Below are 111,953 nucleotides of genomic sequence, written 5' to 3'. Positions count from 1 at the left end.
CGAACGCAAGTTCCTCGTCACCGGCGACGGCTGGCGCCAGGCCGCGACGGCGCAGACGCGTTTCAGCCAGGGCTACCTCAGCCGCGAGCCGGCGCGCACGGTGCGCGTGCGCATTGCGGGCGACACCGCGTTCCTCACCATCAAGGGCGCCACGCAAGGCGCGACGCGGGCCGAGTTCGAATACGAAATCCCCCTCGCCGACGCCCGGCAACTTCTGGCACTGTGCGATGGCCCCGTGGTCGAGAAGATCCGCCACCTCTGCACACATGAGGGCATGACCTGGGAGGTCGACGAGTTCCTCGGCGCCAATGCCGGCCTCGTCGTCGCCGAGATTGAGCTGGTGGCCGAGGGTCAGGTCTTTGCACGGCCGGGCTGGCTGGGTGCCGAGGTGACCGGTGATGGCCGCTATGTCAACGCCAACCTGGCGGTGAACCCGTTCACGCACTGGGGCGCTGCGAGAAGCTAGGGGGCGGCCGACGGAATCCGGCGGGCGGTCGGGCGCGTAAGCGCTGAACGACTGTCATACGCAAGCAACCCGCACGAGCGAGGATGCTGCGTTTGGCGCCTGCCCCGCCTCGTCTGCCACCTTGCACACCTTTCTGCCCTCGCTGCTGCACCGAACGCGCACCGCCGTCCTGGCGATGTTGCTCGTCGTGTTGCCGCTGCAGAGCGTGGGTCAACTGGTCGCCGGTATCCACGGCCCGCGCCATTTGCACACTGGCGCGGCGCATCAGGACACGCCGCTGGCCGGCCTGCGCAGTGCGTTGCGAGCCGTGCTCGACCAGCTTCACGCCGCCCAGGACCCTCGGCTCAAGCTGCAGCAGCACGCCTGGCTGCCCAGCAGCGGGCCGGCAGCCGGCTTGCATGAACACGGCGGCGTCTATCACCAACACTCGCACGACACCGACGACGTGCTGGACCTGACGGATCAGGCCGACAGCTCGCCGCAGGGCGGTGCGACGGTCTTCCAGGCCTGGCTGCCTGCCAGCCTGACCGTGCCGGCCGCGGCAGCTGGTACGCACGCCGCCACCGCAGCGCTGGGCTGGCACGACCGCTTCGTCGCGCCACCGCTGATGCCACCGCGCGGTTGACTGCGTGCGCGGGCGCTCCAGCCCGCGCCAGGGTGCTTCGCTGCGCCCGCCCAATGCTGCCCCGGCTTCCGCCTGCTCCGGCTGGACAGGTGGCGCCTGCGCATGCCCGCCGGTCCCCCTTCCCTCAGGCATTCAGATGTTCATCAATCGCTCACCGATCTCCGCGGCGCTGGCCCTGCTGGCCGCGTCTACTGTGCAGGCCGAGCCCGCCGCTTCCCAGTTGGAGCGCGTCGAAGTCGCAGGCCGCCATTACGACAACGCCATCGGCAGCGCGGACGCGGCGTCGCAAGGCACGATCCGCGCCGAGCTGCTGAAGAGCCGCCCCGCGCTGCGTCCAGGCGAGGTGCTGGAGTTCGTGCCCGGCCTCATCGTCACGCAGCACTCCGGCGACGGCAAGGCCAACCAGTACTTCCTGCGCGGCTTCAACCTCGACCACGGCACCGACTTCGCCACCAGCGTCAACGGCCTGCCCGTCAACATGCCGTCGCACGGCCACGGCCAGGGCTATTCGGACCTGAACTTCCTGATCCCCGAACTCGTCGACCGCATCGAGTACCGCAAGGGGCCGTACTTTGCGAAGAACGGCAACTTCGCCGCCGCCGGCTCGGCGGACATCGCCTACCGCAGCACGCTGGATGAGAGCTTTGCCGCGCTGACGCTGGGCCAGCGCCAGTTCCAGCGCTTCGTCGGCGCCGGCTCCATGGCCTTGGGTGGAGGGGGAAGCGGCGGGCTGAACCTGCTCGGCGCCGTCGAGGTGCAGCACAACGACGGCCCCTGGACCTTGCCCGAGCGCCTGCGCAAGAGCAACGGGGTCGTCACGCTGTCCGGCGGCAACAAGACCGAGGGCTGGAGCGCCAGCCTGATGGGCTACGACGCGAAGTGGCAGTCAACCGACCAGGTGCCCGAGCGCCTCATCGCGGCCGGCACTTACAAGGGCCAGCCGTTCGGACGCTTCGACGCCATCGACACCAGCGACGGCGGCGAGACGCGCCGTACTAGCCTTTCCGGCGAATGGCATCGCAACACCGGCAGCACAGCGACGAACGTCGCGGCCTATGCGATGAACTACCGGCTCAAGCTGTTCTCCAACTTCACCTACGCGCTGGAGCGCCCGGACGATGGCGACCAGTTCTCGCAGCAGGACAAGCGCAGCGTCTACGGTGCCAGCGCCAGTCACGCCGTCGACCATCGCCTGGGCGATCTGCCGGCGCGCAGCGAGGTCGGCCTGCAACTGCGCCACGACCGCGCCCGCGTGGGCCTGTACGACACCGTGGAGCGCCGCGTCATCGGCACGACGCGAGACGACGAGGTGCGCGAGACCCAGCTCGGCGCGTATGGCCAGACCTCCGTGGAGCTGACGCCCTGGTTGCGCAGCGTCGTCGGACTGCGCGCGGACCAGGCGCGCTTCAAGGTCAACAGCTTGAGCAACGCTGCGAACTCCGGCAGCGCGTCGGCCCATCTGTTCTCACCCAAGCTGTCGCTGATCGCGGGGCCTTGGGGCCGGACCGAGTTCTACTTCAACGCCGGCCGGGGTTTCCACAGCAACGACGCGCGCGGCACCACGGCCAAGGTCGACCCCCGGACCGGCGACGCCCTCGACAAGGTGCCAGGTCTTGTCTCGGCGCGCGGCATGGAACTCGGCGCGCGCACGGAGTGGGTGCCGGGCCTGCAAAGCTCGGTCGCACTGTGGAAGCTGGATTTCGATTCCGAGCTGGTCTACGTCGGTGATGCCGGCGCCACCGAGCCCAACCGGCCCAGCAAGCGCCATGGCGTGGAGTGGAACAACCGCTACGTGCCAGCCCCGTGGTTGCTCATCGACGCCGACCTGGCCTGGACGCATGCGCGCTTTGCGGACTTCGACGCCGCCGGCAGCCGCATCCCGAACGCCGTCGACAAGGTCGGCTCCGTCGCCGTTACGCTGAAGGACCTGGGCCCGTGGTCAGCCAGCCTGCAGTGGCGCTACCTGGGTTCGGGCTCGCTGATCGAGGACAACAGCGTGCGCTCGCGGTCGTCGCTGACAACCAACCTGCGCGTCAACCGCAAGTTGTGGGACAAGGCGGAGCTGACGGTCGACGTCTTCAACCTGACCGATCGCAAGGTCAACGACATCGAGTACTTCTACGAGTCGCAACTGCCCGGCGAGGCCGCGCCGGTGGCCGACCGGCACGTCCACCCCGCCGAGCCCCGCACGGTGCGCGTAACGCTGAAGATGGGCTTCTGACGCACCAGAGTCATGCGCCTTCTGAAAGCGTGAATGCTGGATCGGTATCCATGCTGGCCCGTTTCTCGCATCTACTCGCGCTGGTTACAACCAGAGGAGAACCTCGCATGCAATCCATGACCTTCGGCCTGCGCGCCGCCTGCGCCTCGCTGCTGGCGGCCAGCGCCTTCGCCTGCCTGCCGGCGCTGGCCCAGCCCGCCAAACCCACCGTGGTGATCGTCGCCACTGGCGGCACCATCGCCGGTGCTGGCGCCTCGGCGCTGAACAGCGCCACCTACCAGGCTGCCAAGGTGCCGGTGGACAAGCTCATCGCCGGTGTGCCCGAACTCGCCAGCGTGGCCAACGTGCGCGGCGAGCAAGCCTTTCAGATCGCCTCCGAGAGCTTCACCAACGACAAGCTGGTGACCCTGGGCAAGCGCGTCTCCGCGCTGCTGAAGGACCCGGAAGTGAGCGGCGTGGTCGTCACCCACGGCACGGACACGCTGGAAGAGACCGCCTTCTTCCTGAACCTGGTGATCAAGAGCGACAAGCCCATCGTCGTGGTCGGCTCGATGCGGCCGGGCAGCGCGATGTCGGCCGACGGCATGCTGAACCTGTACAACGCGGTGGTGGTGGCGGCTTCGCCCAGCGCCAAGGGCAAGGGCGTGCTGGTCACCATGGCCGATGACATCCTCGCCGGCCGTGACGCAGTCAAGCGCGTGAACATCAAGACCAGCGCCTTCGGCAGCCAATGGGGTTCGCTGGGCATGGTGGTCGAGGGCAAGACCTTCTGGTTCCGCAGCCTGGCCAAGCGCCACACCGTCAACTCCGAATTCGACATCGACACCATCGACGCGCTGCCGGAGGTGTCCATCGTCTACGGCTCGGGCAGCATGACCATGGCGCTGTACGACGCGGCGGCCGCGCCGGGCGTCAAGGCCATCATCAACGCCGGCACGGGCAATGGCTCGGTGCCCAACTACGCGGTGGACAAGCTCAAGTCCATCCGCGACAAGGGTGTGCTGGTCATCCGTTCCAGCCGCGTGGCTGACGGCATCGTGCTGCGCAACGCCGAACAGCCCGACGACAAGTACGACTGGGTGGTGGCCCACGACCTGAACCCCCAGAAGGCCAAGATCCTGGCCGCCGTGGCCCTGTCCAAGCCGCAGACCACCGCTGAGCTGCAGCGGATCTTCTGGGAATATTGATCTACGACGACGCTGAACAAGCCCCTCGCGCCCAGCGCATCCCTGCGTTGGGCGTGCTGGGCTGTCACCAGGGCGGCGACTCGCTGAGCGCTTCCTCGGGCACGTTGGCGGGCAGGGCGGCCGGCGCGGGCGCGCTGCCGGCGGCGAAGTCATGTTCGCCGCCAAGGCCTTCGATCAGCGCCGGGATCAAGCCACCCAGCTCGCCGGTGGCCAGGGCCATGTCGGCGTCAAACGCTTCGTCGCCGCTGGCCTCGGGCTTGCCTTCGAAGGCTAGGTCCAGGAAGCTGATCTTCTTGATCGCGAAGCCCTCGGTCAGCGTGAAGGCGACGCGGTCCTTCCAGCTCAGCGCCAGGCGGGTGGGCATCTTGCCGCTGGTCAGATGGGCGCGCACCTCGTCGATGTCCAGCGGGTGGCGGGCGTAGCGCACGACGGGCTTCTCGTCATCGCTGCCCTTGAGCTCGCACTCGCGCTCGATCTGGAAGCCCTCGGGCGTCACGCCGTCCAGCAGCCAGGCGGCCATGCAGGCGGCGGGGCTCTCGGCGGTCTGCACCAGTTGCAGGCTCAGGCCCGGGCTGGCCTGGATCAGCAGCGTGATGACTTCATCGGCGCGGCTGGTAGAGCCGGCGTCGACGAACAGCAGTTGCTGCGCGGGCGCGATCCACACCTGCGTGGCCGAGGTCTTGGTGAAGGCGCGCGGCAGCAGTTCATGCTGGGCCTGCTCCTTCAAGTCCTTCTTGGCCTTCTTGCCGGGCTTGCGGCCGGTGGTCTCTTCGATGTGTTCGGCCAGCTCGTCGACGCGCTCCTGCACGACGGAGGAGGGCAGCAGGCGCTGCTCGCGCTTGAGCTTGACGAGCCAGTGGCCGTCGACCACCTCGACCAGCGGTGCGTGCTCGATGCCGCGCGGCGGCGCCCAGCCGACGGCCAGCGGCTGAGTGGGGGCGCAGGGCAGGAAGGTTTCCTTGGCGAGCTGCTCGGCGAGCAGCTTGGCATCGGTGGTCCAGCCTTCGCCGATGCGGTAGGTGATCAGGTTCTTGAACATGGGCTCTGTACAAACAAGAAGCCCGCCAGCGGCGGGCTTCGGAATCAGGCCTGCATTGTCTCAGTTTCGGCGCCGGCGCCATGTCAGCAGCGCGCCGGCACCGGCCAGCCACAGCGCCCAGGTGGCGGGCTCGGGCACGGCGGTCGTGATGGCCTGCATGGTGCCGGTGAAGCTGCCGTCCGAAACGAAGCTCAGGCCGGTGACGAAGCCGGTGACGTCGAAGGCATTGACGCCGGCTTCAGGCTCGATGCCGCGGATCTGGAAGCGGTCGACACCGGCCGCGAAGCCATTGGCCGTGAAATCGAAACTGGTGCCAGCCGCCACATCGATGGCGGTTTGCTGCCAGACGGTGCCGTCCCAAGTCCAGACTTCATACAGCCCGTCACCCACATTGCTGGCCACCTGCACCAGTTTGAAGTTGGGGTCGCCCGCGCCGGTGGCGTAGCTGAAACCGGTGGCGACGACGGGGTCAATGAAAGTGATCTGGTTGGGGCCGACGTTGCCGACGTTGAAGCCATAGAGCGGGCCGCCCAGTTGCCCGTCGGTCGTCGTCACCGGCTTGAGCGTCGGCAGCTCGATGTTGCTGACGCCGGCAGGCAGCGTCGCCGGATTGATGGGCGTGAAATCGAAGTAGGAGCTGGAGCGCGACGCCACCGAGCCATCGGCGCGGGTGTGGGCGAGGTCGATGCTGATGGAATAGCTCGTGCCATAGCTCAGCACGCCGGCGGGCAGAGAGAGTTGCGTGCTGGAGAGCAGGGCGCTCTGCCAGATCAGGTCGGACTGCTGGAAACTGTGCGGCGCACCGTGGCGGGACTCGACGGTGACCGGGTGGGTGTTGTCCTGCACGCGGATGCGCATCGTGTCGATGCTGTCGGGCGTGCTGCCGGGCAATGTCCAGCTGATCATGGGCGTCAGGCCCGCGCCGCTGATGGTCATCGACGCGACGAAAGGCATGGCGCCGGCCGTGTCCACGCTCGGCGTCTGCACCACCAGCGTGTTGCCGGCCGAGTAAGTCGGTGCCGTCGACAGCAGCAGGCGCCGCGAGCCCGTCAGCGCCGCGTCGTAGGGCGTCGAAGCGAAGTACTGATGCGGCGCCAGCGTCCAGTCCCGTTCAAACAGCCGCGCCTTGCGCCAGTCCGGGTCGGTCGCGAAGGAGTCGCACACCAGGCCCACCGGGCAGACGCCCGAGGTGCCGTAGACGTACGCGCCCGGGCTGGCGGCCGGTGGCAGCACGTTCTGGATGCCCCACACCAGCACGTCGCCCGTCGCGTGGTTGCCGCTGTTGGCGCTGTTGGCCTGGCGGATATGGAATGGGCTCTGCGCCGTGGGCGGCGCGGCGAAGGCGGAAGCGGCGGCCAGCAGGCCCGGCAGGAGGATGCAGGTCTTCATCGCGGGGCTCCTGAACAAGGAGGCCCAGCCTAGGCAGATGACCCTGCGCCGGCATCCCCATCACTGAGGATGCCGGCCGCGTTCAAGCCGCCTCGGCCATCACCTGGCGGAGCAACTGCTCGAACACCTCGACCGACTGCCCACCCTGGATCAGGTGGCGCTGGTTGACGACGATGGCCGGCACGGCGTGGATGTTCTGGGCATGGACCTGCGCCTCGGCGGCGGCCACGTCGGCGGCGTAGCGGTCACCGGCCAGCAGCTCGCGGGCCTCCGCTTCGGGCAGGCCGGCCGTGCTCGCAAGCTCCAGCAGCACGTCGGGGTTGGAGACATCACGGCCGTCGGTGAAGTAGGCCTTCAGCATCGCCACTTTCAGCGTGCGCTGCACCGCACTGTCAAAGCTTTCGCCGGCCCAATGCAGCAGGCGGTGCGCATCGCGGGTGTTGTAGATGCGGCTGCGTGCGCCGGGGCGGAACTCGAAGCCCAAGGCCTCGCCGCGTTCGCGGATCGCCTGGCGCGTGCCCGCGAGCTGGGCCGGGCTGGCGCCGTACTTCTCGGCCAAGTGCTCCTCGATGTCCTGGCCTTCGGGTCCCATCGCCGGGTTCAGTTCGAAGGGGTGGAAGTGCAGGTCCAGCGTCAGCCCCGGAATGCGGGCCGCGGCTGCTTCGAGCGAATACAGGCCGATGGCGCACCAGGGGCAGACGATGTCGGAGATGAAGTCGATACGCATGTGTGGCATTTTCACGGGCCGGCAACGCCCGCGAATTTGTAAGGGCTCGGGCAAGTGTGAAGGGGTTGCCGTTGAGAGCCATGGCGCCCGAAGCCATGGGGCGCGGGCACCCAATAATCCCCGGGCAGTACCCGAGAAACATGCTTTTCAAGACCTCAAGTTCCCGTCCCTGGGCGTACCGCCTGTTTGCAACGTTAGCCTGTGTCGCCATGGCCGCGCACGGCCAGCCTGAGACCGACAGGCCGAGCGGCGCAACCGGCCTCAGGATCAGCGGTTTCGGCAGCCTCGGCCTTTCGCATGTCGATGCGCCGGCGGGCTGGGGCTACCGGCGTGAGTTGACCCAGGGTGGCAGCGACTCAAGTTGGCGCCACGACGTCGACACCCGGCTCGGCGTGCAGCTCAACTACAGCCTGGGCACTCAGTTCGAACTCGTCGCCCAGGCGATCGCCAGGAAGCGCGGCAGCTACACCCGCGACAGCGATGCGCTGGAGTGGGCCTACGCGGCCTACCGGCCCAATGCCGACTGGACCGTGCGCGTCGGTCGCGTCAACCTGGACGCCTTCTTGATGGCCGACTACCGCAACGTCGGCTATGGCTTCACGGCCGCCCGTCCGCCAGTCGAGCTTTACGCCATGTTGCCCACGGCGCTGGACGGCGCCGATGTCGCGCGCAGTTGGTTCCAGGGCGACGCGCAGTGGCGCGCCAAGCTGATGCTCGGCACGGCGCAGATCGGCGACTTCCACACCGCCACGCCGGGCCGGGTGCATGACATCGTCGGCTTCATGCTGTCGCGTGAGGAGAGCGGCCTGCTGATGCGCGGCAGTGCATCGCGCACGCGCATCGAGCTCGACCTCGGCGGCGTCCAGGATGCCGTGGACGCCCTTGGCCAGCTTGGCAGCCTGCCCATCCCGGCGGTGGCCGACCAGGCGCTGCAGTTGCGCGAGCGCCTGGGCGGGTCTGATATCTGGGCCACCTTCCTGGAGCTGGGCCTGCGTTACGAGCTGGGCGACTGGCAATGGAGCGCCGAGGTCGTGCGCATCTCGGCCGCGCCGCTGGTGCGCCAGCTGTCGGCCTATGCCACCGTCGGCCATCGGCTTGGCGACTGGACGCCCTTTGTCGGCTACGGCCGCACGCGCGACGCCATGCCCGTGACGCCCACGCCGGCCTGGCAAGCCGTGCTGGCGCCGGTGCTCGGGCCGGCCGGGGCGGGCCAATCGCAGATGCTGGGCGCGTTGATCACCGATGCCGTCAACCGCGCACGCGTGCAGCAGTCGGGCTGGTCCGTCGGCACCCGCTGGGACTTCCATCCGCAGGCGGCGCTGAAGCTGCAGTGGGACCGCATCCGCGTCGACGCCGGCGGGCCCGGGCTGTGGACCGGCGCCGACGGCGCTGCGGCCAAAGCGCATGTCGCGACGGCCGTTGTGGACTTCATTTTCTGAAGCCATGAAAGCCTGTTCCTCCCTCCTGGTTGCGCTGCTGGGCCTGGCGCTCGCGCTGCCGGCGCGGGCCGACTTCTACATCGTCGTGCACGCCAGCAACCCGCAGCGCGCGCTGACTCAGAAGGAAGCCGTCGACCTCTTCATGGGCCGCAGTCGCGCCTTTGCCAATGGCGACTTCGCGCTGATCTTCGACCTGCCGCGCGACAACCCGCGCCGCGCGGCCTTCTACCAGTCGCTGACCGGCATGAGCGTGGCACAGGTCAACAGCTATTGGTCGCGGCTGATGTTCTCGGGCCAGAGCGCGCCGCCGCAGGCGCTGCCCGACGAGACCGCCATGGCCGGCATCCTGCGCCGCAACCCCAGCGCCCTGGGCTGGCTCAGCAAGGAGCCGAGCGAGGCCGGGCTGCGTACCGTGCTGGTCCTGAAGGAAGCGCCCGCCAGATGAACCAACCCGGCGTCACGCCCCGCGTGCGCGGTGCGGACAGCCTGCAGCTGCGCTTCATGCTGCTGGTGTTCGCCAGCGCCGCGCTGCTGGCCGTCATCGCGGCCACCATCGCCTACCAGCTGGCCCAGGCGCGCGCGCTGGCCAGCAGCCGCAGCAGCGTCGAGGCGCTGGCCACGGCGGTCGAGAAGACGCTGGCCATCGGTGCCTTCGCCAATGATGCCGTGCTGCTGAAGGAGGTGGCCGGCGGCCTGGCGCGCAACGAGCTGGTCGATCTGGTCGAAGTCGTCGCGACCGACGGCCGGGCGCTGGCCAGGATGCCGCGCCCGGGGGCTGCCGATACCTCCGGCGGCACGCTGCTGACCCGGCCCGTCGTGTCACCCTTCGACGACAGGGAGCATCTCGGTCAGCTGCGCATCCGCCTGAACGACGCCAAGGTGCAGGCCGACGCCGACCGCGAGGCCTACACGCTGGCGGCGGCCATGGCCGGCCAGGCGGCGCTGCTGGCGCTGATCCTGTACCTGCTGGCTGCACGCATGGTGTCGCGCCCCATCGTGCGCCTGGCCAGCGCGCTGCGGCGCATGACGCCGGGCTCCGGCGAGCGGTTGCAGACGCCGCCCGGCCATGCGCGCGACGAGATCGGTGTGCTGATCGCAGGCGCCAATGAATTGCTCGACAGCAACGAGCGCCAGTTGACGGTTGAACGCGAGCTGCGCGCCGAGGTCGAGGCCATGGAGGCCCAGTACCGCCAGATCTTCGATTCCAGCAGCGCCGGCATCTTCGTGCTCAACGAGGGCGGCCGACTCATCAACGGCAACCCGACGGTGTCACGCGTTGTCGGCCTGTCGATGGACGAGCTGCGCACGCTCAGTGAAGACGACTTCATTGCCCGCGTCTTCAACCGGCCCGAGCAGGTGCGCCAGATGATCGACGCGGCCACGGCGCGCGGCGAGACCATGTCGGCCGACCTGGAACTGGTGCAGGTGGGTGACGAGCGGCGCTGGGTTCACTGCTTGATCTCCGTGCAGCAGGTGGCGGTGGACGGCCAGACGGTCGAGGGCGTCATCTACGACATCACCGACCGCAAGAGCGACGAGAACGCGGTGCGCCACCGCGCCGAGCACGACGCGCTGACCCAGCTGAAGAACCGCGCGGCGGGCCAGGCGACGCTGGAGCGCTTGGTTGCCGAGACGCAGGCGCGCGATGCGGCCTTGTCGGTGGCCTGCATCGACCTCGACGGCTTCAAGCAGATCAACGACAGTCATGGCCACCAGTCGGGCGACGAGGTGCTGGTCGCCTGCGCCGAGCGCATGCGCACGGCGGTGCGGCGCTCGTCGGATCTCATCGCGCGACTGGGTGGCGACGAGTTTCTCGTCGCGCTGCGCGACGTGGGGCCGCAGGACGCCGTGCTGAGCCAGGTCATGCGCGACCTCATCGGCGGCCTGTCCCGACCGATCACGCTGTCCACCGGCGAGATCGTCAGCGTCGGCGTCAGCATCGGCGTGGCATGTTTGCCGCTGCATGGCAGCGACCCGCTGCAGCTCGTGCGCGCGGCCGACGAGGCGCTTTATCACGTCAAGCGGAACGGGAAATTGGCTTATGCGCTAGCGTTGCCGGGTTGAAACCCGACCTCGCTCGCAATGACCGACTACCAACCGCCCCAGGTCTGGACCTGGAACAAGGACAACGGCGGCCAGTTCGCCAACATCAACCGCCCGGTGGCCGGGCCCACGCACGACAAGGCGCTGCCGGTCGGGCGCCACCCGCTGCAGCTCTACTCGCTGGGCACGCCCAATGGCATCAAGGTGACGGTGATGCTGGAGGAACTGCTGGCACTGGGGCACGCCGGCGCCGAGTACGACGCCTGGCTGATCCGCATCAACGAGGGCGAGCAGTTCGGCAGCGGCTTCGTCGAGGCCAATCCCAACTCCAAGATCCCGGCGCTGGTCGACCGCAGCGCCGGGCCTGAGCTGGCGCCGGTTAGGGTGTTCGAGTCGGGCGCCATCCTGATGTACCTGTCCGGGAAGTTCGGTGGCGCCTTCATGCCCGCTGGCGGTTCCGAGCGCGCCGAAGCGCTGAGCTGGCTGTTCTGGCAGATGGGCAGTGCACCCTTCCTAGGCGGCGGCTTCGGCCACTTCTACGCCTACGCGCCGACCAAGCAGCAATACCCCATCGACCGCTATGCGATGGAAGTCAAGCGGCAGCTGGATGTGCTGAACCGCCTGCTGGCCGAGCGGCGCTATCTGGCGGGAGACCAGTACAGCATTGCCGACATGGCGACCTGGCCCTGGTACGGGGCTTTGGCGAAAGGCCAGCTTTATGGCGCGGGCGAATTCCTGTCGGTGCACGAGTACACCCACGTCATCCGCTGGGCCGACGAGATCGCTCAGCGCCCGGCCGTGCAGCGTGGCCGCAAGGTCAACCGCACGTGGGGCGAGCCCAGCAGCCAGCTGCATGAGCGTCACGACGCCAGCGATTTCGAGTTGCGGACGCAGGACAAGGTGGCGCCGTGATCACGCTCTACGACTGCGCCACCGCACCGAGCCCGCGCCGCGCGCGCATCCTGCTGGCCGAGAAGGGCGTGCCGCATGAGACGGTGCAGGTGGACCTGCGCAGCGGCGAGCAACTGGGCGAAGCCTTCCGCCGCATCAACCCGCAGTGCACGGTGCCGGCGCTGGTGACGGACGAAGGTCCGGTGCTGACGGACAACGCGGCGATCGAGGCCTACATCGAGGCCCGCTTCCCCGAGCCGCCGCTGCTGGGCCGCATGCCGCTGGACAAAGCCGACATCGCGAGCTGGCAGTCGCGCATCGAGTTCGACGGCTTGCTGGCGATTGCCGAGGCCTTTCGCAACAGCAGCCCGGCCATGGCCAACCGCGCGCTGACGGGGCCGGTCGACTACGCGCAGATCCCCAAGCTGGCACAGCGTGGCCTGGCGCGTGTACAAGCCTTCTTCGCGACGTTGGACATGCATCTGGCCGGACGCGATTTCATCGCCGCCGGGCAGTTCAGCATCGCCGACATCACGGCCGTCGTCGCGGTGGATTTCGCGCGCGTCGTCAAGGTCAAGCCAGGCGACGAGCATCCGCATCTGCGCCGCTGGCGAGAGGCGATGCAGGCGCGCGGGACGATGGGGTAGTTGCCTGCATTTGTTGGGAGGAAAGCGTGGAGCAGATCAATAGCTGGGTCGTGGTCATCGCCCTGGTTTTGGCGACGACCTCGAGCGCGCGCGGCGCGGCGCCGTCGCCCATCGAGAACGCCGCTGGGCCCGTCATCGAGACGGGCGACGTTCACCGGTTCTACAAAGTCTTTGACGCGGCGGGCGGGCGCCCGACGGCCCGGGCGCTGCAACGTGACTACATCGATCCGGGTTCGCCTGGGCTGCATGAACTGGCACGGTTGCGCAAAGTCACCGGGGAGTCGATCGCTGCGGCCATTGCCAAGCGGCCGAAGATTTATTCCGAAGCGCGCGACTGCGTCGCCGTGCTGCCACGCGTGCGCGACAGACTGGTGGTCGTGCTGGGCAAGCTCGGAGCCCTCTATCCCCAGGCGCGCTTTCCGCCGATCACGATCGCGGTGGGCCGGAGCAAGCCCGTCGGCGTCGGCGGGCGCGATACCGGCGTGCAGATCGGTCTTGAGGCGCTTTGCGCGACCCGCTGGATCAATCCAGATGTCGAAAATCGTTTCGTGGGCGTCATCGCGCATGAGTACGCTCATGTCCAGCAAGCCGTGGCCTTCTCCGAAATCGAGCATGTCACCGTCCTGGCGGCCTCGCTGGAGGAAGGTGCGGCGGAGTTCGTCGCGGAACTGACGACCGGCTCTGTTGCCTATGCCTATCTGAGCAAGCTGACCGCGGGGCGGGAAATGGAGATCGAGACGGCATTTGCCGCTGATGTGGACAAGACCGACCTTTCGGACTGGCTCTACAACAGCACGCCCGAAAAACCTGCCGACCTCGGCTATTGGGTCGGCTATCGCATCGTCAAGTCCTACTACCAGCATGCCGACGACAAACGCCAGGCCCTTCGCGACGTTTTCGAGATGACGAACCCGAAGGAATTCCTGGCCCGGAGTGGGTGGCGGCCCGGCGTTGCGCTCGACTAGGAGTAGCAGGAGCGCGGCCGGCTTTGACGCTCCCTGCCGACGACAAGGGCGCTCATCGCCGAGCCTCCTTCTCCAGCGCGACCACGGCATCCAGCAGGTAAGGCCGGTCGCGCTCGAAGAAGCTCCTGTCGATGTTGGTGTTGGGCAGGTGGAAGATCTTCAGCTGCTTGTTCTTCAACAGCGCCAGGCTGTCGCCGAAGTAGCGCTGCAGGAGCCGGTCCAGCTCGCCGCTTGCATAGGCCTTCTTCAACCCGTATTCCAGCCGCTCGGCCAGCTCGGGCTGGTTCCTGGCGACGAAGAAGTACATGGGCATGTAGGTGTAGACGGCGAAGCGGTCGACGATCAGCAGGCCGGGGTGCGCCTCGCGCTGGGCCCGCCACTCCGGCCCAACCTCGAAGACGCTGCGCATCAGCAACTGGAAGCGGCCGGTGTGCAGCATCGGGATCAGCGTCGAGTGGGCGCCGCCGTAGATGACCTTAAAGCCGTTGTCTTCCAGGATCTTGGCGGTCGACCAGCCCGGCCCCTGGCCGATGCTCAGGGCTCTCAGGTCGTCCAGCGTGTGGACCGCGTCATAGGCCGGCCGCTGGCCCTGCTGCCCAAGAAAGAGCCGAAAGCTGGCCAGCCCCCGCATGATGGGAATGCGCACCGGCAGCGCGCCCTCCAGCCATTCCTGCGTCGGCATCGCGACGGCAACGGACAGGCTGCTGCCTTTCTCCAGCTCCAGCAACTGGCGGCGGATGACGCTTTCCTGCTGCTGCTGGACGACGCGGTACGCGCCGTATTTGTCGCGAGACAGCGCCAGCGCGAGGGCGAGCAGCTTGTCCGCGTAGATGCGGTGCGCGGCCTCGCGCTCCATGTAGGGGATGGTGACGACGAGCGGCATGCCGACGTCCGCAGCGGTTGCCGGCAGGCTCAGCCACAGCAGCAGGGCCGACAACAGCTTCATGCGCGGTCCCAATCGCGCCGGTCAGCTCACAGCCGACGGTCGCTCGGCCTGGCCAGGTAGAACCATTCCGTGCCGGGCTGAGACTTGGTGTTCGGGAACACGATGCGGCCCTCGCTCGGCGCGAGCACCGGCTCGCCGCTGGCGCGGGTGCCGATGCGCTGGCCCTTGTCGATGGCGTCGAAGCTGGCCCAGCTCTGCTCGAACTGATCGCCCTCGGCCTCGCGGTCGATGACGTCGTAGAGCTGCAGCAGCTCCGGCGGCTGCGCGGGGCGATGGGGTTCAACGGCGCTTTCGTCCAGCATGCCGAGGTGGACCAGCGAGCGCAGGATCGCCAGGCGCGCGACCTCCGGGCCGTTCGGGTCCAGGTGCTGGCCGCATTCCAGCGTGATGGCCCAGCCGCCGGTGGAGCGCATGTATTCGGTGGTGCCGACGCCGTAGTGAGGGTCGCTGATCAAGGACGCGCGGCGCGAGCCATCGTGCTCGCGCTGCTGGCGGCGCTGCAGGCCCAGCGCATAGGTCGACAGCCAGCCCTCGACGATGCGGCCGACGCCCAGGCGCGCGGCAAGTGCCGATTCAGTCGCCTCCTGCGAGAAGGGCTCCAGCTCGCCCGTGTTGTTGCGCGGGCCGATCATCGCGAAAGCCGGACCGTTGCCCTGAAAGCTGTGCAGGTCCAGGATGCCGTCGTGCTGGGCGATCAACGGGCACAGCACACGCGCGATGCGGTCCTCGAAGTCATGCGCGATGACCGGTGGGCGCAGATTGCGGTTGAGGTTGCGGTCGCCCTCGCGGCGGTTCAGCTGGTGGGCCAGTGGGTTGACGATGGGCACCAGGGTGAGCGTGCCGCGCAGCAGCGTCAGCTCGCCGGCGTCGAGTTGGCGAATGATCTCGGCCATGGCCTGGGTGCCGTGGATCTCATTGCCATGTACCGCGCCGGTCACGAGGAAACGGGGGCCAGCCTGCAGGCCGGCGAACTGATGGACGCGGATGTGGGTCGGTTGAGTCATGGCTTGAGCAGGGCGGAAGACAGGGCCTGGTCGGCAGGAAAGACGCGGCGAGGCAGTTCGGCCATGGGCTGGCCGGCGCGGTAGCTGACGAGGCGGTAGAGAGTGGCGAAGGCGAAATCGGGCGCGGCTTCGCCGGCACCGAGCAGCAGCTCGCCGCCGCGGCGCACCGCGTCGGCCAGGAAAGCCGGCAGGCGCAGGTGGTAGGGGTTGCGCTCGATCTCGCCGGCATGGCGCTCCAGCGCGGCGATGAGGCGGGCGGTGTCGGCGATGCTGGTCTGCACGAGGGCGTTGGGCGCCGATTGGGTGGACCAGAACTCGGTATGGGCCAGCACCGTGTCCAGCCGCGCCGCGGCCAGGGCCTCGGTCACAAGGCGGCACACACCGCGATGGCTCGGGTTGTCGTCCAGCGCATGCGGCGCCAGCACGAGGTCTGGGCGGTGCGCGGCCAGCAGCGCCGCCAGGGTCTCGACATGGACCTGCCACAGGCGTGGCTGGCGCTCGGACGTGTCGGCGCGCACATCGGACAGCCCGTCCGCACCGGCGCGGATGCAGCCGAAGCCGAGCACGCCACAGGCATCCTGCAGCTCGGCCCAGCGCGACTCGCGGCGCTCGACGTTGCTGCCCAGCGTGACGGCGACATTGCTGACGCGCCAACCGGCCTCTTGCTTCAATCGCAGCGGCAGCGCGCCGACGATGCATTCATCGTCGGGGTGGGGCGCAAAGATCAGGCAGTGGCCCGGTTGAGGCTCACGGCCCGGCCCGGCCTGGCGGTCGGGTGGGTCGCCCAGCAGGGCAGCAAAGCGGTTGAGGTGCTCGCGCCAGCGGGCGAGGTCGGCTTCCTGGGACATCCCGGCATCCTACCGAGCCGATGGCCGCGCAGGCCATGTCGCCAGCAGCACGCCCAATAAGGCCAGGCCATAGGCGAGCGCCTGCTGGACCGACAGCGTCTCGCCCAGCAGCAACCCCACCAACGCGGTGCTGATGGGCAGGAAGACCATGAAGACCCCGGCCTTTGCCGCCGGCAGGCCCTTGAGCCCGGCCATCCACAGCCAGACCGTGATGACGCTGGCCGTGGCCGAGTAGTAGCCGAGCAGCGCCCAGTCCAGCATCCGCGGCGCGCCGAAATCAAAGCTCAGCGCCTGCCAGATGGCCAGCGGCGCGACGAGCACCAGGCCCCAGAGGTTGATCAACGCGCTGATGCGCTTGGGTCCCAGACCGGCCGTGAGCTTCTTGCCGATGACGACATAGCAGCCCTCGCAGAAGACCGCCGCGACCAACAGCAGCGCGCCCAGAGGCGTCGTTTCGGCACCGCCCTGTTTGCCGCCGGCCACCAGCGCGATGCCGCCGACGGCGCAGGCGATGCCCGCCAGCACGCGGCCGCTCAGGCGCTCGCGCAGGAAGACCCAGCTCAGCAGCGCCACAGCGGCCGGGATGCCGGCCAGGATGACGCCGGCGACGACGGCCGAGCTTTGCCGCAGCCCGAACAGCATGCAGATCGAGAACAGGAAGTTGCCGAGAAACGATTCAAGGAAGAGCAGCCAGCGCGAGCGTGCGTCCAGGGGCGCCTCATGAGCCGGCTTCTTCAGCCACGACAGCATCAGCACGGCCGCAAAGCCGAAGCGCAGGCCGGCGAGCAGGAAGACGGGGAAGGCGAGGACCAGCAGTTTGGACAGGCCGACGTAGCTGCCCACCAGGCTGGTGCTGGCGGCCAACAGCGCGTAGGCGCGCCAGGGGATGGGGTGCATGCGCTAGGGCTTCAGGATTCGCTGCGCGCGCAGCGCAAAGGACGGAAATGCAACCACAGAGGCACAGAGACACAGAGAGCGAAGGATTCACTGCATTTGCTCAGTGCCTCTGTGTCTCTGTGGTTGCCTTTTCTCTTCACGTCAGTCGATGCTGAGCGCAATGAACTGGGTGAACTGCGCCGGATTGAAATTGTTGTCAGACACCAGGATCAACGTGCGCTTGCCCTCGTGCATGGGGCCGAAGCTGATGCCCTCGATGTTGTCCAGGGCCAGCACGCTGCCGTCGTCGTTCTTCAGTGAGGACAGGTCCAGCAGCATGGTGCGCTTGACCGGCACTACGTCGCGGCCCTTGATGCTGGGCCAGCCAGCCACATCGGTGGCGCCGCGGGTGTCGATGAGGTAGAGCTTGATGGTGTTGCTGGTCGGCAGCTTGGTGTGCGCGGCGGTGCCCGGCGTGAGCGCGCCGACGGCGAAGGCGCGTTCGATGACGATGAACTCGTGGGCCGACAGGGCCAGCATGTCGGGCACGCCGTTGGTGGCGAAGTCGCCAGGGCGCGCGGGCGCGAAGGGCACGGGTGCGACTTCGTAGATGTACTCGGCGCCGGCCTTGCCGCTGTCCAGGTCGAAGGACAGCATGCGCGCCCGGCTGCCCCGGCCCACCGCCGCGGGCGGGCTGTCCTGGGCGAGGCCGTTCTCGCTCATCGTCCAAAGCGTCTTGCCGTCCGGCGTGAGCGCAATGCTCTCGAAGGCGAGGTTGTTGTAAGGGCCGATGTCGCCCGCCGCCAGGCCGCCGGCGCTGCCCGAGGGGTTGTAGTAGTTGGGCGCGGCCAGGTCGCCGGCCGGCTTGCCGTCGGGGTGCATGCGGCGCACCGTCGGGTTCTGCACGGCGCTGGAGATGCGCTGGCCCTCGTTGCCCCAGTAGATGAGGTTGCGCTTGGTGTCCAGGCGCAGGCTTTCGGGGTCGACCTGGTTGCGGCCGAAGGGCTGGCCATCATGGTCGAGCAGCGTCGTCATGCCCACCCATGCGACACCCGCCGAGCCGGGGCTGGCATTGCGGCGGAACTTGCTCAGGTCCAGCGCCAGCTCGTAGAAGCGCGCCGGCCCGCGGTCGCTGCGGTCATCGCAGATGGCCAGGTAGCGCCCGGTTGCCGGCACGTAGTCGAGGCTGGACAAGCCGCCGACGGGCAGGCCCTGAAAGCTCGCGCTGGTGGGCACGATCTGCTGGCCGAGATAGGTCAGCGTCTGTGAGAGGGCAGGCAGGGCTGCCAGGGTCAGGCTGGCGGCAAAGGCGCAGCGGGCAAACAACGTCATCAAAATCCTTGGACGCGGCCGGGGGCCGCAGCGCGGCGGCGCAGTCTAGTGCAAGCCTTCAGGCCGCCCGGCGCAGCGCGCCACGCAGCGTGTCGATGATGCGTTCGATGTGACTGCTCTCGATGATGAGCGGCGGCGACAGCGCAACGGTGTCGCCGGTCGTGCGGATCAGCAGGCCCTTGTCCCAGCAGTCCAGGAAGACGTTGAAGGCGCGCTTGGCTGGCTCACCCGGCAGCGGTTTGAGCTCCACACCGCCGACCAGGCCGATGTTGCGCACGTCGATGACATTGGGCTCGTCGCGCAGGGAGTGAAGGGCCTTGGCGAACTCGTCCTGCATGCGCGCGGCGCGCGTCAGCAAGTCGTCGTCGGCATAGGTGTCCAGCGTGGCGATGCCGGCCGCGCAGGCCAGCGGGTGGGCCGAGTAGGTGTAGCCGTGGAAGAACTCGATCAGGTGCTCGGGCCCGGTCATGAAGGCGTCGTGGATCTTCTGCTGCGCGAACACCGCACCCATCGGCACGCAGCCGTTGGTGATGCCCTTGGCCACCGTCATCAGGTCGGGCGTGACGCCGAAGGTCTGCGCGCCGAAGGGGTTGCCGGTGCGGCCGAAGCCGGTGATGACCTCGTCGAAGATCAGCAGGATGCCGTGCTTGTCGCAGATGTCGCGCAGGCGCTGCAGGTAGCCTGCCGGCGGGATCAGCACGCCGGTTGAGCCGGCGACCGGCTCGACGATGACGGCCGCGATGGTCGACGCATCGTGCAGCGCGACCAGGCGCTCCAGGTCGTCGGCCAGCTCGGCGCCGTGCTGGGGAATGCCGACCGAGAAGGCATTGCGTGCCGGGTCGTGCGTGTGACGGATGTGGTCGACGCCCGCGAGCAGGCTGCCGAACATCTTGCGGTTGGCCACCATGCCGCCCACCGAGATGCCGCCGAAGTTGACCCCGTGATATCCGCGCTCGCGGCCAATGAGGCGGGTGCGCGCGCCTTCGCCGCGCACGCGGTGGTAGGCGATGGCCATCTTCAGGGCCGTGTCCACTGACTCGGAACCGGAGTTGGTGAAGAACACGCGGTTCATGCCGGCGGGCGCGATGGCCGCCAGGCGCTCGGCCAGCTCGAAGGCCTTGGGGTGCGCCATCTGGAAGGGCGGCGCGAAGTCCAGCTCCGCCGCCTGCGCCTGGATGGCTTTGACGATCCGCGGCCGGTTGTGGCCGGCGTTGACGCACCACAGGCCGGCAATGCCGTCGAGCACCTCGCGGCCCTTGTCGTCGCGGAAGAACATGCCGTCGGCCTGGGTCAGCAGACGCGGTGCCTGCTTGAACTGGCGGTTGGCCGTGAAGGGCATCCAGTAGGCGTCAAGTTTGGGATCGTCTGCGCTCATGCGGGGCTCCTGGGTGGCGATTGCCACCGATTCTGACGGGTTGGTCAGATTTTGTGCTCAGGGCTTGCCTGCATCTGCCAGCGCGGCCAGCTCCGCCTCGTCGAAGCCGGCCGCGCGGCGGGCTGCCATGTTGAAGGGCGCACGCAGCTTGGGCGCCTGGTGGCGCGCCGCGAGTTCGGCATAGGTGGCGATGGGGTCCAGCCCGCGCTGCGCGCAGACGAATCGGTACCAGCGGTTGCCGGCTGCGACATGGCCGATTTCGTCGCGCAGGATGATGTCGAGGATCTCGCCGGCTTTCTTGTCGCCCGCACCGACGAGCTTGGCGCGGACGGCGGGGGAAGCGTCCAATCCACGCGCCTCCAGCGTGCGCGGCACCAGCGCGATGCGGGCCAGCAGGTCGTGCTTCGTGCGTTCGGCCATGTCCCACAGCGCGTTGTGGGCATCGAAATCACCGTAGTCGAAGCCCAGCGTCAGCAGGTGGTTGCGCAGCAGCGTGAAATGCCTGGCCTCTTCCTGGGCGATGCGCAGCCAGTCGCGATAGAAGGCCTCGGGCATGCCGGCGAAGCGCCAGCAGATGTCCAGGGCGAGGTCGATGGCATTGAGTTCGATGTGCGCGATGGCATGCACCAGGGCGGCGACCCCGGCGGGAGTGCGCATCGACGGCGGCTTCAGCTTGATGTGCTCGACCAGCTGGGGCCGGGCAGGGCGGCCCGGAATGCCGGGCGGCTCGGTGATCACGGCGGTCGTGTCCACGGGCAGGGCGGCGTCCAGGGCGAGCGCCGCTGCCGCCTTGGCGGGTGCATCGGCGATCAGCAAAGGGGCCAGCGTGGCCAGACGAAGTTCAGACATTGGCCGCGATTCTAAAATTCGGCGTTTCACGGGAGGCCTGCGATGGCGATCTACCAGCTCGACGAGCACATTCCCGACGTGGCCGACACGGCCTGGGTGGCGGACAGCGCGGAAGTCATCGGCCGCGTGACGCTCGGCGAGGATGTCAGCATCTGGTTCAACGCCGTGCTGCGCGGCGACAGCGACACGCTGACCATCGGCGCCGGCAGCAATATTCAGGACGGCTCGGTGCTGCATGCCGACCACGGCTTTCCGCTTGTCATCGGCCAGAACGTGACCGTCGGTCACCAGGTCATGCTGCATGGCTGCACGGTCGGTGACGAAAGCCTCATCGGCATCGGGGCTGTGGTCTTGAACGGCGCCCGTATCGGCCGCAACTGCATCGTCGGCGCCGGCGCGCTGGTGACCGAAGGCAAGGACTTCCCCGACGGCTCGCTGATCGTCGGCGCGCCGGCCAAGGTCGTGCGCGAGCTGACCGAGGCCCAGATTTCAGGCCTCAAGGCCAGCGCGGCCCATTACGTCAACAACGGCCGCCGCTATGCGGCCGGCCTGAAAAGAATCCGATGAGCGAGCTTCACAAGTTTTTGTTCGACGGCCTGCCGGTGCGCGGCATGCTGGTGCGCCTGACCACGGGCTGGCAGGAGCTGCTGTCGCGCCGGGAGCCCGGCGCGGAGTACCCGCCCGAACTGCGCGACCTGCTCGGCCAGATGAGCGCCGCTGCGGTGCTGATGCAGGCCAACATCAAGTTCAATGGCGCGCTGGTGCTGCAGATCTTTGGCGACGGCCCCGTCAAGCTGGCCGTGGCCGAAGTGCAGCCGGACCTGGCCTTCCGCGCGACGGCCAAGTGCATCGGCACGGTGGAGGCCGGCGCCACGCTGGAAGCCATGGTCAATCTGCGCGGCCAGGGCCGCTGTGCGATCACGCTGGACCCCAAGGACAAGTTCCCCGGCCAGCAGCCCTACCAGGGCGTGGTGCCGCTGTATGGCGACCAGCGCGAGCCGCTGCAGAAGGTCAGCGAGGTGCTGGAGCACTACATGCTGCAGTCCGAGCAGTTGGACACCAAGCTGGTGCTGGCGGCCAATGGCGACATCGCCGCCGGCCTGCTGATCCAGCGCCTGCCCATCCAGGGCGAGGGCAATCTTGAGGGGCGCCGCAATGAAGACGATATCGGCCTGTCCGACGCCTTCAACCGCATCAGCATCCTGGCGGGCACCCTGACCGCCGAGGAACTGCTGACGCTGGACGCCGACACCGTGCTGCGCCGCCTCTTTTGGGAAGAGACGGTGACGCGCTTCGAGCCCCAGCAGCCGCGGTTTGCATGCACCTGCTCGCGCGAGCGTGTGTCGCAGATGCTGCTGGGCCTGGGCCGCGACGAAGTCGACAGCGTGCTGGCCGAGCGCGGCGATGTCGAGATCGGTTGCGACTTCTGTGGCCGGCACTATCGCTTCGACGCGGTCGACGTTGGCGCGCTCTTCACGCCCACAGGCCGCCAACCCGAAGGCGCCGGCGGCACGCTGCAGTAGCCGGCGGCCAGCGGGCGGGAGCGTTTCCATTGCGCAACGCGCCTCATGCCTTCTGAGGATGGCCGGCGCCCTTAGTGATTGACGGGGCAGCGCCAAGCTGAGACTTTCGCGCCTTGGCCCGTTCTCGCAAGGGCCAGGAGGCGACAGTGGCCGATAAAGGCGGATTTGGCAGCTTCCCGTGGGCAAGTGCTGCGGTGCTGGTGGCCTTCGTGGCCAGCACACAGCTGGTGCCGCAGGCCTTCGAGCCCCTGCGGCCGGCCGAGAAGGCGCGCGCCCAGGCGCCGCTGGACCCCGACCTCGACGTCAACGCCCGCCTCTGGGAAGACCCGTTCACTGCGCTGCGACGTTATGAGACCGAGCGCGCCGAGCGCTGCGAGCGCATCCGCAAGCAGACCTCGCAGACGCTGGACATCGACTGTCGCGAACGCGTGGCGGAGGTGCGCGACCCGCAGCGGATGCTGGCCAAGCTGGACCGCGACCACGACCAGCGCCTGGACAACACGCTCGTCATCATGGGCCTGCTGCCAGGGGCGGACTTCGTCGGCGCCGAAGAGGCGCGGCGGCGCGTGCGCTATGCAACGCTGGCCGGCCTGCTGGCGCAGGACTATGTGCCCGACAACGCCGAGCGCCTGAGCCTGCTTGAGTTCAGCCTGCTGGAGGCCGCTGCGCCACTGGAGGCTTCATCTGCCGTCGCCAGGCCCAGCGACCCCGACAAGCAGGCGCGCGCCGCCCGCGCCAAGGACAACTTCGTCGTGCCCTATGAGCTGTTGTCGGCGCGCGCCGAGCATCGCCGCCGGCCCGACGGCGAAGGCGAGGGCAATGCCAGGCCCGACAAACCGCGCCGTTATGGCCAGATTGCGCTGCTGTGGGTGGACGAGAACTCCCTGCCCAACCGCAAGCTGGATGCGCTGGCGCGGCTGACGCAGCAACTGATGGGCCGCCAAGCGCGACAGCTTGCGGCGCCCGGCGGTGCGGACGACCAGCGCCTGCCCAGCCTGGCGGTCATCGGTCCGTCGTCGACCGACGCCCTGCGCGCCGCGCTGATGGACCTGCGCTGCGCGGCCGACCGCAAAAACGCCGCCGCCGCCGCGCCGAGCCCGGCCGCCCGGGCGGCGGCGGCGCGCTGCAGTTCGGGCGTTGCCGGTGCGGCCAGCGGGTTGCCGCAGGATCTGCAGGAGGGCTATGAATTGCTGTCGCGCGCCGAGTTCTACAACTCGGCCTCGACCGCGCCCAACAGCATGATTGCGGAACTCAGCGACCAGAAGCTCGAGTCCTTTGTCAGCGATCAGTTCAACCGCATCACCGGCGTGAATCCGGTGCGGCCGGTGGAGATGGTGCGCACCATCGGCACCGACGCCGAACTCATCAAGCGCCTCGTCGCGGAGCTGGGGCTGCGCCTGCCGCACCAGGGGCGTCGCGTGGTTATCGTCGCCGAGCGCGATTCGCTCTATGCGCAGTCCCTCGTCAGTGAGCTGCGCTACCGGTTGCCGGACGGCCGGCCGTGGGACCAACCGCTAAAGATCGAGGTCATCTATTTCTTCCGCGGTATCGATGGTGTGACGACACGCGAGTCGACCGGTGCTGCCGCAGCGGCGCCGCCGTCCAAGAACGCGACGCTGGAGTGGCCCGAGAGCCGCGACCAGCTCGACTATCTGCGCCGCCTGGGCGCCGAGCTCAAGCGCAGCGAGGCCGATGCGAGCCGCCTGCCCATCGGCGCCATCGGCATCTTTGCCAACGACGTGCACGACAAGCTGCTGGTGCTGCAGGCCCTGCACGAGGATTTCTCGGACCGCATGTTCTTCACGACGGACATCGACGCGCGCTACCTGCACCCGCGCACCCAGGCCTTCACGCGCAACCTCGTCGTCGCCAGCAGCCTGCCGCTGGCCTTCTATCCGCCGTCGGCCAGCGCCCCGGCGGGTGCCGCCGACCTGCAGGCCGGCACACCGCCGCTGCGCGACATCTACCAGTCCAGCACCTATGCCGCCGCACGCCGGGCAGGCTGCCGCAGTGAAAGCTGCAAGCGCGATGAGCGGCAGGCGCTGGAGCCAGCCTTGCGGAAGCCGTCGCTCTACGAAGTCGGTCGCGCCAGCGCAGTGCCGCTGGCCGGCTATGCGCTGGAGGCGCGTCCGCCGCCGCCCAGCGCCGGGCGCAGCGGGCTGGCGGTGCTGATGGTGGTGGTCATGAGCTGCGTGCTGCTGGCCTGGCCGTCGACGCCATCGATTCGCCAGGCCCGACGCGTCTTCATGCGCGAGCCGACGCTGGCCAACCAGCCGCAGATGGACATGACGTCCATCGTCCTCGTGGCCCTGCATGCCGGCTTGTTCGCCTATGTGCTGGCCAGCCTCATTGAGTTTCTGCTGCCCAGCCAGCTGCGCTTCGTGCAGGCGCTGCTGCTGGCCAGCCTGGCAGCCTTCGGCGCACTGCTGGCCGTGCTGCCAGCCCTGCTGCAGGCGCGTCGGGACCAGCCACTGCCGCCCGACCAGCACGCGGGCATCGACCGCCTGCACCTGGTCATCGTGCTGCTGGTGGTGGCGGTCTGGGTGTGGCTGGCCTGGCCGGCGGGCGGGTGGAACCGCCAGATCGTCTGCGATACCTGCGAACCGGTGGCCTGGCTGGAAGGTGTCAGCGCCTGGCCATCGCACCTCATCCACCTGCTGGCGCTGTTCACCATCCTGTGGACGTTGGACTGGGCGTGGGCCGATTCCCTGAACCAGCTCCGCAACGACTCAGACTGGCTGCGACTGCCCCGGCCGGTCGCCAGGCCGGTGGTGCGCAGCGACATGCGCCAGCTGCTGCGCGGCTGGTTCGACCATGTCAGCGTGCTGTTCTGGCGGCCCGGCGTGGGCTACAGCTGCGACTTCGCGCAGCTCTGGCAGGAGTACGGCGAGCGCGGCGAGGCGCGGCCACGCGCGGCGCGCACTTTGGTCTGGTATGTGCTGACCATCTGCTGCGTCGGCCTGCTTTTCCTGTGCCTGTCGGAGGGCCAGATCCCAACGGTGCCGGTGCGCGGCGACGAACACCGCCAGATGGTCAGCGCCACGCTCTACGCCATCCTGCTGATGCTGCCCTTGCTCATCGTCGCCGTGGCGGACTCGACGGTGCTGCTGGTGCGCTTCGTGCGCCACATGAACGCGGGCCGCAGCTTCTACCCGGAGGCCACCATCGAGATGTTCGCCAAGTCTCTCGGCGAGGAACACAAGGCCCTGTGGTCGCAGCGCTTCAGCGCCCGGCCCGAGGAGCGCAGCAAGGACGGCGGTGGCTTCGCGGTGCACACGCTGCTGGACGACTGGATCGACGTGCAGGTGGTGGCGCGGCGCAGCACGCCGGTGGCCAAGCTCGTCATCGGCCCCTTCGTCGTGCTGGCCCTGCTCGTCGTGGCGCGCAGCCGGCTGTTCGACAACTGGTCGCTGACGCCGGCCATCGCCATCGGGGTGAGTTTCTATGTCGCCGTGCTGATCGGCCTGACCCTGCTGCTCAAGCGCGCCGCCGAGACAACGCGGCGGCGTGCGCTGGCGTCCATGCAGGCCGATCTGCGTTGGCTGGCGGGCAGTGGCAAGCCTTTGTCGGAGCTGGTCGAGCCCTACAAGCGCCTGATCGCCTCGGTGGAGAACGAGCACTGCGGTGCGTTCGCGTCCTTCTTTGACCAGCCCCTGCTCAAGGCCTTGCTGGTGCCGCTGGGCGGTGCCGGCGGGACCCAGCTGTTCGACTATCTGCTGCTGGGGCGTTGAAGGGCGGCAATCGCCGCCTCACGCCGGTCGGCATCCGTGCCGCTGATGTCGACCCAGCCAATGCCGCCGGCCGTCAACGCCGCGCGCAGTCGCTGGTCGATGGCTTGCCGCACGGCTGGGCTGTCGCGCTGGATGCCGTCGGCCTGCCAGGGGAGGTCAGGCGCGCACAGCAGCGTCAGGTCGCAGCGGCGCTGGAAGGCGAGGGCCTGCTCCAGCAGCGTGTCGTCATCGAAGTAGTGCTGGCTGCACACCGCGGTGATCAGCGGTGTCGTGTCGCAGAAGACGAGTTCGTGCCTGACGGCGGCGGCTTCGATGCGCGCGGCCTGCTCGGCGGCAATGGCGGCCTGCTCGTGCTGCAAAGGCGTGCGGCCGCGGGTGTCGCACCATTCGCGCAGGTGTTCGGCCACCAAGCCGGCATTGAAGTGCTCGGCCAGCGCTTCGGCCAGTGTGGACTTGCCAGTGCACTCCGCGCCGAGCAGCGCCACGAGGCGGGCGTTCATGCGTTCCGCCAGGCGCGCCAGCCGATGACGCTCATCGGGATGAAGCCGGTATAAAGGATGACGGTCAGCCAATAGCCTTTGAGGCCGAACAGCACGACGCTGGCGATGTTGACGACGATCCAGGTCGGCCAGTTTTCCTCGTACTTGCGCGCCAGCAGCCATTGCCCGAGCAGGCTGGCCACGGTGGGGAAGGCGTCCCAGTAGGGCAGGGGGCTGTCGGTGGCGCGGTCCAGGAACAGCCCGAGCAGCGGCCAGGCGGCCAGTGTCAGCAGGGCGGGCCCGGCGAGCCCGCGCAGCCCGAGGCGGCGCACCTTCAGCACCTCGCCCGTCGCCATGCGGCCGAAGCGCCACTGCCACCAGCCCCAGACCGCGAGCGCGGCGAAGACGATCTGCAGCGCCGCCTCGCCGTACAGCTTGCCGTCCAAGAAGAGCGCAAAGTACATGAGCGAGCTGGTGATGGCCAGCGGCCAGGCCAGCAGGTGAACGCGCATGTTGCAGACCACCATCCAGACGGCCAGCGCGAAGGCGATCAGCTCCAGCCAGGAAGCGGGGCTGCCAAAAGCGGTGAAGGCCGGCGCGAGCAGCGCCGCCCAGAGGGTGGCGAGCATCAGCGCCTGGCGCTCGAGGCCGCCGCGGGTGCCAGCGGCACGAAGACCTCGTCGGCCTTGATCATGCCCAGCTCGTAGCGGGCCTTCTCCTCGACCATCTCCAGGCCTTCCTTCAGGTCACGCAACTCGGCCTGCAACTGCGCATTGCGGGCGCGGGCTTCGTCGTTCTCGATGCGCGCCTGGGCCACCTCCTCCCGGAGCTGGGCCACATAGGGAATGCTGCCCCGGCCCACCCAGAGCTGGGCTTGGATGGCGATCAGAAAGAGCGCCAGGACCAGAGCTAAGACCTTCAACGGTCAGCGCAAGTTGTAAAAGGCAGCGCGGCCGGGGTAGACCGCCACATCGCCCAAGTCTTCCTCGATGCGCAGCAGCTGGTTGTACTTGGCCATGCGGTCCGAGCGCGACAGCGAGCCGGTCTTGATCTGGCCAGCGTTCAGGCCGACGGCGATGTCGGAGATGGTGCTGTCTTCGGTTTCGCCCGAGCGGTGCGAGATGACGGCCGTGTAGCCGGCGCGCTTGGCCATCTCGATGGCGGCGAAGGTCTCGGTGAGCGTGCCGATCTGGTTGATCTTGATCAGGATCGAATTGGCGATGCCCTTGTCGATGCCTTCCTGCAGGATCTTGGTGTTGGTGACGAAGAGGTCGTCGCCGACGATCTGCACGTTCTTGCCCAGGCGCTCGGTCAAGATCTTCCAGCCGTCCCAGTCGCCTTCGGCCATGCCGTCCTCGATCGAGATGATGGGGTACTTGTCGACCCAGGTGGCCAGCATGTCGGTCCATTCCTGGGCCGTCAGCTGGATGCCGCCTTCGCCTTCGAGCACGTACTTGCCATCCTTGTAGAACTCGCTGGCGGCGCAGTCCAGCGCGATGGCGATCTGCGAGCCGGCCTGGTAGCCGGCCTTGTCGACGGCCTGCAGGATCAGCTGGATGGCGGCTTCATGGCTTTCGACGCTGGGCGCGAAACCGCCTTCGTCGCCCACGGCGGTGGAGATGCCCTTGTCGTGCAGGATCTTCTTCAGCGCGTGGAAGACCTCGGCGCCCCAGCGCAGCGCTTCGCGGAAGCTCGGCGCGCCCACGGGGACGATCATCAGCTCCTGCAGGTCCAGCGAGTTGTTGGCGTGGGCGCCGCCGTTGATGACGTTCATCATCGGCACGGGCAATTGCACGGCGCCCATGCCGCCGAAGTAGCGGTACAGCGGCAGGCCGGATTCTTCAGCTGCGGCGCGGGCCACGGCCATCGACACGGCCAGCATGGCGTTGGCGCCCAGGCGGCTCTTGTTCTCGGTGCCGTCGAGGTCGATCAACGTCTTGTCGAGGAAGGCCTGCTCGGCGGCGTCCAGGCCCAGCACGGCCTCGGAGATCTCGGTGTTGATGTGCTCGACGGCCTTGAGCACGCCCTTGCCCAGGTAGCGGCCCTTGTCGCCGTCGCGCAGCTCGATGGCCTCGCGCGAACCGGTGGACGCGCCCGAGGGCACGGCCGCACGGCCCATGACGCCGGACTCCAGCAGCACGTCGCATTCGACGGTGGGGTTGCCGCGGCTGTCGAGGATCTCTCGGCCGACGATGTCAACAATGGCGCTCATTCGTGTGTCTCCAGGAAGTGAAAAATTCGGGCGGCGCAAGTGTGCCAAGCAGGTGTTACCGCGTCACAACAATGCGGGCGTCAGACGCCTTCGATCAAAACCATGCGCATGACGGCAATGCCCTCGCGGGCTTCGCGCGCGGCGCCGTACTCGGGCGAGTCGTAGAAGGCCTGCGCAGCCTCGGGCGACGGGAACTTCAACAGCACGACGCGTTCGGGCGTCCAGTCGCCTTCGAGCACGGTGGTCTTGCCGCCGCGCACCAGCACCTCGGCGCCGTGCTGCTTCATCGCCAGCGACGACAGGCGCCGGTAGTGCTCGTATTGCTCGGGATTGGTGACCTTGACGTTGGCGAGGATGTAGGCGCTGGGCATGGCGTTGGATGCGGTCGAGTTCTTGAAGGCGCTGCGGCTCGGGACCTCAGCAGGAGAAATCGTTCTCCAGCAGGGGCTGCTGCTTGACGACGCGATCCAGCGCCACCAACTGCGCCAGCAGCGTCTTCATGTGCTTGAGCGGCACGGCGTTGGGGCCATCGCTGAAGGCCTCGGCCGGGTTCGGGTGGGTCTCCATGAACAGGCCCGCCACGCCCACGCCGACGCCGGCCCGCGCCAGCACGGGCACCATCTCGCGGGCACCGCCGCTGGAGCCGCCCAGGCCACCGGGCTTCTGCACCGAGTGGGTGACGTCGAACACGACCGGGGCGCCGGTGTTGCGCATCTCGGCCAGGCTGGTCATGTCGGCGACCAAGTTGTTGTAGCCGAAGCTGACGCCGCGCTCACAGGCCAGGAAGAGGTCTTCGGACAGGCCCACCTCGCGCGCTGCAGCGCGGGCCTTGTCGATGACGTTCTTCATGTCCCACGGCGCGAGGAACTGGCCCTTCTTGATGTTGACCGGCTTGCCGCTTTGCGCGACCGCGCGGATGAAATCCGTCTGGCGGCACAGGAAGGCCGGGGTCTGCAGCACGTCGACGACGCTGGCGACCTCGGCCACCTGGGTGGCGTCGTGCACGTCGGTCAGCACCGGCAGGCCGGTCTGGCGGCGCACCTCGTCGAGGATCTTCAAGCCGGCTTCCATGCCGACGCCACGCTGGGTGGTGCCGGACGAGCGGTTGGCCTTGTCGAACGAGCCCTTGTAGATGAGCGGGATGCCGAGCGACGTGCAGGCTTCCTTCAACAGCCCGGCCACGTCGAGCGACATCTGCAGGCCTTCGATCGAGCAGGTTCCGGCGATCAGAAAGAAGGGTTGGTCGATGCCGACGTCGAATCCGCAGAGCTTCATGGTCAGACCTTCTGTTTGTGGTCCAGCGCTGCCTTCACGAAGGCCGCGAACAGCGGGTGGCCGCCCCAGGGTGTGGACTTGAACTCGGGGTGGAACTGCACGCCGACGAACCAGGGATGCACTTCGCGCGGCAGTTCGACCATCTCGGTCAATTTCTCGCGCTGGGTGATGGCCGAGATGACGAGGCCGGCCTGCTGAAGGCGGTCCAGGTAGTGCTCGTTGGCTTCGTAGCGGTGGCGGTGGCGCTCGGTGACGACCTTGCCGTAGATGTCCGCGGCCAGAGTGCCAGCCTTGACGTCGGAGCTTTGCGCGCCGAGTCGCATGGTGCCCCCGAGGTCGCTTTTCTCGTCACGCTTCTGGATGCTGCCGTCGGCGTCCTGCCACTCGTCGATCAGCGCGATGACGGGGTGCGGGGTGTCGGGTTCGAACTCGGTCGAGTTCGCGCCTTCCAGGCCGGCCAGATGACGGGCCACCTCGATGGTCGCGACCTGCATGCCCAGGCAGATGCCGAGGTAGGGCAGCTTGTGCTCGCGGGCGTACTTGGCGGCCAGAATCTTGCCCTCCACGCCGCGCTTGCCGAAGCCGCCGGGCACGAGGATGGCGTCGAACTTGCCCAATTCGCCGACGGTCTCGGGCGTCAGCGTCTCGCTGTCGACGTACTCGATCTTCACACCGGCGTGGTTGTGGATGCCGGCGTGGCGCAGCGCCTCGTTGAGCGACTTGTACGAGTCCGACAGGTCGGTGTACTTGCCGCACATGGCGATGGTGACGTCGGTCTTGGGGTTCTCGACCTCATAGACCAGCGTGTCCCAGCGCTTCAGGTCGGCGCTCTTGGTGTTGAGCTGCAGCTTGGTGCAGATGAGCTGGTCCAGCCCCTGCTCGTGCAGCAGGCGCGGCACCTTGTAGATGGTGTTCACGTCCCACATCGAGATCACGCCGTACTCGGCGACGTTGGTGAACAGCGAGATCTTCTCGCGCTCGTCGTCGGGGATGCGGCGGTCCGCGCGGCACAGCAGCGCATCGGGCTGGATGCCGATCTCGCGCAGCTTCTGGACCGTGTGCTGGGTCGGCTTGGTCTTGAGCTCGCCGGCGGCGGCAATCCAGGGCACGTAGGTGAGGTGGACGAAGGCCGTGTTGGTCGGGCCGGCGCGCAGGCTCATCTGGCGCACGGCTTCGAGGAAGGGCAGGGACTCGATGTCGCCCACCGTGCCGCCGATCTCGACGATGGCCACGTCGACGCCCTCGGCGCCGCGCTTGATGAATTCCTGGATCTCGTTGGTGATGTGCGGGATCACCTGCACCGTCTTGCCGAGGTAGTCGCCGCGGCGCTCCTTCTCGAGCACGGTCTTGTAGATCTGGCCGGTCGTGAAGTTGTTGGTGCGCTTCATCCGCGTGGTGATGAAGCGTTCGTAGTGGCCGAGATCGAGGTCGGTTTCGGCGCCGTCGTCGGTGACGAAAACCTCACCGTGCTGAAAGGGCGACATCGTGCCGGGGTCGACGTTGATGTAGGGGTCCAGCTTGATCAGGGTGACCTTGAGGCCGCGCGATTCGAGGATGGCCGCCAGGGAGGCCGACGCGATGCCCTTACCCAAGGAGGACACCACACCGCCGGTGACGAAGACGTATTTGGTCATGTCTTGCAGCGCGCCAGAACAGCAGCGCCGAGGTGGAAATCGAGATTGTACGAGACCGTCTACGGCGGGCTGAGCAGCTGCAGCACCAACTCGGCCGTCTCGTCTGGCTTCTCGAAGGGAAACAGGTGGCCGCCCTCCATCCAGCGCCAGTTCTCGCCGGCGAGCTTCTTGGAAGCCGCGGCACCCGCCTGACGAAGCTCGGCAGAGCGCGTGCCGCCGACGAAGGCGACCGGGCATTGCGGCGGGCGCAGGCGCAGCAGCAGCGGCAGGTGGTGGGGCAGGGTGCGATAGATGTGGGCCTCGACCTCGCGCGTGAAGCGCAGGCGCACCTGGCCGTCGGCCTCCTCGAAGCCGGCCTCGACATAGTCGAACAGCACGCGCGGGTCCCAGCGGGCGAACATCTTCTTGCCCGCGAAATGGCCATGCACGGCCTCGCGGTTGGGCCAGACGTGGCGGCGCTCACGGGCGATCTTGGACGGGCCGTAGCGGTGGATCAGGCCCGTTGTCTTGGCCATCGCCACGGCAGCGGCCTTGATCCCGGTAACGACGGGGGAGTCCAGCATGACCAGGCGGCTCACCAGGTCGGGCCGGCGGCAGGCCGCCATCAGGCTGAGCATGCCGCCGAGCGAATGACCGACCAGCACGACCTGACCCTCCGGCTTGACATCGTTCTCGATGAAGTCGATGAGCTGGTCGCGCAGCTTGCGCCAGTCGCCGGTGACGGGGAAGCGCGGGTCGTGGCCGAAGCGGTCCAGCGCCTCGACGCGCCAACCGGCTGCGCGCCAGTGCTCGAACAGCACGCGGTAGCAGCCGGCGGGGTAGCTGTTGGCATGTGAAAACACAAGGGTTGGACTGCTCATGCCTTGGCCAGCTTCTTCAATTGGTAGATCGCCTCCAGCGCCTCGCGCGGGGACAGGGTGTCGGGGTCAATGCGTTCAAGCGCGGCAAGCAACGCGCTCGGCTCCGGTGCTGCAGGCGGTGCTGGCGGCGCTGCGAACAGGTCGAATTGGTCGTCGCCCGCGTTGGCGCGGGTCTCCAGCGCTTCCAGCGTCGCGCGCGCCTGGCGCACCAGGCTGGCGGGCATGCCGGCGAGTCGCGCGACCTGCACGCCGTAGCTGCGGCTGGCGGGGCCAGGTTGCAGCTCGTGCAGGAAGACGATGTCCTCGCCGCTCTCGACCGCCGACACGTGCCAGTTCTGCGCCATGGCGTGCTTGGCGGGGAACTCGGTCAGCTCGAAGTAGTGCGTCGCGAACAGCGTGAAGGCGCGCGTCTTGTCGTGAAGGTGGCTGGCGATGGCCGAGGCGAGCGCGAGGCCGTCGAAGGTCGACGTGCCTCGGCCGATCTCGTCCATCAGCACCAGGGACTGGTCGGTCGCGGAATGCAGGATGGCCGCGCCCTCGGTCATCTCCAGCATGAAGGTGGACTGCGCATTGGCCAGGTCGTCAGCCGCGCCGATGCGGGTATGGATGGCATCCATCGGCCCCAGCCGGCAGCGCGTCGCCGGCACATAGCTGCCGATGGACCCCAGCAGCGCGATCAGCGCCACTTGCCGCATGAAGGTGCTCTTGCCGCCCATGTTGGGGCCGGTGATGACCAGCATGCGGGTTCGCGCGTCGAGCCTGCAGTCGTTGGGCATGAACTCCGCGCCGCCAGTTTCGGCCAGGCGGGCCTGCACGACGGGGTGGCGGCCGGCTTCGATCTCCAGGCAGGGCTGGGAGACGAACTCCGGTCGGCACCAATTGAGCGTGACCGCTCGCTCGGCCAGCGCCGCGAGGGCGTCCAGCGCCGCGAGCGTGCGGCCCAGTGCGGTCAGCGGTTGCAGGCGGCTGACCAGCGCGTCGATCACCTGCTCGTAGAGCAGCTTTTCGCGCGCCAGCGCCCGCTCATTGGCAGACAGCGCCTTGTCCTCGAAGGCCTTCAGCTCCGGCGTGATGTAGCGCTCGGCGTTCTTCAGCGTCTGGCGGCGCTGGTAGTCCATCGGCACCTTGTCGATCTGGCCCTGGGTCACTTCGATGTAGAAGCCGTGCACGCGGTTGAACTGCACGCGCAGGTTGCTGATGCCGGTGCGGGCGCGCTCGCGCGTTTCAAGGTCAAGCAGGAAGCCGTCGCAGTTCTGCTGAATGCCGCGCAGCTCGTCGAGTTCAGCATCGAAGCCGTCGGCAATGACGCCGCCGTCGCGCGTCAACAGGGCCGGCTCCAGCGCAATGGCGCGTTCCAGGAGCTCCTGGATGTCGGCCGGCGGCGTCAGGCTGGGGTCGCGCAACGCGGCCGGCGTCACGGCGCGCAACTGCGGCAGCACCTGCAGCGTTGCCCGCAGGCCGGTCAGCTCTCGCGGCCGCACCTGGCGCAACGCGATGCGGGCCGAGATGCGCTCGACATCGCTGACCGACTTGAGCGCCTCGCGCAACGGTTCGAAGCCTTCCGCATGCAGGGCGGCGATGGCGTTGTGGCGTGCGGTTGCTTCGGCCCGGTCTCGCTTGGGATGCAGCAGCCACTGCCGCAGCGTGCGGCTGCCCATGCCGCTCTTGCAACTGTCCAGCAGCGAAAAGAGCGTCGGGCTCGGCTCCCCGCGCAGCGTCTGCGTCAGCTCAAGGTTGCGCTGGGTGACGGGCGGCAGGTCCAGCAGGTCGCTGCTGCGCTGCACGCGCAAGGAGCGCACGTGGGCGAGGGCGCGGCCCTGGGTGTGCTCGGCAAACGCAAGCAGGGCACTCGCCGCGGCATGGGCGTTGCCAAGTTCATGCGCGTTGAAGCCCTGCAGGCTGGCCACGGCCAACTGTTCGCAGAGCTTGCGCTGGCCCAGCGCCGCGTCGAACTGCCAGCCGGGCCGGTTGGTGACGGGGAAGCGCGCGCGCATCACGCCGGCCGGCTGCTGCTCGCGATCGACGAGAACCTCAGCCGGCGACAGGCGTGCCAGCCAGGCCGGCAGTTCGCTGTCGCTGCATTCGGCCAGGCCGATCTCGCCCTGCGTCAGCGACAGCCAGGCCAGGCCATGGCGGCGGCCGCTGCCGCAGACGGCCAACAGCACGGCGTCTTGCTTGTCGGCCAGCAGTTCGGTATCCGTGATGGTGCCCGGAGTGACGACGCGCACGACCTTGCGCTCCACCGGCCCCTTGCTGGCGCCCACCTCGCCGACCTGCTCGGCAATCGCCACGGCCTCGCCGAGCTTGATGAGCTTGGCAAGATAACTCTCCAGCGCATGGACCGGCACACCGGCCATGACGACGGGCTGGCCGGCGCTCTGGCCGCGTTGGGTCAGCGTGATGTCCAGCAGCGCATTGCACTTGCGCGCATCGTCGTAGAAGACCTCGTAGAAGTCGCCCATCCGGTACAGCAGCAGCGTGTCCGGGAAGTCCGCCTTCAAGCCCAGGTACTGGGCCATCATGGGCGTGTGGGGCGCGAGGTCGGGGGCGGTGTCGGTTTTCATCGGGGCGCGCATTATCTGGCGCCCACAAAAGCAAGGCCCGCGACTGCGGGCCTTGTGGATCCAGCGAAGCGCTGTCCTTCGCGAGGCGCCGGACAGTCCGCAAGGACTGTCCTCGGTCCTCGCTCAGTCTTCCGACTTGAACACCAGCTTCACTTCGTGCGTCTGGGCGGCGCCGGTGCCTTCGAACTTCCACTGGCTCAGGGCTTCGGTGGCGGCGCGGTCGAAGACACGCTTGGGTTCGGCTTCGACGATGGCGACCTCCGAAACCTTGCCGTCGCCGGCGATGGTCATCTTGGCGCGCACGCTGCCGGCGTTGATGTTCTTCTTGATGGCCTCGTTCGGGTACTCGGGGGCGACCTTCTTCAGGACCTTGGCGTCGGCATGGGCCAGGGAGGCGGCGGCGGCGAGGGCAAGGACGACGGCGGAACGGGCAAGCATCGGTAGCGTCTTTCGGGCGGGTTGGATGGAGGGAATCGAGCGGTCTTGACCGCGTTGAAGCACGCATTCTGTCCACCCGCGCCCCCACAGGTAAGGGATGCCGCCGTGCAGAAGTCACGCACCCATGGTCGGGTTAGCCCGGAGCTGCGGCGGCTGCCAACTCGTTCACGCCCAGAAGCGACGAAGCCCTCGCGAGGAGGGCTTCGATGTCGCGTTGATCGTGCGATCAGAGCGGCGCGTCGTCGGCCTTCTCGTCGCGCTTGATGCGCACCGCCGCGCGCTTCCTGGCCACCGGCGCAGCCTCGGCATCCCCCTCTACGGGCGCGGGCGCAGCGGCGGTGTCTTCTTCCTTGATGACGCGGGTGTAGGGCGACAGCATGGTCACCAGCTGGGCGTAGATCTTGGGGTTGCCGGCAACAACCTCGCGCTGGTGCAGGTAGTCGGCCTCACCGGTGAAGTTGCCGATCAGGCCGCCGGCCTCGGTGATGATGAGTGAGCCGGCCGCCACGTCCCAGGGCTGCAGGCCGGTCTCGAAGAAGGCGTCGTAGTAGCCGGCGGCGACGTAGCAGAGGTCGAGTGCGGCGGCGCCCGGGCGGCGCAGGCCGGCGCAGTGCTGCATGACCTCCTCGAACATCTTCACGTAGCGCTTGAAGTTGTCGCCACGGCGGAACGGGAAGCCGGTGCCGATCAGCGCGTCGCTCATGCGGGTGCGCTTGGACACGCGCAGGCGGCGGTCGTTCAGGAAGGCGCCGCGGCCCTTGGTGGCGTAGAAGAGGTCATTGCGGGTCGGGTCGTAGACAACGGCCTGCTGTACGACGCCGCGATGCGCCAGCGCGATGGACACGCAGTACATCGGCAAGCCGTGGATGAAGTTGGTGGTGCCGTCCAGCGGATCGATGATCCAGACGTACTCGGAATGCTTGGCGCCGTGGGTGCGACCCGACTCTTCGGCCAGGATGCCGTGGTCCGGGTAGGCGCCCAGCAGCGTCTCGATGATCACCCCTTCTGCGGCGTGGTCGACCTCGGTGACGAAGTCGTTCGGGCTCTTGGTGTTGATGCGCAGAGCTTCAAGATCCAGCGAGGCGCGGTTGATGATGGCGCCAGCCGCACGCGCCGCCTTGATGGCGACATTGAGCATGGGATGGTGGGACGTTTGCAGCATGCGTGGCACTCGCTGGGGAAGGGGCTGACGGGAGGAAAGAGCGGCGGTTCACCACGAGGGTGGCCCGGATAATCGCGCGATTCTAGCCGCCGCCCCCGAGTAAACCCGTGGAATCCACACGCTTCGTTCTCATCAACACCAGCCATGCCGGCAACGTCGGCGCGACGGCGCGGGCGATGAAGGTGATGGGCTTCAAGGACCTGGTGCTGGTGGCGCCGCGCTTTGCCGACGTGCTCTGCCACGAGGCGGCCGTGGCCATGGCCAGCGGCGCGGCGGACATCCTGGCGCGTGCCCGCGTCGTCGACACGCTGGCCGAGGCACTGGACGGCGTGGACTTCGCCTGCGCCACCGCGATGACGCCGCGCGACTTCGGCCCGCCGACGCGCGAGCCGCGCGCGCTGTTCGGCGAGCTGGCCGCGCGCGAAGCCGCGCCGCGGCTGGCGCTGGTGTTCGGCTCCGAGCGTTATGGCATGAGCAACGAGGACGTCTACCGCTGCCATGCGGTGCTCAGCATCCCGACCCACCCGGACTACGGCTCCTTGAACCTGGCCCAGGCCGTGCAGTTGCTGGCTTACGACCTGCGTCAGTCGCTCGGCGGCTTCGGCGTGCAGCCGCGCACGCCCGACCCCGAGCTGGCGGATGCGCGCGCCGTGCAAGGCCTGCTTGAGCATCTGCAGGCGGCGCTGACCGACATCGGCTACCTGGACCCGGCCGCACCCAGGAAGCTGATGCCCCGGCTGAACCAGCTGTTCAACCGCTCAGCGCTGACGAACGAGGAAGTCCACATCCTGCGCGGCATTGCGCGCCAGATGACCAAAGCCTCAGGTCCGTCAGGCCATTGACCCGCGCCTAGACTGGCACGCCTCACTCCCGCATACACCATGTTCCAGCGCCTGCGCGAAGACATCGCATTGATTCTTGAACGCGACCCGGCAGCCCGCTCGGCATGGGAGGTGCTCACCTGCTACCCGGGCCTGCATGCGCTGATGTTCCACCGCCGTGCCAACTGGCTCTGGCATCACGGCTTCAAGTGGTTGGCGCGTTGGGTGTCGCACTGGGGCCGTTTCCTCACCGGCATCGAGATTCACCCCGGCGCTCGCATCGGCCGCAAGGTCTTCATCGATCATGGCATGGGCATCGTCATCGGCGAGATGGCTGAGATCGGCGAGGGCTGCACCATCTACCAGGGCGTGACGCTTGGCGGCACCTCGCTGGTGAAAGGTGCCAAGCGTCACCCGACGCTCGGCCCCGGCGTCATCGTCGGCGCGAACGCCTCGGTACTCGGGGGCTTCACCGTCGGTGCCGGTGCGCGCATCGGCTCGGGCGCTGTCGTCACCAAGCCGGTGCCGGCAGGCGCGACCGCCGTGGGCAACCCGGCCCGCATCATCGAGGCGGCCAGCGAGCAGGCGCGCGAGGAGGCCGCCGCCAAGATGGGCTTCTCGGCCTACGGTGTGACGCAGGGCGACGACCCGGTTGCGATGGCCATGCGTGGCCTGATCGACAGCGCCTCGGGCCACGAACACCAGATCGCCCTGCTGTGGTCGGCCGTGTGCAAGCTGTCGGAGCGGCAGGGCCAGCCGGTGGGCGATTGCGTGCCCTGCGATGCCCAGCGTGACGAGAACTTCGACGCGGCCGAGCTGACGCGGCTCGTCAAGTAGCCGGCGCTCGTTGCGCTGACTTCGGCCGGAACGCCTTGCAGACCTCGTCACGCGTTTCGAGGTAGGGCCCGCCGATCAGGTCGATGCAATAGGGCACGGCCGCGAAGATGCCGCTGGCCTTTTCATGGCCCGCCAGCGTCTCCGCAATTGCCTTGGGTTGGCCGGGCAGATTGATGACCAGCGCCTTGCCGCGGATGACGGCGACCTGTCTGGACAGGATGGCCGTCGGCACGAAGTGCAGCGAGATCTGGCGCATCTGCTCGCCGAAGCCGGGCATCACCCGGTCACCGACGGCCAGCGTCGCCTCGGGCGTCACGTCACGCGGCGCGGGGCCGGTGCCGCCGGTGGTCAGCACCAGGTCGCAGCGTTCGACGTCGACCAGTTCGACCAGCGCGGCCGAGATGCCGGCCTGCTCGTCGGGAATGAGGCGAGGCACGAACTCGATCGTGTTGTGCAGCGCACTCGTGAGCCATTCCTTCAGCGCGGGCAGGCCCTTGTCTTCATAGACGCCGCTGGAGGCGCGGTCGCTGATCGAAACGATGCCGATCCGTACCGTGTCAGCAATCGGGTCACTCATCGTCGGCCGCGACTTCAGACGCCTTGATGAACTGGAACAGCTCGCGGAAGGCGCGGCCGCTGCGCTGTTCGGGCTCGTTGGCCGCGTCCTTGCGTGCCGCGCGCACGAGGCTGCGGAGCTGCTGGATGTCGACGTCGGCGTGCTCGGCCAGGAACTCCTGCAGCGCGTCGTCACTGGCCAGCAGGCGTTCGCGCCAGCGCTCGGACTGGTGCAGCCTGAGACTGTCCTGCGCATGGCCGAGCTTGAAGGCAGCCACGGCTTCACGGATCGGCTCGGGGTCGATCTTGCGCATCAGTTTGCCGATGTACTGGATCTGCCGGCGCTTGCCCTCGAAGTTGGTGATCTTCTTGGCGTGACGCAGCGCGTCGTACAGGATCTCAGGCAGGGCCAGCGGCTCCCAACGCGACTCGGGCAGCGCCATCAGGTCTTCGCCAAGCTTCTGCAGCGCGGTCATGTCGCGCTTGAGCTGGCTCTTGCTGGGGCGGTCGAAGTCGTCGTCGTCTTCGAGTTCAGGGATGGGATCGTGCATCGCGGTGCGGAGGAGGGCAGGGTCTTATCATTGTCCCCCACCCCATTTCACCGGCGCCGGCATCGCCCGGCGCTTTGCTTTCATGCCCCAGCCCCAGAACGGTTTTGCCTACAGCCCCGAGCAGTTCCAGCAGTGGATCGAGGATGCGCTCGGCGAAGCAAAAAAACTCGGTGCGACGGATGCCGGCGCCGAGGTCTCGGAAGGCTGCGGCCTGTCGGTGTCGGCGCGCTTGGGGCAGCTGGAGAACGTTGAGCGCAACCGCGACAAGTCGCTGGGCATCTCGGTCTACCTGGGCCAGCGCCGCGGCAATGCCAGTACGTCGGACTTTTCGCCCCAGGCGATTCGCGACACGGTGCGTGCGGCCTATGACATCGCGCGTTTCACGGCCGAAGACGAGTTCGCCGGCCTGCCTGACGAAGCCGACCTCGCGCTGGATGCGGCCGCGCGGCCCGAGCTGGATCTTTTCCACCCGTGGAACATCGACGCGGCCCAGGCCGCCGAGATCGCGCTGCGCTGCGAGGCCGCGGCGCTGGCGGTCGACAAGCGCATCACCAACAGCGAGGGCGCGGCCGTGTCGGCCCAGCAGTCGCACTTCTGGATGGGCAATACGCGCGGCTTCCGGGGCGGCTACGCGAGCTCGCGGCATTCGCTGTCGGTAGCGCCGATTGCCGGCCGCGGCGCGGGCATGCAGCGCGACGCCTGGTACAGCTCCATGCGGGATGCCGCCGACCTGGCCTCGGCCGAGGCGGTCGGCCGCTATGCGTCGGAGCGGGCGCTGTCGCGCCTGAAGGCGCGCAAGGTCGCGACGGCCGAGGTGCCAGTGCTGTTCGAGAGCACCGTCGCCATCGGCCTGCTGGGTGCGCTGGTGCAGGCGACCAGTGGCGGCGCGCTGTACCGCCGCACGACGTTTCTGCTCGACAGCCTGGGCAAGCCGGTCACCGCGTCGCACATCGACATCTCCGAGGACCCGCATGTGCCCAAGGGCAAGGGCAGCTCGCCCTTCGATGACGAAGGTGTCGTGACGCGCGCGCGCTCGGTCGTCGAGGGCGGCGTGCTGCAGGGCTATTTCCTGTCCAGCTATTCGGCGCGCAAGCTCGGCATGAAGACGACCGGCCATGCCGGCGGCTCGCACAACCTGCGCATGACCAGCCGCGCGACGGCGCCCGGCGACGACCTGCCAACGATGATCCGCCGCCTCGGCCGCGGCCTGCTCGTGACCGAGCTGATGGGGCAGGGCGTCAACTACGTGACGGGTGACTACTCGCGCGGCGCCAGCGGCTATTGGGTCGAGAACGGCGAGATCGCCTATCCGGTCCACGAGGTGACCATCGCCGGCAACCTGAAGGACATGCTGCAGAACATCGTCGGCATCGGGGCCGATGAGTATTCGATGGGCACCAAGACCGTGGGCTCGGTGCTGGTCACTGGCATGAAGCTCGCCGGCGCGAATTGATGCCCCTCGCCTGGTGTGGCCTTGCTGGACGCAGGCCAGCCCAGTCGGTCCCCAGGGGGGACGGCGATGCTTGCGGCATTGAGCCGCAAGCATCGCCAGACGGGCCGGCTTCGGAGCGGCCCGGCGCTCGGCCCGAACTCATTTCAGCGTGGCTTGGCGCCGGGGTAAATCCCGGCCGGGTCGCCATGCGGGCTTCCTAGAATCGCCCAGTTTTTCTCTTCACGAATCCGAAAACAGGAGACATCCATGTCCATGGAACGACGTTCCTTCGTACGCAACGCAGGCCTTGCCGGCGTGCTGGCCGCAGGCGCCGCCCCCGCTATCGTTCAGGCACAGGCGCAAGTTCGCTGGCGGCTCGCATCGAGCTTCCCGAAGTCGCTGGACACCATCTACGGCGCCGCCGAGGTGTTCGCGAAGAAGGTCTCGGAAATGACCGGCGGCAAGTTCCAGATCTCGGTGCATGCGGGCGGTGAATTGATGCCGGCCTTCGGCGTCGTCGACGGCGTGCAGAACGCGACGGTCGAGATGGCGCACACGGCGCCTTACTACTTCTTCGGCAAGGACGAGACCTTCGCCATCGGCTGCGCCATCCCCTTCGGCCTGAACAGCCGCCAGATGACGGCTTGGCAATACGAAGGCAACGGCCTGAAGCTGATGCGGGAGTTCTACCGCAACTACAACATCATCAATTTCCCGATGGGCAACACCGGCGCGCAGATGGGCGGCTGGTATCGCAGGGAGATCAAGTCGGTCGCCGACGTGAAGGGCCTGAAGTTCCGCGTTGGTGGCTTTGCCGGCAGGGTCTGCGAGCGCATGGGCATGGTGCCGCAGAACATCCCCGGTGGTGAGATCTACCAGGCGCTGGAAAAGGGCACCATCGACGCGGCCGAGTGGGTCGGCCCCTATGACGATCTGAAGCTCGGTTTCTTCAAGGTCGCGCCCTTCTATCACTACCCCGGCTGGTGGGAGGGCGGCCCTCAGCTCGATCTCTACATCAACACCAAGGCCTATGAAGGCCTGTCGGCCGAGTACAAGGCGGTGGTCGAGGCGGCATCTGCCTATGCCCACGTGGAGATGCAGGCCAGGTATGACGCCCGTAATCCCCAGGCATTGACGCAATTGCTGGCCAACAAGACCAAGCTGGTGCAAATGCCGCTGGACGTGATGGACCTGGCGTTCAAGGAGTCGATGGCGCTCTACAGCGACCTGTCGGCCAAGAACCCGAACTGGAAGAAGGTCTACGCAGACTACGCGGCGTTCCGGAAGGACAGCAACCGCTGGTTCCGCTACACCGAAGCCATCTTTGACCGCTACATGCAGAACAAGGTCAACCAGCTCTGAGTAGCCCGACGGGCGTGCCGCGCCGCGAAGAAGGCCCCGCATTGCGGGGCCTTTTTTCTGGTCACTCCGGCGACGGCGCCGAGGCCGGCGCCTCGCCGTCCATCGGCTCGACCGGGACCATGTCGAACATGTCGTCCTTGGGCGCCATCCGTTCCATGGCTGCTTCCGCGTCGATCTTCTCGGTCACCTGGATGTTGCCCGCGACGAGCTGCGGGAAGGCGATCACGGTGGCCACCATCACCAGCTGAAGCACGATGAAGGCGATCGAGCCCTTGTAGATCTGGGCGGTGGAGACGGCGGGGATGGTGGCGTTCGTGATTCGGTCCTGATAGTCCTTGTCGGGTGCCACGCTGCGCAGATAGAACAGCGCAAAACCGAAGGGCGGCGTCAGGAAAGATGTCTGCAGATTCATCGCGACGATGACGCCGAACCAGATCATCACCATGTCGGGTGGCATGCCCGGCACCAGCGCCGGCAAGATCTTTTCAGCCACCGGCGCAAGGATGGGCACGACGATGAAGGCGATCTCGAAGAAGTCGATGAACATGCCGAGCACGAAGATCAGCAGGTTCACGATGACCAGGAAGCCGAGCGCGCCGCCCGGCATGTTGTCGAACAGGTGCTCTACCCAGATATGGCCGTCGGCCGCATTGAAGGTGAAGCTGAACACCGTGGAGCCGATCAGGATGAAGAGCACAAAGCACGACAGGCGCAATGTGTTGTCCAGCGCCTGATTCAGCAGCTTCAGCGACAGCCGCCGTTTGACCAGCGCCATGACCAGCGCACCAACCGCGCCCATGGCGCCGCCCTCCGTGGGCGTGGCGACGCCCAGGAAGATGGTGCCAAGCACCAGGAAGATCAGCACGAGTGGCGGAATCAGCACGAAGGTCACCTGCTGTGCCAGGCGCGACAGCAGGCCCAGGCGCAGGAACTTGTTGGCCAGCGCCAGGCCCCAGGCGACCAGCGCGCCAACCGTCATGGACAGAATCAGCCGCTCGTCTTCGGGGGCCGCCAACTCGCGTCCGATCAGCGGGTTGATGAGCCGCTCATGCTGGCCATGCCACAGCCAGCCGACGCCCACGCAGACCAACATCAGCACCAGCAGCGAGCGGTAGCCCGGCGAGCCGTCGGCTTCCTTGTAGATGCGGGCCTCGGGCGGCAGCGCCGGCACCCAGGACGGCTTGACGATGGCAACGGCGATGATGAACAGCAGATAGAGCCCCACCAACAGCAGCCCTGGCACCAACGCCCCCGCATACATGTCACCCACGGAGCGGCCGAGTTGGTCGGCGAGCACGATGAGCACCAGCGATGGCGGAATGGCCTGCGCCAACGTGCCGCTGGCCGTGATGGTGCCGGTCGCGATGCTGCGGTTGTAGCCGTAGCGCAGCATGATAGGCAGCGAGATCAGGCCCATGCTGATGACGGCCGCAGCCACCACGCCGGTGGTCGCCGCCAGCAGCGCGCCGACCAGCACGACGGCAATCGCCAGACCGCCGCGCACCGGGCCAAAGACCTGGCCGACGGTCTCGAGCAGGTCCTCGGCCATGCCGGAGCGCTCAAGGATGATGCCCATCAAGGTGAAGAAGGGGATCGCCAGCAGCGTGTCGTTCTGCATGATGCCGAAGACACGCAGCGGCAGCGCCTGGAACAGGTTCGCGCCGATGCTCAGCACCTCGGGGTGTACGCCGCTCAGCGTCATGCCGATCCAGCCAAAGAGCAGGCCCGTGGCCGCCAAGCCGAACGCCACCGGGATGCCAGACAGCAGCATCAAAAAGAGCCCCGCAAACATGAGGGGCACGAAATTCTGCGCAATCCACAGCGTCATGCCTTGCCCTCCAGTTCGGGGACGAGCGGCTCGGGCTGCTCGCGTGAGAACGGCTGTTCGAGGTGACCACCGAGGAAGGCGAATCGCTTGATCAGTTCGGACAGTGCCTGCAGCAGCAGCAGCAGGAAGCCCGCCGGAATCATGAGCAGCACCGGCCAGCGGACCAGCCCGCCGGCGTTCTGGCTCATCTCGCCGGAGACCCAGGCGTTGTGGAAAACCGGCCAGGACAGGTGCATCAGCAGCAGCGCCAGCGGCACGATGATGGCGACGATGCCGACGATGTCGATCAGCGCGTTGGTTCGCATCGACAGCTTGTTGGACAAGAAGTCGATACGCACGTGGGCGTTCTTCAGGAACACATAGCCCGCGGCAAGCAGAAAGCAGGCCGAGAACAAGTACCACTGCACTTCAAGATAAGCATTGGAGCCGATGTCGAAGGCTTTGCGCATCGCTGCGTTGCCGGCGCTGATCAGCACGGACGCCAGAATCAACCAGCGCATCAGCCGGCCGGTGGCCAGGCTGATTGCGTCAATCGCTCGACTGATTGATAGAAGAAATCCCACCGCGCTGCACCTTGAATCAGGACCCGCCCGGGCCGGGCGAAGAGGCGCGCGATTCTATGAGCAGCTACAGGCGGCGCCGACCTTCAGACGTCGCGATTGGCCTGGGCGAACAGGTTGGCCGAACGCGCACCGGAGCGGCAGAAGACGAGCAGTGGTCGCGGCAGCTCAGCGAGCAGGTCCGCGAAGGCAGCGATCTGTTGTGGCGATTGGTAGCCGCCGGCGACGGGCAGATGGCGGTACTCCATGCCTGCAGCCACCGCGGCTGCCTCGATGGCGGCTGAGGTCGGTTGATCGGGGCCGTGCTCGAAGTCGGGTCGGTTGTTGACGACGGCGCGAAAGCCCATGGCTGCGGCTTCCGCCATGGCCTCGGGCGTCAGCTGCGGAGCGACGCAAATGTCGGGTGTCAGGGCTTGCAGGGGCAGGGTCATGAGGGCTCCTTACTTCGTCAGCGCGGCCTTGACCGCGGCAGACACCGTGCTCATCTCCGCCACACCGCCGAGGGCCGCCTTGGCGGCGGCCATGACCTTGCCCATGTCGGCAGGACCGCTGGCGCCCAATTCGGCAACGATGGCGCCGACCTTCTCGGCCACTGCCTCGGCGGACAAGCGCTCAGGAAGATAAGCCTGGAGCACAGCCAGCTCGGCAGTTTCCTTGGCGACAAGGTCGTCACGGCCGGCGGCGCCGAACTGGCTGATCGAGTCCTTGCGCTGCTTGATCAGCTTGTCGACGATGGCCACCAGGGCCGTGTCGTCCACGACGACGCGTTCGTCCACTTCCTTCTGCTTGACGGCGGCCAGCAGGCCACGGATCGTCAGCAGACGGTCGCTTTCCTTGGCGCGCATCGCGGCCTTCATGTCTTCGGTGATGCGGTCTTTGAGGCTCATGGCGGTGGCAGAGGTTGAGAAAGACAAAAACCCGCGACAGCGTCCTGTGGCGGGTTTTGGTATCAACCGGAGCTGTTACTGAAACAGGCTCCGGATCGCGTCAGACGATCAGAACAGCTTCTTCGGCAGCTGCATGCTGCGCACGCGCTTGTAGTGGCGCTTGACGGCAGCAGCCTTCTTGCGCTTGCGCTCGGCGGTGGGCTTCTCGTAGAACTCGCGGGCGCGCAGTTCGGTCAGCAGGCCCAGCTTCTCGATGGTGCGCTTGAAACGGCGCAGGGCGACGTCGAACGGTTCGTTTTCCTTGACGCGGATGGTGGTCATTTAATTCCTTCGGATTGCGCTCGGTGTTCGCAGCTGGGATCAGCAGCAGGTTCCGGATTACTGCTTCTCTTGAGTCTTCATCGAGAAGTGCAGCGAATCGACGCGCGGGGTTTGCCAGCAAAGCCGGGGATTGTAGCCAGGAAATCAAGGACTTGCCAAGAGCTGCTCAGGTCGGGACTGAAACGTCCGCCATGGCATGCGCGCACGCTGCAGCGCTGGCCCAGGCCCATTGGAAGTTGTAGCCGCCCAGCCAGCCCGTCACGTCCACGACCTCGCCGATGAAATAAAGCCCGGGAACGCGCTTGCTCTCCAGCGTTTGGGAACTCAGGTCTTTGGTGCTGACGCCGCCGCGCATGACCTCGGCCTTGCGCCAGCCTTCATCGCCGCTGGGCATCAACTGCCAATCGTGCACGCTGCGGCCCAGCCGTTGCAGATCGGCGTCGCGGCAATCCGGCAGCGGCCGGGCAGCGTCCAGCCCTGCGCGTTCCAGCCAGGTGGCAGCCAGGCGCTGCGGCAGCCGCGCGGCCAGCTCGTTGCCCAGCTGGCGCCGCGACGCGCTCTTGGCTTCCGGCAGTTCCTTGTCCAACTGCAACTCAGGCGCAAGGTTGATCTGCAGGGACTGCTCGGCCGCCCGGTAGCTGGAAATCTGCAGGATGGCCGGGCCACTGAGGCCGCGGTGTGTGAACAACAGGTCTTCCAGAAAGCGCATGCGCGCCTTGCCCGTGCCGCAGGACACCTCGACTGGCAGAGACAGCCCGGCCAGCGCGGCAAACGGCGCCCAGACGTCTGGGGCGAAGGTCAGCGGAACCAGCGCTGGGCGCGGCTCGACGATGGCGTGCTCGAAGCGCTTGGCCAGGCGCAGGCCCCAGTCACTGGCGCCGATCTTGGGAACAGGCAGGCCACCGGTCGCCACCACGACGCGCTGCGTTTTCACGGGCCCCTGGCTGGTGTCGAGCTCAAAACTGCCCTCGCCAGAGCGCCGCACGTCAGCCACCGTGCAAGGCTGCCACCGCTTGACGCCGCCAGCCTCGCATTCCTTGACCAGCATCTGGATGATCTGCTCGGCGGAGTCGTCGCAGAACAACTGGCCCTTGTGCTTTTCGTGAAAGGCGATGCCGTGGTTCTGCACCAGCTTGACGAAGTCCTGCGGCGTGTAGCGGGCCAGCGCCGAGCGGCAAAACGCCGGGTTCTCGGACAGGAAGTTGGATGGTGCGACATCGCGATTCGTGAAATTGCACCGGCCGCCGCCGGAGATACGAATCTTTTCTGCCAGTTTCGGCGAGTGGTCGATCAGCAGCACTTTGAGCCCACGCTGGCCGGCCAGCCCAGCGCAGAACAGGCCCGCGGCGCCCGCGCCGACCACCACCGCGTCGAATCCCTGCATATGCCTCCCGTGAATGGGGCCGCATTGTCGCGGGTGGGTGCAACGAAACTCGTTAGGATTCAAGCCGGGTAGCAAACGGGCCTTCTAGGGGGGAGGCCCGATTCACGGGGTGGCACGGTCTTGCTGGTGCTACTTTCGCCCCACTACATTCCTCCGAACATCTTGGCATTGCGGCTGTGCCGTGAGCGCTTGACCGCATTTAACGATTCATGGATATGACCGCAGACCAGACCGCGATGCAGCCGGAGCCCGGCAGCTTGGCGCATTGGCTGGCCGGTCATGCCGAATTGGGCAGCGAGGCGCTGGCCGGCCTTGTCGCGCTCATCGAGCCGCTGGGCAGTCAGGCAGCCATCAAGGCGGTCGCCACAGGCCGCTATGTGTTCGCCAGCGCAGGCTTGGCGCAGATGTTCGAGCGTCAGGAAGTTGTCGGCCACACCGACGCCGAACTGCTCAAGCCCGACGAGACGACGGCTCTGCGCCGCGTCGAGCAGACGGTGATGGCCCAGCGCCATCCGGTCGTCAGCGAGCACAAGCTGGAGATCAACCACCGCCGGCGCGAGTTCAGCGTGACGCGGCTTGCACTCAGCCCGGATTTCCTGCTGGCCGTCTGGCATGAGCGCACCGAAGAGCGCCACCGCGAGGCGCATCTGCAGCGAGCGCTGGCCCAGATCGAGCAGCAGCAAAGCTCCATCGAGCAGATCCGCCGTGAGCTGCAGCAGGGCTCAGGTCGCGACGATGTCTCGGGCCTCTATATGCGCGCCCAGTTTGATGACCAGTTGCTGCGCGAGATTGATCTGTCCTCGCGTGAGCATCGCGAGTTCGCGCTGGTGGTCATCGCGCTTGACGCTTCCTCTGCAGTGGCTGGCCTGGGTGAAGACGCCCAGCAACGCCTGCTTGAAGGCATGGGCCGCATGCTGCGTGCGAACACGCGGGCGATGGACTCTGCCTGCCGGATCGGTGCACAGCGCTTCGCGGTGCTGCTCTCGGGCGTTGGCCTGGCAACGGCTCATGCGCGCATGGAGCAATTGCGCCGCCAGTGCGCCGCCCAGATCGTCGTGTTGAACGGGCAGGACCTGGGACTGTCGATCTCGATGGGCGTGTCCAGCTTCCCGCACACCGCATCGCGTCAGGAAGAGCTGATGGCTGCCAGCGAGGCGGCCGTGCACGAGGCTCAGCGCCGCGGCGGCAACCAGGTCGTGCTCGCGTCCATCGCCTTCGGCTAAAGCGCCGACAGGCCCTGCCAGAGCATGTAGGCGGCAAGGGCGAACAGCAGCGTCGCGAAGACCTTTTTCAGCTGGGCCACGTTCATCGCATGCGCGGCGCGCGCACCGAGTGGTGCCATGGTCACGCTTGCCGCAGCGATCAATGCCAGTGCGGGCAGGTAGAGATAGCCGAAGCCGCCCGGCAGCGCGGCCTCCATGCCCCAGCCGCCGATGACATAGCCCAGGGTGTTCGCGACCGCGATGGGGAAGCCAAGCGCCGCGCTCGTGGCTACGGCCAAATGCACTGGAACGTTGCACCACACCATGAACGGCACGCTGACGAAGCCGCCGCCCGCGCCCACGAGTCCAGACAGCAGGCCGATGCCGGCGCCTGCGCCGACCTGGCCCGTGGCACCGGGCATCTGTCGGCTGGGCGCCGGACGCTTGTTGCGCAGCATCTGCCAGCCCGAGAAGCTGACGAACACCGCGAACACCAGTGCGAGCCAGGCGCCCCTGACGAGTGCAAACAAGCCCGCGCCAGCCAGAAGGCCACCGATGAGGATGCCCGGCGCCAGGCCCTTCACGAGATCCCAGCGCACGGCACCGCGCTTGTGATGGGCGCGCACGCTGGACAGCGACGTGAACATGATGGTCGCCATCGACGTTGCGATGGCCATCTTGACCGCCAGGCCGGGCTCGACGCCACGCTCGCCGAGGATGAAGGTCAGGATGGGCACCATCAGCATGCCGCCGCCGATGCCTAGCAAGCCGGCCAGAAACCCGGCCCCCAATCCAAGCGCGACCAATTCGGCGATAAGGCTGGCCGTCATTTGGAGGTCAGACGCTTCAACACCGACTGCCATTCGGCAGGCGTGACCGGCGTGATCGACAGCCGGTTGCCGCGCTGCAGCACCTGCATGGACGCAAGCTCGGGCGCCTCGCGCATTTCCTTCAGGCTCAGCAGTCGCGTCGTCCGGCGCCAACGCACGTCGACGTGCACCCAACGGGGCGCGTCCGGCTTGGACTTGGCGTCGTAGTAGTGGCTGCTCTCATCGAACTGCGTCGCATCTGGGTAGGCCGCGCTGCAGACCTCGGCCAGGCCCGCGATGCCGGGCTCCGGGCATGACGAGTGATAGAAGAGGACACCATCGCCAACGCGCATGTCATCGCGCATGAAGTTGCGCGCCTGGTAGTTGCGCACACCGGTCCACGGCAGCGTGCCGGCGCTTTCCAGGTGGAGGACGGAGGCCTCGTCGGGCTCAGACTTCATCAGCCAGTAGTTCATGGGCTGATGCTAAGTGCGAAGAAGGTGTCCACCGCAATCCGGGGGGCCGAGATCCTGAACACCCAGGGGTAATCAGGTGGGCGAGGTCAGCCGGACTTCGGGTTCATCTGACGCGAGACGATCACGCCCGTCCGGCATTTTCCAAGCCCTTGCTCATAGAGCATCGGATGAAGGAAATAAAGCCCCGGGGAAAGCGGTGGACGGGGCAGATTCTAAGACTCAGAGCAACTGGCCGTCGTTTCCGAGTGCTTCATCCAGTCGCTTGATGAGGGCATCGACCTCGGGCGGAGAGGCAGGCGTAGACGTACCGGCGCCAACCGGCGCTTCGACAAGCTGGTAAGCAAGATTCAGCGCAGCCAGCACGGCGATGCGCTCGCGTGCCTTGACCTTGCCGGCGTCGCGAATGGCGCTCATTTCACGGTCCACATGGGCCACCGCGGCCGTCAGCGCGGCTTCACCGCCTTCCGGGCAGCCGAGCAGATAGCCCTGGCCCATGATGGTCACTTCCATCTGCTTCATGCGTCTTCCTTGGGCGCCTCGATGGGCAGCCGTTCCAACAGCGCGTCGACGCGCGCCCGCGCCGCGTTCAAGCGCGAGCGCAGGCTGTCGCGCTCCTGAGTGAGGATGCCGATCTGCTCCAGCAGCAGCGCGTTCGTGCGGGTGACCTCGTCGTGGCGCAACAGCAGGCGTTCGACGCGGTCGGTCAGATCGTTGAGACTGGCCATGGGTGAAGGTGAGTCAAGCGACAGCGGATTTTAGGAGGCGGCCGGTGTCGCACTCATCGTTGACGGCGCAAACATGGCAAAGCGGCTTGCGCGCCTGGCAGACATAGCGGCCATGCAGGATCAGCCAGTGGTGGGCGTCCACGAGATAGTCGGTCGGCACGCGGTCCAGCAGCCCCATCTCGACGGCGATGGGCGTCTTGCCGGGCGCCAAGCCGGTGCGATTGCTGACCCGAAAGATGTGCGTGTCGACGGCCATCGTCGGCTCGCCGAAGGCGACGTTGAGCACGACGTTGGCCGTCTTGCGGCCGACGCCGGGCAGGGCTTCCAACTCGGTGCGCGAGCGCGGAACGTCGCCACCATGCAGGTCGATGAGCATGTGGCAGGTCTGCAGCAAGTGCTTGGCCTTGCTGCGGTACAGGCCGATGGTCTTGATGTACGACTCCAGGCCGTCCTGGCCGAGGGCGAGGATCTGTGCGGGCGTGTTGGCCGCAGCGAACAGGCGCTTGGTGGCCTTGTTGACGCCGACGTCGGTGGCTTGGGCGGACAGGAGCACAGCCGTCAGCAGCTCGAACACGCTGGCGAACTCCAGCTCCGTCTGTGGCGCCGGGTTGGCGGCTTTGAGCGTGGCGAAAAAAAGTGCGACCTGGTTCGCGTTCATGCCAGATTGTCAGCCTCGTTTTGCACGAGCACGGGCCAGCGCGGCTTCGATGGCTGCGCGCTTGCGGTCGAGTTGCGCTGGATCGGTGATGGCTGACGCGGCCGCCAGGTCGGCCAGCTTGGCTTGGGCGCTTGCGGCCAGCCGCGCCTCGTTCTCCTCCGCCTCGCGATGACGGCGGAACTTGCGGAAGATATAGCGCTCGCGGGCTTCATCAGCCTGCGGCTGGCTCCAGGCGGCCCAGCCGGTGGCGGTCGTGACCTCGGGCATGGAGATGCAGTCCACCGGGCAGGCGGGCACGCACAGCTCGCAGCCGGTGCATTGGGCGGTCACGACCACGTGCATCGCCTTCGGCGCGCCGACGATGCAATCCGCCGGACAGGCCTTGATGCACAGCGTGCAGCCTATGCACCAGGCTTCGTCGATGACGGCGACGCCGCGTGTCGCTTCAACGCCATTGATGGGGTTCAGCGGGCGGGCAGGGCGCCCGGTGATCGCCGCCAACCGTGCGACGCCTTCCGCGCCGCCCGGCGGGCATTGGTTGATGTGGGCCTGCTTCGCGTCGATGGCGTCGGCGTAGCTGCGGCAGTCCGGGTAGCCGCAACGGGTGCATTGGGTCTGCGGCAGCGCCGCGTCGATCAGATCGGCGAGGTTCACGCTTTCCGACGTGGGCGTGGGGCCGGGGCGGTCGCCTTGGCCGTCGTGGCCTTGGCGGTCTTCTTCAGCGGCGCGGCTTCGTACTTGGCGATGAAGTCGCGCACCTCGGGGTAAACGTTGTCGCGCCAGCGGCGGCCCGAGAAGATGCCGTAGTGGCCGGCGCCTTCGACGTCGTAGTGGAACTGGTGCTGCTTGGGTACGCCCGAGCAGAGGTCGTGCGCGGCCTTGGTCTGGCCGGCGCCGGAGATGTCGTCCAGCTCGCCTTCGACAGTCAGCAGCGCCGTGGTCGTGATGTCCTGCGGGCGCACGAACTCGCCATTGACCTGCCAGGTGCCGTTGACGAGCGCGAAATCCTGGAAGACGGTCTTGATGGTGTCGAGGTAGTACTCGGCGGGCATGTCGAGCACGGCGTTGTACTCGTCATAGAAGCGCCGGTGCGCCTCGGCGCCCTCGTCGTCGCCGCGCACCAGGTCAAGGAAGTAGTCGTAGTGCGAGGTCAGGTGGCGGTCCGGGTTCATCGCCACGAAGCCGGTGTGCTGCAGGAAGCCCGGATAGACCGCGCGGCCGGCGCCGGGGAAGTTGGTCGGCACGCGGTAGATGACGTTGTTCTCGAACCAGCTGTAGCTGCGGTTCATGGCCAGGTTGTTGACGGCCGTCGGGCTCTTGCGGGCGTCGATGGGCCCACCCATCATGGTCATGCTGCGCGGTGTCGGCTCGCCGCGGCTGGCCATCAGCGAGATGGCAGCCAGCACGGGCACGGTGGGTTGGCAGACAGAGATGACATGGCTGTCCGCGCCACCAACGTGGCGGATGAACTCCTGCACGTAGGCGATGTAGTCGTCCAGGTGGAAGGGACCGACATCCAACGACACCATGCGCGCGTCGGTCCAGTCGGTGATGTAGACCTTGTGTGTCTTGAGCAGCTGCTTGACGGTCTCGCGCAGCAGCGTGCTGTGGTGGCCCGACAGCGGCGCCACGACCAGCACGGTGGGCTGGTCCTTCATCTTGGCCAGCACCTTCAGGTCGTCCGTGTAGCGCTTGAAGCGCAGCAGCCGGCAGAAAGGCTTTTCCAGTGCCACCAGTTCCTGCACAGCCACGTCGACGCCATCCACCTCGACAGACCGGATGTCGAACTCGGGCTTCTCGTAGTCCTTGGCCAGGCGGTGTGCCAGGTCCAGGCCAGCGGACAGCCGCTGGGCCATCGGCGTGTGCGCGAACGGCGACAGCGGGTGGCTGTAGAGCTTGGCCGACGCGGCGGCGAACTCTGAAAAGGGGCTGAGCAGGGCGCGCTGGGTTTCGAAGAGCTGATACAGCATGGCAAACCTTGAATTAGGGGCCGGAACGGCCCGATGGTGCCAGAAAACGCTTTCGGCCTTGTGCGCTGCAACATCGGATGGGCGGATAAACCGCCAATCCTGCGCACTCGCAAGGTGCGCAGCCGGGCAGATCAGCCCCTGATGACCGCCGCCATCGCACTGGCGACGGTCGGCAGGTTGCCTTCATTCAGAGCGGCCACGCAGATGCGGCCCGAGTCCACGCCGTAAACGCCGAACTCGCTGCGCAAGCGCTGCATCTGCGGTGCCGACAGACCGGAGTAGCTGAACATGCCGAGTTGTTCGGTGACAAAGCCGAGGTCTTCCGTCACGCCCGCTGTCTTCAGCGCCGTCACCAGCGCGCCACGCATCGCCTTGATGCGCGTGCGCATGCCGGCCAATTCCTCTTCCCACAACGCGCGCAACTTGTCGTCGGACAGCACTTGCGCGACGACCTGCGCACCATGCGTGGGCGGGTTGGAGTAATTGGTGCGAATCATGATCTTGAGCTGCGACAACACGCGCGCGGCTTCTTCATCGCTGCTGCAGACGACGCTCAGCGCACCGACGCGTTCGCCATAGAGCGAGAAGCTCTTGGAGAAGCTGGTCGACACGAAGAAGCCGACGCCGGCGGCCATGAACTGGCGCACAGCCTCGCCGTCTTCCTTCAAGCCGAAGCCAAAGCCTTGGTAGGCCATGTCCAGGAAGGGCGTCAAACCCCTCTCCTTGATGGCAGCGACAACCTCGGCCCATTGGGCTGCCGTGATGTCATAGCCGGTCGGGTTGTGGCAGCAGGCGTGGAGCACGACGACGGTGCCGGCGGGCGCTGCGTTCAGCGCGTCCAGCATGCCGTCAAAGTTGATGCCCTTCTTTGCAGCGTCGTAGTAGGGATAGGTTTCGACCGTGAATCCGGCCTGCGTGAAAAGCGCGCGGTGGTTCTCCCAGCTCGGGTCGGAGATCAGCACCTTGGACGCCGGGTTGAGCTGCTTCAGGAAGTCCGCGCCGATCTTCAACGCGCCAGTGCCGCCCAGGGCTTGAACGGTGGCGACATTCTTCAACTCGCTGCCGAAGACCAGCTTCTGCACCGCCTTGTCATAGGCGGCGATGCCGTCGATAGGCAGATAGCCACGCGGCTTCGGGGCGGCGGCCATGGCGGCCTCGGCCTCTCGCACGCACTTCAGCAGCGGCAGCTTGCCGGCTTCGTCGTAGTAGACGCCGACGCCGAGGTTGACCTTGCCCGAGCGGGTGTCGGCGTTGAACTGCTCGTTCAGGCCGAGGATGGGATCACGGGGGGCAAGGGCGACATCGGCGAACAAAGACATGACGGGTTTCCTGAAGGGACGTTGGCAGTAGGGGAGGCTTGAAGAATCAGGGTCTGCGCTAACCTGCCTGGTTTCGCAGCGCAGCAATTTTGCCCTTGAACCCAGGGATTCCCCCATGCAAGAAGCCTTGAACGCCATGCCCGGCTCCGAAAGCGACACGGAGGAGCGCAAGGGCGAATTCGTCAGCTTCGAAGGCTCGCCGTTTCAGCTGTTCCAGCCTTTCCCGCCAGCGGGTGACCAGCCGACCGCCATCGCCCAGCTTGTCGACGGCATCAACGATGGCCTCAGCTACCAGACGCTGCTGGGCGTCACCGGCTCGGGCAAAACCTTCACGATGGCCAATGTCATCGCCCGCCTGGGTCGCCCGGCCATCGTTTTTGCGCCCAACAAGACCCTGGCGGCCCAGCTGTACAGCGAGTTCAGGGACTTCTTTCCGAACAACGCGGTCGAGTACTTCGTCAGCTACTACGACTACTACCAGCCCGAGGCTTACGTACCGCAGCGCGACCTGTTCATCGAGAAGGACAGCGCGATCAACGAGCACATCGAGCAGCTGCGGCTGTCGTGCACGAAAAGCCTGCTGGAGCGGCGCGACGTCATCATCGTCGCGTCGGTCTCGGCCATCTACGGCATCGGCAACCCGAGCGATTACCACCAGATGATCATGACCCTGCGGGTGGGCGACAAGATGGGCCAGCGCGATGTCATCGCCCATCTGATCCGCATGCAGTACACCCGCAACGAGATGGAGTTCGTGCGCGGGCATTTCCGCGTGCGGGGCGACACCATCGACGTCTTTCCGGCCGAGCACTCGGAGCTGGCCATCCGCATCGAACTGTTCGACGACGAGATCGAGGCGCTGTCGCTGTTCGACCCGTTGACCGGCCACATCCGCCAGAAGATCCCGCGCTTCACCGTCTACCCGAGCAGCCACTACGTGACGCCGCGTGAGCGGGTGCTGTCGGCCACCGACGCGATCAAGCAGGAGCTGCGCGAGCGCGTCGACTTCTTCGTCAAGGAGGGCAAGCTGGTCGAGGCCCAGCGCGTCGAGCAGCGCACCCGGTTCGATCTGGAAATGCTGCAGGAGGTGGGCCACTGTCGGGGCATTGAGAACTACACGCGCCATCTGTCCGGCGCCCAGCCGGGCGACCCGCCGCCGACACTGGTGGACTACCTGCCGCCCGACGCCCTCATGTTCCTGGACGAAAGCCATGTGCTGATCGGGCAGTTCGGCGGCATGTACAACGGCGACCGGGCGCGCAAGACGACGCTGGTGGAGTACGGCTTTCGCCTGCCGTCCGCCCTGGACAACCGGCCGCTGAAGTTCGCCGAGTTCGAACGCAAGATGCGCCAGGCCATCTTTGTTTCAGCCACGCCGGCGCAGTACGAGCAGGACAACGCCGGCCAGGTCGTCGAGCAAGTCGTGCGACCCACCGGCCTGGTCGACCCGCTTGTCGAGGTTCGGCCGGCCACGCACCAGGTCGATGATGTGCTGCAGGAAATCAGGCTGCGCGTCGAGGTCAACGAGCGCGTGCTCATCACGACGCTGACCAAGCGCATGGCCGAGCAGTTGACGGACTACCTGAGCGACAACGGCGTCAAGGTGCGCTACCTGCACTCCGACGTCGACACCGTGGAGCGCGTCGAGATCCTGCGGGACCTGCGCCTCGGTGCATTCGACGTGCTGGTGGGTATCAACCTGCTGCGGGAAGGGCTGGACATCCCTGAGGTGTCCCTCGTCGCCATCCTGGATGCCGACAAGGAGGGCTTTCTCCGCGCCGAACGCAGCCTGATCCAGACCATCGGCCGCGCGGCCCGCAACGTCAACGGCAAGGCGATCCTCTACGGAGACCGCATCACCGAGTCGATGCGCAAGGCCATCGGCGAAACCGAACGCCGGCGCGCCAAGCAGATCGCCTTCAACGAGGAAAACGGCATCACGCCGCGCAGCGTGACCAAGCGCATCAAGGACCTGATCGACGGGGTCTACTCGGCGGAGTCCGGCCGCGACGATGCCAAGCTGCTCGCTGCCGCCAAGGTGGAGGACTTGTCCGAGAAGGACTTGGCCAAACGTATCGCCCAGCTCGAAAAGCAGATGCTGGAACACGCCCGCAACCTGGAGTTCGAGCAGGCCGCGCGCATGCGAGACCAACTCGCCCAACTGCGTGAGCAGGCCTTCGGCGCGCGCGTGCACGACAACATCGTCCCCTTGGACAGCGCACGCAAGAGCGGGGTGTCGCGCTAAAGCGATTACGGCCTGCAAAAACCCGCAGGAAGCTAGGGATACCCATCTACGCTGGGACGCGGCTTATTAGTCGAGTAAAATGATCGGAAATGATTCGCTCGGCTATTGTCCGGGCGTCCTGGGTTAACCCGGCTCATTTGTCCTGGACAAGTTGTGTACAGGAAGTCTCGCAAAGGAGTTTGTATGCGTCTCACCACCAAGGGCCGGTTTGCTGTCACCGCAATGTTGGACTTGGCGCTGCGCGAGAATACGGGCCCGGTGGCCCTGGCGGCGATCAGCCAACGGCAGCAGATTTCCCTCTCCTATCTGGAGCAGTTGTTCGGCAAGCTGCGCCGCCATGAACTGGTGGAAAGCACCCGTGGCCCGGGCGGCGGTTATTCGCTGGGCCGCAAGGCCGAGAACATCACCGTCGCCGACATCATCGTCGCCGTGGATGAGGCGCTGGACGCCACCGGCTGCGGCGGCAAGGAAAACTGCATGGGCGAAGACAGCGGCCGCTGCATCACCCATGAACTTTGGACCAATCTGAACGCCAAGATGATCGAGTACCTCGACTCCGTGTCTCTGCGCAAGCTGGCCGACGAGCAGCTTGCCAAGGGCTTCGAAGTCGAGGCCGCGCCCGTCAAGCGCGCGATCTCATCGCAGCCGGTACTCAAGCCGATCCGCGTGACCGCACCGAACTCGGTGTTCGCGCTCGGCAACGCCTTCAGCAAGTAAAGCAAGAAACAGTCGCGCCATGGACATGACCCCGCACTTCCCCATCTACCTCGATTACGGCGCCACGACGCCGTGCGACCCCCGAGTGGTGGACGCGATGATTCCCTGGTTGCGCGAGCACTTCGGCAACCCGGCGTCGCGCAGCCATGCATGGGGCTGGGAAGCGGAAGAAGCGGTCGAGAAGGCGCGCGTGCAGGTCGCCGAGCTGATCGGTGCCGACCCGCGCGAGATTGTCTGGACCTCCGGCGCTACTGAATCCAACAATCTCGCGTTGAAAGGCGCCGCGCAGTTTTACAAGACGCGCGGCAAGCACCTAATCACCGTCAAAACCGAGCACAAGGCCGTGCTCGACACGATGCGCGAGCTGGAGCGCCAGGGCTTCGAGGTGACCTACCTCGACGTGCTAGAAAGCGGTCTGGTTGACCTGGATGCCTTCAAAGCCGCGCTGCGCCCGGACACCATCCTGGCCTCGGTGATGTTCGTCAACAACGAGATCGGCGTCATCCAGGACGTTGTGGCGCTCGGCAACCTGTGCCGTGAGCGCGGCATCATCTTCCACGTCGACGCGGCCCAGGCCACCGGCAAGGTCGAGATTGACATGGCCCAACTGCCCATCGACCTGATGAGCCTGGCTTCGCACAAGAGCTATGGCCCCAAGGGCATCGGCGCGCTCTACGTCCGGCGCAAGCCGCGCGTGCGCCTTGAGGCGCAGATGCACGGCGGCGGCCACGAGCGCGGCATGCGTTCCGGCACCTTGCCGACGCATCAGATCGTCGGCATGGGCGAGGCCTTCCGGATCGCCCGCGAGGAGATGGGCACCGAGAACGAGCGCATCCGCGCGCTGCACAACAAGTTGGTCCAAGGCCTGTCCGGCATCGAGCAGACCTTCATCAACGGCGACATCGAGCGGCGCGTGCCGCACAACCTGAACATCTCGTTCAACTTCGTCGAGGGCGAGTCCCTGATCATGGGTGTCAAGGGGCTGGCGGTGTCGTCTGGCTCGGCCTGCACCTCGGCCAGCCTGGAGCCCAGCTACGTGCTGCGCGCGCTGGGCCGCAGCGACGAGCTGGCCCACAGCTCGCTGCGCATGACGATCGGCCGCTTCACGACCGAAGAAGAAATCGACTACGCGATCAGCGTGCTGACCGACCGCGTGGCCAGGCTGCGCGAACTGTCCCCGCTTTGGGACATGTACAAGGACGGCATCGACATCTCGACCATCCAGTGGGCCGCCCACTGATCGTTGATTCAGGAGAACACCATGGCATACAGCGAAAAGGTCGTTGACCACTACGAGAACCCCCGCAACGTCGGCAAGTTCGACAACGGCGATGACGACGTCGGCACCGGCATGGTCGGCGCGCCGGCCTGCGGCGACGTGATGAAGCTGCAGATCAAGGTCAACCCGGCAACCGGTTTGATCGAGGACGCCAAGTTCAAGACCTATGGCTGCGGCTCCGCCATCGCATCCAGCTCTCTCGTGACCGAATGGGTCAAGGGCAAGACGCTGGACCAGGCGCTGACGATCAAGAACACCCAGATCGCCGAAGAGCTGGCGCTGCCGCCGGTCAAGATCCACTGCTCCATCCTGGCCGAGGACGCGATCAAGGCCGCGGTGGACGACTACCGCGCCAAGCACTCCAGCTGATATGTCGGTGACCCTGACCGAGGCGGCTGCCCGCCACGTCAAACGCTACATCGCCAAGCGAGGCAAGGGCGTGGGCCTGCGCCTGGGCGTCAAGACGACCGGCTGCTCGGGCCTCGCCTACAAGCTGGAGTACGCCGACGAGGTCGCGCCCGAGGACGTGATCTTCGAAGGCCATGAGGTCAAGATCCTCATCGACCCGAAGAGCCTGCCCTACCTCGATGGCACCGAGCTCGACTTTGTCCGCGAGGGCCTCAACGAAGGCTTCAAGTTCCGCAACCCGCGCGAGAAGGACAAGTGCGGCTGCGGCGAGTCCTTCCGTGTCTGAGATTCGCTGACCCAACGACAGGCGCGGTGTGAACCGCGCCTTTTGCTTTTCCACCTGCCATGCGCCTGACCGACAACGACTTCCAGCTCTTCGGCCTGCCAGAACAGCAGGCCCAGGTGCGTGCTGACATCGATGCGTGCTGGAAGTCGCTGCAGGCGGAGGTCCATCCCGACCGTTTCGCATCGGAAGGCGCTGCTGCCCAGCGCCTGGCCATGCAATGGGCCATGCGCGTCAACGAGGCCTACCAGCGCCTGCGCGACCCGCTCAAGCGCGCGGCTTACCTGTGCGAGTTACGCGGCGCGCTCGTCCAGGCCGAGAACAACACGCAAATGCCTGCAGCCTTTCTGATCCAGCAGATGGAATGGCGCGAGGCGCTTGACGAGGCGGATGGCGAAGCCGCACTCACCGCACTCGACGACGATGCAGCCCGGGCGGAGACGGTCGCGCTCGCCGACGTCCAACGGCTGCTCGACGACGCGAACGACGCGCCGGCCGCTGCATCGCAGGTCCGCGCTCTTATGTTCATCCAGCGCTTCCGTGCCGATATTGACCAGCGCCTCGCCGCGCTGGATGCCTGAACACCATGGCCCTTCTCCAGATCTCCGAACCGGGCGCCTCGCCCGACCCGCATCAGCGCCGCATCGCCGTCGGCATCGACCTCGGCACGACGCATTCCCTCGTCGCCGCGGTGCGCCACGGCGTGGCGGAATGCCTGCCCGATGAGCAGGGTGGCGTCATCCTGCCGTCCGCCGTGCGCTACCTGCCCGAAGGCCGCCGCCAGATCGGCGCCGATGCGCTTGCCGCGCAGGCGGAGGATCCCGAAAACACCATCGTGTCGGTCAAGCGCTTCATGGGCCGCGGCCTGGCCGACGTGGCCGACCGCGAGCAGCTGCCCTACCACTTCGAAGACCGCCCCGGCATGCTGGCCATTGCCACGCGCGACGGCGTGAAGAGCCCTGTCGAGGTGTCCGCCGAGATCCTGGCGACCTTGCGTTTCCGTGCCGAAGACAGCTTTGCGGACGACCTGTTCGGCGCCGTCATCACGGTGCCGGCCTACTTCGACGATGCCCAGCGCCAGGCGACCAAGGACGCCGCCGAGCTGGCCGGCCTCAAGGTGCTGCGGCTCATCAACGAGCCCACCGCCGCGGCCATTGCCTACGGTCTGGACAACGCCAGCGAAGGCCTCTACGCCGTCTACGACCTGGGCGGGGGTACCTTCGACATCTCGCTGCTGCGCCTGACGCATGGCGTCTTCGAGGTGGTTGCCACCGGTGGCGACGCGGCCCTGGGCGGCGATGACTTCGACCGTGCGCTCGCTGATTGGGCGCTTGCCAGCCGTGCCGTCGAATCAGCGCACGACAAGCGCGCCGTGCTGGTCGCAGCGCGCGCGGCCAAGGAGGCGCTGTCCGACGCCGACTCGACCGAACTCGTCGCCGCACTGGACACCGGCGAGCTGCGCGTGACGGTCACCCGGGAGCAGTTCGAGCAACTGGCCCAGCCGCTGGTCTCCAGGACGCTGTCCGCCGTGAAGCGGGTGTTGCGCGACGCCAAGGTCAAGGCGGCCGACGTGGCGGGCGCCGTCATGGTCGGGGGCTCGACCCGCATGCCCATCGTGCGCCGCGCCGTTGGAGAGTTGTTGGGCCGCGAGGTGCTGACCAACCTCAACCCCGACGAGGTCGTGGCGCTGGGCGCTGCCATCCAGGCCAACCAGTTGGCCGGCAACGCAGCCGACGGTGAGATCTTGCTGCTCGACGTGATCCCGCTGTCGCTGGGGCTGGAAATCATGGGTGGCCTGGTCGAGCGCGTCATCGATCGTAACTCCACCATCCCCGTCGCCAAGGCCCAGGACTTCACGACCTTCAAGGATGGCCAGACGGCCATGGCGATCCATGTGGTGCAGGGCGAACGTGAGTTGGTCAGCGACTGCCGCTCACTGGCGCGCTTCGAGCTGCGCGGCATTCCACCGATGGTGGCGGGCGCCGCGCGTATCCGCGTGAGCTTCCAGGTCGACGCCGATGGCCTGCTGAACGTCTCTGCCGAGGAACTGACCTCGGGCGTGCAGACGGCCATCACCGTGAAGCCAAGCTACGGTCTCGGCGACGACGAGATTGCCAACATGCTGAAAGACGGATTCACGAGCGCCGAGGGCGACATGGCGGCGCGCAAACTGCGTGAGGCCAAAGTCGAGGCGGAGCGAATGGTTCTAGCGACGCGCAGCGCGCTGGCCGCCGATGGCGATCTGCTGCCCGCGTCCGAGCGCGAGGCGCTCGAGGTCCGCCTGGTGCAGCTGGCTGAGATGGACGGCGACGCCGATGCCATCGACGACGCCGTCAAGGCGCTGGCCGAAGCGACCGAAGGCTTTGCTGCCGAGCGCATGAACCGCTCCATCGCCCGTGCACTGACCGGCCGCAACGTCTCGGCCCTCTAAGAGAACAACATGCCCGTTATCAAGATCCTCCCGCACGCCGAGTACTGCCCGGATGGCGCCAGCGTCACGGCCGCACCCGGCACGTCGATCTGCGAAGCGCTGCTGGCGAACGACATCCACATCGAGCACGCCTGCGACCAGGTCTGCGCCTGCACGACCTGCCATGTCATCGTGCGCGAGGGCGGCCGTTCGCTCAGCGAGATGGAAGAAGACGAAGAGGACATGCTGGACCGGGCCTGGGGGCTAGAGCCCGACTCGCGCCTGTCTTGCCAGGCACTGTTGAGGCAGCAGGACGTGACGGTCGAGATCCCGAAGTACTCGATCAACCATGCCAAGGAAGGCAAGTGAGTTCAGTCCGGCGCATCCTCGGGTTCGAGTCGTCCTGCGACGAGACCGGGGTTGCGCTTGTCGAGGTGAGCGGCAATGCGCCGCCGCGCTTGGTGGCACAGGCGCTGCACAGCCAGATCACGATGCACCAGGCCTATGGCGGCGTCGTGCCCGAGCTGGCCTCACGCGACCATGTCCGCCGCGTACTCCCTTTGACGCGCGAAGTTTTGTCGCAGGCCGGGTTGGCGCTGCAGGACGTGAACTTAGTTGCCTATACGCAAGGCCCTGGTCTTGCCGGCGCGCTGCTCGTCGGCGCCGGCGTGGCCGTGTCGCTGGCCACGGCGCTGGACGTGCCGGCGCTGCCCATTCATCACCTCGAAGGGCATCTGTTGTCGCCCTTTCTATCGGTCGATCCGCCGGAGTTCCCCTTCGTAGCCCTGCTGGTCAGTGGCGGTCACACGCAGTTGATGCGGGTGGACGGCGTAGGCAACTACGAGATGCTCGGCGAGACCATCGATGACGCGGCCGGCGAGGCGTTCGACAAGAGCGCCAAGTTGCTTGGCCTGCCTTACCCAGGCGGCCCGCATCTGGCGCGCATGGCCGAGTTCGGCAATGCCGCGTCGTTCGCGCTGCCCCGTCCGCTGCTGCACAGCGGCAAGCCCGATTTCAGCTTCGCCGGCCTGAAGACGGCCGTGCTGACCCAGGTGAAGAAGATCGGTGACTCTCCCTGCGACCAAACGAAAGCCGACCTCGCTGCGGCAACGCAGGAGGCCATCGTCGAGGTGCTGGTAAAGAAGTCCCTGCTGGCGCTGAAGATGACCGGCCTGAAGCGCCTCGTCGTTGCGGGTGGCGTGGGCGCCAATACGAAGCTGCGCGAGCAGTTGAATGCTGTCTGCGCAAAACGGGGTGTGCGCGTGCACTACCCCGAGCTGTCGCTGTGCACCGACAACGGCGCCATGATTGCCATGGCCGCCGCGCTGCGGGTGCAGCGCGGCATGGCCAGCCCCAGGCATGACGGCGGCTTTGAAGTCCGCCCGCGCTGGGAACTCGGTGCCGCTTAGTTGACGGTCAACTGGCCACCGTTTTCGGCAACGCGCTTCACCAGAGTCAGCGTCAGCACACCGTTCTTGAAGCCGGCCACGGACTGCCCCTGGTCGATCTCGGCAGGCAGAGAGAAACTGCGGGCATAGCGGGTGGCGCGACGCTCGCGGTAGAGCAGGCGTGAACCATCGGTGGGCGCCGCGGTCTGCTCGGTGGCCGTCTCGATGTGTACTTGCCGACCGTCGACGCGGACCTTGACGGCTTCCTTGGCAACGCCGGGCATGTCGACGGTGACCTGATAACCCTTGTCGTCTTCGCTGACGTCCAGAGCCGGCGTGCGGGCAGCGTCCGCATCGACGTCAAACTGGCGCAGGACGCGGGCGACGTGACGGGGATGGGTGAGATAGAACATGGGGAACTCCTGTGGCGGTGAACGCTGCTGCACGGATCGGGAGCAGCACCCGATGACCGAGAGATTGGGCGGCGCAACTGCCCTTCAAGAGCGGTTTTGGCCGTGGCGCCAAGATGCCACGCAAGTGCTGGGCAGGGCGCTCTCAGCTCTTGAAACCCGTCGACGTCGGCCGCATGTCTGCGCGCTCGATAGGCTGCGGCTTTGGCGCTCCACCGCTTTGGGCTAGAATCCGCCGGTTTTGCGCGCCTGGCGTTTTGCGTTGGGTGGCTGAACAGTTAGCACGGCTCGGGGCGGTTTCCCCCGTGTCCGCAAGTCAACCTCATGGAAACCGTCTGCGGCAGCGCTGAAGCGCCCGCCCGGCCGGACTTCCGAAACACCAGGAACGAACATGTCCGTCGCCGATCTGAACAAGGCCGAAATCGTCAAGGCCAATGGCCGCAGCGCCAATGACACCGGTTCGCCGGAAGTCCAAGTGGCTCTGCTGACAGCTCGCATCAACGAGCTGACCCCCCACTTCAAGCTGCACGCCAAGGACCATCACGGCCGTCGCGGCCTGCTGAAGATGGTCAACACGCGCAAGAGCCTGTTGTCCTACCTCAAGCGCATCGACTCCAGCCGTTACACCGCGCTGATCGCCAAGCTGGGCCTGCGCAAGTAATTTGCCAAATCCGACACGGAGCCTGTCTGGTCCTCAAGCCCAGTACAGGCTCTTTGTCCATCTGCCGGAACCGAGCTGAAGTGGTGTCGGATGTGTCATTCCAAGACGGTTTGCTGAACCGCCCTGGAATGGCATCTGGACCAAACCCAGTCTCGTTCCCGGTGACTCCGGGTGCCCCCGCGCCCACAACAACCAGGAGATGAGCATGTCCATTTTCAACAAAGTGACGAAGTCCTTCCAATGGGGCCGTCACAACGTCGTGCTGGAAACGGGTGAAATCGCCCGTCAGTCCAGCGGCGCCGTCCTCGTCAACATCGAAGGCACCGTCGTGCTGGCCACCGTGGTTGCCAAGACCGAAGCCAAGGCCGGCCAGGACTTCTTCCCGCTGACCGTCGACTACCTCGAGAAGACCTACGCCGCCGGCAAGATCCCCGGCAGCTTCTTCAAGCGTGAAGGCCGCCCCAGCGAGCACGAGACGCTGACCAGCCGCTTGATCGACCGCCCGATCCGCCCGCTGTTCCCTGAAGGCTTTTTCAACGAGGTCCAGGTCGTCGTCCATGTGGTGAGCCTGAACCCCGAAGTGCAGGCTGACATCGCCGCGCTGATTGGCTCGTCCGCCGCGCTGGCCATTTCCGGCATCCCGTTCAGCGGCCCCATCGGCGCCGCCCGCGTGGGCTATGTGAATGGCGAATACGTGCTGAACCCCAGCAAATCCGAGCTGGTCAACAGCCAGATGGATCTGGTCGTCGCTGGTACGCAAGCCGCCGTGCTGATGGTCGAGTCGGAAGCCTCCGGCCTGTCGGAAGAGGTCATGCTGGCTGCCATCGTCTACGGCCACGAGCAAGGCAATGTCGCCATTGCCGCGATCAATGATCTGGTGCGCGACGCCGGCAAACCCGCCTGGACGTGGACGGCGCCCGCCAAGGACGAGGCCTTCATCGCCAAAGTCAATGGCCTGGCCGAAGGTCCCCTGCGCGAGGCCTACCAGATCCGCTCCAAGCAAGCCCGTACGCAAGCCTGCCGCAGCGTGACGTCCAGCGTCTTCGCATCGTTGAAGGACGAAGGCGTCGCGTTCGACAAGGTCGAAGTCGAAGGCCTGCTGTTCGAGATCGAAGCCCGCATCGTGCGCAGCCAGATCCTGGCCGGCGAGCCGCGCATCGACGGCCGCGATACCCGCACCGTGCGCCCCATCGAGATCCGTAACGGCATCTTGCCGCGCACCCACGGCTCGGCGCTGTTCACGCGCGGCGAGACGCAAGCGCTGGTCGTTGCCACGCTGGGCACGGACCGCGACGCCCAGCGCATCGACGCACTGGACGGCGAGTTCGAAGACCGCTTCATGATGCACTACAACATGCCCCCCTTCGCCACGGGCGAGACGGGTCGCGTGGGTTCGCCGAAGCGCCGCGAAATCGGCCACGGCCGCCTCGCCAAGCGCGCGCTGATCGCCGCGCTGCCGAGCAAGGAAGACTTCCCCTACTCGCTGCGCGTCGTCTCCGAAATCACCGAGTCCAACGGCTCCTCGTCGATGGCTTCGGTCTGCGGCGGCTGCCTGGCGCTGATGGACGCCGGCGTGCCGATGAAGGCCCACGTGGCCGGCATCGCCATGGGCCTGATCAAGGACGCTAACCGCTTCGCCGTGCTGACCGACATCCTGGGTGACGAAGATCATCTGGGCGACATGGACTTCAAGGTGGCCGGCACGACGACCGGCATCACCGCCCTGCAGATGGACATCAAGATCCAGGGCATCACCAAGGAAATCATGCAGGTCGCCCTGGCGCAAGCCAAGGAAGCGCGCCTGCACATCCTCGGCAAGATGACCGAAGCCATGGGCACGGCCAACACCGAGGTGTCGCAGTTTGCACCGCGCCTGTACACCATGAAGATCAACCCGGAGAAGATCCGTGACGTCATCGGCAAGGGCGGCTCGACGATCCGCGCGCTGACCGAAGAGACCGGCACGACCATCGACATCGGCGAAGACGGCACCATCACCATCGCCTCGACGGACGCTGACAAGGCCGAGCTGGCCAAGAAGCGGATCCAGGAAATCACGGCCGAAGTTGAAGTTGGCAAGATCTACGAAGGCCCGATCGTCAAGATCCTGGACTTCGGTGCACTCGTGAACCTGCTGCCGGGCAAGGACGGTCTGCTGCACATCAGCCAGATCGCCCATCAGCGCGTCGAGAAGGTCACCGACTTCCTGCAGGAAGGCCAAGTGGTCAAGGTCAAGGTGCTGGAGACCGACGAGAAGGGCCGCATCAAGTTGTCGATGAAGGCGCTGATTGATCGCGAAGCGGCTCCGGTGGCTCCGGTCGCCGACGCTCCGGCCGCGGAGTAGTCGCCGAAGCGATGAAGGCCATCGCGATCACCCGCCCCGGCGGGCCCGAAGTGCTGGAACTGGCCGAACGGCCGGATCCAGTCGCGGGCCTGGGTGAGTGCCTGATCCGCGTTGCAGCTTCGGGCATCAATCGCCCGGACGTGCTGCAGCGCAAGGGTGCCTATCCGCCACCGCCAGGAGCGAGTGATCTGCCGGGTCTGGAGGTCGCGGGCGAGATCGTGGCCGGCGATGCCCAGGCGCTGGCCTCCCATGGCTTCAAGGTTGGCGACAAAGTTTGCGCGCTGGTCAACGGCGGCGGCTATGCAGAGCTGTGCACGGCGCCGATCGGCCAATGCCTGCCGCTGCCTAGGGGCTGGACGCTGGCGCAGGCCGCAACGCTCCCCGAGACCTGCTTCACCGTGTGGGCCAATGTCTTCGAACGCGCTGCGCTGCAGCCAGGCGAGACGCTGCTCGTCCATGGTGGCTCCAGCGGCATCGGCGTGACGGCCATCCAGATCGCCAAGGCGCTCGGTGCTCGCGTGCTGGTGACGGTCGGCAGTGCCGACAAGGTCGAAGCTTGCAAAGCGCTGGGTGCCGAGGTCGCAATCAACTATCGCGAACAGGACTTCGTGACTGAGGCCAAGGCTGCCACGGCCGGCCGCGGCGTCGACGTGATCCTCGACATGGTGGCTGGTGACTACATCGGCCGCGGCGTGCAAGCGCTGGCTGAAGACGGGCGCCTGGCGCTGATCGCGGTGCAAGGTGGAGTGAAGTCAGAAATCGATGCCGGCCTCGTGCTGCGCAAGCGCTTGACGATCACTGGCTCGACACTGCGCCCCCGCTCAGCAGCGTTCAAGGCTGGCCTGGCGCGTTCGCTGCGCGACAAGGTCTGGCCGCTGATCGAGGCCGGGCTTATCAAGCCTGTCGTTTACCGGGAAGTGCCCGCGGCCCAGGCGGCCGAGGCGCATGCCCTGATGGAATCTAACCAGCACATCGGCAAGCTTGTGCTGAACTGGTGATGGAGCTGAGATGAGAAAAAAACTCGTCGTGGGCAACTGGAAGATGCATGGCAGCCGCGCTGCCAACGCTCAGTTGCTGGCCGGCCTCAAGGAAGCCGGTCCCTGGAACGCCGACGTCGCCGTCTGCGTGCCGTATCCCTACATCGCGGAAACGGCCCTTGCGCTGACCGGCAACGCCATCGTCTACGGCGCGCAGGATTGCTCCTCGCACGAGCAGGGCGCCTACACCGGCGAGGTGTCGAGCGCGATGCTGGCCGATGTGGGCTGCCGCTATGCCATCGTGGGTCATTCGGAGCGCCGCGCCTATCACGCGGAGAGCGACCAACTCGTCGCCGACAAAGCCAAGGCTGCGTTGGCCCATGGCGTGACGCCTATCGTCTGCGTCGGCGAAACGCGCGCCGAGCGGGAGGCCGGTCAGACCGAGGCGGTCGTCAAGCGTCAACTGGCCGCGGTCATCCACACGCTGGGCCATTGCTGCGGGGAAATGGTGGTCGCCTACGAACCCGTCTGGGCTATCGGTACAGGCCTGACCGCCACCCCCGCAGAAGCGCAGACAGTGCACGCTGTGCTTCGCGCTCAATTGCATGCGGCGACTGATCGGTCTGGCGTCATGCGCATCCTCTACGGCGGCAGTGTCAAGGCAGACAACGCGGCGGAGTTGTTCTCGCAGCCCGATATCGATGGCGGCCTGATCGGCGGCGCCTCGCTGAAGGTGGCTGATTTCGCGGCGATCTGCCTGGCCGCAGCTCACTGAGTTTTCCGGCGCTCACCGAAGGCGGCGGGCGTCATCCGAGTTTTGATGGAGTGTTTGGAATGCAGTTCTTTGCGAATCTGGTCTTGGTCGTTCAGTTGCTCTCGGCCCTGGCGATCATCGGTCTGGTGCTGGTTCAACATGGCAAGGGCGCCGACATGGGCGCCTCCTTCGGCAGCGGCGCTTCGGGCAGCCTGTTTGGCGCCACGGGGAGTGCGAACTTCCTGTCACGCAGCACGGCGGTGGCAGCGACGTTGTTCTTCGGCTGCACGCTCGGTCTCGCCTTCCTGGCCAACGGCCGTACCGGCAGCGCGCCGGACGCGGACAGCGTGCTCGACCGCGCTGCCGTCGTCGCGCCCGCCCCGGGCGCTTCCGGTGCTGCGGCAATCCCCGGCGCCATCGTGGCTCCCGCCGTGCCGGCATCCCCGGCGGCATCGGGCGCAGCGAACTGAAGTCCGACTAAAAACCTCGCTTCTCGGCCGGAGGGCTGTGGATCCCGGTATAGAATGCGAGGCTGTCTGGCATGCAATCCCTCCTTCGATTGCCAGGCATATTTGTTTACTGCCGTCGTGGTGAAATTGGTAGACACGCTATCTTGAGGGGGTAGTGGCGAAAGCTGTGCGAGTTCGAGTCTCGCCGACGGCACCAGAACATCGGCTAGCATTCCCGTTGATTCGATGCGGGAGGCGGCCAAAGCGGCCTGTCGCCATGGATCGGCCAGCGTCAAGCTGGGTTGATCAACGCAAGGTTCAAGGCGGGCGCGATCCGCAAGCGAAATCATCCGATTCGCTGGTGGCGCGCCTGTTTGCTTTTGTGGCCTGTCTTCGGGCAGGTCGTGTTGACGAAGACTTGTTGTCGGCCCCGAGAAAGCCCAGATGAATCTCGAACAATATCTGCCCGTCATCCTCTTCATTTTGGTCGGCGCAGGTGTCGGGATTGCTCCCCAGATCCTGGGCGGATTGCTCGGCCCCAACCGGCCCGACGCGGCGAAGAACTCTCCCTACGAATGCGGCTTTGAGGCCTTTGAAGACGCGCGCATGAAGTTCGATGTGCGCTACTACCTCGTCGCGATTCTGTTCATTCTTTTCGACCTGGAAATTGCCTTCCTGTTCCCCTGGGCCGTGGCGCTCAGGGAAATCGGTGCCACGGGCTTCTGGGCGATGATGATCTTCCTCGGCATTCTGGTCGTCGGCTTTGCTTACGAGTGGAAAAAGGGCGCCCTGGATTGGGAATGACCGCCACGCCAACCACGCTGGGAATTCGAAATGGGTATTGAAGGCGTCCTCAAAGAAGGCTTTGTCACGACCTCGGTCGACAAGCTCATCAACTGGTCCAAGACCGGCTCGCTCTGGCCGATGACTTTCGGCCTGGCTTGCTGCGCCGTCGAGATGATGCATGCGGGTGCCGCGCGCTACGACATCGACCGCTTCGGCATGCTGTTCCGACCGAGCCCGCGCCAGTCCGATTTGATGATCGTCGCCGGCACGCTCTGCAACAAGATGGCGCCGGCCCTGCGCAAGGTCTACGACCAGATGGCCGAGCCACGCTGGGTGTTGTCGATGGGCTCCTGCGCCAACGGTGGCGGTTACTACCACTACAGCTATTCCGTCGTGCGCGGCTGCGACCGCATCGTGCCGGTGGATGTCTACGTGCCGGGCTGCCCGCCGACGGCCGAGGCGCTGCTTTACGGCATCCTGCAACTGCAGGCCAAGATCCGTCGCGAAAACACCATTGCCCGCTGAGCGCCAAGGTATGAGCCTGAATCTCGAAACCCTGGCCCAGCAGATTGGTGCCGTCCTCGGTGAGCGCGTCGTCTCGCTTCAGTCCGCCTTGGGCGAGCTGACGTTGACAGTGCGCGCGGCCGACTACCTTGAAGTTGCGACGACGCTGCGCGATCACCCAGAGATCAAGCTTGAGCAGTTGATGGACCTCTGCGGCGTCGACTACAGCAGCTATGGCGATGGCGCCTACGAAGGCCCGCGCTATGCCATCGTCACCCACCTGCTTTCGGTAACGAAGAACTGGCGCCTGCGCCTGAAGGTCTTCGCCCCTGATGACGACTTCCCTTGCGTGGCGTCGGTCACCGGTGTGTGGAGCGCTGCCAACTGGTTCGAGCGCGAGGCCTTCGACATGTTCGGCGTCATCTTCGACGGCCACGACGACCTGCGCCGCATCCTGACGGACTACGGCTTCATCGGCCATCCGATGCGCAAGGACTTCCCGGTGACGGGCCACGTCGAGATGCGCTACGACGCCGAGCAGAAGCGCGTGATCTACCAGCCGGTCAGCATCGAGCCGCGCGAGATCACGCCGCGCATCATCCGCGAAGACAAGTACGGCGGAATCTGAACATGGCCGAGATCAAGAACTACACCCTCAACTTCGGTCCCCAGCACCCGGCTGCCCACGGCGTGCTGCGCCTGGTGCTGGAACTGGACGGCGAAGTCATCCAGCGCGCCGACCCCCACATCGGCCTGCTGCATCGCGCGACCGAGAAGCTGGCGGAGCAGAAGACCTACATCCAGTCGCTGCCCTACATGGACCGCCTCGACTATGTGTCGATGATGGCCAACGAGCATGCCTACTGCCTGGCCATCGAGAAGATGCTCGGCCTGGAAGTGCCGATCCGCGCGCAGTACATCCGTGTGATGTTTGCCGAGATCACCCGGCTGATGAACCATCTGCTGTGGTTGGGCGCGCACGGGCTGGACTGCGGCGCGATGAACATCCTCATCTACTGCTTCCGCGAGCGTGAGGACCTGTTCGACATCTATGAAGCCGTGTCGGGCGCGCGCATGCACGCGGCCTATTTCCGTCCGGGCGGCGTCTACCGCGACCTGCCGGACTCGATGCCGCAGTACAAGGTCAGCAAGATCCGCAATGCCAAGGCCATCGCCCAGTTGAACGAGAACCGTCAGGGCTCGATGCTGGACTTCATCGACGACTTCTGCGCGCGATTCCCGAAGAACGTCGATGACTACGAGACCCTGCTGACCGACAACCGCATCTGGAAGCAGCGCACGGTCGGCATCGGCGTCGTGTCGCCTGAGCGCGCGCTCAACCTCGGCTTCACCGGCGCGATGCTGCGCGGCTCGGGCATCGCTTGGGACCTGCGCAAGACGCAGCCCTACGACGTGTACGACCAGATGGATTTCGACATCCCGGTCGGCACGAATGGCGACACCTACGACCGCTACGTCGTGCGTGTCGAGGAGATGCGCCAGTCCAACCGCATCATCCAGCAGTGCGTGAAGTGGCTGCGTGCCAATCCCGGCCTGCCCGTCATCACCGACAACCACAAGGTGGCGCCACCGTCGCGCGTGGACATGAAGTCCAACATGGAAGAGCTGATCCATCACTTCAAGCTCTTCACCGAAGGCTTCCACGTGCCCGAGGGTGAGGCCTATGCGGCTGTCGAGCATCCCAAGGGCGAGTTCGGCATCTACATGGTCAGCGACGGTGCCAACAAGCCGTATCGGCTGAAGATCCGCGCGCCGGGCTTCTCGCATCTGGCGGCGCTGGACGAGATGGGCCGCGGCCACATGATCGCGGACGCCGTCGCCATCATCGGCACCATGGACATCGTGTTCGGCGAGATTGATCGATGAGCAGCTACCAACTCTCTGACGCGACCCGCGCGCGCTTCGACCGCGAGGTCGCCAAGTACCCCTACGAACAGCGCCAGTCCGCCGTCATGGCCTGCCTGGCCATCGTGCAGCAGGAAGAAGGCTTCGTGTCGCGCGCGAGCGAGGACGTGATCGCGGCCTACCTCGGCATGCCGCCCATCGCGGTCTACGAGGTTACGACGTTCTACAACATGTTCAACCAGCGCAAGTTGGGCCAGTTCAAGCTGAACGTCTGCACCAACCTGCCTTGCCAGTTGCGTGATGGCCAGACCGCGCTGGACCACCTCTGCCGCAAGCTGGGCGTGGAAGAGGGCGGCACGACGGCTGACGGTGTGTTCACCGTGCAGAAGAGCGAGTGCCTGGGCGCCTGTGCCGACTCGCCGGTCATGCTGATCAACGACCGTCAGATGTGCAGCTTCATGACGGCCGAGCGCCTCGACGAACTGGTCGATGTGTTGCGCACGAATGCAGCTACGGCAGTGAAGGCCTGAGGACGACATGCTGGACCTCACCAAATTCCAATCCACTGGCGCCGAGACCTGCTTCCACGGCCGCCACATCGCGCCGCAGATCTACGACGGCCTGAATGGCAAGAACTGGTCGATCAAGGATTACGAAGCCCGCGGCGGCTATCAGGCTCTGAAGAAGATCCTGGCTGCAGATGGCGGCATGACGCCCGACCAGGTCATCGCCGAAGTCAAGACCTCGGCCCTGCGCGGCCGCGGCGGCGCAGGCTTTCCGACCGGCCTGAAGTGGAGCTTCATGCCCCGTCAGTTCCCGGGTCAGAAGTACCTCGTCTGCAATTCCGACGAAGGCGAGCCGGGCACCTGCAAGGACCGCGACATCCTGATGTTCAACCCGCATCAGGTGATCGAGGGCATGGCCATCGCCGCCTTCGCGATGGGCATCAAGGTTGGCTACAACTACATCCATGGGGAAATCTTCGAGGTCTACGAGCGCTTCGAAGCGGCCCTGGAAGAGGCGCGTGCCGCCGGCTACCTCGGCGACAACATCCTCGGCTCCACGTTCAGCTTCCAACTGCACGGCCATCACGGCTTCGGCGCCTACATCTGCGGCGAAGAAACCGCGCTGCTGGAGTCACTGGAAGGCAAGAAAGGTCAGCCGCGCTTCAAGCCGCCGTTCCCGGCCAGCTTCGGCCTCTACGGCAAGCCGACGACGATCAACAACACTGAGACCTTTGCGGCGGTGCCCTGGATCATCCGCAACGGTGGCCAGGCCTACCTCGAGATCGGCAAGCCCAACAACGGCGGTACCAAGCTTTTCTCGGTCTCCGGTGACGTTGAGCGCCCTGGCAATTACGAGGTCCCGCTGGGCACGCCGTTCAGCACCCTGTTGGAGTTGGCCGGTGGCGTCCGCAAGGGCCGCACGTTGAAGGCCGTGATCCCCGGCGGCTCATCCGCGCCAGTGCTGCCGGCCGACGTGATGATGCAATGCACGATGGACTACGACTCCATCGCCAAGGCCGGCTCGATGCTGGGCTCGGGCGCCGTCATCGTCATGGACGACTCGCGTTGCATGGTCAAGAGCCTGATGCGCCTGTCCTATTTCTACACGCACGAGTCCTGCGGCCAGTGCACGCCCTGCCGCGAAGGCACGGGCTGGATGCATCGTGTCATCGAGCGCATCTACCACGGGCAGGGCAGGGCGGAAGACCTGGATCTGCTCAACTCGGTCGCCGACAACATCCAGGGCCGCACCATCTGCGCCTTGGGCGATGCCGCCGCGATGCCGGTGCGGGCCATGATCAAACACTTCAAGCACGAGTTCGTTCATCTGATCGAACATAAAAAGCCTCTGGTGCCCCAGCCCTTGGCGGCCTAACGGACACCCGGAACAGCCATGGTTGAAATCGAACTCGACGGTCAGAAGGTCTCGGTCCAGGAAGGCAGCATGGTCATGCATGCTGCCGAGAAGGCAGGCACCTATATCCCGCACTTCTGCTATCACAAGAAACTGAGCATCGCGGCCAACTGCCGCATGTGCCTGGTGGACGTGGAGAAGGCGCCCAAGCCGATGCCGGCCTGCGCGACGCCGGTCACGCAGGGCATGATCGTCCGCACCAAGAGCGACAAGGCGATCAAGGCGCAGCAGGGCGTCATGGAGTTCCTGCTGATCAATCACCCGCTGGACTGCCCCATCTGCGACCAGGGCGGCGAATGCCAGTTGCAGGACCTGGCCGTCGGCTACGGCGGCAGCAAGAGCCGCTACTCCGAAGAGAAGCGTGTCGTCTTCCACAAGAGCGTCGGTCCGCTGCTCTCGATGGAAGAGATGAGCCGCTGCATCCATTGCACGCGCTGCGTGCGTTTCGGCCAGGAGATCGCCGGCGTCATGGAGCTTGGCATGGCTCACCGCGGCGAGCACAGCGAGATCCAGACCTTCGTCGGCCGCACGGTCGATTCGGAGTTGTCGGGCAACATGATCGACCTCTGCCCGGTCGGCGCCATCACCAGCAAGCCCTTCCGCTACAGCGCCCGCACCTGGGAACTGTCGCGCCGCAAGAGCGTCAGCCCGCATGACTCGACCGGAGCCAACCTGATCGTCCAGGTCAAGGGCAACCAGGTCATGCGCGTCGTGCCGCTGGAGAACGAGGCCATCAACGAATGCTGGATCGCCGACCGCGACCGCTTCAGCTACGAAGGCTTGAACAGCGACGCGCGCCTGACCGCGCCCATGATCAAGCAGGGCGGCGCCTGGAAGCAGGTCGACTGGACGACGGCGCTCGAATACGTCGCCAACGGCCTGAAGTCCATCAAGTCCGACCACGGCGCGGCCACCATCGGCGCGCTGGCTTCGCCCCACAGCACGGTCGAAGAACTGCACCTGCTCGCGCAACTGGTGCGCGGCCTGGGCAGCGACAACATCGACCACCGCCTGCGCCACAGCGACTTCGGCAATGCCGCGCCGGCTGGCCAGGCCCGCTGGCTGGGAAGCACCATCGCCAGCCTGTCCGAACTGGACCGCGTGCTGGTCGTCGGCTCGTCGCTGCGCAAGGACCACCCGCTGTTCGCCGCCCGCCTGCGTGGCAGCGCCCGTCGCGGTGCCGCCGTGCATCGCATCGGCGTCAACAGCGACGACTGGCTCATGCCGCTCGCCGCCTCGCTGTCGGTGGCGCCGTCTGCCTGGGTGCAAGCCCTGGCCGACGTCGCTGCGGCAATTGGTGAAGGTGCCCCGCTGCGCGGTACCGCCACCGACGAGGCCAAGGCGGTTGCCAACAGCCTGATGTCTGGCCGCGCCAAGGCCGTGCTGCTCGGCAATGCCGCCGCTGAGCATCCCCAGGCTTCGAGCCTGTTGGTGCTCGCCCAGTGGATTGGTCAGCAGACCGGTGCCAGCGTCGGCTACCTCACCGCCGCCGCCAATACCGTCGGTGCGCAGCTCGTCAAGGCGCAGCCGCAGGTTGACGGCCTGAACGCCGCGCAGATGTTGACTGGCGTGCCGCTGAAAGCCGCGCTGCTGCTGAACACCGATCCCGTGCTCGACGCTGCCAACGCCGCCGCCGCCGCCAGGGCGCTGGACGCGGCCGAGATGGTCGTCGTACTGAGCCCCTTCAAGTCCGGCCTCGAATACGCCGATGTGCTGCTGCCTATCGCGCCGTTCACGGAGACCTCTGGGAGTTTCGTCAACGCCGAAGGTCGCCTGCAAAGCTTTGTCGGCGTTGCCCGTCCGCTGCTGGAAACCCGTCCGGGCTGGAAGGTGCTGCGCGTGCTGGGCAATCTGCTCGGCCTCGCCGGCTTCGACCAGGACAGCTCCGAGCAGGTGCGCGAGCAAGCCCTCGGTGGCGACCTCGCCGGCCGTCTCAGCAATGCAACGACTGCGTCGCCGCAACCCGCTGCGCCGGTCGAGGGCATCGAGCGCTTTGCGAACCTGCCGATCTACGCCAGCGACGCGCTGGTACGCCATTCGACATCGCTGCAGTTGACCACCGACGCCCGCGAAGCGCCGACCATCGGGCTGCCGGCCGGCCTGTGGCAGCAGCTTGCCCTGCAAGCGGGTGACCAGGTCCGCGTCGTGCAGGACGGCGGCGCCGCGCAACTGCCAGCGCGCCTCGAAGCCGGCCTGCCCGACGGCGTGGTCCGCGTGCCGGCCGGCCTGCCGCAAACCGCGACCCTTGGCGCCGCCTTTGGCACGCTGAGCGTCAGCAAGGTCTGAGGGAGCCCCAAGACATGATCGACACCCTCTACCAGAACGGTGCCTCACTGCTGGGTGGCCTGTGGCCCCTGGTCTGGAGCCTGATGAAGATCATCGCGGTCGTCGCGCCGCTGATGATCTGCGTCGCCTACCTGACGCTGTGGGAGCGCAAGGCCATCGGCTGGTCGCAGATCCGCCCAGGCCCCAACCGCGTCGGCCCCTTCGGCCTGCTGACGCCCATCGCTGACGCGGTCAAGCTGATCTTCAAGGAGATCATCCGGCCCACGGCCGCGCACAAGGGGCTGTTCTTCCTCGGCCCCGTCATGACCATCATGCCGGCGCTGGCCGCCTGGGCCGTCGTGCCCTTCGGGCCTGACGCCGCCGTGGCCAACGTCAATGCCGGCCTGCTCTTCATCATGGCGATCACGTCGCTGGAGGTCTACGGCGTCATCATCGCCGGCTGGGCGTCCAACTCGAAGTACGCCTTCCTGGGCGCGCTGCGCGCCTCGGCGCAAATGGTGTCCTACGAGATCGCGATGGGCTTTGCGCTGGTCGTCGTGCTGATGGTGACCGGCAGCCTGAACATGACGACCGTCGTGCAGGTGCAGGAGAAGGGCATGTTTGCGGACATGGGCCTGAACTTCCTGTCCTGGAACTGGCTGCCGCTGTTCCCGATCTTCATCGTCTACTTCATCTCCGGCCTGGCCGAAACCAACCGCCATCCCTTCGACGTGGTCGAGGGCGAGTCCGAGATCGTTGCCGGCCACATGATCGAGTACTCGGGCATGTCGTTCGCGATGTTCTTCCTGGCCGAGTACGCCAACATGATCCTGGTGTCGGCACTGGCCGTCGTCATGTTCCTCGGCGGCTGGAGCGCACCGATCTCCTGGGCGCTGTTCGGCATGGAGACACCGAGCTTCATCCAGAACACGATGGCGCTGTGGAACTGGGCCTGGCTGTTCGGCAAGACCTTCTTCGTCGTCACGATGTTCCTGTGGGTGCGTGCCACGTTCCCGCGCTTCCGCTACGACCAGATCATGCGTCTGGGCTGGAAGATCTTCATTCCCATCACGCTGATCTGGCTGGTCGTTGTCGGTGCCTGGATGCAGACGCCGTTCAACATCTGGAAGTGAGGCGGCGCCCATGACTGCAATCACGAATTTCGCCAAGACCTTTTTCCTCTGGGAACTGCTCAAGGGGATGAAGCTCACCGGGAGGCATTTCCTCTCGCGCAACATCACCATCCAGTTCCCCGAGGAAAAGACGCCGCTGTCGCCGCGTTTCCGCGGCCTGCACGCGCTGCGCCGCTACGAGAACGGCGAAGAGCGCTGCATCGCCTGCAAGCTCTGCGAGGCGGTCTGCCCGGCGCTGGCCATCACCATCGAAAGCGACGTGCGCGCCGACGGCAGCCGCCGCACGACCCGCTACGACATTGACCTGACCAAGTGCATCTTCTGCGGCTTCTGCGAAGAGAGCTGCCCGGTGGACTCCATCGTCGAGACCAACATCCTCGAATACCACGGCGAAAAGCGCGGCGACCTCTACTTCACCAAGGACATGCTGCTGGCCGTCGGTGACAAGTACGAGGCCGAGATCGCGGCTCAAAAGGAGGCCGACGCCAAGTACCGCTGATCGCCGGCACGCCGCAAGGCACGCCGCGGTCCAGCCTCGCTGGCCTGGATACGTATGGACACCACGACCATCCTCTTCTATGTCTTCTCCGGCATCCTGCTGGTGAGCTCCTTCCGCGTCATCACGGCGCGTAGCACCGTGCATGCGGCGCTTTTCCTCATCCTGTCCTTCTTCACGGCGGCCTGCATCTGGATGCTGCTCAAGGCCGAGTTCCTGGCCATTGCGCTGGTGCTGGTCTATATCGGCGCGGTCATGGTGCTGTTCCTGTTCGTCGTCATGATGCTGGACCTCAACACCGACAGCGCGCGTGAGGGCTTTTGGAAGCATCTGCCCGTCGCTGCCGTCATCGGTGCCCTGATCGCCTTCGAGATGGGCATCGTGCTGATGGGTGGTTTCCAGCTTGAGGACGCGCCGGCGGCCACCGCCGCCCAGATCGAGATGGGCAACACCAAGCTGCTCGGCATCGAGATCTACACGGCCTACCTCTACCCGTTGCAGATCGCGGCCGTACTGCTGCTGGTGGCCATCGTCGCGGCCATCGCGCTGACCCTGCGCCGCCGCAAGGATTCGCGCGCCATGGACCCGTCTGAGCAGGTCAAGGTCACCAAGGCCCAGCGCCTGAAGATCGTCAAGATGGCGCCGACCGTCAGCACCCCGCCCGCTCCGCCTGCCGCACCCGCCGAAGGAGGCCAGCCATGATCGGCGCCGCTGGATTGACCCTGGGCCATTTCCTGACGCTGGGCGCGATGCTGTTCGCGCTGTCTGTGATCGGCATCTTCCTGAACCGCAAGAACCTGATCGTCCTGCTGATGGCCATCGAGCTGATGCTGCTGGCGGTCAACATGAACTTCGTCGCCTTCTCGCACTACCTCGGCGACATGGGTGGCCAGGTCTTCGTGTTCTTCATCCTGACCGTCGCGGCGGCCGAGTCGGCCATCGGCCTGGCCATCCTCGTCGTGCTGTTCCGCAACCGCGCCAGCATCAACGTCGAGGAACTCGACGCCCTCAAGGGCTGAGGACACAACAAGATGTCTGCACAACTCTCCCAAAGCACGCTGCTGGCGGTGCCTCTGGCGCCGCTGGCGGGCGCCATCATTGCCGGCTTCTTCGGCAAGACGGTCGGCCGCCGCGGCTCGCACGCGATCACGATCCTCGGCGTGCTGATCGCCTTCATCCTGTCGGCGCAAACGCTCTACAGCGTCGCCGTCCACGGTGCACGCTTCAATGAGACCATCTACGAGTGGATGGTGCTCGGCCCGTTGAAGATGGAGGTCGGCTTCCTCGTCGACGGCCTCACGGCCATGATGATGTGCGTGGTGACCTTCGTGTCGCTGATGGTGCACATCTACACCATTGGCTACATGGAAGAGGACGACGGCTACCAGCGCTTCTTCTCTTACATCTCGCTGTTCACGTTCAGCATGCTGATGCTGGTCATGAGCAACAACATGCTGCAGCTGTTCTTCGGCTGGGAGGCGGTGGGCCTGGTGTCGTACCTGCTGATCGGCTTCTGGTACAAGAAACCGACGGCCATCTTCGCCAACATGAAGGCCTTCCTGGTGAACCGGGTCGGCGACTTCGGTTTCATCCTGGGTATCGGCCTGTTGGTGGCCTTCGGCGGCACGCTGAACTACGCCGAGACCTTCGCCAAGACCGGCCAGCTTTCGCAGATGGTGTTCCCGGGCACCGACTGGTCGCTGATGACAGTCACCTGCATCTGCCTGTTCATCGGCGCGATGGGCAAGTCGGCACAGTTCCCGCTGCATGTCTGGCTGCCCGACTCGATGGAAGGTCCGACGCCCATCTCCGCGCTGATCCACGCGGCAACGATGGTGACGGCCGGCATCTTCATGGTGGCCCGCATGTCGCCGCTGTTCGAACTGAGCGACACGGCACTGAACTTCGTCATGGTGATCGGCGCGATCACGGCGCTGTTCATGGGCTTCCTGGGCATCATCCAGAACGACATCAAGCGCGTCGTCGCCTACTCGACGCTGTCCCAGCTCGGCTACATGACCGTGGCTCTGGGCGCCTCGGCCTACTCGGTTGCCGTCTTTCACCTGATGACGCATGCCTTCTTCAAGGCACTGCTGTTCCTCGGCGCGGGCTCCGTCATCATCGGCATGCACCACGACCAGGACATCCGCAACATGGGCGGCCTGCGCAAGTACATGCCGATCACGTGGATCACGTCGCTGCTGGGTTCGCTGGCGCTGATCGGCACGCCGCTGTTCTCGGGCTTCTATTCCAAGGACTCGATCATCGAGGCCGTGCACGCCAGCACGCTGCCCGGCGCCGGCTTCGCCTACTTCGCCGTCATCGCCGGCGTGTTCGTGACGGCCTTCTATTCGTTCCGGATGTATTTTCTCGTCTTCCACGGCAAGGAGAACTTCCACCACAAGCCCTTCCCGGGCGAGCACGACCATCACGACGATGACCACGGCCACGGGCATGCCCACACGCCGCATGAGTCGCCCTGGGTCGTCACCGCGCCCTTGGTGCTGCTGGCCATCCCGTCAGTGGTCATCGGCTTCATGACCATCCAGCCGATGCTGTATGGCGACTTCCTGAAGGACGCCATCACCGTCAACGCCGCTGCCCATCCGGCAATGGCCGAACTGGCAAGCCACTTCCACGGCGCTGCGGCCATGGCCTTGCATGGCCTGACGCTGCTGCCGTTCTGGCTGGCGCTTGCGGGTGTTGTCACCGCCTACGTGTTCTACATGGTGGCGCCCAGCATTCCCGCGACGCTGGCCAAGGTGCTGCGTCCGCTGATCATCGTCCTTGAGAACAAGTACTTCCTGGACTGGTTCAACGAGAACGTGCTGGCCCGGCTGGCGCGAGCCTTGGGCGTCGGCCTGTGGAAGGGCGGCGACGGCGCGCTGATCGACGGGCTCATCATCAATGGCTCGGCCAAGACGGTCGGCGGCATTGCGGGCCTGGTGCGCCGCCTGCAGTCCGGCTACCTGTACTGGTACGCCCTGGTCATGATCCTCGGCGTCACCGGCCTGATGACCTGGCAGCTCTGGCCCTATATCAAGCCCCAGTTCACAGCCCTGCTCGGGTTCTGAGCGAAGCGGCGGAGAACAAGAATGTTGCTGAGTCTTGCGATTTTTCTGCCCATCGTCTGCGGCGCCGTGCTGCTGATGATCGGGCGCGACGAGCAGGCGCACGCCGTGCGCTGGCTGGCTCTGGTCGCGGCCGTGGCGAGCTTTCTCGTCACCCTCCCGCTGGTCACCGGCTTCGATACCTCGACGGCTGCCATGCAGTTCGTCGAGAACCATGCCTGGATCGAGCGCTTCAACATCCACTACCACCTCGGTGTGGACGGCATCTCGATGTGGTTCGTGCCGCTGACGGCCTTCATCACCGTCATCGTCGTCATCTCCGCCTGGGAGGTCATCGAGACGCGCGTCAACCAGTACATGGGCGCCTTCCTGATCCTGTCGGGCCTGATGGTGGGCGTGTTCTCGGCGTTGGACGGCATGCTGTTCTACGTGTTCTTCGAGGCCACGCTGATCCCGATGTACATCATCATCGGCGTGTGGGGCGGTGCCAACCGCGTCTACGCGGCCTTCAAGTTCTTCCTGTACACGCTGGCCGGCTCGCTGCTGATGCTGGTGGCGCTGCTCTACCTGTACTACCAGTCGGCCGGCAGCTTCGACATCCAGACCTGGCACAAGCTGCCGCTGCCGGGCGGCGCGCAGACCTGGCTGTTCTTCGCCTTCCTGGCCGCTTTCTCGGTCAAGGTGCCGATGTGGCCGGTGCACACCTGGCTGCCCGACGCCCACGTCGAGGCGCCCACTGGCGGCTCGGTCGTGCTGGCCGCCATCATGCTGAAGCTGGGCTGCTATGGCTTCCTGCGCTTCTCGCTGCCGATCGCGCCCGACGCCGCGCGTGAATGGGACTGGCTCATCATCGCGATGTCGCTGATCGCCGTCGTCTACATCGGCCTGGTGGCCCTGGTGCAGAAGGACATGAAGAAGCTGGTGGCCTACTCGTCCATCGCCCACATGGGCTTTGTGACGCTCGGCTTCTTCATCTTCAACGAGCTGGGCGTGTCTGGCGGCTTGGTGCAGATGATTGCCCACGGCTTCGTGTCGGGTGCGATGTTCCTGTGCATCGGCGTGCTCTACGACCGCGTGCATTCGCGTGAGATCGCGTCGTATGGTGGCGTCGTCAACACCATGCCCAAGTTCGCTGCCTTCGCAGTCTTCTTCGGCATGGCCAATTGCGGCCTGCCCGCCACGGCCGGCTTCGTCGGCGAATGGATGGTCATCCTCGGCGCCGTGCAGTTCAACTTCTGGGTCGGCGGCATCGCCGCGACGGCGCTGATCTTCGGTGCGGCCTACACGCTGTGGATGATCAAGCGCGTCTACTTCGGTGACATCGCCAACGACGATGTGCGCGCGCTGACCGACATCAACAGCCGTGAGTTCCTGATGCTGGCACTGCTGGCGGTGGCCACCCTCTACATGGGCCTCTATCCCAAGCCCTTCACCGACGTGATGCACCAGTCGGTCACCGAGCTGCTCAAGCACGTGGCACTCACCAAGATCCCGGCCTGATCCGAGCAGAGGCAAGAACAATGAACGACATGAACTGGCTCGCGATCTATCCCGAAATCCTGCTGCTCGTGATGGGTTGCGTCGTGGCGCTGGCAGATCTCTGGGTCACCGATGAGCAGCGCCGCCCGACCTACTGGCTGACGCAGCTGACCCTGGTCGTTGTCGGTGGCCTGCACTTCAGCTACTTCGATGCCGGCGTGACCACCTATGCCATGCAGGGCATGGTCGTTGCCGACCCCATGGGCCACCTGCTGGCCGGCTTTGCCTGCCTGGCCACGCTGATCACGCTGGTCTATGCTCGCCCCTACGCCGCCTCGCGCGACATGCTCAAGGGCGAGCTCTTCATCCTCAGCCTGTTCGCGCTGCTCGGCATCAACGTCATGCTGTCGGCCAACAACTTCCTGGTCATCTACCTCGGCCTGGAGTTGATGAGCCTGTCGCTGTACGCGCTCGTCGCGCTGCGCCGTGACCATGCGGTGTCGACCGAGGCGGCCATGAAGTATTTCGTCCTCGGCGCACTGGCCAGCGGCTTCCTGCTGTATGGCCTGTCGATGATGTACGGCGCCACCGGTTCGCTCAGCATTCCCGAGGTCTTCGACGTCATCTCCCAGGGCGCGCCCAACCGGTCCGTGCTGGTGTTCGGTGTTGTCTTCGTCGTTGCCGGCCTGGCCTTCAAGCTGGGCGCCGCACCCTTCCACATGTGGGTGCCCGACGTCTACCAGGGCGCACCCACGGCGGTCACGTTGCTGATCGGCGGGGCGCCCAAGCTGGCGGCTTTCGCGATCACGGTGCGCCTGCTCGTCGAGGGCATGATCGGCCTCGCGGTGGACTGGCAGCAGATGCTGGTCGTGCTGTCCATCATGTCGCTGCTCATCGGCAACCTCGCCGCCATCGCGCAGAGCAACTTCAAGCGCATGCTGGCCTACTCGACCATCGCCAACATGGGCTTCATGCTGCTAGGCATGGCGTCGGGGGTCGTCAACAACAACACGCTGTCGGCGGCCAACGCTTACAGCTCGGCCATGTTCTACGCCGTCACCTACGTGCTGACGACGCTGGGCACCTTCGGGATGGTCATCCTGCTGTCGCGCCAGGGCCATGAGGCCGAAGAGATCAAGGACCTGGCGGGCTTGGCCAAGCGCAGCCCGTGGTTCGCGCTGGTCATGAGCATCTTCATGTTCTCGCTCGCCGGCCTGCCGCCGACCGTCGGCTTCTACGCCAAGCTGGCCGTCCTGCAGGCGCTGGTCTCGACCAACGTCGAGTTCTACCTCTACCTCGCCATCTTTGCTGTCGTCGTGTCGCTGGTCGGCGCCTTCTACTACTTGCGCATCGTCAAGGTCATGTTCTTCGACGAGCCGACCGACACGGCGCCCCTCACGGCGCCCGGCGACGTGCGCTTCGTCATGACGCTCAACGGCGCCGCCGTGCTGGTGTTCGGCGTGCTGCCGGGTGGCCTGATGGCTTTGTGCGCCCAGGCCATCGTGAAGGCCCTCGCCACTTGATGGGCCGCGCCTGATGGACCAGTCCGCAGCCGTGTGGCTGGTCCTGATCGCCGCGGTCATCGCGGCGAACCTGCCTTACTTCAGCGAGCGACTGCTGCTCGTCGGCCCGCGCCGCACGCCCAAGACCGGTTGGTGGCGGCTGCTGGAGCTCCTGCTGATGGCCATGCTGGTCTTCGGCCTGGGCTCACTGCTTGAGGCCCGCATCGGCCAGCGCCATTCGCAGGGCTGGGAGTTCTACGCCGCGGCAAGCTGCCTCTTCGTGACGCTGGGCTTTCCCGGTTTCGTCTGGCGCTATCTGCGCCGCGGGGCGCATCGTGGCGAAGACTGACGACGCCCATCTCGTCGAGCGCCGCCTCGACAGCGCCGAGGTTTTTCAAGGCCAGTTCCTGCGCGTCCACAAGGACCGCGTGGCACTGCCCGACGGCGGCACCGCCACACGCGAGTTCATCCGCCACCCCGGCGCCGTCATGGTCGTGCCGCTGCTCGACGACGGGCGGCTGCTGATGGAGCGCCAGTTCCGCTACCCGATGGGCCGCGTCATGCTGGAGTTCCCCGCCGGCAAGCTCGATGCCGGCGAAGATCCGCTGGCCTGTGGTCGCCGCGAGCTGGCTGAGGAAACCGGCTACAGCGCGGCCGAATGGGCCTATGCCGGCGTGCTGCACAACGCCATTGCCTATTCCGACGAAGGCATCCACATCTACTTCGCTCGCGGCCTTCGCAAGGGCGCGCAGAAGCTGGACGCCGGCGAGTTTCTCGAACTCGTCACCCACACGGTGCAGGAGCTGGATGCCCTCGCGGCCCGCGGCGAGCTGACCGACGCCAAGACGCTGATCGGCCTGCTCTGGCTGCAGCGCTGGCAACAGGGCGCGTGGCCGCTGAACTGGCAGCGCGCTGGCTGACTTTCTCAGTGCATGACCTCTGGCGAACCGTCGCCAGACCGTTAAGCTCAGGCGTTTGAGTCGCCTGCAACTTGTCCTCCAGAAAGCCTCTCTCCATGACGCGTGCACCGCTGATCCTGACCGCTTTGGCATTGGCCCTGACCCTCACGGCCTGCGGAAAGGGCGGCAAGCCCGATGACAAGGCCGCTGCGCCGAAGCCGGCCGCTGCGCCGCTGCTGCTGGCGCCCGAGGATCTGCGGCAGGTCGGGCAGAGCGGCCTCATCGGCGCGCCCGTCATCACCGGCGCCATCCAGCCGGCACGCCGCGCCGACCTGCGTGCCGAGGTCGCCGCCGTCGTGTTGCAGCTGGCCAAGGACAACGGCGAGCGCGTGCGCGCGGGTGATCTCATCCTCCGCCTCGACCCCACCTCCATCCGTGACGGTCTGACGTCGGCGGAAGAGGCCCTCCGCGCCTCGCAGCAGAGTTTCGAGCAGGCCGAGCGCGTGCTGGCCCGCCAGCGCACGTTGAACCAGCAAGGCATGATTTCCATGCAAGGTCTGGAAGACGCTGAGGTACGCCGCAACGCCGCCCAGAGCGAGCTGGCCGCTGCGAAGGCGCGTGCCGTCACGGCGCGCCAGCAGGTCTCGCGTACCGAAGTCCGAGCACCGTTCGACGGTGTCGTCAGCGAGCGCAAGATCTCCGTCGGCGACACCGTGCAGATCGGTCGCGAACTCGTCAAGGTCATCGACCCGGCCTCGATGCGCTTCGAAGGCCAGATTTCCGCCGACCGGCTGGGTGAGCTGAAGATCGGCCAGCCGGTGTCCTTCCGCATCAACGGCTTCGGTGATGCCGAGTTCCGCGGCAAGCTGGCCCGCATCGACGCGGCCGCCAATGCGACGACGCGCCAGGTCGAGGTCATCGCCGAGTTCGACGACCGTGCCAAGGCGCCGCAGGTGGCCGGCCTTTACGCCGAGGGCCGCATCGAAAGCGCCGACCGCAAGGCGCTGGTTTTGGCCGAGGGCTCCGTACAGCGCCAGGGCGACAGTGCCTTCGTCTGGAAGGTCGCCGGCAACCAGCTCAAGAAGGTCCCGGTGACCGTGGGCGAGCGCGACGAGCGCCGTGGCGAGGTGGTCATCACGTCCGGGCTGGCCCTGGGTGACCAGGTGCTGCGTGCGCCTACCGGCAGCCTGACCGACGGTGCGGCGGTGCAGCGCGTCACGCCGGGTGCCGGTGCCGCTTCAGCCGTCGCCCAGGTTGCCGCCCCCGCGTCCGCCGCCAGCAAGTAAGCAGGAGGTCTCATGTTCCTCTCCAACTTCAGCATCAACAAGCCCGTCGCGACCGTCGTCCTGGTCATCGGGATGATGCTGGTGGGCCTGCTGGCGCTGTCCAAGCTCAAGGTCAACCAGTTCCCCGAGGTCGAGCCGCCGGTGCTCGTCATCAACATCCCGTACCCCGGCGCGTCGCCCGAGACAGTGGAGCGCGAGGTCGTCAACCGCATCGAGAAGGCGCTGCAGAGCATCTCGGGCGTAGACCGCTCCAACTCCACATCGCGCGAAGGCAGCGCCACCATCGTGCTGGTCTTCGACTTCTCGAAGAACATGATCGAGGCCGCCGACGAGGTGCGCAACGCGATTGCCTCGGTGCGCTACAAGCTGCCCACCGAGATCCGCGAGCCCATCATCAACCGGGCCGACCCGGGCGCTCAGCCCATCCTGCAACTGTCGCTGTCCAGCACGACGCTGACGCACGCCCAGCTCAGCCGCCTGGCCGAAGACCAGCTGGCCGAGCGCTTTCGCGGCATCACCGGCGTGGCGGTCGTCAACGTCAACGGCGCACTGCGGCGCGAGCTGTCCATCCTGCTGCGCGCCGAGAAGCTGCGTGAGTTCGGCGTCTCGGTCACCGAGGTCACCAACGCCGTGCGTGCGCAGAACACCACCGCGCCGGTCGGCAAGGTGCGTGGCGAACTGGAGGACCAGAGCATCCGCCTGCTGGGCCGGCTGGAAAGCCCGGCCGAGTTCGAGCAGATGATCATCAAGCGCACCGGCGGCGTCGGGGGCGGCACCGTCGTGCGTCTGGGCCAGGTGGCCGAGGTCAAGGACGGCTTTGCGGAGATGACCGGCTACAGCTTGCGCAACGGCCGGCCCAACGTCGGCATCTCCATCACCCGCTCGCGCGACAGCTCCACGGTCAGCGTCGCCAACGACGCCCGCAAGCTGCTGAAGGACATCGAGAAGGAACTGCCCCAGGGCACGACGCTGGAGATCACGCAGGACGGTGGCAAGGACGCCGAGAACAGCCTGAACAACGTGACCCATGCGCTGGTGTTCGGCGCCGGCCTGACCATCTTCGTCGTCTACGCCTTCCTGAACAGCTGGCGTTCCACGCTGATCACCGCGCTGTCGCTGCCCACCTCGGTGCTGGCGGCCTTCATCGCCGTCTGGCTGCTCGGCTTCTCACTGAACTTCATGAGCCTGCTGGGCCTGAGCCTGGCCATCGGCGTGCTCATCGACGACGCCATCGTCGTCCGAGAGAACATCGTGCGGCACATGGAGCGCGGCAGCGACCGCGTGACCGCGGCGCGCGAGGGCACGGCCGAGATCGGCCTGGCCGTGGCGGCCACGACCTTCGCCATCGTGGCCGTATTCGTGCCGGTGGCCTTCATGGGCAACGGCCCCGGCCAGTGGTTCAAGCCCTTCGCGCTGACCGTCGTCGCTTCCGTCATCGTGTCGCTGCTGATCAGCTTCACGCTCGACCCGATGCTGTCGGCCTACTGGGGCGACCCCCCGGGCTACCACGAGCAGCCCAAGAAGGGCTTCGGCAAGCTGCTGCAGCGCTTCAACCACTGGTTCGACGGCGTCGCCAACGGCTACGGCCATGTCATCGCCTGGGCGCTGCACCACCGCCGCTGGATGGCCGCCTTCGCCGTGGTCAGCTTTGTCGGCGCCATCGCGCTGCAGGCCAAGTTCGGCGGTTCCAGCTTCCTGCCCCAGGCCGATGCCGGCTTCCTCGTCATCGACGTGCGCGCGCCGGCCTCCAGCAGCCTGGAGTATTCCAAGCTCAAGCTTGACGCCGCCGCGGCGCTGGCTTCGACCATGCCCGAAACCAAGGCCACGACGGCCTATCCGAATGCTGCCGGCGGCCGCATCTATGTCGACATCGGCAAGAGCACCGAGCGCCAGCGTTCGGCCACCGACGTGGCCAAGATCCTGCGCGAGCGGGTCGGCCGCCTCGTCGGCGCCGAGTACGTCGTGCTCGACGACCTGAACAACGGCGCTCAGAAGCCGGTGCAGATCCGCTTCTACGGCGCCGACTCGCGCAAGCTGCAGGAGATCACGCAGCAATTCGTGCAGACGCTGCGTGGCGTCAAGGGCGCGGTCGACGTCGGCTACTCCGAGCAGGACCCGCAGAACGAACTGCAGATCGAACTCGACCGTGGCCTGGCCAACCAGATGGGCATCTCGGTCAACGACGCGGCCCAGGCGCTGCGTGTGGCCTTTGCCGGCGTCGAGGTGGGCGACTGGATCGACCCGACCGGCGAGGCGCGCGACGTGGCCGTGCGCCTGCACCCGGCCGACCGTGTCGACGCCGCCAATATCGAGCGACTGCCGATCACCGTCACCGGTACCAACCGCATGGTGCCGCTGGACCAGATCGCCACCGTCACGATGGGCAAGGGCCCGGGCCAGATCCAGCACGGCGACGGCAAGCGCACCATCACGGTCAGCGCCAACGCGCAAGGCCGCGCGCCCGGCGAGATCACGTCCGAGGCAAAGAAGCTGGCCCAGCAGATCGACTTCCCGCCCGGCTTCGGCATCGAACTGGCCGGCTCGGCGCGTGACCAGGAGGTCGTCTTCACGGCCATGATCACCGCGCTGCTGTCGGGCATCGCGCTGATGTACTTTGTGCTCGTCATCCAGTTCAACAGCTTCACCGCGCCGCTGGGCGTCATGCTGTCGCTGCCGCTGAGCCTGATCGGCGTCGTGCTGGCGCTGATCATGACGGGCGGCACGCTCAACCTGATGAGCCTGATTGGCGTCATCATGCTGATGGGCCTGGTGGCCAAGAACGCCATCCTGCTGCTGGACGCGACGCGCCAGGAGGAGAAGGCCGGCATCGACCGCGAGGAGGCGCTGATGCACGCCGGCCGCAAGCGCTTCCGGCCGATCCTGATGACGACGCTGGCGCTGATTGCCGGCATGCTGCCGGTGGCCATCGGCATCGGCGAGGGCGGCGAGTTCTACCGCCCGATGGCCGTGGCCATCATTGGCGGCACGATCACGTCGACCTTCCTGACGCTGCTGGTCGTGCCCAGCTTCTACGACAGCATCGAGATCGCCCGTGATGGCGCGCTGGCCAAGTTCCACCGCCGTGTCCCGCGCTTTACCGTGGTCGGCGCCTTCGTCATCACGCTGATCGAGGCGGTGCTGACGCTGCTGATGGTGCGCTTCGTGTTCCGCATGATCGTCAAGCTCGGCCGATTTGCCACCGGCCGCCGCGTCACGGTCACACCAGCCGCCCAGGGTTGAGCAGGTCAAGCGGGTCCAGCGCCCGCTTGATCGCGCGCATCAGCGCGAGGGCCGTCGGGTCCTTGCGAGCGGCGAGTTCGTCGCGCTTGAGCCGGCCGATGCCGTGCTCGGCCGAGATCGACCCGCCACGCTGCTGCACGGCGTCGTAGACCCGTTCGTTGATCGCGGCCTCGTGCGTCGACAGGAAGCTGGCCGGATCGACACCCACCGGCGCCTGCACGTTGTAGTGCAGGTTGCCGTCGCCCAGATGGCCGAAGTCGATGACTTCGATGCCGGGCAGATAGAGCGCCAGCGCCGCATCGGTCTCGGCCACGAAGCCGGGAATCGCGGAGACCGGCAGCGAGATGTCGTGCTTGATGTTCAAGCCGGCTTGAGCCTGAGCCAGCGGGATGGATTCGCGCACGTGCCAGAAGGCCTTGGCCTGCTGGATGTTCTGGGCGATGGCGGCGTCCTGGACGTTGCCGCGTTCGAGGCCGGCTTCCAGCAGGCCTTCGAAGACGCCGCGCGCATGCTCGGCGCTCTCGGCGTCCGACAGCTCCAGCAACACCGTCCATTCCGCACCGGCCAAGGGCTGGGCGAGTTGCGGCAGCTCACGCGCAACCAGAGCCAGCGACGCGCGGTTCATCACTTCAAAGCCGGTCAGCGCATCGCCGGCGCGCTCGCGCGCGAGACCGAGCAGCGCGACCGCGTCGTCCAGCGAAGCGCAGGCGGCCAACGCGGTCAGGCGGTCTTTGGGCGGGGGATACAGCTTCATCGTGGCCGCCGTGATCACGCCCAGCGTCCCCTCGCTGCCGATGAAGAGGTCGCGCAGGTCATAGCCGGTGTTGTCCTTGCGCAGGCCCGACAGCCCATGCCAGACCTCGCCGCTGGCGGTCACGACTTCCAGCCCCAGGCACAGCTCACGCGCATTGCCATAACGCAACACCTGCGTGCCGCCGGCATTGGTGGCGAGGTTGCCGCCCAGCGTGCATGAGCCCTCGGCCGCGAGGCTCAGCGGGAACAGCAGCCCGGCCTGCGCCGCCGCGGCCTGCACCTCGGCCAGCACGCAACCGGCTTCGACCGTCATGCTCGCATTGGCGACGTCGATGCCTCGCAAGCGTTTCATGCGTGCCAGGCTCAGCACCAGCTGGCGGCCGCTGTCGTCCGGTGTCGAGCCGCCCACCAGCCCGGTGTTGCCGCCCTGCGGCACGACGGCCACGCGGTGGTCGTGGCACAGCCTCAGTACCGCGGCAACTTCTTCGGTCGATGCCGGCCGCGCCACGGCCAACGCCTTGCCGGCATAGCGCTTGCGCCAGTCATTCTCGTAGGCCGCCAGGTCGCCGCCCACCAGCAGGCCCGCCTCGCCGAGCCGCTCCCGCAGCGCGTCGAGGAAATCGCTCATGCCGCCTTGGCCGCCGCCAGCCGCTGACGGATCTGCGCCGTGCAGGCGGTGAAGATGACGACACCCAAGACCACCTCGGCGCCAGCAAGCCACTGGCCAAGACCACCTTCGCTGGTCGAGCGCACCAGGCCTTCCAGCACATACAGCCAGATGGCGAGCGCCAGCCAGCGGTAGGTGTACATGCGGTAGCGCCAGAGGCCGATGGGTGCGGCCAGCAGCGGCAGCGCCTTCGCGGCGAGCGTGCCGCTGCCGGTCGGCGCCAGCCACAGCTCCCAGGCCAGGCAAAGCAGGATCAGCGCAATGGTGGCGGCGAACGCCAGGTTGCGCGACAGCCGTTCCGCGGCGGTGGGTTCGGTTCTTTCAAGGGCAGTGGACATAGCTGCGGCATCATAGAAGCCATGTCCACGACACCGGCTCCGCCTGTTCCGCCTGCAGCACCCGAGCCCGCCCTCGACGCGCCGCTGGCCCGCAACCCGATCACCTTTGCCAGCGACTTCATCACCGAGCTGCTGGCCTGGCCCTGGCTGCAGACGCTGCAGACCTTCCACCAGCGCTTCCGCGAGGAAAAACTCGGCCTCACGGCCGGCAGCCTTACCTTCACGACGCTCATTTCACTCGTGCCGCTGTTGACGGTCATGCTGGCCATCTTCACGGCCTTCCCGATCTTCTCCAGCCTGCAGGCGGCGCTGGAGCAGTACTTCCTGAAGAGCCTGATCCCGCCCAATATCGCCAAGCCGGTGCTGGCCTCGCTGACGCAGTTCGCGGCCAAGGCCAACAAGCTCGGCGCGGTCGGCCTTGTCGTGCTCGGCGTGACGGCACTGGCGCTGATGCTGACCATCGACCGCACGCTCAACGCCATCTGGCGCGTCAAGCGCCCGCGGCCCATGGCCCAGCGCGTGCTCGTCTACTGGGCCGCACTGACGCTGGGCCCGCTGCTGCTCGGCGGCAGCCTGACGCTGACGAGCTATGCCGTCAGCGTTGGCCAAGGGCTGATCACCAAGATGCCCGGCAACCTGGCCGCGCTGCTCGGCGGCGTCGACATCGTGCTGCTGGGCCTGGCGATGGCCGGGCTCTTCCACTACGTGCCCAACACCCACGTGCGCTGGCGTCATGCACTGCTGGGCGGCGCCTTCGTGTCCCTCGGCTTTGCGCTCGCGAAGTCGTTGCTGGCCTGGTATGTCAAGCAGGTGCCGACTTTCTCGACGCTGTACGGCGCCTTCGCGACCGTGCCGGTCTTTCTTGTCTGGGTCTATCTCGGCTGGGTCATCGTGCTGCTGGGCGCCATCCTGGCCGCCAACACGCCCAGCCTGACGGGCCGGCTGCACCTGCGCCCGGATGTGCCCGGCCAGCCGATGCGGATGGCGCTGGAGGTGCTGCGCGAGCTGTGGCGCGTGCGCGAGGCGGGCCAGCAGGGGCTGTCGCATCTGGCGCTGGCGAGCGTGTTGCGCATCGATCCGCTGCAGCTCAGCCCCGTGCTCGACAAGCTGCTGGCCATGGACTGGATCGGCCGGCTGGAAGAAGAGGGCGCCCAGCGCCTGGTGCTGCTGTGCGCGCCCGAGCGCGCGGCGGCTGCGCCGCTGCTCGCGGCCTTCCTGGCGCAGCGCGAGGGCCTGCTCGGCAACCTGTGGGCGCAGGGCGACTGGGCCAAGCTGACGCTGGACCGCCTGCTGCTTACTGAGGCTGGAAGCCCCCGCTCCTGATGATGCGCGCCCAGGCCGCCGCATAGGCGCGCTCCCTCGTCGCCAACTGGGCCGAGCTCATCATGCCGACCGACAGGCCCAGCTCGGTCAGCCGCGCCTTCACGACGGGCTGGTTGACGACGCCGGTCAGCGCGTTGGATATGCGCTCGATGACGGCCGGTGGCGTCCCCGCGGGCGCGAACAGGCCGTAGTAAGGCAGGTCCTCGAAGCCGGCAATGCCCAGCTCTGCGAAGGTCGGTACGTCGGGCAGCATGCCTTGGCGCTGCTGGCCCATGACGGCCACGATGCGCAGTTTCTTCTGCTGGTGGTTGGCGATGAGGTCGGGCACCGATCCGACGCCGGCGCTGATCTGGTTGCCCAGCATGTCGGCCACCATCGGCGCGCTGCCGCGATAGGGCACGCCCAGCAGGTTCAGGCCATTCTTCTCGCCCAGCAGCTTGACGAGGAACTCCGGCACCGAGGCCGGTGCCGGAATGCCGACGCTGCCCTGGCCGCCTTGCTTCTTCACCCAGGCGAGGTATTCCGGCAGGCTGGCGGCCGGCGTGCCGCCCGACAGCGCCAGCGCGTTCGCAAACGTCGCAAAACCGGCGACGGGCACGAAGTCCCTGGCTGGGTCGAAGCCCGGGCTCTTCAGCACCAGCGGCAGGATGGAGATGGTGTGGTCGTGGCTGACGAAGAAGGTCGTGCCGTCGGGCGCCGCGGCCTTCAGCGCCTGGGCCGCGATCTGGCCCCCTGCGCCGGGCTTGTTCTCGACGAGCACCGTCGTACCGAGCGACGCCTGCAGCGCCTCGCCGAGCAACCGCGCGATGGCATCGGTGCCGCCGCCGGCGGGGAAGCCGACGAGCAGCTTGATGGGCTTCGCATCCTGGGCCTGCGTAGCAAAAGGCAGGGCGGCCATCGCGGCCAGGGCGGAACGTCGTTGCAGCATGGGCGGGCTCCTTGGTTGAACCCGCGCGAGTCTACGGGTGCAACACCACCAGCAGCGCCGTCGCGGCGGACTTGCCCGGGTTGCGGATCGTGTGCGGCCCGTCCACCGCATAACGCGCCGTCTCGCCGGCCTTGAGCTTGCTCGTCACACCCTGGGCCGACACCTCCAGGCTGCCGGTCAGCACACTCAGGTGCTCGCGCGAGCCCGGCTCGTGCGCCTGGCTGTCGAGCACGCCACCCGGCTGCACGCTCAGCTCGTACCACTCAAACTGACCCGCCAGCTCGATCGGGCCGAGGATGCGCAGCTTGCACAGCCCGTCCGGGCTGGTCAGCGCCGGCGTCGCATGCGCGGGCACCGTTTCGACGGCTGGGGTGGCCGTGCGCTCGGTGCCCAGCAGCTCGCCCATGTCCACGCCCAGCGCATTCGCCAGCCGCCAGACCACGGCCACCGTGGGATTGGCCTGGTTGCGCTCGATCTGCGACAACATCGACTTGCTGACGCCCGCCCGCTTGGACAGGTCGTCCAGCGACAGGCCACGGCTGCCGCGCAGCGCCTGCAGGGCGGCCCCCACGCGGGGAGGTTCGGTGTCCATGTTCATGCTTGACCGCGATAGACGTTTTTCAGATACTGCACGAAAGTTCGATATATCGAACACGTTCACTTTAGCGAATTGTGCATCAGGAGCCGCGCCATGAGCCAAGCCTTCTATCAACATCTGCAGACCGAGCTGGACGGCATCCGCGCCGCGGGCCTCTTCAAGGCCGAGCGCGTCATCACCACGCCACAGGCCGCCGTCGTGAAGACGACCGATGGCCGTGAGGTCATCAACCTCTGCGCCAACAACTACCTGGGGCTGTCGTCCCACCCCAAGGTCATCGAGGCCGCGCATGAAGCCCTGCGCACGCATGGCTTCGGTCTGTCGTCGGTGCGCTTCATCTGCGGCACGCAGGACGTGCACAAGGAGCTGGAGGCGCGCATCGCCCGCTTCGTCGGCTGTGAGGACGCCATCCTCTACGCCGCCGCCTTCGATGCCAACGGCGGCCTGTTCGAGCCGCTGCTGGGCGAGCAGGACGCCGTCATCAGCGATGCGCTCAACCACGCTTCCATCATCGACGGCATCCGCCTGTGCAAGGCGCAGCGCTACCGCTATGAGCACAACAACCTCGACGACCTGGAGCGCTGCCTGAAGGAGGCCAGGGACAAGGGCGCCCGCTTCACGCTGGTCTTCACCGATGGCGTGTTCTCGATGGACGGCACCATCGCCCAGCTCGACAAGATCCGCGCGCTCTGCGACCAATACGGCGCGCTGCTCGGCATCGACGAATGCCATGCCAGCGGGTTCATGGGCAAGACCGGCCGCGGCACCGCCGAACACTGCGGCGTGTTCGGCAAGGTCGACATCATCACGGGCACCTTCGGCAAGGCGTTGGGTGGCGCCAGCGGCGGCTTCACGGCGGCGCGCAAGGAAGTCGTCGAGCTGTTGCGCCAGCGCTCGCGTCCCTATCTGTTCAGCAACACGCTGGCGCCCAGCATCGCGGGCGCGTCGCTGGCTGTGCTGGACCTGCTGGAAGGCTCGACCGCGCTGCGCGACAAGCTCGAAGCCAATACCGCGTACTTCCGCGAAGCCATCCAGGCTGCCGGTTTCGAGATCAAGCCCGGCACCCACCCCATCGTGCCCATCATGGTCTACGACGCGGTCAAGGCTCAGGCGTTGAGCAAGCGCATCCTTGAGCTGGGCATCTACGCCGTCGGCTTCTTCTTCCCCGTCGTGCCCAAGGGCCAGGCCCGCATCCGCGTGCAGGTCTCGGCGGTGCACGAGCGTGAGCATCTGGAGAAGGCCGTCGCCGCGTTCACGCAGGCCGGCCGCGAACTGGGCCTCGTCAAATGAAGATCCTCATCATCGGCGCCAATGGCCAGATCGGCACCGAGCTGGCCACCGAACTCGCCCGGCTGCACGGCAATGACGCCGTCGTCACCAGCGACCTCGCCCCCAACGGCCGCGTGCCCAGCCTGCAGCACGAGGCGCTGGATGTGACCGACGCGGGCGCGCTCGCCACCGTCGTCAAGCGCCACAAGATCACGCAGATCTATCACCTCGCTGCCGCGCTGTCGGCCAATGGCGAGAAGCACCCGATGTGGGCGTGGGACCTGAACATGAAGGGCCTGCTCAACGTGCTGGAGCTGGCCCGGCACGAGAAGCTGGACAAGATCTTCTGGCCCAGCTCCATCGCGGCTTTCGGCCCGAACACGCCCGCGGTCGACACGCCGCAGACTACGGTGATGGACCCCACCACGGTCTACGGCATCAGCAAGCTCGCCGGCGAGCGCTGGTGCGACTGGTACCACGCCAAGCATGGCGTGGACGTCCGCAGCCTGCGCTACCCCGGCCTCATCAGCTGGAAGACGCCGCCCGGCGGTGGCACGACGGACTACGCGGTCGAGATCTTCCATTCGGCGATCAAGGACGGCCGCTACACCTGCTTCCTGAAGCAAGACCAGGCCCTGCCGATGATGTACATGCCCGATGCGCTGCGCGCCACCATCGAGCTGATGAACGCGCCGGCCGAGGCCGTCAGACAGCGCGGCAGCTACAACCTGGCTGGCGTCAGCTTCACACCCGAGGACATCGCCGCCTCCATTCGCCGTCGCCTGCCGGACTTCACGATGGACTGCGTGCCGGACTTCCGCCAGGCGATCGCCGCCAGCTGGCCGCAGCGCATCGATGACTCCGCTGCGCAGGGGGACTGGGGTTGGGCGCTGAAGTACGACCTCGACGCCATGGTGGACGACATGCTCGTTAATCTGACACGCGAACTGAAGCTCGGCTGACAAGGCGCAGGCAGCGCGCTGGTAGGCTGGGCTGCATGAGAGGTGCGCTGCTCGTTGCCGCTGTCGCCATGGTCACGCTGGCTTCATCAGCGGATGCTGAATCGACCACGCCGCGCAGCAACGACGAGAGTCCGCCGGCGCGCTACCTGCTTGGCGTGTCCATCGCCTCGGGCCCCGAGTACGAAGGCGCGCGCACCCGTGAAACCAAGCTCCGGCCGGTATGGGCTGCCAAGCTTGGCCGCATTCGCATCACCACTGGCGGCGGCAGCGCCTTGCTTGGTTTTGGCCGTGAAGGCGCGGGCGCTGGCGCCAGCACCCAGTTGATCGACACCGAACGCTTGCGGCTGGGCATTTCAGCCCGCATCGACGGCGGCCGCGATAGCGACGATGCCAGCACGACGCGCGGCCTGCCCGATGTCAGGCGCACGCTGCGCGCCAGGCTCTACGCCAACTACAGCCTGACCCAGGACTGGAATGTCGGCGCGTCCGCCTCACAGGACGTGCTCGGCCGCCGCGGCGGGCTGACGCTCAGCCTGGACACCGGCTGGCGTTTCTACCGCAGCGCGACAACCGAGTGGACCACCGGCATCGGTGTTTCTGCCGCTAACGGGCAGAACATGCGCAGCTATTTCGGTGTGCCAGCCTCGGCAAGCGCCACCATCGGCAAGCCGGCCTACGAACCGGGGGCGGGGTTGCGCGACGTCCATGCCGGCATCAACTTCAAGCACGCGCTGTCCAAGCACTGGTTCGTTTTTGGCGGGGCCGGCGCCAGCCGCCTGCTGGGCCCTGCGGCCGACAGCCCGCTGGTCGAGAAACCCGGCGGTTCGTCGGCGTCCGTGGGCTTAGCCTGGCGGAACTAGGGCCTGTTAACACTACGGCAACGGGTCGCGTTGTGGCCAGAAAGGCCGCGAGCAAGGCGCAAACCGCAGCCGGGTTGGACACCCGGCGAGGATTTGCAACGCCGCGCGCGGCCTTTCCGGCCACAACCNGGCCAGAAAGGCCGCGAGCAAGGCGCAAACCGCAGCCGGGTTGGACACCCGGCGAGGATTTGCAACGCCGCGCGCGGCCTTTCCGGCCACAACCCGAAGGGAAGGCCCGCCGCCAGGGGCCACTCGGCGTTGCACCGCTTGCCCGCATATCAATGCGGGCGGCGCGTTGCGCCTTGATTGGCCCCTGGCGGCGGGCCTTCGCGACCCATTGCCGTAGCGTTAACAGGCCCTAGCAGACCCTAAAGCTTGACCCGGCCGCGCCAGATGTCGACGTACATGACCCAGTCGCCCATGAAGCTGTAGAGCGGGTACTTGAAGGTGGCCGGCCGGTTCTTCTCGAAGAAGAAATGCCCGATCCAGGCAAAGCCATAGCCGCAGAGCAGGCCGTTCAGCAGCCACACCGGCTCGCCGGTGGCGAACAGCCGCCACAGGCAAACCAGCACCAGCGTCGAGCCGATGAAGTGCAGGCGTCGGTTCCTGCGGTCCGCATGCTCGCGCAGGTAGAAGGGATAGAAGTCGGCAAAGCGGTCGAAGCGTTCGGTGCTCATGTCCCGATTGGAACGCGGCTTGGCGCGGAGCGGCAAGCGGGCATGCCCTGGCGTCAGCGTGCAGCTGCTAGCGGCCGGCCGCGAGCGCTTGCCGCAGCGCGGCGAGCATCGCGTCGGGCGCCTCGGCCATGATCTCGTGGCCGGCGTGCAGGCGCTGCACCCGAGGCTTCAGCAGGCCTTCGAGGACAGCGGTCTGCTTGGGCGAGTTCATCTGGTCCAGCGCGCCCAGGATCAGCGTGACGGGGCAGGCCACGCGCGCGGCGGCCACCTCGGCGTTGGCATAGGCGTCGCAGAGCTTGAAGTCGTGTTCGAAGAGGTTCAGCGCCGGCTGGCGCGCCTGAATGCGCCGCTTCAGCGCCGTCGAGCCGCCACGCAACCAGGCGCCCGGTCCGGGAAAGCTGGGCTTGGCACTGGCCAGCGAATGAGAGAAGGCCGTGACCATGTCGATGGCCGCATCGGGCCGCTCGCGCGCTGTCGTCAACAGCGCGTCCGAAACCTTCATCGGATAGGCCGTGCCGACCATGACGAGGGCCGTCGCGCGCTCGGCGGCCTCGAGCGCGACCAGAGAACCGAGGCTGTGGCCGACCAGGGCCGCCTTGCGCACGCCGGCCGCGTCAAGCAGGCGATGCAGCCATTGGCCTAACGCTTCCACGCTGGGCAGCGGCAAGCCGGCGCTGCGCCCATGCCCGGGGTGATCCACCGCGAGCACGCTGTAGCCATGATGGGCGCACCAGCGCGCCAACAGGGTCCACACGCTGTGGTCGTTCAGCGCGCCGTGGATGAAGACGACGCAGGGCAGGGCGGGATCAAAGGGCTTGCCGCCGGTGTAGGCGTAGGCCTCGTGGTTGTCGACGATGAGCTTCATGCCCCACTCCCCGACTTCGCCGCAACCTTCAAGGCGCGCTTGAGGTCGTCGATGAGGTCGGCCGGGTCTTCGAGGCCGATGGACAGGCGGATGGTGCCGGGGCCGATACCCGCACGTTGCAGGGCGGCGTCGTCCATGCGGAAATGGGTGGTGCTGGCCGGGTGGATGACGAGGGACTTGGCGTCGCCGACGTTGGCCAGGTGGGAGAACAGCTTGAGCGCCTCGATGAAGGCCCGGCCTTGTTCGCGGCTGCCTCTGATGTCGAAGGAGAACACCGCACCGGCGCCGCGGGGCAGCAGCCGCTGGGCGAGGGCATGGTCCGGGTGCGAGGTCAGGCCGGGGTAGGACACCCTCTCGACCAGGTCCTGCGACGCCAGGAACTCGGCCACCGCCTGTGCGTTGGCCACGTGGCGGGCCATGCGCAGCGGCAGCGTCTCCAGCCCCTGCAGCATCAGCCAGGCGGTGTGCGGGCTCATGCAGGCGCCGAAGTCGCGCAGGCCTTCGCGGCGGGCGCGCAGCAGGAAGGCGCCGACGGTGCTCTCCTCGCTGAACACCATGCCGTGGAAGCCTTCATACGGCTCGCACAGCGTCGCGAATCGGCCGTGCTGATCGTGGGCGGCCTGCCAATCAAACGAGCCCGCATCGACCAACACGCCGCCCACGACGGTGCCATGCCCGCACAGGAACTTGGTGGCCGAGTGGTAGACGAGGTCGGCGCCCAGCTCCGCCGGGCGCTGCAGGTAGGGCGTGGTGAAGGTGGCGTCGACCAGCAGAGGCAAGCCGGCCTCGTGCGCGATGGCACTCACCGCGGGGATGTCGAGCACATCAAGGCCGGGATTGCCCAGCGACTCGCCGAACAGCAGCCGCGTCTCCGGCCGGATGGCGGCACGCCAGGCGTCCAGGTCGCGTGGGTTGACGAAGGTCGTTTCAATGCCGAAGCGGCGCAGCGTGTAGTGCAGCAGGTTGTGGCTGCCGCCATACAGCGCCGTGCTGGCGACGACATGGCCGCCGGCGCCCATCAAGGTACAGATGGCCAGGTGCAGGGCCGCCTGGCCACTGGCGGTGGCAATCGCGCCGATGCCGCCGTCGAGCGCGGCCATGCGCTCCTCGAACACGGCCGTCGTCGGGTTGGACAGCCGGCTGTAGACATGGCCCGAGCGCTCCATGTTGAACAACGAGGCGGCGTGCTCGCTGCTCTCGAAGACGAAGGAGGTGCTCAGGTGCAGCGGCGTGGCCCGCGCGCCGGTGCCCGGATCGGGCGCCGCGCCGGCATGCAAAGCGAGGGTGTCGAAGCCCGGCATGGGTGTTTTTCATGGGGTGGTGGCGCGGGCATTGTGTGCTATGTTGCCCATGAGTTTTGCCTCGGAGCCCCCCATGAAAGTCGTCGATATCCTGCGTGTCAAAGGCGGCACCTTGTTCACCGTCACGCCCGACGAGCCGCTGAAGGATTCCCTGGCCGTCATGGCCGAGCGCGACATCGGTTCGCTGGTCGTCATGGAGCATGGCGACCTAGTCGGCATGCTGACCTTCCGCGAGGTCATCTCGGCCGTCGTGAAGAACAACGGCGCAGTCGGCACGACCATCGTTCGCTCGGTCATGGACGACGCCCCGCTGACCTGCACGCCCGAGACCGAGATCGACGAAGTGCGCCGCATGATGCTGGGCCGGCATGCGCGATACATGCCGGTCATGAACGGCAAGACGCTGATGGGTGTGATCTCGCTGTACGACGTCGCCAAGGCGGTGGTCGACAGCCAGGACTTCGAGAACCGCATGCTCAAGGCCTATATCCGCGACTGGCCGGTGGAAGAGAACGCCGAGCCCGAGTCGAAACTCTGACGCGCTGATTCGCATCCTGACAAGGCGGCCTTGCGAGGCCGCTTTTGCTTGTGCGGGCCGCCTAAACTTGCGGTCTATGTCAGGCAGCACCTTCGGCGAACTCTTTCGCGTCACCAACTTCGGCGAAAGCCACGGCCCGGCCATCGGCTGCGTCATCGATGGCTGTCCGCCGGGGATGCAACTCAGCGAGGCTGACATCCAGCCCGAGCTGGACCGCCGCCGCCCCGGCACCAGCCGCCACGTCACGCAGCGCAACGAACCCGATGCGGTCGAGATCCTGTCCGGCGTCTACGAGGGCGTCACGACCGGCACGCCGATCTGCCTGCTGATCAAGAACACCGACCAGCGAAGCAAGGACTACGGCAACATCCTCGACACCTTCCGCCCCGGCCATGCCGACTACACCTACTGGCGCAAGTACGGCGTGCGCGACCCGCGCGGCGGTGGTCGCTCCTCGGCGCGGCTGACGGCGCCGATGGTCGGCGCTGGCGCCGTGGCCCGCAAATGGCTGCGCGAGGCGTATGGCACCGAGTTCCGCGGCTGCATGACGCAGCTGGGCGAGATCGAGATCCCGTTTGAAGGCTGGGAGCACGTCGGGCAAAACCCCTTCTTCGCCGCCAACACCAGCAAGATCGCCGCGCTAGAGGACCACATGGACGCGCTGCGCAAGGCCGGCGACTCGGTCGGCGCACGCATCCGCGTGGAAGCCACCGGCGTGCCCGTCGGCCTCGGCGAGCCGCTGTTCGACAAACTCGATGCCGACATCGCCTACGCGTTGATGGGCATCAACGCCGTCAAGGGCGTGGAGATCGGCGCCGGCTTCGGCGTCGTCGCTCAGCGCGGCACCGAGCATGGCGACGAGCTGACGCCGCTGGGCTTTGCCAGCAATAACTCGGGCGGCATGCTGGGCGGCATCTCCACCGGCCAGGACATCGTCGCGTCCATCGCCATCAAGCCGACCAGCTCCATCCGCAGCCCCAAGGCCAGCATCGACCGCGCGGGCAACCCGTCGACCGTTGAGACCTTCGGCCGCCACGACCCCTGCGTCGGCATCCGCGCCACGCCCATCGCCGAGGCGATGCTGGCGCTGGTGCTGATGGACCATGCCCTTCGTCATAGGGCGCAGTGCGGCGACGTGAAGCTGCCCGTCGACCCCATCGCTGCAACTCGTCCGCTGTAGAGGCGGCTCGTCCGCCTGGGCGCCGGCCTGATCGCCGGGCCGTGCAGCTCAGCCCTCGCAAACCGCGTTTCGTCACACCGAGGCTGCGGCACCCAACCCTCTGTTTCTAGACTGCAAACGTCTGTATCAGAGAACGGTTTGGGGGAGTCATGCGCAAGTCCTGGAAATTGGGTGGCATCGCGGCCGTCGTGCTGGTGATCGGTGGCGCTGGCGTTGCCGTCATGGCCAGCAAGGGCGACGGTCCGAAGAAGCCGGGCGACAAGCCCAAGACGGCGTTGGAGTTCCTGGCTGCGGAGGTCGTCAAGCCGACGCTCACCGCCATGCCGGGCCAGATCGAATTCAGCGGCCCGCTGGTCGCACCCGGCACGGTCGTCGTACGCGCCAAGTCCAACGGCACGTTGCTAAACCTGGCGGTGGGCGAGGGCAGCCGCGTGAAGGCCGGCCAGGCGCTTGGACAGGTCGACCTGGAGGAGCTGCGCTACCGCATCGCCGAGCGCGGCGCCAGCGTCGAGGCCATGCGCGCCCAGATGGACCAGGCCGAGCGCAGCTACAAGGCCAACGAGGGCCTGGCGGCCAAGAATTTCATTGCCCAGACGGCTCTGGACAACTCGCGCGCCGCCTACGAGTCGGCCCGCGCCAATTGGCACGCCGCCAAGGCCCAGCTCGACACCAGCCAGGTGACGATGCGCCAAGCCGGCCTGGTGTCGCCCATCAACGGGGTCGTCGCCAAGCGCCATGCGCTGCCGGGCGAGAAGTTGGCCGCCGAGCAGCAGATCCTGACCATCGTCGACCTCGCCAAGCTGGAACTGGCCGGCCTGGTCGGCACCCATGAAGTCAGCCGCCTGCAGCCCGGCATGCCGGTGCAGGTGAAGGTGGAGGGCGTGGAGCAACCGGTCGAAGCCAAGATCGCGCGCATCGCGCCGGCGGCCGAGCCCGGCACGCGCTCCATCGGCGTGACGCTGGTGCTGGACAACCCCAAGGAGCTCTACCGCGCCGGCCAGTACGCCGTCGCCAAGGTCGTGCTGCACGACGACACGCAGCGCCTCACCGTGCCCATCGCCGCCGTCAGCCGCAACTCCGGTCAGGAGCAGGTTTGGATGATTGAAAACGGCGCGCTGGTGCGCCGCATTGTCACGACCGGCCGCAGCGACGCCCGCGAAGGCCGCGTCGAAGTGCTGAACGGCCTCAAGCCCGAGGCGCAGGTGCTGGCCGCGCGCTTTGACAACCTGCGTGAGGGCGACAAGGCCAACATCGTGGTGGCCAAGGCCAAGGTGGCCAGCTCGGCGGCGTCGGCCGCCGTGCAGCAGTAAGGAGCGCGCCATGTGGATGACCCGCGTTTCCATCCAGAACCCGGTCTTCGCGACCATGGTGATGGTGGCCCTGTGCGTGCTGGGCCTGTTTTCCTATTCCAAGCTGGGTGTCGAGCAGATGCCCGACATCTCCTTCCCCGGCGCGCAGGTGGACGTGCGCTACCCCGGCGCCTCGCCCGAGGCCGTCGAGCGCGAGATCGCCAAGCCGCTGGAAGAGGCGCTGAACACCATTGCCGGCGTCGAGCGCATCCAGTCGCGCAGCTTCGAGGGCCGTGTGCAGGCCAGCGTCGAGTTCTCGCTGAACGCCGACATGGGCCGCGCGATGCAGGACCTGCGCGACCGCGTTGCCGCAGCGCAGGCGCGGTTCCCGCGTGATGCCAAGCCGCCGACGGTGCAGCGCTTCGAGAACGACAACTCGCAGCCCGTCGTCGTGATGGCGCTGCTGAGCCCGACGCGGGGCTCGCGCGAGCTGTCCATGATGGCCGACCTCATCGTCTCCAAGCGGCTGGGCCGCGTGGAAGGCGTGGCCAAGGTGGACGTGGGCGGCATGACCACCCGCGAGGTGCGCATCGACCTGGACCCGATGCGGCTGCGCGCCTACGGTGTGACGCCGGCCGAGATCGCCAAGGCGCTGGCCGAGGCCAATACGGACCAGCCCGTGGGCCTGCTGTCCGACCAGACCTCCGACGCCATCCTGCGCGTGGAAGGCCGTGTGAAGGACCCCAAGGCCTTCGGCCAGACGGTGGTCGCCCGGCGCGGCAACCTGGCGCTGACGCTGAACGACCTCGGCACGCTGGTCGAGCGTGAACGCGAGCAAGACAGCATTGCCCGCATCAACGGCCAGCCCGCCGTCAGCTTCAACATCTTCAAGCAGCAGGACGCCAACATCGTCAAGACCGGCGACGCCGTCAAAGAGGCCATGGACGAGCTGCGAAAGACGCTGCCCAAAGACGTGGAACTGCGCCTGATCTACGCCGCCAGCGACTTCGTGAAGGGCTCGCTGACCGGCCTGCAGCACACGCTGATCGAAGGCGCGCTGCTGACGGTGGCCATCGTCTTCCTGTTCCTGCACAGCTGGCGCTCCACCATCATCACGGGCCTGACACTGCCCATCGCCGTCATCTCCAGCTTCATCGCCGTGCATGCCTTCGGCTTCACGCTGAACTTCATGACGATGATGGCGCTGAGTCTGTGCATCGGCCTGCTGATCGACGACGCCATCGTCGTGCGCGAGAACATCGTGCGCCACGTCGGCATGGGCAAGGACCACCGCACCGCGTCGTTCGACGGCACCAACGAGATCGGCCTGGCCGTCATGGCGACGACCTTCGCCATCTGCGCCGTCTTCGTGCCGGTCGCTTTCATGGGCGGCATCATCGGCAAGTTCTTCTATCCCTTCGGCATCACGGTCGCCGTTGCGGTGCTGGTCAGCCTGTTCGTCAGCTTCACGCTCGACCCGATGCTGTCCTCCGTCTGGCACGACCCGCCGAGCACGCGCATCAAGCACTGGCCGGTCATCGGCCATCTCATCCGCGCGACCGACTGGGGCATGGACCGCCTGCACGACCTCTACGCCAGGACCATCGACTGGGCCTTCTCCGGCCGCCGCTACCGCGTCTTCGTACCGCCCATTCCCGCCTACGGCCGCCCGTTCAGCGCCGATGGCCAGCGCGACAAGGGCGCCAAGCGCCGGCTGCGCTTTGCGACGCTGACGCCGCGAGGCCTGGTCATGTGGGGCGCCTTTGCCAGCTTCGTCGCCGCACTGGCACTGGCGCCGATGGTGGGCAGCGAGTTCGTGCCACAGACCGATAACGGCTTCACCCAGGTCAACCTGCGCATGCCGGTGGCCAGCAGCATCGAGCGCGGCAGCGCCAAGGTCGCGCAGATCGAGGAGATCTTGAAGGCCTATCCCGAGATCAAGACCGTCTCCACCGTGGTGGGCAGCACCGGCGAGGGCATGGCCACGGGCCGCAACCAGGCGTCGCTGAACATCACGCTGACCGACCGCAGCGAGCGCAAGCGCACGCAGAAGGAAGTGGAGGATTCGATCCGCGCCGACATCGCCAAGATTCCCGGCATCGAGGTCAGCGTGGGCTTCGACCGTCCGATCTGGATCACGCTGCTGGGCAACGATCCCGAGGTGCTGACGCAGGCGGCCAAGGACCTGGTCGAGCAGATCAAGAAGATCCCCGGCGCCGTGGATGTGGACACGACCGTCAAACCCGGCCTGCCGGCCTTCGCCGTGCGCCTGAAGGACTCGGCCATCCGCGAGCTGGGTCTGACCGCGCCGCAGATCGCCTCCAGCCTGCGCGCCTACGTCAACGGCGAGATCGCCACCTATTGGACGACGCCGGACGGCAACCAGGTCGAGGTGCTGCTGCGCCTGCCGCGTGAACAGCGCGAGCGCATCGAGCAGATGGCCAAGCTGCCGGTCGCCTTCTCGGCCACGGGCGCGCCCATCACGCTGGACCAGGTGGCCACCATCGAGCCGGTGTTCAACCCCGAGGTCATTCGCCGCGAGAACCTGCAGCGCCGCGAGGCCGTGTTCGCCGGCGTGCAGGGACGCCCGGGTGGCGACGTGAACGCCGACGTGCAGAAGCTGATCAAGAACACGCAGCTGCCGCCGGGTACCAGCTTCAAGGTGGACGGCGCCGGCAAGCAGCAGGCCGAGGCCTTCAACGGCCTGCTGGCGGCCATGGCACTGGCAGCCATCTTCATCTACATCGTGCTGGCCAGCCAGTTCGGCAGCTTCCTTCAGCCCATCGCCATCATGGCGAGCCTGCCGCTCGCGTTGATCGGTGTGATGCTGGCCCTGCTGCTGTGGCGCTCGACGCTGAACGTGTTCTCGATGATCGGCCTGGTCATGCTGATGGGCCTGGTGACCAAGAACGCGATTCTTCTCGTCGACTTCGCCAACCACGCCCGCAAGGCCGGCGCGACGGTGGCCGAGGCATTGCGCGAGGCCGGCCTGATCCGCATGCGCCCCATCATCATGACGACGGCCGCCATGGTGTTCGGCATGCTGCCCATGGCGATTGCGCTGAACGACGGCGGCGAGATCCAGGCGCCCATGGGCCGGGCCATCATCGGCGGCGTCATCACGTCGACGCTGCTGACGCTGGTGGTGGTGCCGGTGCTGTACAGCTATCTGGTGCGGGAGAAGAAGCCCGCCAAGAAGGCAGCGGAGCAGGGCGGTGGCGCGCTGCCCCTGCATGGCATGCCCGGGGCGATGCCCGCAGACAAAGAGTAATCAGTTCTCCCTCGAGCGCTTCAGCGCTTGGGCCGGCTGCTTCGGTGGTCGGCCCTTTTTGTTGGTCGACGTTTTGTGACGAGCATCCAAGGTGCAGTTCGCCTCGTGCCGGGCTGATTGATCCCACCACTCGACTATCACCTCATTCGCAAACCTCTCGCACGCAGCCCCGCAACCATCGGTGCGCCGCATCACCATCCATCCTCGGATGCCATAGCAGCGAGACGGTGAACGGCTCCAGCGCCAGCGGTAGATCGACAGTCAGCAAGCCATCGCGCAGATGCCCGGTGTGCCGCTCTGGCACCGTGGCAATCAGGTCTGTGCCGCGCGCCAGCGCCAAGGCTTCTGAGAAGCCTGTCACCGTGACGACGATGTCGCGGGCGAGGTTCAGGGCGGACAACGCCTTGTCGACCGGCCCCGCCGCCGTGCCGCGCCGGGAAATGGCGACATGCCGGCCCGCCGCGTAGCGCTTGACCGTCAGCTTGCCGCTCGCCAGTCCATGGCCCTGGCGGACGACCGCCACGAAGCGGTCGCGGAACAGCGCCTGGGTCCGCAGCTCCGGCCCGGTCGTTGAACCGACGACACCAGTCTCCAAATCCACTCGACCATCTCGCAGCGGTGTGCTGTCCCGGTCCTGTTTGGGCAAGAAACGCAGCCGCACGCCGGGCGCCTCGGCGGCGACTCGGGCCAGCAGCGCGGCGCCGAAGTTCTCGACGAAACCTTCACGCGTGCGCAGCGTGAACTCCCGCTCCACCTTGGCGACGTTCAGCGCCGCCGCCGGCCGCAGTGCGGCTTGCGCTTCCTGCACCAGCGGCCCGATGCGCTCACGCAGTTCCAGCGCGCGCGGTGACGCGACCAGCCCGCGGGCGGCGCGCACCAGCAGCGGGTCGCCCGTTGCCTCGCGCAGCCGCGCCAGCGACCGGCTCATGGCCGACGGACTGAGGCTTAGCCGGCGTGCAGCGCCGGTGACGCTGCCCTCGGCGAGCAGGGCGTCCAACGTCAGCAGCAGGTTGAGGTCAGGGTCTGACATGGCGTCTGGTGCATTGATGAAGTGCAGATGATGCGTCTTCCGCCACGGCCCGCAAACTTCTAACGTCCGGGCATGAACACATTGCCCCTGAGTCCACCCGCCGCAGCGCCGGCCGTCGGCGTGCTTGCCAGCCTGGCATTGACCACGTTGCTGCCCTCCCTGGCCATCAGCAGCGCCAACGTCGCCTTGCCGACGCTTGCAGCCGGCTTCGACGCAGGGTTGGCTCAGGTGCAATGGGTCGTGCTGGCCTACCTGCTGTCCACGACGACGCTCATCGTTGGTGCCGGCCGCCTGGGTGACCTGATGGGTCGACGCCGCTTGCTGTTGGCGGGGATCGGGCTGTTCTCCGTGGCGTCAGCGTTGGCCGCGATGGCGCCCACGCTGCCGCTGTTGATCGCCGCCCGGGCGCTGCAGGGCGCCGGTGCCGCGGCCATGATGGCCTTGACGATGGCCCTGGTGGGTGCCGCATTGCCCAAGGCGCGTGGCGGCAGCTCGATGGGACTGCTGGGCACGATGTCGGCGGTCGGCACGGCGCTCGGGCCGTCGCTGGGCGGTGGGCTGATCGCCGCCTTTGGCTGGCAGGCGGTGTTTGCCGTCAACCTGCCGCTGGGCCTGTTGGCCATCGGGCTGGCGTGGCGTTGTCTGCCGGCGGACCCGGCGCGTGGCGGCCTCACGGCGCGCTTCGATCTGCCCGGCACACTGTGGCTTGCGCTGACGTTGGCGGCGTACGCACTGGCGATGACGCTGCACCTCGGACTGCTCGCCGTGGCGGCCGTCGGCCTGTTCGTCTACCTGCGCACGCAGGCCTGCGCGCCTTCACCGCTGATGCCGCTGGCGCAGCTGCGCGCACCGGCGCTGCGTGCCGCACTGGGGATGAACGCGCTGGTGTCGGCGGTCATGATGGCCACCCTTGTCATCGGTCCCTTCCACCTCAGCGACACGCTGGCCCTTGGGGCAGCATCGGTCGGTGCGCTGATGTCCATCGGCCCGGGCCTGGCGGCTTTGAGCGGCCTGCCGGCCGGTCGCCTGGTGGACCGCCTCGGCGCGCGACGCATGGCGCAATGGGGCCTCGCCACGATGGCACTGGGGTGCGTGCTGATCGTGCTGCTGCCCGCGTCGTTGGGCGCCGTGGCCTATGTCGGGCCGCTTGCCCTGGTCACGCCGGGGTATGCGCTGTTTCAGGCGGCCAACAACACGGCCGTCATGGCCGATGTGGCGGCGGACCAGCGTGGCGTGGTCAGTGGCTTGCTGACGCTGTCGCGCAATCTGGGCCTCATCAGCGGCGCGTCGGGCATGGCTGCGGTCTTCACGGCGGGCGGCATGCGGTGGAGCTTTGTGGTGGCGGCTGTCCTGGTGATGTGGGGATTGGCCCTCAGCCGCATGCTTCCCCGCCAGCGGTGAGGCGCCGAGAAAGGCGCGTTGCGCAAGAAAACACGAATCATTCTTGTTAGCATCGCTGTTTACCCAACTTCTGACGAGGTTCCTTGTGATCCTGCACCGCCGCTTGCTCTGTCTGTCCCTGGCTCTGGCCGGCCTGAACGCCACCGCGCAGACGGCCAAGGAGCCGGTTCTGAACATCTATTCGGCCCGCCACTACCAGACGGACGAGGCGCTGTACGCCAACTTCACCAAGCAGACGGGCATCAAGATCAACCGCCTGGACGGCAAGGAAGACGAGCTCGTCGAGCGCATCCGCAACGAGGGCACGGCCAGCCCGGCCGATGTGCTGATCACCGTCGATGCCGCGCGGCTGGAGATCGCCGACAGCCTGGGCCTGTTCCAGCCGGTCAAGTCCAAGGTGCTGGAAGACCGCGTGCCCGCCGGCCTGCGCACGCCGACCTGGTTCTCGTTCTCGACCCGCGCCCGCGTCATCGTGCACAACAAGACCGCCGTGAAGAGCGACTGGGTGCAGACCTATGAAGACCTGGCCGACCCGCGCCTGAAGAGCCAGGTCTGCGTGCGCTCGGGCTCGCACCCCTACAACCTGTCGCTTGGCGCCGCGCTGATCGCCCACAACGGCGAGGCCAAGACCGAGGCTTGGGCCAAGGGCCTGGTGGCCAACTTCGCCCGCGCGCCCAAGGGCGGCGACACCGACCAGCTGCGTGCCGTGGCCGCCGGCGAGTGCGGCGTGACCATCTCCAACAGCTACTACCTGGCGCGCCTGATGCGCTCCACCAAGCCGGAGGATCAAGAGGTCGTGAAGGCGCTGGGCATCGTCTGGCCCAACCAGAAGACCTGGGGAACGCACATCAACGTCTCCGGCGCCGGCGTGCTCAAGCATGCGCCGAACAAGGACGCGGCCGTCAAGTTCCTGGAATACCTGGCCAGCGACGAGGCCCAGGGCTATTTCGCCAACGGCAACAACGAATGGCCGGTGGTGAAGTCCGCGGTCACCAAGAACCCGGCGCTGGAAGCGATGGGCAGCTTCAAGGCTGACGCGCTGCCCATCGGTGACCTCGCCAAGACGACGACCACCGCGCAAAAGGTCTTCGACCGCGCCGGCTGGAAGTAAGTCAGGTGCCGTGACTAGAAGTGCCGCGCACGATGTGCCGGCACAGCACCACCATGGGCACCAGGCCGACGACGACGATGGCCAGCGCCGAGGTCGAGGCCTCGGCCAGGCGTTCGTCCGACGCCAGCGTGTAGGCCTGCGTGGCCAGCGTGTCGAAGTTGAAGGGGCGCATGACCAGCGTGGCCGGCAGCTCCTTCATCACGTCGATGAAGACCAGCAGCCCGGCCGTCAGCGCGCTGCCGCGCAGCAGCGGCAGGTGCACGCGCCACAGGGTCTGCGCCGGCGTGTGGCCCAGCGTGCGCGCCGCCTGCTCCATGCGCGGCGTGATGCGTGCCAGGCCGGCGTCCATGGCCTGCAGCGCGGCGGTGAGGTAGCGCACCACGCAGGCGTACACGAGGGCGGCAATCGTGCCCGTCAGCAGCAGGCCCGCGTCGATGCCGAAGCCCTGGCGCAGCAGCGCCGCCAGCGCATGGTCGAGCTGTGTCACGGGGATCAGCACGCCGACCGCGATCACGGACCCCGGCAGCGCATAGCCCAACCCGGCGACGCGGTGCGCCCAGCGCGTCGGCGCGCTTTGGTCGACACGCCCGGCATAGGCGATCAGCAGCGCCAGCGCCGTGGCCAGCAGCGAAGTGGCGCCGGCCACCAATACGCTGTTGCCGGCCAGCGTGAAGAAGCGCGTGCCCCACTGGGCATCGCCTTCCGTCAGCGCCATGTGCAGCATCACGCCCGCCGGCAGCAGGAAGCCGCCGGCCAGCGGCAGCGCGCAGGCCAGCAGCGCAAGCGCCGCGCGCGGTCCCTGCAGAGGCACCCGCATGACGCCCCGGCTGCGCAAGGTGCTGTCTGCAAATCGCGAGCCGCCGCGCGACAGTTTCTCCAGCGCCAGCACCATGACGACGAACAGCAGCAGCACCATCGCCAGCTGCGCCGCCGCGGTGCGGTCGCCGAGAGAGAACCAGGCGCGGTAGATGCCCGTCGTGAAGGTCTGCACGGCGAAATAGGACACGGTGCCGTAGTCGGCCAGCGTCTCCATCAACGCCAGCGCGACGCCGCCGGCAATCGCCGGTCGTGCCAGCGGCAAGGATAGGCGGTGGAAAGCCTGAAACGGCGTCAGGCCCAGCGTGCGGCCGACTTCGATCATGCCGCCGGCGCGCTCCATGAAAGCGGTTCGCGCCAGCATGTAGACATAGGGGTAGAGCACCAGCGAGAACATTGCGATGGCGCCGCCCAGCGAGCGCACATCGGGAAACCAGTAGTCCCCACGCCGCCAACCGAAGCTCTCGCGCAGCCAGCTCTGCACCGGGCCCACGAACTGCAGCAGGTCGGTGTAGGCATAAGCCATCACATAGGCCGGCATGGCCAGCGGCAGCAGCAGCGCCCATTCAAATGACCCGCGCAACGGGAACTCATAGCGCGTCACCAGCCACGCCGCGCCGACACCGAGCACGGCCACGCCGATGCCCACCCCGACGCACAGCCACAAGGTGGCAACAACATAGTCCGGCAGCACCGTCGCCAGCAGGTGCTGCCAGGTGCCCGCCGTACCGGGCGTGAAGACATTGAAGGCCACCGACAGCAGCGGTGCGGCGATCAGCGCGGCGGCAAGCAGTGCCAGCGCACGCAGTGAAGGCAGGCGGCGCGGGCGCGCGGCGACGGGAAGGTGGAGGGCCGATTGCATTGCGGGCAATTATCATGACGCCCCACCCGACATGACCGCCTCCCCCGACACGCCGCCCTGGCTCGCCCTCGACAACATCGACATCGCCTATGGCGCGCGCACGGTCGTCGAGCAGCTGTCGCTGAAGCTGGCACGGGGCCGCATCGGCTGCCTGCTCGGGCCCTCGGGTTGCGGCAAGACGACCGTGCTGCGCGCCATCGCTGGCTTCGAGGCCGTGCAGTCGGGCGAGATCCGGCTCGACGGCGAGGTCGTCAGCCGACCCGGCTACCGACTGCCTCCCGAGCGGCGGCGCATCGGCATGGTGTTCCAGGACCATGCGCTGTTCCCGCACCTGACGGTGGCCCAGAACGTCGGCTTCGGCCTGCGTGGCGTGGTGGACGCGCCCGCGCGCATCCAGCAGATGCTCGACACCGTGGGCCTAGCGCATGCGGCGGCGCGCTATCCGCACGAGCTGTCGGGCGGCCAGCAGCAGCGCGTCGCGCTGGCGCGGGCGCTGGCGCCCCGACCCCAGTTGTTGCTGCTGGATGAACCTTTTGCCAATCTCGACGTCGAGCTGCGCGAGCGCCTGGGCGCCGAACTGCGCGGTTTGCTGGCGCCCTCCGGCACGACGGCGCTGCTGGTGACCCACGACCAGCACGAGGCCTTCGCGATTGCCGACGAGATCGGCGTCATGTCGGAGGGCCGCATCCAGCAATGGG

108 protein-coding genes and 1 tRNA gene (2 of these 109 cut by a window edge) are annotated in these 111,953 nt (G+C 66.9%); 62 read left to right on the top strand and 47 right to left on the bottom strand.

All coding sequences use genetic code 11. The features are described from left to right. The 4 genes from ASC81_RS21275 to ASC81_RS21260 all read left to right on the top strand — a co-directional run. Positions 1-466, top strand: the 3' portion of a protein-coding gene (locus ASC81_RS21275) for a CYTH domain-containing protein (protein WP_056271604.1). It extends 14 nt beyond the left edge of the window; only the last 466 of its 480 coding nucleotides appear in the window; its start codon lies off the left edge, out of view; the stop codon is at positions 464-466. Between the two features lie 121 nt (positions 467-587). After that, on the top strand, positions 588-1,091 hold the full coding sequence (locus tag ASC81_RS21270) for a hypothetical protein (protein WP_056271600.1): 504 nt from the start codon (positions 588-590) through the stop codon (positions 1,089-1,091). A gap of 136 nt (positions 1,092-1,227) precedes the next feature. Further along, positions 1,228-3,312, top strand: coding sequence for a TonB-dependent receptor (locus ASC81_RS21265; protein ID WP_056271597.1), 2,085 nt, complete (start codon positions 1,228-1,230; stop codon positions 3,310-3,312). Positions 3,313-3,419: 107 nt separating this feature from the next. Beyond that, a complete protein-coding gene (locus tag ASC81_RS21260; RefSeq protein WP_056271594.1) occupies positions 3,420-4,499 on the top strand; it encodes an asparaginase in 1,080 nt (359 codons plus the stop codon). A gap of 64 nt (positions 4,500-4,563) precedes the next feature. Here the strand turns inward: ASC81_RS21260 and ASC81_RS21255 are convergent, their stop codons facing one another. The 3 genes from ASC81_RS21255 to ASC81_RS21245 form a co-directional block, all read right to left on the bottom strand. Next, on the bottom strand, positions 4,564-5,538 hold the full coding sequence (locus ASC81_RS21255) for a recombination-associated protein RdgC (RefSeq protein ID WP_056271591.1): 975 nt from the start codon (positions 5,536-5,538) through the stop codon (positions 4,564-4,566). Positions 5,539-5,598: 60 nt separating this feature from the next. Then, positions 5,599-6,927 (bottom strand): PEP-CTERM sorting domain-containing protein, encoded by a 1,329-nt coding sequence (locus ASC81_RS21250; RefSeq protein WP_056271588.1) that lies wholly within the window; start codon positions 6,925-6,927, stop codon positions 5,599-5,601. 82 nt (positions 6,928-7,009) lie between these two features. After that, positions 7,010-7,654 (bottom strand): DsbA family oxidoreductase, encoded by a 645-nt coding sequence (locus tag ASC81_RS21245; protein WP_369820868.1) that lies wholly within the window; start codon positions 7,652-7,654, stop codon positions 7,010-7,012. 209 nt (positions 7,655-7,863) lie between these two features. Between ASC81_RS21245 and ASC81_RS21240 the strand changes: the two genes are divergently transcribed. Genes ASC81_RS21240 through ASC81_RS21215 form a run of 6 tightly spaced genes read left to right on the top strand, consistent with a single transcriptional unit; the run spans position 7,864 to position 13,639 of the window. Further along, on the top strand, positions 7,864-9,093 hold the full coding sequence (locus tag ASC81_RS21240) for a hypothetical protein (RefSeq protein ID WP_056271582.1): 1,230 nt from the start codon (positions 7,864-7,866) through the stop codon (positions 9,091-9,093). A gap of 4 nt (positions 9,094-9,097) precedes the next feature. Next, complete coding sequence (locus ASC81_RS21235; RefSeq protein ID WP_056271579.1) at positions 9,098-9,538, top strand: hypothetical protein; 441 nt, start codon at positions 9,098-9,100, stop codon at positions 9,536-9,538. Further along, complete coding sequence (locus ASC81_RS21230; protein ID WP_056271577.1) at positions 9,535-11,157, top strand: sensor domain-containing diguanylate cyclase; 1,623 nt, start codon at positions 9,535-9,537, stop codon at positions 11,155-11,157. The genes ASC81_RS21235 and ASC81_RS21230 overlap by 4 nt, the downstream gene beginning before the upstream one ends. Positions 11,158-11,175: 18 nt before the next feature. Further along, positions 11,176-12,048 (top strand): glutathione-dependent disulfide-bond oxidoreductase, encoded by an 873-nt coding sequence (gene yghU, locus ASC81_RS21225; RefSeq protein WP_056271574.1) that lies wholly within the window; start codon positions 11,176-11,178, stop codon positions 12,046-12,048. Next, complete coding sequence (locus ASC81_RS21220; RefSeq protein ID WP_056271571.1) at positions 12,045-12,674, top strand: glutathione S-transferase family protein; 630 nt, start codon at positions 12,045-12,047, stop codon at positions 12,672-12,674. The genes yghU and ASC81_RS21220 overlap by 4 nt, the downstream gene beginning before the upstream one ends. A gap of 26 nt (positions 12,675-12,700) precedes the next feature. Next, positions 12,701-13,639, top strand: a complete 939-nt coding sequence (locus ASC81_RS21215; RefSeq protein WP_156392341.1) for a DUF2268 domain-containing putative Zn-dependent protease — start codon at positions 12,701-12,703, stop codon at positions 13,637-13,639. Positions 13,640-13,691: 52 nt separating this feature from the next. On the opposite strand, the gene ASC81_RS21210 is transcribed toward ASC81_RS21215, so the two are convergent. From ASC81_RS21210 to ASC81_RS21180, 7 genes are all read right to left on the bottom strand, one after another. Beyond that, entirely contained in the window at positions 13,692-14,585 is an 894-nt protein-coding gene (locus ASC81_RS21210) for an ABC transporter substrate-binding protein (RefSeq protein WP_056271569.1), read from the bottom strand. Positions 14,586-14,611: 26 nt separating this feature from the next. Further along, positions 14,612-15,589, bottom strand: a complete 978-nt coding sequence (locus ASC81_RS21205) for a succinylglutamate desuccinylase/aspartoacylase family protein (RefSeq protein WP_056271566.1) — start codon at positions 15,587-15,589, stop codon at positions 14,612-14,614. Then, positions 15,586-16,437, bottom strand: coding sequence for a PIG-L deacetylase family protein (locus ASC81_RS21200; protein WP_056271564.1), 852 nt, complete (start codon positions 16,435-16,437; stop codon positions 15,586-15,588). The genes ASC81_RS21205 and ASC81_RS21200 overlap by 4 nt, the downstream gene beginning before the upstream one ends. Before the next feature lie 9 nt (positions 16,438-16,446). Then, on the bottom strand, positions 16,447-17,334 hold the full coding sequence (locus tag ASC81_RS21195) for a DMT family transporter (protein ID WP_056271561.1): 888 nt from the start codon (positions 17,332-17,334) through the stop codon (positions 16,447-16,449). Between the two features lie 141 nt (positions 17,335-17,475). Further along, positions 17,476-18,645, bottom strand: coding sequence for an esterase-like activity of phytase family protein (locus tag ASC81_RS21190; RefSeq protein ID WP_082536696.1), 1,170 nt, complete (start codon positions 18,643-18,645; stop codon positions 17,476-17,478). A gap of 58 nt (positions 18,646-18,703) precedes the next feature. Then, positions 18,704-20,020 (bottom strand): aspartate aminotransferase family protein, encoded by a 1,317-nt coding sequence (locus ASC81_RS21185; protein WP_056271555.1) that lies wholly within the window; start codon positions 20,018-20,020, stop codon positions 18,704-18,706. A gap of 57 nt (positions 20,021-20,077) precedes the next feature. Further along, the gene (locus tag ASC81_RS21180) at positions 20,078-20,869 is read right to left on the bottom strand and encodes a ferritin-like domain-containing protein (RefSeq protein WP_056271552.1); all 792 of its coding nucleotides are present in this window, start codon (positions 20,867-20,869) and stop codon (positions 20,078-20,080) included. Positions 20,870-20,911: 42 nt separating this feature from the next. Here ASC81_RS21180 and ASC81_RS21175 point away from each other — a divergent pair, with 42 nt between their 5' ends. From ASC81_RS21175 to ASC81_RS21165, 3 genes are all read left to right on the top strand, one after another. After that, positions 20,912-21,436, top strand: a complete 525-nt coding sequence (locus tag ASC81_RS21175; RefSeq protein WP_056271549.1) for a gamma carbonic anhydrase family protein — start codon at positions 20,912-20,914, stop codon at positions 21,434-21,436. Further along, a complete protein-coding gene (locus ASC81_RS21170) occupies positions 21,433-22,392 on the top strand; it encodes an Hsp33 family molecular chaperone HslO (RefSeq protein WP_056271545.1) in 960 nt (319 codons plus the stop codon). Before ASC81_RS21175 ends, ASC81_RS21170 begins: the two co-directional genes overlap by 4 nt. A 113-nt stretch (positions 22,393-22,505) precedes the next feature. Next, positions 22,506-26,123 carry a hypothetical protein gene (locus ASC81_RS21165; protein ID WP_156392340.1) on the top strand — a complete coding sequence of 1,206 codons (3,618 nt, stop codon included), beginning with the start codon at positions 22,506-22,508 and terminating at the stop codon, positions 26,121-26,123. Here the strand turns inward: ASC81_RS21165 and ASC81_RS21160 are convergent. The 11 genes from ASC81_RS21160 to ASC81_RS21110 all read right to left on the bottom strand — a co-directional run bounded on the left by ASC81_RS21160 (position 26,102) and on the right by ASC81_RS21110 (position 36,744). Next, positions 26,102-26,623 carry an AAA family ATPase gene (locus tag ASC81_RS21160; protein WP_056271539.1) on the bottom strand — a complete coding sequence of 174 codons (522 nt, stop codon included), beginning with the start codon at positions 26,621-26,623 and terminating at the stop codon, positions 26,102-26,104. The two genes, ASC81_RS21165 and ASC81_RS21160, sit on opposite strands and share 22 nt — an antisense overlap. After that, positions 26,620-27,231, bottom strand: a complete 612-nt coding sequence (gene pnuC, locus ASC81_RS21155; RefSeq protein ID WP_156392339.1) for a nicotinamide riboside transporter PnuC — start codon at positions 27,229-27,231, stop codon at positions 26,620-26,622. The genes ASC81_RS21160 and pnuC overlap by 4 nt, the downstream gene beginning before the upstream one ends. Continuing rightward, entirely contained in the window at positions 27,231-27,524 is a 294-nt protein-coding gene (locus ASC81_RS21150) for a septum formation initiator family protein (protein WP_056271534.1), read from the bottom strand. The genes pnuC and ASC81_RS21150 overlap by 1 nt, the downstream gene beginning before the upstream one ends. 3 nt (positions 27,525-27,527) lie before the next feature. Continuing rightward, positions 27,528-28,814: a phosphopyruvate hydratase gene (gene eno, locus ASC81_RS21145; RefSeq protein ID WP_056271533.1), complete on the bottom strand. Its 1,287-nt coding sequence runs from the start codon at positions 28,812-28,814 to the stop codon at positions 27,528-27,530. Positions 28,815-28,894: 80 nt separating this feature from the next. After that, positions 28,895-29,185 (bottom strand): DUF1330 domain-containing protein, encoded by a 291-nt coding sequence (locus ASC81_RS21140; RefSeq protein ID WP_056271530.1) that lies wholly within the window; start codon positions 29,183-29,185, stop codon positions 28,895-28,897. A gap of 46 nt (positions 29,186-29,231) precedes the next feature. Continuing rightward, entirely contained in the window at positions 29,232-30,089 is an 858-nt protein-coding gene (gene kdsA, locus ASC81_RS21135; RefSeq protein WP_056271528.1) for a 3-deoxy-8-phosphooctulonate synthase, read from the bottom strand. A gap of 2 nt (positions 30,090-30,091) precedes the next feature. Next, positions 30,092-31,723 carry a CTP synthase gene (locus ASC81_RS21130; RefSeq protein WP_056271526.1) on the bottom strand — a complete coding sequence of 544 codons (1,632 nt, stop codon included), beginning with the start codon at positions 31,721-31,723 and terminating at the stop codon, positions 30,092-30,094. A 59-nt stretch (positions 31,724-31,782) separates the two neighbouring features. Then, positions 31,783-32,583, bottom strand: coding sequence for an alpha/beta fold hydrolase (locus ASC81_RS21125; protein ID WP_056271523.1), 801 nt, complete (start codon positions 32,581-32,583; stop codon positions 31,783-31,785). Beyond that, positions 32,580-35,147, bottom strand: coding sequence for a DNA mismatch repair protein MutS (gene mutS / locus ASC81_RS21120; protein WP_056271522.1), 2,568 nt, complete (start codon positions 35,145-35,147; stop codon positions 32,580-32,582). The genes ASC81_RS21125 and mutS overlap by 4 nt, the downstream gene beginning before the upstream one ends. Positions 35,148-35,270: 123 nt before the next feature. Continuing rightward, positions 35,271-35,585: an energy transducer TonB gene (locus tag ASC81_RS21115; protein WP_056271519.1), complete on the bottom strand. Its 315-nt coding sequence runs from the start codon at positions 35,583-35,585 to the stop codon at positions 35,271-35,273. 226 nt (positions 35,586-35,811) lie between these two features. Continuing rightward, on the bottom strand, positions 35,812-36,744 hold the full coding sequence (locus tag ASC81_RS21110; RefSeq protein ID WP_056271896.1) for an inositol monophosphatase family protein: 933 nt from the start codon (positions 36,742-36,744) through the stop codon (positions 35,812-35,814). Positions 36,745-36,854: 110 nt separating this feature from the next. On the opposite strand from ASC81_RS21110, the gene ASC81_RS21105 reads away from it, so the two are divergent. Beyond that, positions 36,855-37,589, top strand: a complete 735-nt coding sequence (locus tag ASC81_RS21105) for an RNA methyltransferase (protein WP_082536695.1) — start codon at positions 36,855-36,857, stop codon at positions 37,587-37,589. A gap of 39 nt (positions 37,590-37,628) precedes the next feature. Beyond that, positions 37,629-38,405 (top strand): serine O-acetyltransferase, encoded by a 777-nt coding sequence (gene cysE / locus ASC81_RS21100; protein WP_056271516.1) that lies wholly within the window; start codon positions 37,629-37,631, stop codon positions 38,403-38,405. Here the strand turns inward: cysE and mog are convergent. Then, positions 38,398-38,982: a molybdopterin adenylyltransferase gene (gene mog, locus ASC81_RS21095; RefSeq protein WP_056271513.1), complete on the bottom strand. Its 585-nt coding sequence runs from the start codon at positions 38,980-38,982 to the stop codon at positions 38,398-38,400. The two genes, cysE and mog, sit on opposite strands and share 8 nt — an antisense overlap. Further along, a complete protein-coding gene (gene yjgA, locus ASC81_RS21090; RefSeq protein ID WP_056271511.1) occupies positions 38,975-39,511 on the bottom strand; it encodes a ribosome biogenesis factor YjgA in 537 nt (178 codons plus the stop codon). The genes mog and yjgA overlap by 8 nt, the downstream gene beginning before the upstream one ends. An 82-nt stretch (positions 39,512-39,593) precedes the next feature. Here yjgA and pmbA point away from each other — a divergent pair, with 82 nt between their 5' ends. Together pmbA and ASC81_RS21080 are read left to right on the top strand one after the other, a co-directional pair. After that, positions 39,594-40,964 carry a metalloprotease PmbA gene (gene pmbA, locus ASC81_RS21085; RefSeq protein ID WP_056271508.1) on the top strand — a complete coding sequence of 457 codons (1,371 nt, stop codon included), beginning with the start codon at positions 39,594-39,596 and terminating at the stop codon, positions 40,962-40,964. A 252-nt stretch (positions 40,965-41,216) separates the two neighbouring features. Beyond that, complete coding sequence (locus ASC81_RS21080; RefSeq protein ID WP_056271505.1) at positions 41,217-42,305, top strand: TRAP transporter substrate-binding protein; 1,089 nt, start codon at positions 41,217-41,219, stop codon at positions 42,303-42,305. Between the two features lie 61 nt (positions 42,306-42,366). On the opposite strand, the gene ASC81_RS21075 is transcribed toward ASC81_RS21080, so the two are convergent. The 6 genes from ASC81_RS21075 to ASC81_RS21050 form a co-directional block, all read right to left on the bottom strand. Beyond that, positions 42,367-44,133, bottom strand: coding sequence for a TRAP transporter large permease subunit (locus tag ASC81_RS21075; protein WP_082536694.1), 1,767 nt, complete (start codon positions 44,131-44,133; stop codon positions 42,367-42,369). Then, positions 44,130-44,633, bottom strand: coding sequence for a TRAP transporter small permease subunit (locus tag ASC81_RS21070; RefSeq protein WP_235533722.1), 504 nt, complete (start codon positions 44,631-44,633; stop codon positions 44,130-44,132). Before ASC81_RS21070 ends, ASC81_RS21075 begins: the two co-directional genes overlap by 4 nt. Positions 44,634-44,779: 146 nt before the next feature. Next, entirely contained in the window at positions 44,780-45,124 is a 345-nt protein-coding gene (locus tag ASC81_RS21065; RefSeq protein ID WP_056271498.1) for a TIGR01244 family sulfur transferase, read from the bottom strand. A gap of 9 nt (positions 45,125-45,133) precedes the next feature. Further along, a complete protein-coding gene (locus ASC81_RS21060; RefSeq protein ID WP_056271495.1) occupies positions 45,134-45,580 on the bottom strand; it encodes a GatB/YqeY domain-containing protein in 447 nt (148 codons plus the stop codon). 108 nt (positions 45,581-45,688) lie between these two features. After that, positions 45,689-45,901, bottom strand: a complete 213-nt coding sequence (gene rpsU, locus ASC81_RS21055; RefSeq protein WP_056196873.1) for a 30S ribosomal protein S21 — start codon at positions 45,899-45,901, stop codon at positions 45,689-45,691. Between the two features lie 166 nt (positions 45,902-46,067). Continuing rightward, positions 46,068-47,285 (bottom strand): NAD(P)/FAD-dependent oxidoreductase, encoded by a 1,218-nt coding sequence (locus ASC81_RS21050; RefSeq protein ID WP_056271493.1) that lies wholly within the window; start codon positions 47,283-47,285, stop codon positions 46,068-46,070. Positions 47,286-47,494: 209 nt separating this feature from the next. Between ASC81_RS21050 and ASC81_RS21045 the strand changes: the two genes are divergently transcribed. Continuing rightward, entirely contained in the window at positions 47,495-48,508 is a 1,014-nt protein-coding gene (locus ASC81_RS21045) for a sensor domain-containing diguanylate cyclase (RefSeq protein ID WP_235533721.1), read from the top strand. Here the strand turns inward: ASC81_RS21045 and ASC81_RS21040 are convergent. From ASC81_RS21040 to ASC81_RS21005, 8 genes are all read right to left on the bottom strand, one after another. After that, positions 48,505-49,317 (bottom strand): sulfite exporter TauE/SafE family protein, encoded by an 813-nt coding sequence (locus ASC81_RS21040; RefSeq protein ID WP_056271490.1) that lies wholly within the window; start codon positions 49,315-49,317, stop codon positions 48,505-48,507. The genes ASC81_RS21045 and ASC81_RS21040 overlap by 4 nt on opposite strands. Beyond that, positions 49,314-49,772 (bottom strand): EVE domain-containing protein, encoded by a 459-nt coding sequence (locus ASC81_RS21035; RefSeq protein ID WP_056271487.1) that lies wholly within the window; start codon positions 49,770-49,772, stop codon positions 49,314-49,316. Before ASC81_RS21035 ends, ASC81_RS21040 begins: the two co-directional genes overlap by 4 nt. 219 nt (positions 49,773-49,991) lie before the next feature. Continuing rightward, entirely contained in the window at positions 49,992-50,291 is a 300-nt protein-coding gene (locus tag ASC81_RS21030) for a cell division protein ZapA (protein ID WP_056271485.1), read from the bottom strand. Further along, on the bottom strand, positions 50,288-50,497 hold the full coding sequence (locus ASC81_RS21025; RefSeq protein WP_056271482.1) for a hypothetical protein: 210 nt from the start codon (positions 50,495-50,497) through the stop codon (positions 50,288-50,290). The genes ASC81_RS21030 and ASC81_RS21025 overlap by 4 nt, the downstream gene beginning before the upstream one ends. A 13-nt stretch (positions 50,498-50,510) precedes the next feature. Continuing rightward, entirely contained in the window at positions 50,511-51,155 is a 645-nt protein-coding gene (nth, locus tag ASC81_RS21020) for an endonuclease III (protein WP_056271479.1), read from the bottom strand. A 9-nt stretch (positions 51,156-51,164) separates the two neighbouring features. After that, positions 51,165-51,809: an electron transport complex subunit RsxB gene (gene rsxB, locus ASC81_RS21015; RefSeq protein WP_056271476.1), complete on the bottom strand. Its 645-nt coding sequence runs from the start codon at positions 51,807-51,809 to the stop codon at positions 51,165-51,167. Further along, a complete protein-coding gene (locus ASC81_RS21010; RefSeq protein ID WP_056271473.1) occupies positions 51,806-53,125 on the bottom strand; it encodes a polyhydroxyalkanoate depolymerase in 1,320 nt (439 codons plus the stop codon). Before ASC81_RS21010 ends, rsxB begins: the two co-directional genes overlap by 4 nt. A 131-nt stretch (positions 53,126-53,256) precedes the next feature. Continuing rightward, positions 53,257-54,444, bottom strand: a complete 1,188-nt coding sequence (locus ASC81_RS21005; protein ID WP_056271470.1) for an amino acid aminotransferase — start codon at positions 54,442-54,444, stop codon at positions 53,257-53,259. A 115-nt stretch (positions 54,445-54,559) separates the two neighbouring features. On the opposite strand from ASC81_RS21005, the gene uvrB reads away from it, so the two are divergent. From uvrB to tsaD, 9 genes are all read left to right on the top strand, one after another. After that, positions 54,560-56,689 (top strand): excinuclease ABC subunit UvrB, encoded by a 2,130-nt coding sequence (gene uvrB / locus ASC81_RS21000; protein WP_235533720.1) that lies wholly within the window; start codon positions 54,560-54,562, stop codon positions 56,687-56,689. A 183-nt stretch (positions 56,690-56,872) separates the two neighbouring features. Beyond that, positions 56,873-57,406 (top strand): Fe-S cluster assembly transcriptional regulator IscR, encoded by a 534-nt coding sequence (iscR, locus tag ASC81_RS20995; RefSeq protein ID WP_056271467.1) that lies wholly within the window; start codon positions 56,873-56,875, stop codon positions 57,404-57,406. A 19-nt stretch (positions 57,407-57,425) separates the two neighbouring features. Beyond that, the gene (locus ASC81_RS20990) at positions 57,426-58,646 is read left to right on the top strand and encodes an IscS subfamily cysteine desulfurase (RefSeq protein WP_056271465.1); all 1,221 of its coding nucleotides are present in this window, start codon (positions 57,426-57,428) and stop codon (positions 58,644-58,646) included. A gap of 21 nt (positions 58,647-58,667) precedes the next feature. Continuing rightward, positions 58,668-59,054 (top strand): Fe-S cluster assembly scaffold IscU, encoded by a 387-nt coding sequence (iscU, locus tag ASC81_RS20985; protein WP_056271888.1) that lies wholly within the window; start codon positions 58,668-58,670, stop codon positions 59,052-59,054. 1 nt (position 59,055) lies between these two features. Then, positions 59,056-59,379 (top strand): iron-sulfur cluster assembly protein IscA, encoded by a 324-nt coding sequence (gene iscA / locus ASC81_RS20980; protein WP_056271462.1) that lies wholly within the window; start codon positions 59,056-59,058, stop codon positions 59,377-59,379. Positions 59,380-59,438: 59 nt separating this feature from the next. Beyond that, entirely contained in the window at positions 59,439-59,957 is a 519-nt protein-coding gene (gene hscB / locus ASC81_RS20975) for a Fe-S protein assembly co-chaperone HscB (RefSeq protein WP_056271459.1), read from the top strand. A 5-nt stretch (positions 59,958-59,962) separates the two neighbouring features. Next, positions 59,963-61,807, top strand: a complete 1,845-nt coding sequence (hscA, locus tag ASC81_RS20970) for a Fe-S protein assembly chaperone HscA (protein ID WP_056271456.1) — start codon at positions 59,963-59,965, stop codon at positions 61,805-61,807. A 9-nt stretch (positions 61,808-61,816) separates the two neighbouring features. After that, positions 61,817-62,155, top strand: a complete 339-nt coding sequence (fdx, locus tag ASC81_RS20965; protein ID WP_056271454.1) for an ISC system 2Fe-2S type ferredoxin — start codon at positions 61,817-61,819, stop codon at positions 62,153-62,155. Further along, positions 62,152-63,195 (top strand): tRNA (adenosine(37)-N6)-threonylcarbamoyltransferase complex transferase subunit TsaD, encoded by a 1,044-nt coding sequence (gene tsaD / locus ASC81_RS20960; protein WP_056271452.1) that lies wholly within the window; start codon positions 62,152-62,154, stop codon positions 63,193-63,195. The genes fdx and tsaD overlap by 4 nt, the downstream gene beginning before the upstream one ends. On the opposite strand, the gene ASC81_RS20955 is transcribed toward tsaD, so the two are convergent. Next, positions 63,192-63,587 (bottom strand): Hsp20/alpha crystallin family protein, encoded by a 396-nt coding sequence (locus tag ASC81_RS20955; protein WP_056271449.1) that lies wholly within the window; start codon positions 63,585-63,587, stop codon positions 63,192-63,194. The two genes, tsaD and ASC81_RS20955, sit on opposite strands and share 4 nt — an antisense overlap. Before the next feature lie 388 nt (positions 63,588-63,975). Here ASC81_RS20955 and rpsO point away from each other — a divergent pair, with 388 nt between their 5' ends. The 24 genes from rpsO (at position 63,976) to ASC81_RS20835 (ending at position 89,216) form a co-directional block, all read left to right on the top strand. After that, a complete protein-coding gene (rpsO, locus tag ASC81_RS20950) occupies positions 63,976-64,245 on the top strand; it encodes a 30S ribosomal protein S15 (RefSeq protein WP_056271446.1) in 270 nt (89 codons plus the stop codon). A gap of 205 nt (positions 64,246-64,450) precedes the next feature. After that, positions 64,451-66,589 (top strand): polyribonucleotide nucleotidyltransferase, encoded by a 2,139-nt coding sequence (pnp, locus tag ASC81_RS20945; RefSeq protein ID WP_056271887.1) that lies wholly within the window; start codon positions 64,451-64,453, stop codon positions 66,587-66,589. A gap of 11 nt (positions 66,590-66,600) precedes the next feature. Then, on the top strand, positions 66,601-67,587 hold the full coding sequence (locus ASC81_RS20940; protein WP_056271443.1) for an NAD(P)H-quinone oxidoreductase: 987 nt from the start codon (positions 66,601-66,603) through the stop codon (positions 67,585-67,587). A 10-nt stretch (positions 67,588-67,597) separates the two neighbouring features. Continuing rightward, complete coding sequence (tpiA, locus tag ASC81_RS20935; protein WP_056271442.1) at positions 67,598-68,341, top strand: triose-phosphate isomerase; 744 nt, start codon at positions 67,598-67,600, stop codon at positions 68,339-68,341. A 59-nt stretch (positions 68,342-68,400) separates the two neighbouring features. Then, positions 68,401-68,790, top strand: coding sequence for a preprotein translocase subunit SecG (secG, locus tag ASC81_RS20930; RefSeq protein ID WP_056271439.1), 390 nt, complete (start codon positions 68,401-68,403; stop codon positions 68,788-68,790). A gap of 111 nt (positions 68,791-68,901) precedes the next feature. Beyond that, positions 68,902-68,986 (top strand) — tRNA-Leu (locus ASC81_RS20925). A 227-nt stretch (positions 68,987-69,213) separates the two neighbouring features. Then, positions 69,214-69,573, top strand: coding sequence for an NADH-quinone oxidoreductase subunit A (locus ASC81_RS20920; protein WP_056271436.1), 360 nt, complete (start codon positions 69,214-69,216; stop codon positions 69,571-69,573). Positions 69,574-69,603: 30 nt separating this feature from the next. Then, complete coding sequence (locus ASC81_RS20915; protein ID WP_046113908.1) at positions 69,604-70,080, top strand: NADH-quinone oxidoreductase subunit B family protein; 477 nt, start codon at positions 69,604-69,606, stop codon at positions 70,078-70,080. Between the two features lie 10 nt (positions 70,081-70,090). Continuing rightward, positions 70,091-70,687 (top strand): NADH-quinone oxidoreductase subunit C, encoded by a 597-nt coding sequence (locus tag ASC81_RS20910; protein WP_056271434.1) that lies wholly within the window; start codon positions 70,091-70,093, stop codon positions 70,685-70,687. Between the two features lie 2 nt (positions 70,688-70,689). Continuing rightward, positions 70,690-71,946: an NADH-quinone oxidoreductase subunit D gene (locus ASC81_RS20905; protein ID WP_056271432.1), complete on the top strand. Its 1,257-nt coding sequence runs from the start codon at positions 70,690-70,692 to the stop codon at positions 71,944-71,946. Further along, entirely contained in the window at positions 71,943-72,455 is a 513-nt protein-coding gene (gene nuoE, locus ASC81_RS20900) for an NAD(P)H-dependent oxidoreductase subunit E (protein WP_056271429.1), read from the top strand. The genes ASC81_RS20905 and nuoE overlap by 4 nt, the downstream gene beginning before the upstream one ends. A gap of 7 nt (positions 72,456-72,462) precedes the next feature. Continuing rightward, positions 72,463-73,806 (top strand): NADH-quinone oxidoreductase subunit NuoF, encoded by a 1,344-nt coding sequence (gene nuoF / locus ASC81_RS20895; protein WP_056271426.1) that lies wholly within the window; start codon positions 72,463-72,465, stop codon positions 73,804-73,806. 18 nt (positions 73,807-73,824) lie between these two features. Continuing rightward, on the top strand, positions 73,825-76,131 hold the full coding sequence (gene nuoG, locus ASC81_RS20890) for an NADH-quinone oxidoreductase subunit NuoG (protein WP_056271423.1): 2,307 nt from the start codon (positions 73,825-73,827) through the stop codon (positions 76,129-76,131). 14 nt (positions 76,132-76,145) lie between these two features. Continuing rightward, positions 76,146-77,243, top strand: coding sequence for an NADH-quinone oxidoreductase subunit NuoH (gene nuoH / locus ASC81_RS20885; RefSeq protein ID WP_056271421.1), 1,098 nt, complete (start codon positions 76,146-76,148; stop codon positions 77,241-77,243). A gap of 10 nt (positions 77,244-77,253) precedes the next feature. Continuing rightward, a complete protein-coding gene (gene nuoI, locus ASC81_RS20880) occupies positions 77,254-77,742 on the top strand; it encodes an NADH-quinone oxidoreductase subunit NuoI (protein ID WP_056271417.1) in 489 nt (162 codons plus the stop codon). Between the two features lie 54 nt (positions 77,743-77,796). Continuing rightward, positions 77,797-78,441 (top strand): NADH-quinone oxidoreductase subunit J, encoded by a 645-nt coding sequence (locus ASC81_RS20875; protein ID WP_056271414.1) that lies wholly within the window; start codon positions 77,797-77,799, stop codon positions 78,439-78,441. Next, positions 78,438-78,758: an NADH-quinone oxidoreductase subunit NuoK gene (gene nuoK / locus ASC81_RS20870; RefSeq protein ID WP_056271411.1), complete on the top strand. Its 321-nt coding sequence runs from the start codon at positions 78,438-78,440 to the stop codon at positions 78,756-78,758. Before ASC81_RS20875 ends, nuoK begins: the two co-directional genes overlap by 4 nt. Positions 78,759-78,770: 12 nt before the next feature. Then, complete coding sequence (gene nuoL / locus ASC81_RS20865; RefSeq protein WP_056271408.1) at positions 78,771-80,813, top strand: NADH-quinone oxidoreductase subunit L; 2,043 nt, start codon at positions 78,771-78,773, stop codon at positions 80,811-80,813. Between the two features lie 21 nt (positions 80,814-80,834). Continuing rightward, positions 80,835-82,310 carry an NADH-quinone oxidoreductase subunit M gene (locus ASC81_RS20860; RefSeq protein ID WP_056271404.1) on the top strand — a complete coding sequence of 492 codons (1,476 nt, stop codon included), beginning with the start codon at positions 80,835-80,837 and terminating at the stop codon, positions 82,308-82,310. 20 nt (positions 82,311-82,330) lie between these two features. Then, on the top strand, positions 82,331-83,812 hold the full coding sequence (gene nuoN / locus ASC81_RS20855) for an NADH-quinone oxidoreductase subunit NuoN (protein WP_056271399.1): 1,482 nt from the start codon (positions 82,331-82,333) through the stop codon (positions 83,810-83,812). A 13-nt stretch (positions 83,813-83,825) separates the two neighbouring features. After that, on the top strand, positions 83,826-84,140 hold the full coding sequence (locus tag ASC81_RS20850; protein WP_056271396.1) for a DUF2818 family protein: 315 nt from the start codon (positions 83,826-83,828) through the stop codon (positions 84,138-84,140). Beyond that, positions 84,127-84,711: an NUDIX domain-containing protein gene (locus ASC81_RS20845; protein ID WP_056271393.1), complete on the top strand. Its 585-nt coding sequence runs from the start codon at positions 84,127-84,129 to the stop codon at positions 84,709-84,711. The genes ASC81_RS20850 and ASC81_RS20845 overlap by 14 nt, the downstream gene beginning before the upstream one ends. 95 nt (positions 84,712-84,806) lie before the next feature. Then, positions 84,807-85,976 (top strand): efflux RND transporter periplasmic adaptor subunit, encoded by a 1,170-nt coding sequence (locus ASC81_RS20840; RefSeq protein WP_056271390.1) that lies wholly within the window; start codon positions 84,807-84,809, stop codon positions 85,974-85,976. 12 nt (positions 85,977-85,988) lie between these two features. Then, the gene (locus ASC81_RS20835; protein WP_056271386.1) at positions 85,989-89,216 is read left to right on the top strand and encodes an efflux RND transporter permease subunit; all 3,228 of its coding nucleotides are present in this window, start codon (positions 85,989-85,991) and stop codon (positions 89,214-89,216) included. On the opposite strand, the gene ASC81_RS20830 is transcribed toward ASC81_RS20835, so the two are convergent. Then, positions 89,194-90,597 (bottom strand): FAD-binding oxidoreductase, encoded by a 1,404-nt coding sequence (locus ASC81_RS20830; protein ID WP_056271383.1) that lies wholly within the window; start codon positions 90,595-90,597, stop codon positions 89,194-89,196. The genes ASC81_RS20835 and ASC81_RS20830 overlap by 23 nt on opposite strands. Continuing rightward, the gene (locus tag ASC81_RS20825) at positions 90,594-90,974 is read right to left on the bottom strand and encodes a DUF2069 domain-containing protein (protein WP_056271380.1); all 381 of its coding nucleotides are present in this window, start codon (positions 90,972-90,974) and stop codon (positions 90,594-90,596) included. The genes ASC81_RS20830 and ASC81_RS20825 overlap by 4 nt, the downstream gene beginning before the upstream one ends. A 21-nt stretch (positions 90,975-90,995) precedes the next feature. Here ASC81_RS20825 and ASC81_RS20820 point away from each other — a divergent pair, with 21 nt between their 5' ends. Continuing rightward, the gene (locus ASC81_RS20820) at positions 90,996-92,297 is read left to right on the top strand and encodes a YihY family inner membrane protein (protein WP_082536692.1); all 1,302 of its coding nucleotides are present in this window, start codon (positions 90,996-90,998) and stop codon (positions 92,295-92,297) included. Here the strand turns inward: ASC81_RS20820 and ASC81_RS20815 are convergent. Together ASC81_RS20815 and ASC81_RS20810 are read right to left on the bottom strand one after the other, a co-directional pair. After that, positions 92,269-93,225, bottom strand: coding sequence for a Bug family tripartite tricarboxylate transporter substrate binding protein (locus ASC81_RS20815; RefSeq protein WP_056271377.1), 957 nt, complete (start codon positions 93,223-93,225; stop codon positions 92,269-92,271). The genes ASC81_RS20820 and ASC81_RS20815 overlap by 29 nt on opposite strands. 31 nt (positions 93,226-93,256) lie before the next feature. Further along, on the bottom strand, positions 93,257-93,817 hold the full coding sequence (locus ASC81_RS20810; RefSeq protein WP_056271884.1) for a helix-turn-helix domain-containing protein: 561 nt from the start codon (positions 93,815-93,817) through the stop codon (positions 93,257-93,259). 99 nt (positions 93,818-93,916) lie between these two features. On the opposite strand from ASC81_RS20810, the gene kbl reads away from it, so the two are divergent. The 3 genes from kbl to ASC81_RS20795 are packed head-to-tail and all read left to right on the top strand — an operon-like array spanning position 93,917 to position 96,914. Next, complete coding sequence (gene kbl, locus ASC81_RS20805; protein WP_056271374.1) at positions 93,917-95,113, top strand: glycine C-acetyltransferase; 1,197 nt, start codon at positions 93,917-93,919, stop codon at positions 95,111-95,113. Then, a complete protein-coding gene (locus tag ASC81_RS20800) occupies positions 95,110-96,054 on the top strand; it encodes an NAD-dependent epimerase/dehydratase family protein (RefSeq protein ID WP_056271371.1) in 945 nt (314 codons plus the stop codon). The genes kbl and ASC81_RS20800 overlap by 4 nt, the downstream gene beginning before the upstream one ends. A 35-nt stretch (positions 96,055-96,089) precedes the next feature. Next, positions 96,090-96,914 carry a MipA/OmpV family protein gene (locus ASC81_RS20795; protein WP_082536691.1) on the top strand — a complete coding sequence of 275 codons (825 nt, stop codon included), beginning with the start codon at positions 96,090-96,092 and terminating at the stop codon, positions 96,912-96,914. Between the two features lie 368 nt (positions 96,915-97,282). Here ASC81_RS20795 and ASC81_RS20790 read toward each other — a convergent pair whose 3' ends face one another. From ASC81_RS20790 to ASC81_RS20780, 3 genes are all read right to left on the bottom strand, one after another. Then, positions 97,283-97,591, bottom strand: coding sequence for a DUF962 domain-containing protein (locus ASC81_RS20790; protein WP_056271365.1), 309 nt, complete (start codon positions 97,589-97,591; stop codon positions 97,283-97,285). A 67-nt stretch (positions 97,592-97,658) separates the two neighbouring features. Then, the gene (locus tag ASC81_RS20785) at positions 97,659-98,456 is read right to left on the bottom strand and encodes an alpha/beta fold hydrolase (protein WP_056271362.1); all 798 of its coding nucleotides are present in this window, start codon (positions 98,454-98,456) and stop codon (positions 97,659-97,661) included. Next, positions 98,453-99,757 (bottom strand): O-acetylhomoserine aminocarboxypropyltransferase, encoded by a 1,305-nt coding sequence (locus ASC81_RS20780; protein ID WP_056271359.1) that lies wholly within the window; start codon positions 99,755-99,757, stop codon positions 98,453-98,455. Before ASC81_RS20780 ends, ASC81_RS20785 begins: the two co-directional genes overlap by 4 nt. 73 nt (positions 99,758-99,830) lie before the next feature. Between ASC81_RS20780 and ASC81_RS20775 the strand changes: the two genes are divergently transcribed. From ASC81_RS20775 to ASC81_RS20760, 4 genes are all read left to right on the top strand, one after another. Beyond that, on the top strand, positions 99,831-100,295 hold the full coding sequence (locus ASC81_RS20775; protein ID WP_056271356.1) for a CBS domain-containing protein: 465 nt from the start codon (positions 99,831-99,833) through the stop codon (positions 100,293-100,295). A gap of 76 nt (positions 100,296-100,371) precedes the next feature. Next, positions 100,372-101,475: a chorismate synthase gene (gene aroC, locus ASC81_RS20770; RefSeq protein ID WP_056271354.1), complete on the top strand. Its 1,104-nt coding sequence runs from the start codon at positions 100,372-100,374 to the stop codon at positions 101,473-101,475. Between the two features lie 149 nt (positions 101,476-101,624). Next, entirely contained in the window at positions 101,625-102,785 is a 1,161-nt protein-coding gene (locus tag ASC81_RS20765) for an efflux RND transporter periplasmic adaptor subunit (protein ID WP_056271351.1), read from the top strand. A 10-nt stretch (positions 102,786-102,795) separates the two neighbouring features. Then, positions 102,796-106,035, top strand: coding sequence for an efflux RND transporter permease subunit (locus ASC81_RS20760; RefSeq protein WP_056271348.1), 3,240 nt, complete (start codon positions 102,796-102,798; stop codon positions 106,033-106,035). A 142-nt stretch (positions 106,036-106,177) separates the two neighbouring features. On the opposite strand, the gene ASC81_RS20755 is transcribed toward ASC81_RS20760, so the two are convergent. After that, positions 106,178-107,065 (bottom strand): LysR family transcriptional regulator, encoded by an 888-nt coding sequence (locus tag ASC81_RS20755; protein ID WP_056271346.1) that lies wholly within the window; start codon positions 107,063-107,065, stop codon positions 106,178-106,180. 72 nt (positions 107,066-107,137) lie between these two features. Here ASC81_RS20755 and ASC81_RS20750 point away from each other — a divergent pair, with 72 nt between their 5' ends. Together ASC81_RS20750 and ASC81_RS20745 are read left to right on the top strand one after the other, a co-directional pair. Next, positions 107,138-108,466 (top strand): MFS transporter, encoded by a 1,329-nt coding sequence (locus ASC81_RS20750; protein ID WP_056271342.1) that lies wholly within the window; start codon positions 107,138-107,140, stop codon positions 108,464-108,466. Positions 108,467-108,551: 85 nt separating this feature from the next. Next, positions 108,552-109,577 (top strand): extracellular solute-binding protein, encoded by a 1,026-nt coding sequence (locus ASC81_RS20745; RefSeq protein ID WP_200946927.1) that lies wholly within the window; start codon positions 108,552-108,554, stop codon positions 109,575-109,577. Position 109,578: 1 nt separating this feature from the next. Here ASC81_RS20745 and ASC81_RS20740 read toward each other — a convergent pair whose 3' ends face one another. Further along, positions 109,579-111,255: an iron ABC transporter permease gene (locus tag ASC81_RS20740; protein WP_056271339.1), complete on the bottom strand. Its 1,677-nt coding sequence runs from the start codon at positions 111,253-111,255 to the stop codon at positions 109,579-109,581. A 31-nt stretch (positions 111,256-111,286) separates the two neighbouring features. Here ASC81_RS20740 and ASC81_RS20735 point away from each other — a divergent pair, with 31 nt between their 5' ends. After that, a protein-coding gene (locus ASC81_RS20735; protein ID WP_056271336.1) for an ABC transporter ATP-binding protein crosses the window boundary here: on the top strand, positions 111,287-111,953 show its 5' portion. It continues 407 nt past the right edge of the window; the window shows 667 of its 1,074 coding nt (coding positions 1-667); the start codon lies at positions 111,287-111,289; the stop codon falls past the right edge of the window.

This window comes from Pelomonas sp. Root405 (assembly GCF_001425165.1).
Classification (GTDB): domain Bacteria; phylum Pseudomonadota; class Gammaproteobacteria; order Burkholderiales; family Burkholderiaceae_C; genus Pelomonas.
This window is presented reverse-complemented; position numbering and strand designations above follow the sequence as displayed.

Coding starts and splice junctions, on each gene's coding strand:
- ASC81_RS21265 (WP_056271597.1), top strand. CDS start 1,228: ATGTTCATCAATCGCTCACCGATCTCCGCGGCGCTGGCCCTGCTGGCC.
- ASC81_RS21260 (WP_056271594.1), top strand. CDS start 3,420: ATGCAATCCATGACCTTCGGCCTGCGCGCCGCCTGCGCCTCGCTGCTG.
- ASC81_RS21255 (WP_056271591.1), bottom strand. CDS start 5,538: ATGTTCAAGAACCTGATCACCTACCGCATCGGCGAAGGCTGGACCACC.
- ASC81_RS21250 (WP_056271588.1), bottom strand. CDS start 6,927: ATGAAGACCTGCATCCTCCTGCCGGGCCTGCTGGCCGCCGCTTCCGCC.
- ASC81_RS21245 (WP_369820868.1), bottom strand. CDS start 7,654: ATGCGTATCGACTTCATCTCCGACATCGTCTGCCCCTGGTGCGCCATC.
- ASC81_RS21240 (WP_056271582.1), top strand. CDS start 7,864: ATGGCCGCGCACGGCCAGCCTGAGACCGACAGGCCGAGCGGCGCAACC.
- ASC81_RS21235 (WP_056271579.1), top strand. CDS start 9,098: ATGAAAGCCTGTTCCTCCCTCCTGGTTGCGCTGCTGGGCCTGGCGCTC.
- ASC81_RS21230 (WP_056271577.1), top strand. CDS start 9,535: ATGAACCAACCCGGCGTCACGCCCCGCGTGCGCGGTGCGGACAGCCTG.
- yghU (WP_056271574.1), top strand. CDS start 11,176: ATGACCGACTACCAACCGCCCCAGGTCTGGACCTGGAACAAGGACAAC.
- ASC81_RS21210 (WP_056271569.1), bottom strand. CDS start 14,585: ATGAAGCTGTTGTCGGCCCTGCTGCTGTGGCTGAGCCTGCCGGCAACC.
- ASC81_RS21205 (WP_056271566.1), bottom strand. CDS start 15,589: ATGACTCAACCGACCCACATCCGCGTCCATCAGTTCGCCGGCCTGCAG.
- ASC81_RS21200 (WP_056271564.1), bottom strand. CDS start 16,437: ATGTCCCAGGAAGCCGACCTCGCCCGCTGGCGCGAGCACCTCAACCGC.
- ASC81_RS21195 (WP_056271561.1), bottom strand. CDS start 17,334: ATGCACCCCATCCCCTGGCGCGCCTACGCGCTGTTGGCCGCCAGCACC.
- ASC81_RS21190 (WP_082536696.1), bottom strand. CDS start 18,645: ATGACGTTGTTTGCCCGCTGCGCCTTTGCCGCCAGCCTGACCCTGGCA.
- ASC81_RS21185 (WP_056271555.1), bottom strand. CDS start 20,020: ATGAGCGCAGACGATCCCAAACTTGACGCCTACTGGATGCCCTTCACG.
- ASC81_RS21180 (WP_056271552.1), bottom strand. CDS start 20,869: ATGTCTGAACTTCGTCTGGCCACGCTGGCCCCTTTGCTGATCGCCGAT.
- ASC81_RS21175 (WP_056271549.1), top strand. CDS start 20,912: ATGGCGATCTACCAGCTCGACGAGCACATTCCCGACGTGGCCGACACG.
- ASC81_RS21170 (WP_056271545.1), top strand. CDS start 21,433: ATGAGCGAGCTTCACAAGTTTTTGTTCGACGGCCTGCCGGTGCGCGGC.
- ASC81_RS21160 (WP_056271539.1), bottom strand. CDS start 26,623: ATGAACGCCCGCCTCGTGGCGCTGCTCGGCGCGGAGTGCACTGGCAAG.
- pnuC (WP_156392339.1), bottom strand. CDS start 27,231: ATGCTCGCCACCCTCTGGGCGGCGCTGCTCGCGCCGGCCTTCACCGCT.
- eno (WP_056271533.1), bottom strand. CDS start 28,814: ATGAGCGCCATTGTTGACATCGTCGGCCGAGAGATCCTCGACAGCCGC.
- ASC81_RS21140 (WP_056271530.1), bottom strand. CDS start 29,185: ATGCCCAGCGCCTACATCCTCGCCAACGTCAAGGTCACCAATCCCGAG.
- kdsA (WP_056271528.1), bottom strand. CDS start 30,089: ATGAAGCTCTGCGGATTCGACGTCGGCATCGACCAACCCTTCTTTCTG.
- ASC81_RS21130 (WP_056271526.1), bottom strand. CDS start 31,723: ATGACCAAATACGTCTTCGTCACCGGCGGTGTGGTGTCCTCCTTGGGT.
- ASC81_RS21125 (WP_056271523.1), bottom strand. CDS start 32,583: ATGAGCAGTCCAACCCTTGTGTTTTCACATGCCAACAGCTACCCCGCC.
- mutS (WP_056271522.1), bottom strand. CDS start 35,147: ATGAAAACCGACACCGCCCCCGACCTCGCGCCCCACACGCCCATGATG.
- ASC81_RS21115 (WP_056271519.1), bottom strand. CDS start 35,585: ATGCTTGCCCGTTCCGCCGTCGTCCTTGCCCTCGCCGCCGCCGCCTCC.
- cysE (WP_056271516.1), top strand. CDS start 37,629: ATGTTCCAGCGCCTGCGCGAAGACATCGCATTGATTCTTGAACGCGAC.
- mog (WP_056271513.1), bottom strand. CDS start 38,982: ATGAGTGACCCGATTGCTGACACGGTACGGATCGGCATCGTTTCGATC.
- yjgA (WP_056271511.1), bottom strand. CDS start 39,511: ATGCACGATCCCATCCCTGAACTCGAAGACGACGACGACTTCGACCGC.
- pmbA (WP_056271508.1), top strand. CDS start 39,594: ATGCCCCAGCCCCAGAACGGTTTTGCCTACAGCCCCGAGCAGTTCCAG.
- ASC81_RS21080 (WP_056271505.1), top strand. CDS start 41,217: ATGGAACGACGTTCCTTCGTACGCAACGCAGGCCTTGCCGGCGTGCTG.
- ASC81_RS21075 (WP_082536694.1), bottom strand. CDS start 44,133: ATGACGCTGTGGATTGCGCAGAATTTCGTGCCCCTCATGTTTGCGGGG.
- ASC81_RS21070 (WP_235533722.1), bottom strand. CDS start 44,633: ATGCGCTGGTTGATTCTGGCGTCCGTGCTGATCAGCGCCGGCAACGCA.
- ASC81_RS21065 (WP_056271498.1), bottom strand. CDS start 45,124: ATGACCCTGCCCCTGCAAGCCCTGACACCCGACATTTGCGTCGCTCCG.
- ASC81_RS21060 (WP_056271495.1), bottom strand. CDS start 45,580: ATGAGCCTCAAAGACCGCATCACCGAAGACATGAAGGCCGCGATGCGC.
- rpsU (WP_056196873.1), bottom strand. CDS start 45,901: ATGACCACCATCCGCGTCAAGGAAAACGAACCGTTCGACGTCGCCCTG.
- ASC81_RS21050 (WP_056271493.1), bottom strand. CDS start 47,285: ATGCAGGGATTCGACGCGGTGGTGGTCGGCGCGGGCGCCGCGGGCCTG.
- ASC81_RS21045 (WP_235533721.1), top strand. CDS start 47,495: ATGGATATGACCGCAGACCAGACCGCGATGCAGCCGGAGCCCGGCAGC.
- ASC81_RS21040 (WP_056271490.1), bottom strand. CDS start 49,317: ATGACGGCCAGCCTTATCGCCGAATTGGTCGCGCTTGGATTGGGGGCC.
- ASC81_RS21035 (WP_056271487.1), bottom strand. CDS start 49,772: ATGAACTACTGGCTGATGAAGTCTGAGCCCGACGAGGCCTCCGTCCTC.
- ASC81_RS21030 (WP_056271485.1), bottom strand. CDS start 50,291: ATGAAGCAGATGGAAGTGACCATCATGGGCCAGGGCTATCTGCTCGGC.
- ASC81_RS21025 (WP_056271482.1), bottom strand. CDS start 50,497: ATGGCCAGTCTCAACGATCTGACCGACCGCGTCGAACGCCTGCTGTTG.
- nth (WP_056271479.1), bottom strand. CDS start 51,155: ATGAACGCGAACCAGGTCGCACTTTTTTTCGCCACGCTCAAAGCCGCC.
- ASC81_RS21010 (WP_056271473.1), bottom strand. CDS start 53,125: ATGCTGTATCAGCTCTTCGAAACCCAGCGCGCCCTGCTCAGCCCCTTT.
- ASC81_RS21005 (WP_056271470.1), bottom strand. CDS start 54,444: ATGTCTTTGTTCGCCGATGTCGCCCTTGCCCCCCGTGATCCCATCCTC.
- uvrB (WP_235533720.1), top strand. CDS start 54,560: ATGCAAGAAGCCTTGAACGCCATGCCCGGCTCCGAAAGCGACACGGAG.
- iscR (WP_056271467.1), top strand. CDS start 56,873: ATGCGTCTCACCACCAAGGGCCGGTTTGCTGTCACCGCAATGTTGGAC.
- ASC81_RS20990 (WP_056271465.1), top strand. CDS start 57,426: ATGGACATGACCCCGCACTTCCCCATCTACCTCGATTACGGCGCCACG.
- iscU (WP_056271888.1), top strand. CDS start 58,668: ATGGCATACAGCGAAAAGGTCGTTGACCACTACGAGAACCCCCGCAAC.
- iscA (WP_056271462.1), top strand. CDS start 59,056: ATGTCGGTGACCCTGACCGAGGCGGCTGCCCGCCACGTCAAACGCTAC.
- hscB (WP_056271459.1), top strand. CDS start 59,439: ATGCGCCTGACCGACAACGACTTCCAGCTCTTCGGCCTGCCAGAACAG.
- hscA (WP_056271456.1), top strand. CDS start 59,963: ATGGCCCTTCTCCAGATCTCCGAACCGGGCGCCTCGCCCGACCCGCAT.
- fdx (WP_056271454.1), top strand. CDS start 61,817: ATGCCCGTTATCAAGATCCTCCCGCACGCCGAGTACTGCCCGGATGGC.
- ASC81_RS20955 (WP_056271449.1), bottom strand. CDS start 63,587: ATGTTCTATCTCACCCATCCCCGTCACGTCGCCCGCGTCCTGCGCCAG.
- rpsO (WP_056271446.1), top strand. CDS start 63,976: ATGTCCGTCGCCGATCTGAACAAGGCCGAAATCGTCAAGGCCAATGGC.
- pnp (WP_056271887.1), top strand. CDS start 64,451: ATGTCCATTTTCAACAAAGTGACGAAGTCCTTCCAATGGGGCCGTCAC.
- ASC81_RS20940 (WP_056271443.1), top strand. CDS start 66,601: ATGAAGGCCATCGCGATCACCCGCCCCGGCGGGCCCGAAGTGCTGGAA.
- tpiA (WP_056271442.1), top strand. CDS start 67,598: ATGAGAAAAAAACTCGTCGTGGGCAACTGGAAGATGCATGGCAGCCGC.
- secG (WP_056271439.1), top strand. CDS start 68,401: ATGCAGTTCTTTGCGAATCTGGTCTTGGTCGTTCAGTTGCTCTCGGCC.
- ASC81_RS20920 (WP_056271436.1), top strand. CDS start 69,214: ATGAATCTCGAACAATATCTGCCCGTCATCCTCTTCATTTTGGTCGGC.
- ASC81_RS20915 (WP_046113908.1), top strand. CDS start 69,604: ATGGGTATTGAAGGCGTCCTCAAAGAAGGCTTTGTCACGACCTCGGTC.
- ASC81_RS20910 (WP_056271434.1), top strand. CDS start 70,091: ATGAGCCTGAATCTCGAAACCCTGGCCCAGCAGATTGGTGCCGTCCTC.
- ASC81_RS20905 (WP_056271432.1), top strand. CDS start 70,690: ATGGCCGAGATCAAGAACTACACCCTCAACTTCGGTCCCCAGCACCCG.
- nuoE (WP_056271429.1), top strand. CDS start 71,943: ATGAGCAGCTACCAACTCTCTGACGCGACCCGCGCGCGCTTCGACCGC.
- nuoF (WP_056271426.1), top strand. CDS start 72,463: ATGCTGGACCTCACCAAATTCCAATCCACTGGCGCCGAGACCTGCTTC.
- nuoG (WP_056271423.1), top strand. CDS start 73,825: ATGGTTGAAATCGAACTCGACGGTCAGAAGGTCTCGGTCCAGGAAGGC.
- nuoH (WP_056271421.1), top strand. CDS start 76,146: ATGATCGACACCCTCTACCAGAACGGTGCCTCACTGCTGGGTGGCCTG.
- nuoI (WP_056271417.1), top strand. CDS start 77,254: ATGACTGCAATCACGAATTTCGCCAAGACCTTTTTCCTCTGGGAACTG.
- ASC81_RS20875 (WP_056271414.1), top strand. CDS start 77,797: ATGGACACCACGACCATCCTCTTCTATGTCTTCTCCGGCATCCTGCTG.
- nuoK (WP_056271411.1), top strand. CDS start 78,438: ATGATCGGCGCCGCTGGATTGACCCTGGGCCATTTCCTGACGCTGGGC.
- nuoL (WP_056271408.1), top strand. CDS start 78,771: ATGTCTGCACAACTCTCCCAAAGCACGCTGCTGGCGGTGCCTCTGGCG.
- ASC81_RS20860 (WP_056271404.1), top strand. CDS start 80,835: ATGTTGCTGAGTCTTGCGATTTTTCTGCCCATCGTCTGCGGCGCCGTG.
- nuoN (WP_056271399.1), top strand. CDS start 82,331: ATGAACGACATGAACTGGCTCGCGATCTATCCCGAAATCCTGCTGCTC.
- ASC81_RS20850 (WP_056271396.1), top strand. CDS start 83,826: ATGGACCAGTCCGCAGCCGTGTGGCTGGTCCTGATCGCCGCGGTCATC.
- ASC81_RS20840 (WP_056271390.1), top strand. CDS start 84,807: ATGACGCGTGCACCGCTGATCCTGACCGCTTTGGCATTGGCCCTGACC.
- ASC81_RS20835 (WP_056271386.1), top strand. CDS start 85,989: ATGTTCCTCTCCAACTTCAGCATCAACAAGCCCGTCGCGACCGTCGTC.
- ASC81_RS20830 (WP_056271383.1), bottom strand. CDS start 90,597: ATGAGCGATTTCCTCGACGCGCTGCGGGAGCGGCTCGGCGAGGCGGGC.
- ASC81_RS20825 (WP_056271380.1), bottom strand. CDS start 90,974: ATGTCCACTGCCCTTGAAAGAACCGAACCCACCGCCGCGGAACGGCTG.
- ASC81_RS20820 (WP_082536692.1), top strand. CDS start 90,996: ATGTCCACGACACCGGCTCCGCCTGTTCCGCCTGCAGCACCCGAGCCC.
- ASC81_RS20815 (WP_056271377.1), bottom strand. CDS start 93,225: ATGCTGCAACGACGTTCCGCCCTGGCCGCGATGGCCGCCCTGCCTTTT.
- ASC81_RS20810 (WP_056271884.1), bottom strand. CDS start 93,817: ATGGACACCGAACCTCCCCGCGTGGGGGCCGCCCTGCAGGCGCTGCGC.
- kbl (WP_056271374.1), top strand. CDS start 93,917: ATGAGCCAAGCCTTCTATCAACATCTGCAGACCGAGCTGGACGGCATC.
- ASC81_RS20800 (WP_056271371.1), top strand. CDS start 95,110: ATGAAGATCCTCATCATCGGCGCCAATGGCCAGATCGGCACCGAGCTG.
- ASC81_RS20795 (WP_082536691.1), top strand. CDS start 96,090: ATGAGAGGTGCGCTGCTCGTTGCCGCTGTCGCCATGGTCACGCTGGCT.
- ASC81_RS20790 (WP_056271365.1), bottom strand. CDS start 97,591: ATGAGCACCGAACGCTTCGACCGCTTTGCCGACTTCTATCCCTTCTAC.
- ASC81_RS20785 (WP_056271362.1), bottom strand. CDS start 98,456: ATGAAGCTCATCGTCGACAACCACGAGGCCTACGCCTACACCGGCGGC.
- ASC81_RS20780 (WP_056271359.1), bottom strand. CDS start 99,757: ATGCCGGGCTTCGACACCCTCGCTTTGCATGCCGGCGCGGCGCCCGAT.
- ASC81_RS20775 (WP_056271356.1), top strand. CDS start 99,831: ATGAAAGTCGTCGATATCCTGCGTGTCAAAGGCGGCACCTTGTTCACC.
- aroC (WP_056271354.1), top strand. CDS start 100,372: ATGTCAGGCAGCACCTTCGGCGAACTCTTTCGCGTCACCAACTTCGGC.
- ASC81_RS20765 (WP_056271351.1), top strand. CDS start 101,625: ATGCGCAAGTCCTGGAAATTGGGTGGCATCGCGGCCGTCGTGCTGGTG.
- ASC81_RS20760 (WP_056271348.1), top strand. CDS start 102,796: ATGTGGATGACCCGCGTTTCCATCCAGAACCCGGTCTTCGCGACCATG.
- ASC81_RS20755 (WP_056271346.1), bottom strand. CDS start 107,065: ATGTCAGACCCTGACCTCAACCTGCTGCTGACGTTGGACGCCCTGCTC.
- ASC81_RS20750 (WP_056271342.1), top strand. CDS start 107,138: ATGAACACATTGCCCCTGAGTCCACCCGCCGCAGCGCCGGCCGTCGGC.
- ASC81_RS20740 (WP_056271339.1), bottom strand. CDS start 111,255: ATGCAATCGGCCCTCCACCTTCCCGTCGCCGCGCGCCCGCGCCGCCTG.